Origin of the sequence: Nocardioides turkmenicus (genome assembly GCF_011045035.1) — a bacterium.
In the GTDB taxonomy this organism is placed as follows: Bacteria; Actinomycetota; Actinomycetes; order Propionibacteriales; family Nocardioidaceae; genus Nocardioides; species Nocardioides turkmenicus.
This window is the reverse complement of the sequence record NZ_JAALAA010000011.1, coordinates 54454-167944: the sequence shown is the minus strand read 5'-3', so window position 1 is coordinate 167944 and position 113491 is coordinate 54454. Positions and strand designations below refer to the sequence as shown.

Annotated in this window: 102 protein-coding genes and 2 riboswitches (2 of these 104 running past the window's edge); of the genes, 52 read left to right on the top strand and 50 right to left on the bottom strand. The window is 70.3% G+C overall.

The genetic code is table 11. From position 1 onward, the window contains the following. The 3 genes in view from G5C66_RS14850 to G5C66_RS14840 are tightly spaced (at most 43 nt apart) and all read right to left on the bottom strand, a layout consistent with a single transcriptional unit that may run on beyond the window. Window positions 1-1323, bottom strand: the 5' portion of a protein-coding gene (locus G5C66_RS14850; protein WP_165111735.1) for a sulfatase family protein. Its footprint begins 252 nt before the window's first position; the window shows 1323 of its 1575 coding nt (coding positions 1-1323); it begins with the start codon at window positions 1321-1323; its stop codon lies off the left edge, out of view. A 43-nt stretch (window positions 1324-1366) separates the two neighbouring features. Then, window positions 1367-4396: a glycoside hydrolase family 2 TIM barrel-domain containing protein gene (locus G5C66_RS14845; RefSeq protein ID WP_165111734.1), complete on the bottom strand. Its 3030-nt coding sequence runs from the start codon at window positions 4394-4396 to the stop codon at window positions 1367-1369. 7 nt (window positions 4397-4403) lie between these two features. Continuing rightward, a complete protein-coding gene (locus G5C66_RS14840) occupies window positions 4404-5666 on the bottom strand; it encodes an MFS transporter (RefSeq protein ID WP_165111733.1) in 1263 nt (420 codons plus the stop codon). A 181-nt stretch (window positions 5667-5847) separates the two neighbouring features. Between G5C66_RS14840 and G5C66_RS14835 the strand changes: the two genes are divergently transcribed. From G5C66_RS14835 to G5C66_RS14825, 3 genes are all read left to right on the top strand, one after another. Further along, window positions 5848-7083 (top strand): TetR family transcriptional regulator, encoded by a 1236-nt coding sequence (locus tag G5C66_RS14835; protein WP_165111732.1) that lies wholly within the window; start codon window positions 5848-5850, stop codon window positions 7081-7083. Window positions 7084-7098: 15 nt separating this feature from the next. Continuing rightward, window positions 7099-7494, top strand: coding sequence for a YidH family protein (locus G5C66_RS14830; RefSeq protein ID WP_165111731.1), 396 nt, complete (start codon window positions 7099-7101; stop codon window positions 7492-7494). Between the two features lie 111 nt (window positions 7495-7605). After that, on the top strand, window positions 7606-9360 hold the full coding sequence (locus tag G5C66_RS14825) for a sulfatase-like hydrolase/transferase (RefSeq protein ID WP_165111730.1): 1755 nt from the start codon (window positions 7606-7608) through the stop codon (window positions 9358-9360). 255 nt (window positions 9361-9615) lie between these two features. Here G5C66_RS14825 and G5C66_RS14820 read toward each other — a convergent pair whose 3' ends face one another. The 3 genes from G5C66_RS14820 to G5C66_RS14810 form a co-directional block, all read right to left on the bottom strand. Further along, the gene (locus G5C66_RS14820) at window positions 9616-9972 is read right to left on the bottom strand and encodes a hypothetical protein (RefSeq protein WP_165111729.1); all 357 of its coding nucleotides are present in this window, start codon (window positions 9970-9972) and stop codon (window positions 9616-9618) included. 87 nt (window positions 9973-10059) lie between these two features. After that, the gene (locus tag G5C66_RS14815) at window positions 10060-11145 is read right to left on the bottom strand and encodes a glycosyltransferase (protein WP_165111728.1); all 1086 of its coding nucleotides are present in this window, start codon (window positions 11143-11145) and stop codon (window positions 10060-10062) included. Window positions 11146-11430: 285 nt separating this feature from the next. Further along, window positions 11431-12624 carry an MFS transporter gene (locus tag G5C66_RS14810; RefSeq protein WP_338144181.1) on the bottom strand — a complete coding sequence of 398 codons (1194 nt, stop codon included), beginning with the start codon at window positions 12622-12624 and terminating at the stop codon, window positions 11431-11433. A gap of 75 nt (window positions 12625-12699) precedes the next feature. Here G5C66_RS14810 and G5C66_RS14805 point away from each other — a divergent pair, with 75 nt between their 5' ends. After that, the gene (locus tag G5C66_RS14805) at window positions 12700-13632 is read left to right on the top strand and encodes a LysR family transcriptional regulator (protein WP_165111726.1); all 933 of its coding nucleotides are present in this window, start codon (window positions 12700-12702) and stop codon (window positions 13630-13632) included. Between the two features lie 12 nt (window positions 13633-13644). Here the strand turns inward: G5C66_RS14805 and G5C66_RS14800 are convergent, their stop codons facing one another. Further along, window positions 13645-14562 carry a LysR family transcriptional regulator gene (locus G5C66_RS14800; protein ID WP_206444128.1) on the bottom strand — a complete coding sequence of 306 codons (918 nt, stop codon included), beginning with the start codon at window positions 14560-14562 and terminating at the stop codon, window positions 13645-13647. Between the two features lie 207 nt (window positions 14563-14769). Here G5C66_RS14800 and G5C66_RS14795 point away from each other — a divergent pair, with 207 nt between their 5' ends. The 4 genes from G5C66_RS14795 to G5C66_RS14780 are packed head-to-tail and all read left to right on the top strand — an operon-like array spanning window position 14770 to window position 19632. Further along, window positions 14770-15879: a PrpF domain-containing protein gene (locus G5C66_RS14795; RefSeq protein ID WP_165111725.1), complete on the top strand. Its 1110-nt coding sequence runs from the start codon at window positions 14770-14772 to the stop codon at window positions 15877-15879. A 58-nt stretch (window positions 15880-15937) separates the two neighbouring features. Further along, on the top strand, window positions 15938-17137 hold the full coding sequence (locus G5C66_RS14790) for a Bug family tripartite tricarboxylate transporter substrate binding protein (protein WP_165111724.1): 1200 nt from the start codon (window positions 15938-15940) through the stop codon (window positions 17135-17137). A 10-nt stretch (window positions 17138-17147) separates the two neighbouring features. Beyond that, complete coding sequence (locus G5C66_RS14785) at window positions 17148-19211, top strand: tripartite tricarboxylate transporter permease (protein WP_165111723.1); 2064 nt, start codon at window positions 17148-17150, stop codon at window positions 19209-19211. A gap of 46 nt (window positions 19212-19257) precedes the next feature. Continuing rightward, a complete protein-coding gene (locus G5C66_RS14780; protein WP_165111722.1) occupies window positions 19258-19632 on the top strand; it encodes a universal stress protein in 375 nt (124 codons plus the stop codon). Between the two features lie 245 nt (window positions 19633-19877). On the opposite strand, the gene G5C66_RS14770 is transcribed toward G5C66_RS14780, so the two are convergent. Beyond that, window positions 19878-20756, bottom strand: coding sequence for a LysR family transcriptional regulator (locus G5C66_RS14770; protein ID WP_165111721.1), 879 nt, complete (start codon window positions 20754-20756; stop codon window positions 19878-19880). 190 nt (window positions 20757-20946) lie between these two features. Between G5C66_RS14770 and G5C66_RS14765 the strand changes: the two genes are divergently transcribed. After that, a complete protein-coding gene (locus G5C66_RS14765; protein ID WP_165111720.1) occupies window positions 20947-22161 on the top strand; it encodes an MFS transporter in 1215 nt (404 codons plus the stop codon). Between the two features lie 173 nt (window positions 22162-22334). Further along, window positions 22335-22925 carry a DUF4232 domain-containing protein gene (locus G5C66_RS14760; protein ID WP_165111719.1) on the top strand — a complete coding sequence of 197 codons (591 nt, stop codon included), beginning with the start codon at window positions 22335-22337 and terminating at the stop codon, window positions 22923-22925. On the opposite strand, the gene G5C66_RS14755 is transcribed toward G5C66_RS14760, so the two are convergent. Next, on the bottom strand, window positions 22913-24175 hold the full coding sequence (locus tag G5C66_RS14755; RefSeq protein WP_165111718.1) for an MFS transporter: 1263 nt from the start codon (window positions 24173-24175) through the stop codon (window positions 22913-22915). The two genes, G5C66_RS14760 and G5C66_RS14755, sit on opposite strands and share 13 nt — an antisense overlap. A gap of 104 nt (window positions 24176-24279) precedes the next feature. Between G5C66_RS14755 and G5C66_RS14750 the strand changes: the two genes are divergently transcribed. The 5 genes from G5C66_RS14750 to G5C66_RS14730 are packed head-to-tail and all read left to right on the top strand — an operon-like array spanning window position 24280 to window position 31793. Beyond that, window positions 24280-25731 carry a pyridoxal phosphate-dependent decarboxylase family protein gene (locus G5C66_RS14750; RefSeq protein ID WP_338144180.1) on the top strand — a complete coding sequence of 484 codons (1452 nt, stop codon included), beginning with the start codon at window positions 24280-24282 and terminating at the stop codon, window positions 25729-25731. Next, a complete protein-coding gene (locus tag G5C66_RS14745) occupies window positions 25728-27059 on the top strand; it encodes a lysine N(6)-hydroxylase/L-ornithine N(5)-oxygenase family protein (RefSeq protein ID WP_165111717.1) in 1332 nt (443 codons plus the stop codon). The genes G5C66_RS14750 and G5C66_RS14745 overlap by 4 nt, the downstream gene beginning before the upstream one ends. Further along, a complete protein-coding gene (locus G5C66_RS14740; protein ID WP_165111716.1) occupies window positions 27056-29329 on the top strand; it encodes a GNAT family N-acetyltransferase in 2274 nt (757 codons plus the stop codon). Before G5C66_RS14745 ends, G5C66_RS14740 begins: the two co-directional genes overlap by 4 nt. After that, window positions 29326-31305: a penicillin acylase family protein gene (locus G5C66_RS14735; protein WP_165111715.1), complete on the top strand. Its 1980-nt coding sequence runs from the start codon at window positions 29326-29328 to the stop codon at window positions 31303-31305. Before G5C66_RS14740 ends, G5C66_RS14735 begins: the two co-directional genes overlap by 4 nt. Continuing rightward, window positions 31296-31793: a GNAT family N-acetyltransferase gene (locus G5C66_RS14730; RefSeq protein WP_165111714.1), complete on the top strand. Its 498-nt coding sequence runs from the start codon at window positions 31296-31298 to the stop codon at window positions 31791-31793. Before G5C66_RS14735 ends, G5C66_RS14730 begins: the two co-directional genes overlap by 10 nt. A 1-nt stretch (window position 31794) precedes the next feature. Here the strand turns inward: G5C66_RS14730 and G5C66_RS14725 are convergent, their stop codons facing one another. The 6 genes from G5C66_RS14725 to G5C66_RS14705 all read right to left on the bottom strand — a co-directional run bounded on the left by G5C66_RS14725 (window position 31795) and on the right by G5C66_RS14705 (window position 36149). After that, the gene (locus G5C66_RS14725) at window positions 31795-32064 is read right to left on the bottom strand and encodes a hypothetical protein (protein WP_241248524.1); all 270 of its coding nucleotides are present in this window, start codon (window positions 32062-32064) and stop codon (window positions 31795-31797) included. A 34-nt stretch (window positions 32065-32098) separates the two neighbouring features. Further along, window positions 32099-32941, bottom strand: a complete 843-nt coding sequence (locus G5C66_RS14720; RefSeq protein ID WP_241248523.1) for an HNH endonuclease — start codon at window positions 32939-32941, stop codon at window positions 32099-32101. A 48-nt stretch (window positions 32942-32989) separates the two neighbouring features. Further along, complete coding sequence (locus tag G5C66_RS26045) at window positions 32990-33391, bottom strand: hypothetical protein (protein ID WP_241248522.1); 402 nt, start codon at window positions 33389-33391, stop codon at window positions 32990-32992. A gap of 388 nt (window positions 33392-33779) precedes the next feature. Then, on the bottom strand, window positions 33780-34037 hold the full coding sequence (locus tag G5C66_RS14715; protein ID WP_165111713.1) for a hypothetical protein: 258 nt from the start codon (window positions 34035-34037) through the stop codon (window positions 33780-33782). A gap of 284 nt (window positions 34038-34321) precedes the next feature. Beyond that, complete coding sequence (locus tag G5C66_RS14710) at window positions 34322-34837, bottom strand: SigE family RNA polymerase sigma factor (RefSeq protein WP_165111712.1); 516 nt, start codon at window positions 34835-34837, stop codon at window positions 34322-34324. Continuing rightward, on the bottom strand, window positions 34824-36149 hold the full coding sequence (locus tag G5C66_RS14705) for a hypothetical protein (protein ID WP_165111711.1): 1326 nt from the start codon (window positions 36147-36149) through the stop codon (window positions 34824-34826). Before G5C66_RS14705 ends, G5C66_RS14710 begins: the two co-directional genes overlap by 14 nt. Window positions 36150-36265: 116 nt before the next feature. On the opposite strand from G5C66_RS14705, the gene G5C66_RS14700 reads away from it, so the two are divergent. The 4 genes from G5C66_RS14700 (at window position 36266) to G5C66_RS14685 (ending at window position 42423) form a co-directional block, all read left to right on the top strand. Then, complete coding sequence (locus tag G5C66_RS14700; protein ID WP_338144179.1) at window positions 36266-38509, top strand: HAD-IB family phosphatase; 2244 nt, start codon at window positions 36266-36268, stop codon at window positions 38507-38509. 29 nt (window positions 38510-38538) lie between these two features. Next, window positions 38539-39729 carry a zinc-dependent alcohol dehydrogenase gene (locus G5C66_RS14695; protein WP_165111709.1) on the top strand — a complete coding sequence of 397 codons (1191 nt, stop codon included), beginning with the start codon at window positions 38539-38541 and terminating at the stop codon, window positions 39727-39729. A gap of 29 nt (window positions 39730-39758) precedes the next feature. Then, window positions 39759-41339 carry an NPN-dependent hydroxyacid isomerase, LarAH14/15/16 family gene (gene larAH / locus G5C66_RS14690; protein ID WP_165111708.1) on the top strand — a complete coding sequence of 527 codons (1581 nt, stop codon included), beginning with the start codon at window positions 39759-39761 and terminating at the stop codon, window positions 41337-41339. Window positions 41340-41490: 151 nt separating this feature from the next. Further along, complete coding sequence (locus G5C66_RS14685) at window positions 41491-42423, top strand: lysophospholipid acyltransferase family protein (protein ID WP_165111707.1); 933 nt, start codon at window positions 41491-41493, stop codon at window positions 42421-42423. Window positions 42424-42429: 6 nt separating this feature from the next. Here G5C66_RS14685 and G5C66_RS14680 read toward each other — a convergent pair whose 3' ends face one another. Together G5C66_RS14680 and G5C66_RS14675 are read right to left on the bottom strand one after the other, a co-directional pair. Beyond that, window positions 42430-43512 (bottom strand): baeRF2 domain-containing protein, encoded by a 1083-nt coding sequence (locus tag G5C66_RS14680; RefSeq protein ID WP_165111706.1) that lies wholly within the window; start codon window positions 43510-43512, stop codon window positions 42430-42432. A gap of 43 nt (window positions 43513-43555) precedes the next feature. Beyond that, window positions 43556-43990, bottom strand: coding sequence for a hypothetical protein (locus G5C66_RS14675; protein WP_165111705.1), 435 nt, complete (start codon window positions 43988-43990; stop codon window positions 43556-43558). Window positions 43991-44139: 149 nt separating this feature from the next. Here G5C66_RS14675 and G5C66_RS14670 point away from each other — a divergent pair, with 149 nt between their 5' ends. Together G5C66_RS14670 and G5C66_RS14665 are read left to right on the top strand one after the other, a co-directional pair. Continuing rightward, window positions 44140-44469, top strand: coding sequence for a hypothetical protein (locus G5C66_RS14670; RefSeq protein WP_165111704.1), 330 nt, complete (start codon window positions 44140-44142; stop codon window positions 44467-44469). 8 nt (window positions 44470-44477) lie between these two features. After that, window positions 44478-45350, top strand: a complete 873-nt coding sequence (locus G5C66_RS14665) for a serine/threonine-protein kinase (RefSeq protein WP_165111703.1) — start codon at window positions 44478-44480, stop codon at window positions 45348-45350. Window positions 45351-45391: 41 nt separating this feature from the next. Here the strand turns inward: G5C66_RS14665 and G5C66_RS14660 are convergent, their stop codons facing one another. The 3 genes from G5C66_RS14660 to G5C66_RS14650 are packed head-to-tail and all read right to left on the bottom strand — an operon-like array spanning window position 45392 to window position 47746. Beyond that, window positions 45392-46057, bottom strand: a complete 666-nt coding sequence (locus tag G5C66_RS14660) for a response regulator transcription factor (RefSeq protein ID WP_165111702.1) — start codon at window positions 46055-46057, stop codon at window positions 45392-45394. Continuing rightward, window positions 46042-47511, bottom strand: coding sequence for a sensor histidine kinase (locus G5C66_RS14655; RefSeq protein WP_165111701.1), 1470 nt, complete (start codon window positions 47509-47511; stop codon window positions 46042-46044). The genes G5C66_RS14660 and G5C66_RS14655 overlap by 16 nt, the downstream gene beginning before the upstream one ends. Continuing rightward, on the bottom strand, window positions 47480-47746 hold the full coding sequence (locus tag G5C66_RS14650; protein WP_165111700.1) for a small secreted hydrophilic protein: 267 nt from the start codon (window positions 47744-47746) through the stop codon (window positions 47480-47482). Before G5C66_RS14650 ends, G5C66_RS14655 begins: the two co-directional genes overlap by 32 nt. Window positions 47747-47850: 104 nt before the next feature. Here G5C66_RS14650 and G5C66_RS14645 point away from each other — a divergent pair, with 104 nt between their 5' ends. Beyond that, complete coding sequence (locus G5C66_RS14645) at window positions 47851-49392, top strand: AMP-binding protein (protein ID WP_165111699.1); 1542 nt, start codon at window positions 47851-47853, stop codon at window positions 49390-49392. Between the two features lie 267 nt (window positions 49393-49659). Here the strand turns inward: G5C66_RS14645 and G5C66_RS14640 are convergent, their stop codons facing one another. From G5C66_RS14640 to G5C66_RS14620, 5 genes are read right to left on the bottom strand one after another with little or no spacing between them, the layout of a single operon-like run. Continuing rightward, complete coding sequence (locus G5C66_RS14640) at window positions 49660-51303, bottom strand: amidohydrolase (RefSeq protein ID WP_165111698.1); 1644 nt, start codon at window positions 51301-51303, stop codon at window positions 49660-49662. Further along, entirely contained in the window at window positions 51303-52136 is an 834-nt protein-coding gene (locus G5C66_RS14635; protein ID WP_165111697.1) for an ABC transporter permease, read from the bottom strand. The genes G5C66_RS14640 and G5C66_RS14635 overlap by 1 nt, the downstream gene beginning before the upstream one ends. Continuing rightward, window positions 52133-53062, bottom strand: coding sequence for an ABC transporter permease subunit (locus tag G5C66_RS14630; RefSeq protein ID WP_165111696.1), 930 nt, complete (start codon window positions 53060-53062; stop codon window positions 52133-52135). The genes G5C66_RS14635 and G5C66_RS14630 overlap by 4 nt, the downstream gene beginning before the upstream one ends. Then, window positions 53055-54251 (bottom strand): extracellular solute-binding protein, encoded by a 1197-nt coding sequence (locus tag G5C66_RS14625; protein WP_165111695.1) that lies wholly within the window; start codon window positions 54249-54251, stop codon window positions 53055-53057. The genes G5C66_RS14630 and G5C66_RS14625 overlap by 8 nt, the downstream gene beginning before the upstream one ends. Next, window positions 54248-55378: an ABC transporter ATP-binding protein gene (locus G5C66_RS14620; RefSeq protein ID WP_165111694.1), complete on the bottom strand. Its 1131-nt coding sequence runs from the start codon at window positions 55376-55378 to the stop codon at window positions 54248-54250. Before G5C66_RS14620 ends, G5C66_RS14625 begins: the two co-directional genes overlap by 4 nt. Before the next feature lie 154 nt (window positions 55379-55532). Here G5C66_RS14620 and G5C66_RS14615 point away from each other — a divergent pair, with 154 nt between their 5' ends. The 3 genes from G5C66_RS14615 to G5C66_RS14605 are packed head-to-tail and all read left to right on the top strand — an operon-like array spanning window position 55533 to window position 57781. Next, window positions 55533-56339 (top strand): Nif3-like dinuclear metal center hexameric protein, encoded by an 807-nt coding sequence (locus G5C66_RS14615; RefSeq protein WP_165111693.1) that lies wholly within the window; start codon window positions 55533-55535, stop codon window positions 56337-56339. 42 nt (window positions 56340-56381) lie between these two features. Continuing rightward, window positions 56382-57098: a zinc ribbon domain-containing protein gene (locus tag G5C66_RS14610; RefSeq protein ID WP_338144178.1), complete on the top strand. Its 717-nt coding sequence runs from the start codon at window positions 56382-56384 to the stop codon at window positions 57096-57098. Further along, window positions 57095-57781 (top strand): histidine phosphatase family protein, encoded by a 687-nt coding sequence (locus tag G5C66_RS14605; RefSeq protein WP_165111692.1) that lies wholly within the window; start codon window positions 57095-57097, stop codon window positions 57779-57781. Before G5C66_RS14610 ends, G5C66_RS14605 begins: the two co-directional genes overlap by 4 nt. A gap of 126 nt (window positions 57782-57907) precedes the next feature. Here G5C66_RS14605 and yaaA read toward each other — a convergent pair whose 3' ends face one another. Then, window positions 57908-58684: a peroxide stress protein YaaA gene (gene yaaA / locus G5C66_RS14600; protein WP_165111691.1), complete on the bottom strand. Its 777-nt coding sequence runs from the start codon at window positions 58682-58684 to the stop codon at window positions 57908-57910. Between the two features lie 102 nt (window positions 58685-58786). Here yaaA and G5C66_RS14595 point away from each other — a divergent pair, with 102 nt between their 5' ends. Continuing rightward, complete coding sequence (locus G5C66_RS14595; protein ID WP_165111690.1) at window positions 58787-59107, top strand: hypothetical protein; 321 nt, start codon at window positions 58787-58789, stop codon at window positions 59105-59107. A 16-nt stretch (window positions 59108-59123) separates the two neighbouring features. Then, a complete protein-coding gene (locus G5C66_RS14590; RefSeq protein ID WP_206444126.1) occupies window positions 59124-60587 on the top strand; it encodes an RNB domain-containing ribonuclease in 1464 nt (487 codons plus the stop codon). Window positions 60588-60632: 45 nt separating this feature from the next. Here the strand turns inward: G5C66_RS14590 and G5C66_RS14585 are convergent, their stop codons facing one another. Beyond that, complete coding sequence (locus G5C66_RS14585) at window positions 60633-61565, bottom strand: TauD/TfdA dioxygenase family protein (protein ID WP_165111689.1); 933 nt, start codon at window positions 61563-61565, stop codon at window positions 60633-60635. A 139-nt stretch (window positions 61566-61704) separates the two neighbouring features. Here G5C66_RS14585 and G5C66_RS14580 point away from each other — a divergent pair, with 139 nt between their 5' ends. The 4 genes from G5C66_RS14580 (at window position 61705) to G5C66_RS14565 (ending at window position 67575) form a co-directional block, all read left to right on the top strand. Then, a complete protein-coding gene (locus tag G5C66_RS14580; RefSeq protein WP_165111688.1) occupies window positions 61705-62988 on the top strand; it encodes a hydroxyacid-oxoacid transhydrogenase in 1284 nt (427 codons plus the stop codon). A gap of 71 nt (window positions 62989-63059) precedes the next feature. Then, entirely contained in the window at window positions 63060-64271 is a 1212-nt protein-coding gene (locus G5C66_RS14575; RefSeq protein WP_165111687.1) for a Bcr/CflA family efflux MFS transporter, read from the top strand. A gap of 25 nt (window positions 64272-64296) precedes the next feature. Beyond that, on the top strand, window positions 64297-64722 hold the full coding sequence (locus G5C66_RS14570; protein WP_165111686.1) for a PaaI family thioesterase: 426 nt from the start codon (window positions 64297-64299) through the stop codon (window positions 64720-64722). A 135-nt stretch (window positions 64723-64857) separates the two neighbouring features. After that, window positions 64858-67575, top strand: coding sequence for a DEAD/DEAH box helicase family protein (locus tag G5C66_RS14565; RefSeq protein WP_165111685.1), 2718 nt, complete (start codon window positions 64858-64860; stop codon window positions 67573-67575). Between the two features lie 46 nt (window positions 67576-67621). Here the strand turns inward: G5C66_RS14565 and G5C66_RS14560 are convergent, their stop codons facing one another. After that, window positions 67622-68371 (bottom strand): SGNH/GDSL hydrolase family protein, encoded by a 750-nt coding sequence (locus G5C66_RS14560; protein ID WP_338144177.1) that lies wholly within the window; start codon window positions 68369-68371, stop codon window positions 67622-67624. Between the two features lie 144 nt (window positions 68372-68515). Between G5C66_RS14560 and G5C66_RS14555 the strand changes: the two genes are divergently transcribed. Both G5C66_RS14555 and G5C66_RS14550 read left to right on the top strand, forming a co-directional pair. Then, window positions 68516-69742 (top strand): DUF7134 domain-containing protein, encoded by a 1227-nt coding sequence (locus tag G5C66_RS14555; RefSeq protein WP_165111684.1) that lies wholly within the window; start codon window positions 68516-68518, stop codon window positions 69740-69742. 8 nt (window positions 69743-69750) lie between these two features. Next, the gene (locus tag G5C66_RS14550) at window positions 69751-70428 is read left to right on the top strand and encodes a response regulator (protein WP_165111683.1); all 678 of its coding nucleotides are present in this window, start codon (window positions 69751-69753) and stop codon (window positions 70426-70428) included. Window positions 70429-70443: 15 nt separating this feature from the next. Here G5C66_RS14550 and G5C66_RS14545 read toward each other — a convergent pair whose 3' ends face one another. The 4 genes from G5C66_RS14545 to G5C66_RS14530 all read right to left on the bottom strand — a co-directional run bounded on the left by G5C66_RS14545 (window position 70444) and on the right by G5C66_RS14530 (window position 75220). Beyond that, window positions 70444-70716, bottom strand: a complete 273-nt coding sequence (locus G5C66_RS14545; protein ID WP_165111682.1) for a DUF4822 domain-containing protein — start codon at window positions 70714-70716, stop codon at window positions 70444-70446. 99 nt (window positions 70717-70815) lie between these two features. Continuing rightward, on the bottom strand, window positions 70816-71682 hold the full coding sequence (locus tag G5C66_RS14540) for an alpha/beta fold hydrolase (protein ID WP_165111681.1): 867 nt from the start codon (window positions 71680-71682) through the stop codon (window positions 70816-70818). Window positions 71683-71763: 81 nt separating this feature from the next. Next, window positions 71764-73038 (bottom strand): HNH endonuclease signature motif containing protein, encoded by a 1275-nt coding sequence (locus tag G5C66_RS14535; RefSeq protein WP_165111680.1) that lies wholly within the window; start codon window positions 73036-73038, stop codon window positions 71764-71766. 355 nt (window positions 73039-73393) lie between these two features. Next, on the bottom strand, window positions 73394-75220 hold the full coding sequence (locus G5C66_RS14530; RefSeq protein WP_165111679.1) for a flavin-containing monooxygenase: 1827 nt from the start codon (window positions 75218-75220) through the stop codon (window positions 73394-73396). A gap of 107 nt (window positions 75221-75327) precedes the next feature. Between G5C66_RS14530 and G5C66_RS14525 the strand changes: the two genes are divergently transcribed. The 3 genes from G5C66_RS14525 to G5C66_RS14515 all read left to right on the top strand — a co-directional run bounded on the left by G5C66_RS14525 (window position 75328) and on the right by G5C66_RS14515 (window position 79701). Beyond that, the gene (locus tag G5C66_RS14525) at window positions 75328-76509 is read left to right on the top strand and encodes a GAF domain-containing protein (protein WP_165111678.1); all 1182 of its coding nucleotides are present in this window, start codon (window positions 75328-75330) and stop codon (window positions 76507-76509) included. Window positions 76510-76606: 97 nt separating this feature from the next. After that, on the top strand, window positions 76607-77317 hold the full coding sequence (locus G5C66_RS14520; RefSeq protein ID WP_165111677.1) for an ABC transporter ATP-binding protein: 711 nt from the start codon (window positions 76607-76609) through the stop codon (window positions 77315-77317). An 8-nt stretch (window positions 77318-77325) separates the two neighbouring features. Further along, window positions 77326-79701: an FtsX-like permease family protein gene (locus tag G5C66_RS14515; RefSeq protein ID WP_165111676.1), complete on the top strand. Its 2376-nt coding sequence runs from the start codon at window positions 77326-77328 to the stop codon at window positions 79699-79701. A 133-nt stretch (window positions 79702-79834) separates the two neighbouring features. Here the strand turns inward: G5C66_RS14515 and G5C66_RS14510 are convergent, their stop codons facing one another. Continuing rightward, a complete protein-coding gene (locus G5C66_RS14510) occupies window positions 79835-80770 on the bottom strand; it encodes a TerC family protein (RefSeq protein ID WP_165111675.1) in 936 nt (311 codons plus the stop codon). Between the two features lie 190 nt (window positions 80771-80960). Between G5C66_RS14510 and G5C66_RS14505 the strand changes: the two genes are divergently transcribed. Together G5C66_RS14505 and G5C66_RS14500 are read left to right on the top strand one after the other, a co-directional pair. Then, entirely contained in the window at window positions 80961-82343 is a 1383-nt protein-coding gene (locus G5C66_RS14505) for an FAD-binding oxidoreductase (protein ID WP_165111674.1), read from the top strand. Window positions 82344-82368: 25 nt separating this feature from the next. Further along, the gene (locus G5C66_RS14500) at window positions 82369-83196 is read left to right on the top strand and encodes a hypothetical protein (RefSeq protein ID WP_165111673.1); all 828 of its coding nucleotides are present in this window, start codon (window positions 82369-82371) and stop codon (window positions 83194-83196) included. A 17-nt stretch (window positions 83197-83213) separates the two neighbouring features. Here G5C66_RS14500 and G5C66_RS14495 read toward each other — a convergent pair whose 3' ends face one another. The 3 genes from G5C66_RS14495 to G5C66_RS14485 all read right to left on the bottom strand — a co-directional run bounded on the left by G5C66_RS14495 (window position 83214) and on the right by G5C66_RS14485 (window position 86213). After that, window positions 83214-84917 carry a copper resistance protein CopC gene (locus G5C66_RS14495; RefSeq protein ID WP_165111672.1) on the bottom strand — a complete coding sequence of 568 codons (1704 nt, stop codon included), beginning with the start codon at window positions 84915-84917 and terminating at the stop codon, window positions 83214-83216. Then, window positions 84914-85630: a YcnI family copper-binding membrane protein gene (locus G5C66_RS14490; protein WP_165111671.1), complete on the bottom strand. Its 717-nt coding sequence runs from the start codon at window positions 85628-85630 to the stop codon at window positions 84914-84916. Before G5C66_RS14490 ends, G5C66_RS14495 begins: the two co-directional genes overlap by 4 nt. A gap of 61 nt (window positions 85631-85691) precedes the next feature. Continuing rightward, complete coding sequence (locus G5C66_RS14485; RefSeq protein ID WP_241248521.1) at window positions 85692-86213, bottom strand: cell division protein FtsQ; 522 nt, start codon at window positions 86211-86213, stop codon at window positions 85692-85694. Window positions 86214-86328: 115 nt separating this feature from the next. On the opposite strand from G5C66_RS14485, the gene G5C66_RS26040 reads away from it, so the two are divergent. Further along, window positions 86329-88146 (top strand): PDR/VanB family oxidoreductase, encoded by a 1818-nt coding sequence (locus G5C66_RS26040; RefSeq protein WP_241248520.1) that lies wholly within the window; start codon window positions 86329-86331, stop codon window positions 88144-88146. 11 nt (window positions 88147-88157) lie between these two features. Continuing rightward, the gene (locus G5C66_RS14475; protein ID WP_206444123.1) at window positions 88158-88739 is read left to right on the top strand and encodes a PadR family transcriptional regulator; all 582 of its coding nucleotides are present in this window, start codon (window positions 88158-88160) and stop codon (window positions 88737-88739) included. 78 nt (window positions 88740-88817) lie between these two features. Here G5C66_RS14475 and G5C66_RS14470 read toward each other — a convergent pair whose 3' ends face one another. Both G5C66_RS14470 and G5C66_RS14465 read right to left on the bottom strand, forming a co-directional pair. Then, window positions 88818-89447: a 3-oxoacid CoA-transferase subunit B gene (locus G5C66_RS14470; protein WP_045552005.1), complete on the bottom strand. Its 630-nt coding sequence runs from the start codon at window positions 89445-89447 to the stop codon at window positions 88818-88820. A 1-nt stretch (window position 89448) separates the two neighbouring features. Continuing rightward, the gene (locus tag G5C66_RS14465) at window positions 89449-90213 is read right to left on the bottom strand and encodes a CoA transferase subunit A (RefSeq protein WP_165111668.1); all 765 of its coding nucleotides are present in this window, start codon (window positions 90211-90213) and stop codon (window positions 89449-89451) included. Between the two features lie 128 nt (window positions 90214-90341). Here G5C66_RS14465 and G5C66_RS14460 point away from each other — a divergent pair, with 128 nt between their 5' ends. Beyond that, on the top strand, window positions 90342-91118 hold the full coding sequence (locus G5C66_RS14460) for an IclR family transcriptional regulator (protein ID WP_165111667.1): 777 nt from the start codon (window positions 90342-90344) through the stop codon (window positions 91116-91118). On the opposite strand, the gene G5C66_RS14455 is transcribed toward G5C66_RS14460, so the two are convergent. From G5C66_RS14455 to G5C66_RS14415, 9 genes are all read right to left on the bottom strand, one after another. After that, window positions 91105-92601, bottom strand: a complete 1497-nt coding sequence (locus G5C66_RS14455; protein ID WP_165111666.1) for an FGGY-family carbohydrate kinase — start codon at window positions 92599-92601, stop codon at window positions 91105-91107. The two genes, G5C66_RS14460 and G5C66_RS14455, sit on opposite strands and share 14 nt — an antisense overlap. 80 nt (window positions 92602-92681) lie before the next feature. Next, a complete protein-coding gene (locus tag G5C66_RS14450) occupies window positions 92682-93215 on the bottom strand; it encodes a ribose-5-phosphate isomerase (RefSeq protein WP_165111665.1) in 534 nt (177 codons plus the stop codon). Next, entirely contained in the window at window positions 93212-94963 is a 1752-nt protein-coding gene (locus tag G5C66_RS14445) for a dihydroxyacetone kinase family protein (protein ID WP_165111664.1), read from the bottom strand. Before G5C66_RS14445 ends, G5C66_RS14450 begins: the two co-directional genes overlap by 4 nt. Window positions 94964-94966: 3 nt before the next feature. Further along, window positions 94967-95932 (bottom strand): D-ribose ABC transporter substrate-binding protein, encoded by a 966-nt coding sequence (locus G5C66_RS14440; protein ID WP_165111663.1) that lies wholly within the window; start codon window positions 95930-95932, stop codon window positions 94967-94969. Between the two features lie 67 nt (window positions 95933-95999). After that, window positions 96000-97136 (bottom strand): ABC transporter permease, encoded by a 1137-nt coding sequence (locus tag G5C66_RS14435; RefSeq protein ID WP_165111662.1) that lies wholly within the window; start codon window positions 97134-97136, stop codon window positions 96000-96002. Continuing rightward, the gene (locus G5C66_RS14430) at window positions 97133-98737 is read right to left on the bottom strand and encodes a sugar ABC transporter ATP-binding protein (RefSeq protein ID WP_165111661.1); all 1605 of its coding nucleotides are present in this window, start codon (window positions 98735-98737) and stop codon (window positions 97133-97135) included. The genes G5C66_RS14435 and G5C66_RS14430 overlap by 4 nt, the downstream gene beginning before the upstream one ends. Next, window positions 98734-99393 (bottom strand): DUF2291 family protein, encoded by a 660-nt coding sequence (locus G5C66_RS14425; protein WP_165111660.1) that lies wholly within the window; start codon window positions 99391-99393, stop codon window positions 98734-98736. Before G5C66_RS14425 ends, G5C66_RS14430 begins: the two co-directional genes overlap by 4 nt. Beyond that, window positions 99390-100226 (bottom strand): triose-phosphate isomerase, encoded by an 837-nt coding sequence (locus G5C66_RS14420; RefSeq protein WP_165111659.1) that lies wholly within the window; start codon window positions 100224-100226, stop codon window positions 99390-99392. The genes G5C66_RS14425 and G5C66_RS14420 overlap by 4 nt, the downstream gene beginning before the upstream one ends. A gap of 5 nt (window positions 100227-100231) precedes the next feature. Further along, window positions 100232-101293, bottom strand: a complete 1062-nt coding sequence (locus G5C66_RS14415; RefSeq protein WP_165111757.1) for an alcohol dehydrogenase catalytic domain-containing protein — start codon at window positions 101291-101293, stop codon at window positions 100232-100234. 162 nt (window positions 101294-101455) lie between these two features. Here G5C66_RS14415 and G5C66_RS14410 point away from each other — a divergent pair, with 162 nt between their 5' ends. Continuing rightward, window positions 101456-102442 carry a sugar-binding domain-containing protein gene (locus G5C66_RS14410; RefSeq protein WP_206444121.1) on the top strand — a complete coding sequence of 329 codons (987 nt, stop codon included), beginning with the start codon at window positions 101456-101458 and terminating at the stop codon, window positions 102440-102442. Window positions 102443-102446: 4 nt separating this feature from the next. Here the strand turns inward: G5C66_RS14410 and G5C66_RS14405 are convergent, their stop codons facing one another. After that, on the bottom strand, window positions 102447-103415 hold the full coding sequence (locus G5C66_RS14405) for an LLM class flavin-dependent oxidoreductase (protein WP_206444120.1): 969 nt from the start codon (window positions 103413-103415) through the stop codon (window positions 102447-102449). A gap of 174 nt (window positions 103416-103589) precedes the next feature. Here G5C66_RS14405 and G5C66_RS14400 point away from each other — a divergent pair, with 174 nt between their 5' ends. Continuing rightward, window positions 103590-104270, top strand: coding sequence for a Crp/Fnr family transcriptional regulator (locus G5C66_RS14400; RefSeq protein WP_165111657.1), 681 nt, complete (start codon window positions 103590-103592; stop codon window positions 104268-104270). A 6-nt stretch (window positions 104271-104276) separates the two neighbouring features. Here the strand turns inward: G5C66_RS14400 and G5C66_RS14395 are convergent, their stop codons facing one another. Further along, a complete protein-coding gene (locus G5C66_RS14395; protein ID WP_165111656.1) occupies window positions 104277-105311 on the bottom strand; it encodes a GTP-binding protein in 1035 nt (344 codons plus the stop codon). A gap of 125 nt (window positions 105312-105436) precedes the next feature. Next, window positions 105437-105532, top strand: a riboswitch (glycine riboswitch). A 1-nt stretch (window position 105533) separates the two neighbouring features. Next, window positions 105534-105633: riboswitch (glycine riboswitch) on the top strand. 56 nt (window positions 105634-105689) lie between these two features. On the opposite strand from G5C66_RS14395, the gene gcvT reads away from it, so the two are divergent. From gcvT to G5C66_RS14360, 7 genes are all read left to right on the top strand, one after another. Then, window positions 105690-106808 (top strand): glycine cleavage system aminomethyltransferase GcvT, encoded by a 1119-nt coding sequence (gene gcvT / locus G5C66_RS14390; RefSeq protein WP_165111655.1) that lies wholly within the window; start codon window positions 105690-105692, stop codon window positions 106806-106808. 8 nt (window positions 106809-106816) lie between these two features. Next, the gene (gene gcvH / locus G5C66_RS14385) at window positions 106817-107188 is read left to right on the top strand and encodes a glycine cleavage system protein GcvH (protein WP_165111654.1); all 372 of its coding nucleotides are present in this window, start codon (window positions 106817-106819) and stop codon (window positions 107186-107188) included. Window position 107189: 1 nt separating this feature from the next. Then, window positions 107190-108632, top strand: coding sequence for an L-serine ammonia-lyase (locus G5C66_RS14380; RefSeq protein ID WP_338144176.1), 1443 nt, complete (start codon window positions 107190-107192; stop codon window positions 108630-108632). 68 nt (window positions 108633-108700) lie between these two features. Next, window positions 108701-109669, top strand: a complete 969-nt coding sequence (locus tag G5C66_RS14375) for an SDR family NAD(P)-dependent oxidoreductase (protein ID WP_165111653.1) — start codon at window positions 108701-108703, stop codon at window positions 109667-109669. Beyond that, on the top strand, window positions 109666-110100 hold the full coding sequence (locus G5C66_RS14370) for an SRPBCC family protein (protein WP_165111652.1): 435 nt from the start codon (window positions 109666-109668) through the stop codon (window positions 110098-110100). Before G5C66_RS14375 ends, G5C66_RS14370 begins: the two co-directional genes overlap by 4 nt. Further along, window positions 110097-111704, top strand: a complete 1608-nt coding sequence (locus tag G5C66_RS14365) for a phytoene desaturase family protein (protein ID WP_165111651.1) — start codon at window positions 110097-110099, stop codon at window positions 111702-111704. The genes G5C66_RS14370 and G5C66_RS14365 overlap by 4 nt, the downstream gene beginning before the upstream one ends. Beyond that, window positions 111701-112369, top strand: coding sequence for a hypothetical protein (locus G5C66_RS14360; protein ID WP_165111650.1), 669 nt, complete (start codon window positions 111701-111703; stop codon window positions 112367-112369). The genes G5C66_RS14365 and G5C66_RS14360 overlap by 4 nt, the downstream gene beginning before the upstream one ends. Here G5C66_RS14360 and G5C66_RS14355 read toward each other — a convergent pair. Further along, the gene (locus G5C66_RS14355) at window positions 112337-112822 is read right to left on the bottom strand and encodes an FBP domain-containing protein (RefSeq protein ID WP_165111649.1); all 486 of its coding nucleotides are present in this window, start codon (window positions 112820-112822) and stop codon (window positions 112337-112339) included. The two genes, G5C66_RS14360 and G5C66_RS14355, sit on opposite strands and share 33 nt — an antisense overlap. Window positions 112823-112881: 59 nt before the next feature. On the opposite strand from G5C66_RS14355, the gene G5C66_RS14350 reads away from it, so the two are divergent. Continuing rightward, a complete protein-coding gene (locus tag G5C66_RS14350; protein WP_165111648.1) occupies window positions 112882-113487 on the top strand; it encodes a TetR-like C-terminal domain-containing protein in 606 nt (201 codons plus the stop codon). After that, window positions 113478-113491 carry the 5' end (the start) of a hypothetical protein gene (locus G5C66_RS14345; RefSeq protein ID WP_165111598.1) on the top strand. The gene runs 229 nt beyond the window's last position, so 14 of the gene's 243 nt are visible here — the first part of the coding sequence; the start codon lies at window positions 113478-113480; its stop codon lies off the right edge, out of view. Before G5C66_RS14350 ends, G5C66_RS14345 begins: the two co-directional genes overlap by 10 nt.

Sequence of the window (113491 nt, the reverse complement as noted above, 5' to 3'; positions counted from 1 at the left end):
GGCGTACTGGTTCCACCAGTCGGCCAGGTGGGACCGCATCTGCGCGGCGAGGTCGGGCTCGTCCTCGAGGAGGTCGTTGGTGAGGTGGGGGTCGTCGGTGACATGGAAGAGGTGCTCCCACTCGGCGCGGAAGGAGCCGGGATGGTAGGTGCGGACGTAGAGATGGTCGCGGGTGCGGACGGCCCGCTGGTAGGTCATGGCACCGTGACCGAGGACCAGGTAGTCGCGGGAGCCCATTTCTTCTCCGCGCAGCGCGGGGGCGAAGGACTCGCCCTGCCATGCGGGCGGGGTGGCCATGCCGAGCAGGTCGCACAAGGTGGGCGCCAGGTCGATGTTGTAGAGCAGGTTGTCGTTGTGGCGCGCCTCGTCCGGGAGGGCGTCGGTCAGGCCGGGCCAGTACACGACGAGCGGGAGGCGATGGACGGGTTCGGTGGCCATGCCATGCTCGGCATACATGCCGAGCTCACCGAGGGATTCACCGTGGTCAGCGCTGACGATGATGGCCGTCTCCTCGGCGATGCCGAGTTCTTCGAGGGCCGCCAAGAGCCTGCCGAAGTGATGGTCCCAGTAGGCGATGGCACCGTCGAAGCCGTTGATGAGGTGCTCGAAGTCGGCGCGTGATCGGACGGCATCGGGCATGTTGTGCGGGACCGGGGACTTCGACTCGCCGACGCCCGCCCACATGGAGTGGTGCAGGTCGAGTGCGCTACGCGGCCCGTAGACCTCGGCGTGCTCGGCGATGGTCTGCTCATCGGGCCACTCCTGCACGGGGCCGGAGGCGGCCATCTTCTCGGTCCACTCGACCGGCTGGGTGTAGTTGGTGTGCGGCTCCCAGTAGGTGAGGTGGAGGTACCAGTTCTCCTCGTCGGCGTGACGCCGGATCCAGTCGATGGCGGCGGCGTTGACGTCCTTGGCATCCTCGTCGCCCCAGTGAGGGGTGGCGCGCAGGGTCTCGCGGAAGTTGCCGTTGAAGAAGTAGGCACGGTGGCGCTCCGCGAAGACGGAGATGGCGGCCGTGTAGTGGCCTGCGAACTGCAGGGCCTGGCCGAGCAGCGGCCGGTCGGGTTCGGGGCCGTGGCCGGTGTCGAGGCGGAACTGTGCGGCCTCTCCGTAGTGGCCGATGACGCCGTTGGTGATGCCGAACTGCCCGCTGGTCAGGGCTGCTCGCGAGGGCATGCAGGGCGAGTCGGAGCAGTAGTAGCGGTCGAAGGTGACCGACTTGTCGGCCAGCTTCTGCAGATTCGGGGTGGTGGGACGGTGGTAGCCGTAGGGGGTGGTGTGGTCGGCGCGGAGGGTGTCCACGTCTACGTAGATGATGCGCATGTCTGGTCTCCGAAAGGTACGGGGTTTGCTGGTGTGTCGGCGGTCAGGAGCTGGTGAGCCACCACGTCCAGGCGTATTCACCTGGCCCGACGCGGAAGGCGGGTAGGGCGTCGGGACCGACGGAGGCCGTGCCGAGGCCCCGGTGGGCGATGTCGAAGTGGACGACCGTCTCCGATCGTGGCTTCAACTGCCAGTAATGAGTGGCGGCTTCGAGGTCCGCCACGGTGTGACGGGAGACGTTGATCTGCATCGGCCGGTCGAGGTCGAGGGTGAGGGCGGAGCCGTCGGGTCCGGTGAGCTTTATTTCGACGGTGCGGCTGCTGCCGCCATTTTCCTGGGGCCGCAGGTAGGGGACGGGCATGTCGTCGATCGCTGACGTCCATCTGCCGATCAGCGCTGAGGCGCGGCGATCGGGATAGCACTCGTGGGGTCCATCGCCGATCCACTGGACGGTGTCGAAGCCGGGGCGGGTCTCCAAGACGACCCCGAGGCGGGGGATGTCGGGGAGGGTCTCGGGGATGACGACCCGCTCGTCGAACCGGATCCTCCCCGACGGTTCACAGGTGATCGTCTGCTGATGCCGGATCTCCTCACCGTGCGCGGTGAGATAGCGGGCAGTCACGACGGCCTGGTCTGCGGTGGGTGAGACCTCGCGCCTCTCGACCTCCCGGACCGTCTCGTTCAAACCGGTCGCGGCAAGGCGCCCGTGGACGAAGCGGGACTTGTCGTTGTCGGTCAGGGCGCGCCACAGGCTCAGCCGGGGCCCGGTGGCGAGCAGGGGGTGCTGGAGCAGGCCGGCGTCGTCGAGGACGAGAGCGGGCACTTTTCCGGCGGTCCCGTGATCGCGCTGGGGCTGGAGACCGTCGGTCTGGCGGTCGAGCGCCAGTTGACGGACGGTGAGCTCGGTTCCGGCGGGCGCCCACGCCTGGTCACGGGCGGTCGCGGCGGTCAACCGCAGGGCCACGATGTCGGTGTTCTCGCGCAGTTCGCGTACGACGGTCTGAGGCAACGGGATCTTCGCGCGGTCTTGGGGGGAGAGAGTCGGGACGGGCAGTTCGATGGCTGGGCCTGTCCCGGCGGTGGTCACGGTCTGGAGGGTGAAGCGCAGATCGTCGAGGTCGCGGAAGTGGCGCTCGTTGCGGAGCTCGATCCAGTCGTCGTCGGCGGCGATGGGTCCCGAGGTGATGGTCACCGGGGCGAAGAGGTGGCGGAGCTCGAACATCGCGGGGTGCGGGGTGCCGTCAGGGAAGAGCAGTCCGTCGATGCAGAAGTTGCCGTCGTTGGGCAGGTCGCCGAAGTCGCCGCCGTATCGGTGGCGGCCGTCGCCGTCGGGGTCGAGGCCGTGGTCCCACAGCTCCCAGATGAAGCCGCCCTGGAGGCCGGGGAGCGTGCGGATCGTGTCCCAGTAGTCGTCGAGGGAACCGTTGGAGTTGCCCATGGCGTGCTGGTACTCGGACATGATCAACGGCCGGCTGGCCGATGGATGGGCTGCGTACGCCTTGAGCGCGTCGATCGTCGGGTACATGGGGCATACGAGGTCGGTCTGTGTGTGGCCGCCGTACCAGTCGCGGCTGATGGCGCCCTCGTAATGCAGCGGGCGCGTCGGGTCGTGGCGGCGTACCCAGGCGGCCGCTGCGTCGTGGTTGGACCCGCTGCCGCTCTCGTTGCCGAGTGACCAGGCGATGACGCACGGATGGTTCTTGTCGCGGGCGACCATGCGTGAGACCCGGTCGAGGAAGGCGCCCAGGTACCGAGGGTCGTCGCACAGGGCCGACGCGTGGTCGTGGGCCTCGATGTCGGCCTCGTCGATGACATAGAAGCCGTACTCGTCGGCCAGGTCGAGCAGGTCGGGGTGGCCCGGGTAATGGGCGGTGCGGATGGCGTTGATGTTGAACCGCTTGAGCAGCCTCAGCTCGTCGGCGATGTCCTCGCGGGTGAGGGTGCGGCCGGTGCGGGGGTGGAAGTCGTGGTGGTTGACGCCCTGGATCCAGATCCGCTCACCGTTGAGGAGCAGGTCGCGGCCCTTGATCTCGACGCGCCGGTAGCCGACGCGAACGCGGGTCGTGTCGACCTGGTTGCCGTCTGCGTCGAGGAGCTCGATGTCGACGTCGTACAGCGCGGGCCGCTCAGCGCTCCAGGGGCTGACCCGGTGTGCCGGGACGGTGAGCTGGACGCGGCCTCCGGGCGGCGGGAACATGCGGGCGAGGGCCTGTTCGGCCACGCCTTCGAAGCCGGGCGGCAGCGGTAGGCCAGCGGCGGTGGCACTGTAGAGGCCGAAGAGGTCGGTGCCGGCGGCAGTGGCCGACAGGGCCTCTCCGTCCTGGTCTCCAGGGAGCGTGCGGGAGCGGCGCACTGGGACCGGGGCGAGCAGTTCGTGGGCGTCGGTGCGGACCCGTACACGCAGGTCCTCGTCGAGCAGCAGGCCGCGTGTGCCGACGGTGACCGTGACGGCGAGGGTGCCCTCCTCGGTCACGGGGTCGTAGTCGGCGACGGCGGTGACATCGGCGAGGTGGGTGGGCGCGGTGCTGTAGAGGTGTACGCCGCGGGTGATGCCGCCGTGCCACCACTGGTCCTGGTCCTCGACGAAGCTGGCGTCGGACCACTTCACCACCGTCAGCACGAGCTCGTTGACCCCCTCGCAGAGGGCATCGGTCACGTCGAACTCCGCCGGCAGGTGGCTGTCCTTGCTGATCCCGACCTCCTGGCCGTTGAGCCGGACCAGCAGGAAGCTCTCGGCAGCGCCCACGTGCAGAACGACCCGGCGGCCGGCCCATGCCGCGGGGACCTCGAAGTGGTGCCGGTGGAGGCCGGTGGGATTGTCCTGTGGCGGATGAGGCGGGTGGGTGTCGAACGGCATGCGCACGTTGGTGTACTGCGGCAGGTCGCCGGTGTCCTGCATGGTCCAGGCGCCGGGAACGGTCAGCGGGCGCCAGGAGCCGGTCGGCTCCGCGTCGGGGGAGGGCAGCAGTTCGAAGTCCCACGTGCCGTTCAGATCGAGACGGTCGTGGTGGGTCAGGGCGTGGGCAGGCTCGCGGCCGGCACCGACGAGCTCGGGAGTGTTCCAGGGTTTCATGATGGCCTCAGCGAACGGACTTGATGGGAAGGAGGAAAAGGGCACCGAGGAAGGCGGCCGCGCCGGCGAGGACGAACAGCATCGGGTAGCCGCCGGCGTGAAGGACAACCAAACCGGCCGCGGCAGGCCCGAGGATCGGCGGCAGATGAGCGGCCAGGTTCGCCACACCGAGGTCCTTCGCGGTGTCCTCTTGCGAGGGCAACACCATCGAGATCAGCGCGGCATCCAGTGCCTGGTAGGCCCCGAACCCGAAGCCGACGACGGCTCCGTACAGCACGAATCCGGTGGCGGACGGCACCAGGAACGGCATCATCAGGCCGAGCGCGATGATCAGTGACGAGGCGACGAGGAACGGCTTGCGGCGGCCCGTCCGGTCCGAGAGCCAGCCGGACAGCAGCAGCGACACGAGCATCACTGCCGCCGCGATCATGATCACTTTGGGCAGAGTGCGCAGGGCCTCGGCACGGTCGAACCCGATGTGGTCCTGGAGGATGTAGAGCTGGTAGGCGCCGACCATGTGGTAGCCCAGCATCAGAAACAGCCGCGACAGGAACGTGAAGGCGAAGTCGGGGTACTTGCGAGGGTTCACCCAGACCAGTCCCAGCATCGAGCTGAACGCAAGCGGTTGTCGCTCGTCCACGAGGCTCGGCTCCTCGGGGTTGAGGAGAACGAAGACAACGGTGGTCGTCACCACGACCGCGGCGACCACCGCGTATGGAAGCAGCTGTCGGTGCGGAACGAGGGCCGAGGCGACCATCTGGCCGCCAAGGATGCCGGCCATCGTGCCCAGCCCCAGGACGGCCGAGAAGACTCCGCGCACGCTCTCCGGCACGCGGTCGGGCATGACCGCGGTGAGGATGCCGTTGGCGCCGTTGACTGCGGCCTGGACCACACACCAGGACACGGCGATGGTCACGACGGTGTTGCCGAGAGCGATGGCCAGCAGCCCGAGAACGGCGAGGATGGCCCCGCCGAGCAGCCAGGGCGTCCGCTTGCCGTAACGGCTGCGGGTACGGTCCGAGGCCATGCCCCACACGGGTTGGATCACAGTCGCCACCAGGGCCCCCAGACCGACCACGAGCGCGAGGTTGGCTTCCTTGTTGCCGGGATCCAGGTCCTCCATCTGCACGGCCAACAGCACGCTCGGCACCGAACCCCAGACCAGGAAGTGCCCGAACTGCACGAACCCCAAGGAGGAAGCGAGCTTCTTGTCCGCGCGCACCCGGGTGCCCGAGGGGGGCTTCACAGTGGCCATCGACGTCTTTGACATGTCCATCCCTTTCGGGCGGAGGCTGGGGCCGCCTCCTGCTTGGAGTGGTTTCTATCACATAGTCTGACCGAGTGGTTACATTCTTTGCCCACTTGGTTACATTTTTTGCCCAAGTGGTTACATTCGGGGCCCGGCGCGGTACCCTCCCATCACTGGACGGCCACCGGAAGGAACCGATCGCGTGCCTCATGTCAGCAGTACGCCGAATCGCAGGGGAGCACTCCGCCGCGAGCAGATACTCCAAGCTGCCGAAGAGCTGTTCGGCACGGACGGGTTCGAGGCCACGTCCTTACGCACCCTGGCCAAGCTCGTCGGCGTCACCCACGCGGGGATCCTGCGGCACTTTCCCTCCAAGGAGGACGTGCTGCGCGGGCTGCTCGACCGCCTTGCCGCAGGCCTGATGCCTGGGGCCGGTCATCCTGACGCCGCTGCGGCCCAGAAGGCGCTGTGCGAGGCGGCGCGCAGGGGTACGCGATCCCAGGTCGAGCTCTACACCACGCTCCTCGGTGAGGCGGTGCCGCCCGAGCATCCGGCGCACGACTTCGTCGACCAGCACCTTCGAGGCGGCAGAGAGCAGCTGGCTCCCGCGTTCGGAGGTCGCGCGGTCGACACGCTGGCCATCTGGGATGGCCTCAACGTGCTCTGGCTGTACCTGCCCGAGCGCGTCGTACCTGCCGATGTACTCGCAGCGCGCTCTCTGTTGGCGGACGACCGTGTCGATGAAACCGAGACGACGGCCTGGATCGCGACGGCCGTCGGATCGGCCCGAGGAGAAGCCCGGCCTCCCGCACGTCCGGCGCCTACCATCCCTGCCGACCGTCGCAGTGACGGGATCATCGAGGCCGCCGCACGCGCCTTCGCGCGCCAGGGGTTCCAGGCGACGAGCCTGCGCAAGCTCGCTGCCGAGATGGAGGTGACACACGGCACCTTGCTCTACTACTTCGACTCCAAGGAAGCCCTCCTGGAGGCGGTCATCAACCGCCGTGACCGTCAGGCCGACAGCGCCTACATCACACCCGTCACCACCTACGACAAGGTGTACAACGTCTACCGGCGAGCCCTGCACAACGAGGCTCACCCCGAATCCGTGGCCCTCTACTCGGCCATGCTGTGCGAGGCCACCGATCACGCCCACCCGGCTCACACGTTCTTCGCGACCCGTTACACCCGCGTCCTCGATACCCTCGCCACCGAGATCGCTTCTCTGCAGCAACAGGGGTTCCTCCACCCCCACCTCGACCCGGAGACCGAAGCAGTCCTGCTGACGGCCCTGTGGGACGGCCTGCAGATGCACGCCCGATACCTCGGCGACGCGAGCATTCCCGAGCGGCTCCTGCGCCACGTCGACGACCTGATCGTCGACTCGGTTCCAGTCGACCGCCGCTCCGATCTCTTGACCCGCGCACCCTCTACCTGACCCAAGGCCTGGTTGATGACCACATCGAACGTCACTGAGAGACCCTCGACCGAGGAGGATCCCCGGCACCCGCGCTGGGTCTACGCCCACGGGTCCGAGCCGGACCCGCGGTTCACACTGGCCAACGAGCGCACCTTCCTGGCCTGGGCACGCACGGTCCTCGGCCTGCTCGCCGGGGCCGTTGCGCTGCACTCGTTCCAGGTGCCCGACACCGAACACGTACGCACCGGGGTGATCGCCGCGCTCGTGCTCACCGCCACCCTGTGCACGGTGTTCGCGATGATCCGTTGGGCACGGGTCGAGCGGGCGATGCGGGAGCGGAGGCCGCTGCCCGCCTTCTCCGCGGGGTTCATCTTCGCGGGGGCGCTGCTGCTCATCTCGGTGCTGCTGGGTTTCTCACTGCTGGCGTAGCCGCCGGGCGGGCGTCGATGACAAGCCGCGACCGCCGGGAAACGCGCTCCTCGACGACGTACGCAACTGGTTCGCCTGGATCGAGGCGACCAAGACAAGGCTGGAGGGCCGATGAAAGCGATCATGGTGATGTTCGACAGTCTGAACAGGCACATGCTTCCCCCCTACGGGGGTGATTGGGCGCAGGCACCGAACTTCGCGCGGCTGGCGCAGCGGACGTCGACGTTCGACAACTGCTATGCCGGGTCGATGCCGTGCATGCCTGCCCGCCGAGAGCTCCACACCGGCCGTCACAACTTCCTGCACCGCAGCTGGGGACCGCTGGAACCGTTCGACGACTCCATGCCGGAGCTGTTGCGGCTCAACGGCGTCTACACCCATCTGGTCAGCGACCACTACCACTACTGGGAGGACGGCGGCGCCACCTACCACTCGCGCTACAGCACCTGGGAGTTTCTCCGGGGCCAGGAGAGCGACCCGTGGAAGGGCCAGGTCGCCGACCCCGACATCCCCGAAGACCTCCACCGGATGCGTCGCGACGGCTATCGGCAGCACTGGATCAACCGCCAGGACATGGACACCGAGGAGCGTCACTCTCAGACCCGCACCTTCGACGCCGGACTGGAGTTCATCCGCACCAACTCCGAGCAGGACCAGTGGTTCCTGCAGATCGAGACCTTCGACCCGCACGAGCCGTTCTTCTCTCACCAGCGCTTCAAGGACCTCTACCCGCACGACTACGACGGCCCCCACTTCGACTGGCCGGACTACAAGCGGGTCATCGAGGAACCCGACCAGGTTCAACACGCCCGCTACGAGTACGCCGCGCTGCTGTCGATGTGCGATCACTCCCTCGGCCGGGTGCTCGACCTCATGGACGAGCTCGACCTGTGGGAGGACACGCTGCTGATCGTCAACACCGACCACGGCCTGCTTCTCGGCGAGAAGGGGTGGTGGGGCAAGTCGGTGCAGCCCTGGTACAACGAGCTGGTGCGGCTGCCGTTGTTCGTCTGGGACCCGCGCACCCGAGCTGCCGGCGCTCGGCGCGAGGACCTGGTGCAGACGATCGATCTCGCGCCCACCCTGCTGGAGTACTTCGGCGTGGACCTGCCCGCCGACATGCAGGGCATCCCGCTGGGCTCCGACACGACGCGGCACGCGGGTCTGTTCGGCGCGCACGGCGGCCACGTGAACGTCACCGACGGCCGCTACGTCTACATGCGCGCCCCCGCCAACCCAGGCAATGTGCCCCTGTACGAGCACACCCTCATGCCCACCCACATGCGTGGCCGCTTCACCCCCGACGAGCTGGCCGACCTCGAGCTGGCCGAACCGTTCACCTTCACCAAAGGCGTTCGCACGGTGCGCGTGAGCGGCCATACGCTCCTGAACCCCTACCCCTTCGGGACACTCCTGTTCGACCTGCACACCGACCCCGAGCAACTGAACCCGATCATCGACGACCAGATCGAGCTACGCATGGCCACCCACCTGGTGGACTTGATGCGGGCCAACGACGCACCTCCCAGCCAGTACGAACGGCTTGGCCTGTCCGCCACCGGCGAGGTGACCGAGGAGCATCTGCTGGTGCGTGCCCAGCGCGACCAGGCACTTGACGCGGTCGCACCCCTGCCCGATCTGAGCGACCTGCCCGAAGGCAGGCTGTCGGTGCGCGATCCACTCAAGGCACTGCTGGCCGACCCGCAAGCGGCCGACGTCGTGAGCAGGCACCTGCCCGGGGTCGCGAACACCGAGCTCCTCCAGGTCGTCGGGCGTACGCCACTGCTCGACCTGGCCGCTGTCGCCACGGGCGTCATATCGCCCTCTGCACTCCGCCTGCTTGCAGAGGAGCTCTCCACCATCTGACCCACCTGACGATCCCGCCGCGTCATGGCCGAGGTGCCGAACGAGCCCAACAGCCCGCGTACCCAGCGACACGTCCCAAGTCGAGCGGGTGCGGCGCCGGCACGACAGTATCGCCGCTGCGATCCTCGCCTGCGACGCGGACACCGCCCGGGTGGCCAAGCGGGTCCATCTGGGCAGCACCCGCCGGCGCCCGCGGCGGTGACTCCGACAGTCACGACGCCAGCGTTCGCCGAGGCCCTGGGACGCCGATTCGGGTCACCGCCTGGCCTTGCGTACCGGCAGGAGTGCGTAGACCGCGAGTGCCAGGTAGGCGGTCGTGAAGAGAGCCACGGCGACGCCGACAAGCTCCCAATCACTTGGGAACGCATCGAGGGCGAGCAGCTGCCAGGTGATCGCGGAGGCAGCGAGTGTGGCGACGGCGAGACCCGTCACCCGCCCGGTGCCGCCCGCGCTGCCGCGGTCGATGAGGGTGATACCGAGAAGGAGGAGCGCGACGGCTGCCGCGACGAGCGGGAGCGTCAGTGGGCTGCCCGTGTTCGGCAGCACCAGGGCGCCGGCTCCGGCGGTGGACGCAGTGGTCGCGGAAGCGCTGGACTGAACGTGCATGGCCATGATGTGACTCCTTGTGGGGTTGATGAGGTGTACGAGATGACGGCCGACCCGTCGGAGGAGGGTCGGCCGGGACGGGTGCCGGCTAGGTCAGATCTGCCGACGAGCGGCCGCGACGTGGTGCCACTCGGCACGACGGCGGAACGTGAAGTCCAGGGCGGCGCGGACCAGCACGCCCTGGAGAAACAGGTCATAGGCCCATTCGACGACGAGCACTCCCGCGAGCAGCCGGGCGCCGCTGCCGCGGCGCCACACGGTGACGACCCGCTCGGCGATGAAGACCAGGCCGAGCAGCGTCCACCACGGATTCAGGCCGAGCTCGCCGTTGGCGATCAGGTGGACGGTGAAGGCGACGTAGAGCCACATCGCGACGACGCCGACGGCCATGCCGGCCTGCTGGACGACGTACGGCGCGGTGACCCGGGTCAGGCGGTAGGTGCGCAGGTTCTCGAGCGCTCCGCGCTGCCAGCGCAGCCGTTGCTGCCAGAGGTCGCCCCACGTGGGCATCACCTCGGTGACCACCGTGCAGTCTTGCGGAGAGACGCAGTCGTAGCCGAGCGTCTTGATCGCGAGAGTGATCTCGTTGTCCTCGGTGAGAGCGCGGGTGTCGTAGACCTCGCCGCGACGGGCGAGAAGCGAGCGGAGGATGTCGACCCGGTGGAGCGTCGCGGTGCCGGTGAGGACCATGGCGTCGTCGCCGCGGCGCCTGATCTGGCGGCGGTAGCGCTCGTACTCGTTACGTTGGAGCGCGCCGAGCAGGCCACCGCCGGGTTCGCCGAGGAAGATGCCGCCGACGGCGCCGATCCTGCGGTCGCTGTCGAGCGTCGCCCCGGCGACCTCGATGAAGCCGGACGCGAGCGTGGAGTCGGCATCAGCGACGAGCACCCTGTCGTGCTCCGCGAGCTGCTCCAGGAGCGAGGTGAGCACCTGGTTGAGAGCGCCGGCCTTCTTGTCGGTGTTGTCCGTGGTCACGAACACCTCGGCGCTGAGGCCGCGGGCGATCCTGACGGTGTCGTCGGTGCAGTTGTCGGCGACCACGATGACACGGTCGAGCGGTCTGGTCTGGGTGTTCAGGGACTGGAGAGTCGCCGCGATGCGGTCCGCTTCGTTGTGGGCGGGCACGAGCGCGACGATCGAGTGCGGGCGCGGGTGGCCGGCGTCGAACGTGGGCTGCACGGGGAGTTTGTCTTCCTTGGGTGTCGATCGATGATTCCAAGGAAGAGACCCGGCCACACCCCGCAGTATGATCCAGTTTGCCGCGTTTGTTACCAGATGGTTAAGTGAGTGTTGTCATGTGGGTGAGCTGGCACACTTCGTGCTCGTCGGTTGATGGCCTCCGCCGCTGTCGTATCGGCTCTGGTCCTGGAGGTCGGCCGGAGCGGGGGCGGCGAAGACGATGCAGCCCAGATGAGCGCCAGGGGCCGGTCCCGGATGACCATCGCAGCCAGCACGGGTAGCGCGCTACGGCAGCGACGTCGCTGACCGGCACCGGGGCAGCAGTGTGCGGGCGGTGGCGAAGGAGATCAGGACGATCGCGATGACCATGGCTGCGGTGCCGGTCCAGCCGGCGGCGAAGGCGAGGCCGCCGAGCCAGCCGAAGAGGCTGGAGCCCGCGTAGTAGAACAGCGTGTAGAGCGAGGTGGCCTGCGCGACCCCCGTGGTCGCCATCGGCCCCACCCAGCCGGAGGCGATCGAGTGGGCGGCGAAGTACGCCGTGGCGAACAGCAGCAGCCCGACCAGCACCGAGGCCAGCCGATCGGGGATCGTCAGCGCGGCGCCGGCGGCCATGGCCAGCGACGAGGCCAGGAGTACGCGTCTGCGACCGAAGCGCGCGGCGAACGTGGCCGCCAACCGTGCCGACACCGCACCGGAGAGCCCGGCGAGGAAGATCACCGCCGTCAACGAGGGCGGCAGGTCGAACGGCTCGAGCTCGAGCCGGTAGCCGAGGTAGTTGAAGACCGCCACCTGCGCGCCCATCAGGAGGAAGCCCTGCGCGTAGAGCGCCAGCTGGCGAGGGTCGGTCAGGTTGGCGACCATCCCGAGCCACACGCCGGCGGGCCGTGACCGTGCGGTCGCGGGGACGGAGCGATCGCGTGGGAGGGCGGCGACCGCGACCGCGGCACCGACGGCGCTGACCCCGCCGGTCAGGAGGGCCGCGACCCGCCAGTCGCTCACGTCGGCGACAGGCGCCGCGATGAGCCGCCCGACCACACCCCCGACGACCGTTCCGGAGATGTACGTCGCCCCCGCAGCAAGAGCGCGGCCCGGGCTCACCCGCTCGTCGAGGTAGGCCAGCGCGAGCGCCGGGGTGCCGCCCAGGGCGATGCCCTGTCCGACGCGGAGGAGGACGAGCACGGGAAATGAGGTCACGAACGGCAGCACCAGCCCGATGGCGGCAGCGGCGACGATGGCGACCGTCATCGCCCGCGCCCGGCCGATCCGGTCGGCGATCCACGACCAGCCGAGTGCGGCGACCGCGAGCCCGATCGTCGCTCCGGAGACGGTCAGGGCTGCCTGGGAGGCGTCGACCTCGAAGGCGCGGCTGATCGCCGGGATCAGCGCTTGCGGATAGTAGAGCTGCACGAACGTCGTCATCCCGATCGCGACGAGGGCGATCAGCACGCGTCGGTATCCCTGGTCCGCCTGTGAGCTCACCATCGTCACGCTAGGGAGGCCGAGATCATGCGTCCAATGCATGGGTGATGGCTGGAGAATGCCTCATTGCATACGATGGCGGATGTGGATGCCACTGCCCGAAACCTGCTGCCGATGCTCCCCGCCCTCGCCGCGCTCGCGGAGACGGGTCAGACGCTCGCGGCCGCCGATCTGCTGCAGATGCCGCAGCCCACGGTGAGCCGCATGCTCGCCCGGCTCGGCAGGGAGCTCGGCGTGGACGTGGTCGAGCGGCACGGGCGGGGTCTGCGGCTGACGAGGGCGGGGGAGGCCCTCGCTCCGCACGCTGCCGCCGCGGTGGCGGCGGCCACCGCGGGCATCGAGGCGGTGCAGGCCCAGGAGTCGGGCGCCCGCGGGCGGATCGCCCTCGCCTTCCAGAGCACGCTCGGCGAACGGGTCGTGCCGGCCCTGGTCAAGGCGTTCCTCCAGGAGCATCCGGGGGCGTCCGTCGACCTGATCCAGACCTCGCGCCCGCGCTGCCTGGCGGCCGTCACCGACGGCACCGCCGAGATCGCCCTGATCTCCCCGCTCGAGGAGGACTCCGGCCTGCGCCACCGCCGCCTGCACACCGAGCCGCTCGTGCTGGTCGTACCGACCGGCCACCGGCTGTCGACACGTGCCCGGGTGAGCTTCGAGGAGGCTGCCGAGGAGACGTTCATCTGCATGAAGCGCGGCTACGGGATGCGTACTCTGCTCGAGAAGCTCGCCCAGGCCAGCGGCGTCACGCCCACCATCGGCTTCGAGGGCGACGACCTCGCCACGCTCCGCGGACTGGTCTCGGCCGGTCTCGGCGTCAGCTTGGCGCCCCGCGATCCCCATGGCGCCACCGGCTGCGTCGAGGTGCCGTTGACGAACCCGGAGGCGGTGCGGCACATCGGTGCCTGCTGGCTCGACCGCCGGCCCTCGACGCTCGCGGCCGCCTTCCAGGACCTGCTCCGTCGCCGGGGCCGTCGGCTGACCGAGATCGGCCTGCGCCCGCTGACGGGCTGATCCGACGCTGCTTCAGGAGTAGGTCGAGGCGGTCTCGACGAGCACGTCGTGCAGCGCGAGCTCGGCGGCGCTGCGGACCCGGCCCGCGCGGTGGGCGACGAGGATGCGCCGTGGGGGAGCGGTGTCGCCCAGGGAGACGACGCGCACGTCGGGATGCTGGTTGACGGTTGCCGTCCTGGGGGCGAGCGCGATCCCGAGACCGACGCTGACCATGGCCTGGGCCTCCTGGTAGTCGTTGGCCTGGAACGCGATGGTCGGGTTGAAGCCCGCCGCCACGGCGCTGCGCTGCAGGACCTCGACGACCGGATGACCGCCCGCGCGGATGATCCAGGGCTCCTCGGCGAGGTCGGCCATCCGGACCGTACGCCGGCGGGCCAGGCGGTGGGTGGCCCCGACGAGCAGCACGGTGGGGTCGGTGAAGAGCTCGGTCAGCACCAGCTCGTCGTTGTCGACCCGCTCCCAGGCGTAGTCCCAGAGCAGTGACATGGCGACCTTGCCCTCCTCCAGCATGCGTACGAGGTCGTCCTCGCGGCCGCTGTGGATGGTCAGTGCGATGTTGGGGTAGAGCTCCTTGTAGCGCCGGACTGCGAGCGGTAGGAACGAGCTGCCGATGGTGGGGAAGGTGCCCAGGGTGACGCTGCCGCGACGTACTCCGGCGATGTCGGCGAGGTCCGACTCGGCGGCCGCCAGCTGGCGCAGGACCTTGCGGGCGTGGGTGGCGAGCACCAGGCCCGCGTCGGTCGGGGTCATTCCCCGGGCATGGCGGTCGAGGAGCGGCTGCCCGGCCTCGCGTTCGAGCCTCAGGAGCTGCTGCGAGATCGCGGACGGTGTGTAGCCCAGCGCGGTGGCCGCGCTGGTCACGGATCCCTCCTCCACGATCGCCAACAGGATCTGGAGCCGTTTGATGTCGAGCACGGCCCCAGTCTGCATGAAGTTCTTCTACATGACTATGTAGACACGTGCAGTGCTGCTTCAGCCGCGACGACACTCGGCCGGACGCGGGGGCGTCGAGGCGGCGTCTTCTGAGCATGCAGTTTTGCTACATGATCATGTTCAGATTCGTGATTGTGCTACAAGTCACCCGGCTCCAGTCTGTGGAGGTCCGGAGAGTCCGGACGACTCGGCTCAGGAGGCAACATGCGCGAGATCGCCGCGACATGGATGCGGGGTGGCACCAGCAAGTGCTGGGTCTTCCGTCGCGACGACCTGCAGGTCCCGGATCTGTCCGTCGACGAGGTGCTGCTGAGGATCTACGGCAGCCCCGACCACCGTCAGGTCGACGGGGTCGGTGGTGGCACGTCCACCACGAGCAAGGCGGTCATCCTGGCTCCCTCGGAGACGTCCGGCGTGGACGTGGAGTACACGTTCGCCCAGGTCGGCATCGAGGAGGCCAAGGTCGACTGGGGGAGCAACTGCGGCAACTGCTCCGCGGTGGTCGCGTCGTTCGCGATCAGGGAGGGGTGGGTGCGGCCCGGGGCGTCCGAGACGGCGGTCCGGGTCCTCAACACCAACACCGACCAACTCATCGTGCAGCGCGTCCCCACCCCCGGCGGCGTGCTCGACGAAGAGGCATCCGAGGCCATTCCCGGCGTCCCCTTCCTCGGCGCACCGGTGCGGATGGGGTTCGTCGACCCGGCCGGCCGGAGCACCGGACACCTCTTCCCCACGGGACATCAGCGCGACACCCTGTCCGAGGCGGTGGGCGGCGTGGTCGTCACCCTCGTCGACGCCGGCGCTCCCGTCGTCGCGGCCCAGGCCGCCGACTTCGGTGTGCGCGGTGACGAGGACATCGCCGACCTCGACGCCGTGCCGGGTCTCCTGGCACGCCTCGATGCCGTACGCCGGGAGGCAGGCGTCCTGATGGGGCTCGCCCCGACCCCGGAGGCGGTCGCGCGGGCGGTGCCGAAGCTCGCGCTGGTCGCCGCACCCGACCCGGCGAGCGCGGAGCGGACCGACCTGACCGTACGCATGCTGTCGATGGGGCGCTTCCATCCGGCGGTCCCGGTGACCGGCTCGGTCGCCCTGACGCTGGCCGCCGACGCCCCCGGAACGGTGGTGCACGACCTCGTCCCCGAAGGACGGCCCGCCGCCGGCCTGCAGCTCGGCACGCCCGCGGGCCGCGTCAGCACCTTCGCCGAGGAGCACGACGGCGTCCCCGTCGTGGGCGTCGTACGCACCTACCGCCGCCTCGCCCACGGATCCGTCGTGCTGCCGGACCCGCCGCTCCAGCCATCGGCATCGGCTTAACCATCTGACCCCTTGACACGGGATGCCCGTGTGAGGCTCGCTTCACCTGGAGGAACTCATGACCCAGCACGTCGAAGAAGAGGACGTGGCCACGACCGCAGACGAGGATGCCGGCTCCGCGCAGGATCCGCCGGAGCGCCCCGCGCCGACTCCACGGCTCGCCGGCGCCGTCCTCGCAGGCTTCACCGCGCTGGCGGTCGGTGTCTCCGTCCTGGGCGGCGACTTCCTGAACCCCGCCGCCTCCACTGCCGACGGTGACTACTCGGGTGAGACCGTCGAGATGATGATCCCGCTGGCCGAGGGCGGCGGCACCGACACCTGGGCGCGGTTCGTCGGCGCCGAGCTGACCGAGGCGGTGCCGGGCTCCCCGGGCCTGGCTCCGGTCAACGACGACGGCGGCGAGGGCATCCTCGGCACCAACCACTTCATGACCTCGGCGAAGACCGACGGGACCGAGGTCTTGGTCAGCACCGCCTCCACGGTGGTGCCCTACCTCCTCGACATGCCGTCGGTGCGCTACGACTTCAACAAGCTCCGGCCGATCCTGGCCAACGGCACCGGGGCGGTCGTCTACGCCCGGACCGGTGCCGGCGTACGCGGTGTCGAGGATCTCGTGAACCGCGACAAACCGCTCATCTTCGGCGGCATCGCGGCGACCAGCCTCGACCTCACCACGATGCTGGCCTTCGACCTCCTCTCCGCAGACATCGATGCGACCTTCGGCTTCGAGGGCCGCGGCCCGGTGAACCTCGCGCTGCAGCGTGGCGAGGTCGACATCGACTACCAGACGACCTCCTCGTACGAGCCTGCGGTCGAGCCGCTGGTGAAAGACGGCACCGCGGTGCCGCTCTTCTCGCTCGGGCAGGTGGACGAGGACGGCGAGATCGTGCGCGATCCCAACTTCCCGGATCTGCCGACCGTCGTCGAGGTGTACGAGAAGCTCCACGGCGAGCAGCCCGACGCCGAGGCGCTGGAGACCTACCGCGCCATCCTGGCGCTGACCTACACGTACCAGAAGGCGCTCTGGGTGCCCGAGGAAACCCCGGACGAGGCAGTCGAGCTGCTCCGCTCGACGGCCGACGAGATGGGCGCCGATCCCGCGTTCCAGAAGTCCGCGGCTGAGGTGCTCGGCGGCTACCCGCTCGACGCCTCACCCGACCTCGCCGAGCGGATCGGCGAGGCGTACCGGGTGGACGAGAGCGTCCGCGAGGACGTCCTCGAGCTGCTTGAGACCGACTACGACATCACGATCGACTGAGGGCAGACACATGACTGAAGCAGCCTTCTCGGCCCTCGCCTCCCTGGCCGACCCCTCGCTCCTCATCATGCTCGCCGTCGGCGTCGTCGCCGGTCTGGTCATCGGCCTGATCCCGGGCCTCGGCGGCACCGGCGCGGTGGCGATCCTGCTCCCGATCACGTTCGGCATGGACCCCGAACCCGCTCTCGCGATGCTCATCGGCGCACTGGCCGTGGTACACACCTCGGACACCGTCGCCGCCGTCCTGCTCGGTGCACCCGGATCGGCCTCGGCCAGCGTGACGATGCTCGACGGCTACTCCATGGCGAGACAGGGACAGGCCAAACGGGCGCTCTCCCTCGCCTTTCTCTCCTCGATGGCCGGCGGCCTGATCGGAGCGGTCGGGCTCACCCTCGCCATCCCGCTGGCGCGGCCCCTGGTGCTGTCCTTCGGCAGCCCGGAGCTCTTCATGCTGACCATCCTCGGCGTATCGCTCGCCGCTGTGCTCTCGCGCGGGAACGTCGTCAAGGGGCTGACCGCCGGTCTGCTCGGCCTCCTGCTCGGACTCGTCGGCACCTCGCCCACGACGGCCGAGGAGCGGTTCTCCTTCGGGTCGCTGTTCCTCAGTGACGGCATCTCCCTGGTCGCCGTCGCGCTGGGTGTGTTCGGGCTCGCCGAGATCGCCAGCCGCGTCGGTCAGCGACGGGTGACCGAGAAGCCCGTGGAGCTCTCCGGCGGCTGGGGATCCGGCATCCGCGAGTGGATCACCCACTGGACCCACGTCATCCGGGGCGCCCTGATCGGCATCTGGGCCGGCGTCCTCCCCGGCGTCGGCGCCACCGCCGGCACCTGGCTCGCCTACGGGCAGGCCGTCGCCACCGCCAAGGACAAGCGCAAGTTCGGCAAGGGCGACCCTCGCGGCATCGTCGGTCCCGAGAGCGCCAACAACTCCGTCGAGGCCGGCGACCTGATCCCGACCTTCCTCTTCGGCATCCCCGGAGGTGTGCCGTCGGCGATGCTGCTCGGGATGCTGCTGACGTACGGCATCCAGCCTGGGCCGGCGATCGTCACCGACCACCTCGACCTGATGTACCTGATCGTGTGGGCGTTCGCGATCGCCTCGGTCGCCGGAGCGTTCCTCTGCTTCCTGGCCACCGGGTCGCTGGCGAAGCTCACCAAGGTGCCCTTCGCCGTGCTCGGGCCCGGTCTCCTCGTGGTGATGCTCCTGGGCGCCTTCCAGGAGGGTGGCCAGCTCGGCGACCTGTGGGTGATGGTCGCGCTCGGTGTGGCCGGCTTCTTCCTCAAGGCGACCGGGATGCCGCGGGCCCCGTTCCTGATCGGCTTCGTGCTGGCCATCCCGATGGAGCGCTACTACTACCTGACCGCGAGCCTGTACGACGGTGCCTCCTGGGTCGCCCGACCCGGTGTGCTCGCGTTCGCCGCGCTGCTGGTCGCGCCGGTGCTGTGGTCGCTGGTCAAGCGGCTTCGCCGGGCCTCGGGATCCGTCGACGACGGTCACCGGGACGAGCACGCCAGCGCCGACGAGGACGCGGACGAGCTGGAGGGTTCGCTGGCGCGTACGCCCTGGTCCCTCGGTGTCGCCGTGGCCGCCGTGCTGCTCTTCGCCGGGGCACTGTGGGTGAGCGGGTCCTTCTCCGACGAAGCACAGCTGATGCCTCGGCTCGTCGCACTGGGCGGCCTGGCCGCCGCGGGCGTCCTGACCTGGCAGGAGATCCGGGCCAGGAGAAGGGGTGCCGCGCGAGGCGGTGATCGTGCAGTCGACGCGCCGGCCGGCTCCTCCGGGGCGACCATGCTGGCCACACGTGTCGAACCGAGGCTCGATGCCCGGGCCCTGGCCCGCCGCCACGATCTGATGGTCGGGGCCCGCACCTTCGCGGCGATGGCGGTGTTCCTGGTCCTCGTCATGGTCGGCGGCTACCTCGCGGCGACCCTGGTGTTCACACCGCTGTTCCTCCTGTACGCAGCCCGCACGCGCCCGCGCACGGCGATCATCTACACCCTCGTCCTGGGTGCCGTGCTCCTGGCGCTGCCTTCCCTGTTGCCGGTAGACCTGCCGATGGGTCTGCTGCAGTGACCGCGCCGACCTCCCGCCCGTCCACGCATCATCGAAAGGAACGCCGATGACCATCGTCGTCGCCTACGCCGACACCCCACCCGGACACGCCGCCGTCGCGGCCGCGGTCACCGAGTCCCGCGAGGGCGAGACGGTGGTCATCGTCCCGGCCGTACGCGGGGAGCGAGTCCCGGACGTGGGCGAGCTCGCGGCCGGCTGGCCGGGCCTCGCCGGCCGGGTCGAGGTCGAGCGCGGCGACCTGGGAGACCCCAGCGACACCGTCATCCAGGTCTCCCAGCGTCTCGACGCCCGCCTGATCGTCCTCGGCCTGCGGACCCGTACGCCGGTCGGCAAGCTGGTCTTCGGCAGCACCGCGCAGCGGATCCTGCTCGACGCCACCTGCCCGGTACTCGCGGTCAAGCCGGCCGTGGCCGCCACCTGAGCGTGGGCGGGGCGCTGCCGGATCTGACCGGAACCGTGCGGCGCCGGAACGCGCGCACCCCTGACATCCTCCTTGTAAGGGAGGATGTGTCGCCGAGCTAGAGCAGCGCCATGGTGGTGAGCATGGTGAAGCCCGGCCAGCGGCTTCGGCCCAGACCCAGGTGGCGTTCGTCATCGTCGGAACTCTGCGAGGGCTGCGAAGACGTGGAAGACCAGCCGTTCGCCGGGAGTCGTGGTTTCGAGGGCTTACTCGGCTGGTAGGTCCAGCATCGTCAGGAACGCGTTCGCCGCAGGGGACCGCCCGACTCCGCGCCAGATGAGGTACTCGGCTCGTGTGGGTGCGTCGGTGACCTCGATGGTGGTCACGCCGGTCAGCTGAGGCACATACGCCGAGGGGAGCATCGCGATCCCCAGCCCTTTCCTGACGAGTCGAGCCATCATGAAGTCCGCGGTCGTCACCTCGAAGGCGACGTGTCGGCTGAGGCCAGCGGCTGCGAAGGCCTCATCCGATTGTGCCCGTCCCGCGGTGTTGGGGGGTAGGTCGATGAACGCCTCCTCAGCGAGTCGCCGCAAGTCGACCCTGGACTCCTGTGCCAGCGGATGGTCCGGTGCAACCACGGCGACCAGCCGGTCCCTGGCCAGCTCGCGGGCGTTGACCCCTTGTGGCCGCGCTGTGGTGGGGAGCCCGAGGAACGCGACCTCGATGACTCCTTGCTTGACCTGATCGGTGAGGTCCTCGCTGGCGCCGACGCGGATGCTCAGTTGGACGTCGGGATACCTGTCGCGGAATCTGCTCAGCGCGTCGGGAATGTCGACGGCCGCCACGGTGGGGATCAGACCAAGGGCGAGCCTTCCGCGGACCTCGCCGACTGCAGAGGCGACCTCGGCGACCGCGCGTTCGGCGGCGTTCAGAGTTTCGCGGGCTGCGGTCACGAACGCTTCGCCGGCCGGTGTGATCCGGACGTGCCGGCTGGTGCGCTCGAACAGGCGCGCTCCCAGCTCCTGTTCGAGTCGAGCGATCTGCCGGCTCAGTGCCGACTGTACGACCATGCACCGCTCCGCCGCGCGGGTGAAGCTGTTGGTCTCGGCAACGGCGAGTACGTAACGGATCTGCTGAAGCTCCATGGATCGATGATCTATCGGCATCGCTAGAGTTACAACATTGCGTTGGACTCATTGATCGGTGGGCGGAAGACTCGATGCGCCAACCGAAGCGACGCCAGCCGTCGAGTCGGTCTCAGGGCAGCACGTCGACCTGGCGTGCGCATCCACCTGCACACCGATCCCCGTCGTGGGGTCCTCCTGAGGAAGAACGATGTCCACATCCAGTGCAACCGCGCTCTCACCGTTCCGGGCGTGGCTCGGCGTCGCCGCCATCACCGCGAGCCTGTTCGTCTTCGTCACCACGGAGCTGATGCCGGTCGGCCTGCTGACCCCGATCAGCGCCAGCCTGACAGTCTCCGTCGGCATCGCCGGCATGATGGTCACCGCCTACGGCATATCCGCCGGGGTCGGCGTACCCTTCATCGTCGCCTGGACACGCAAGGTGAACCGGCGCATGCTGCTGGCTGTCCTCCTCGCGGTCCTGGCGATCGGCAACCTCGTCACGGCGCTGGCCGCGGACTTCGCACTGGTCCTTGCCGCGCGCCTCATCATGGGCTTCGTGCACGGCGTGTTCTGGGCCATTGGCGTGGCCATGGCCATGCGACTGGTCCCCGAAGACAAGGCGAGCAAGGCGGCCGCGGTCGTGCTGTCCGGCATGTCGGTCGCCACTGTGCTGGGGGTGCCACTAGGGACCTTCATCGAGGACCTCACGGATTGGCGAACCACATTCCTGATCTGGAGTGGCCTGAGCCTGGTGGCGTTCCTTGCGGTTGTAGCCGCCGTGCCGTCCCTTCCGTCCAGGAGCGCCATTCCGGTCCGGGAGGTCTTCCAGCTACCCGTCAAGAACGGTCGGCTGAGGGTCGTGATGTTCACCGTCGCGCTGTATGTGCTCGGCCACTTCGGTGTGTACACCTTCATCCGCCCGTTCATGGAGCACAGCGCCTCGGTGTCGGCGGCCCTGATCACCGGTCTGCTGATCGTCTTCGGTGTCGGTGGAGCGGTCGGCAACTTCATAGCCGGCCACACAGTGAACAAGAACATGAGGGTCACGTTCATAGTCGCCTGCACCGGTCTCGTGGTCTCGCTGCTGTTGCTACTCGCCATCGGCGACACCATCGTGGGCCTGGCGGTCGCCGTAGTGCTATGGGGTGTCTCCTTCGGAGCTGCGAACCTCTGCCAGGTGAACATGATGCTGGCCGCAGCGCCGGACACGTTCGAGGCGGCCATGTCGCTGAACACGATGGGCTACAACATCTCGATCGCCCTCGGTGCGTTGCTCGGCGGGCTGTTCGCGAACAACTTCGGTCTCGCTGGTGCCGTGTGGTTCGGTGTCGCGCTGACCGCCGCTGCGCTGCTGGCGACGTTCGGATCACACCGCGATGCCGCCCGGTCCTCCGCAGAGGGTGACCTGGTCAGCAGCTCATGAGACCTGAGGAATGCCCGTCGCGCTTGCTGCCCGGGCGCCGCGGCCGCTGCATCGTCGTGGTCGCCACGCCGGGCAGCGGGGTACGTCAAGGAACGGCCTGGTCTGTATAGATTCACAGAGATCCGGGAGCATCCGCTTGCCGGAGCCGTGACCAGACCATGACAAGGGAGCAGATGCCCCTCCGTAGCCGGCGCCGTGTCGCGCCCCTCGTCCTCGCCGCCGCCGCGATCGCGCTCGCCTCGTCCGCGTGCTCCTCCGAGACCGCCGACGACGCGGGCGTGCAGAGCAGCCCCAGCCCGTCGGTCGAGACCGAGACACCGACGCCCGAGCCGACCCCGGCACCGACCGAGGAATCCAGTGGCGCCTGCGCCACCGGCGACCTGTCGTTCACGGTCACCGAGGAGTCCCAGGCGGGCGGCTACTACCTCGTCACGGCGACGGCCAAGCCCGGTGTGACCTGCACCCTCGCCGGCCGGACGATCGAGGCCGGCTTCGGTTCGAACGTCTCCGGTGACGTGATGCCGAGCGAGCAGGCCGAGGGCGAGCCGATCACGATGACCGGCTCGACCAAGGCGTACGCCGGGGTGAACCCGCACAGCGGACCGCAGGACGGCGGCGTGCAGTTCGAGGAGATCATCGTCTCCGCAGGTGAGGGCGACATGGACCCGGTGTCCCTGAAGCTGCCGAGCACCGCCGAGGTCGATCAGCCGATCGGCACCAACTGGCACACCGACGCGACGAAGGCCGTGCCCTACTCCAGCTGACCCGCCCCGACCGGTTCGGGGACCGCCTCGGGCTCCTGGGCGCGGTCCTCGGCCGCGGTGAGCAGGAAGCGGAGCCGGCTCAGCACCAGGCCCGCGGTGAGGGTGCCGCCGATCACGACGAGCGCCCACAGGTGGCCGAGGCCGCTGCCGATGAGGGCGCCGGCCAGCGCCGGCCCGAGGATCTGACCGAGGGTCAGGGTGAGCCCGAGCGAGGCGTTGTAACGGCCACGCAGGTGATCGGGGGCGATGGTGTTCGCCAGCCCGGTCACGATCGGCGCCCACAACGTCTCGCCGAGGCCGAAGATGGCCAGGCCGATCACGACGGCGGCCACCGCGCCGGCGACGGGCATCAGGTCCGCGGCTGCCAGCACGCTCCAGGCGAGGGACCAGGTCAGCACGGCGCACGCCAGCGCGGTCGTACGCCGCCACCCGGACGTGAGCCGCAGCAGGACGACCTGCCCGCACACGATCACGGCGGCGTTGGCGGCGAAGGCCCAGCCGAGGGCGGTCGCCGGCACGTCGGCCACGTCCACGGCGTAGGCGGTCGCGCCGGCCTCGAGCTGCCCGTAGCCGAAGGTCACCGCGAGCACACCGCAGCCGACCAGGGCCACGGCCCGCCGGTCACGCAGCACCTCGCCCCAGGAGCCGGCGCTCGCGTCGTCCGCATCGTCCTGGGCCGGACGAGCGGGGGAGCGGACCAGGAGCACCAGCACCCCGGCGTACGCGAGATAGGCGACGGCGTCGCACAGGTAGAGGACCTGGAAGGTCTCCGGGCGCTCGACGTCGATGAGGAACGCGCTGACCAGGCCACCCAGGCCGATGCCCGCGTTCAGGCCCAGGAAGGCGAAACCGTAGGCGCGCTCGCGGTCGCCGGCGGGGACCATGGCGGCCAGCATGGTCGTGGTGCCGGGCCACAGGGGAGAGGCGCCCACGACCACGCCGGCCAGCACCGCCATCGTGGGCAGGGTGCCGTCGACGAAGCCGAGGGACCCGATCGAGACCGACTCCACGGCCAGCGCGCCGATCAGGACGGGTCGCGGTCCGAAGCGGTCGAGGAGGGCTCCGACCCCGGGGGCGGAGAGCAGGCCGACCACGCCCATCCAGGCGAACATCCAGCCGGCGGTCGACGACCCGAGGTCCTGGACCTGGGCCATGTAGACGTACAGGAACGGCAGGGTGAGGCCGTTGCCGAGCGAGGCGAAGGCGAAGCCCACGAGCACGCGAGTGGCCTGGCTGGGGGAGTTCGGCACGGGTGTGATCGTCCTCTCTCTGGCCCACCTGTCTGGCGGGAATGCGTTTAGGGTAGCCTCACTTAGGTTCGCCTAACCTAATCACCCCGTGTCGAAGGAGACCAGTGAGCGCACCGCACTTGGAGCATCTGTTCCACCCCGACAATGCTCGTGAGTACACCAGCGGGATCACCGAAGCAATCAGACTGCTCGTCGACCAGCTCGCCACGTGTGATGGCCCCACCACCGGAATCTCGCCCGAGGCGGCCGCTGGACCGGTCGCCGAGATCGACCTGGACACCCCGCTCGTCGACAGCACCGCCGCGCTGGCCGAGATCAGCCGGCTGTGGCTCAAGGACGCGGTCTGGTTCCACGAGCCGTCCTACGCCGCTCACCTCAACTGCCCGGTCGTCATCCCCTCCCTCGTCGGGGAGCTGCTGATCGCGGCCGTCAACACCTCGATGGACACCTTCGACCAGTCCGTGGGCGGCACGTTCATGGAGCGCCGCCTCATCGACTGGACCGCCGCCCGCGCCGGCTACCCGGAGGCGACCCGCGACGGCATCTTCACTTCCGGCGGCAGCCAGTCCAACCTGCAGGCGCTGCTGCTGGCGCGCGGCGAGGCGGAGCGCCGCGGCGTACCTCTGGACCGGCTGCGCTTCCTCACCTCCGCGGACAGCCACTTCTCCATCGCCAAGTCGGCCCGCCTGCTCGGGATGGGCGACGCGGCCGCCATCCCGATCCCGACCGACGCCGAGCACCGGATGGACGTGGCCGCGCTGCGCGAGGCGCTCGACGAGTGCGTCGTCGACGGCCTCGTCCCGGCGGCGGTCGTCGCCACCGCGGGCACCACCGACTTCGGGGTGATCGACCCGCTGCACGCCATCGCCGACGCCTGCCAGGACTTCAACGTCTGGTTCCACGTCGACGCGGCGTACGGCGGCGGGCTGCTCGCCTCGCCGAAGTACCGGCACCTGCTCGACGGTATCGAGCGGTCGAACTCGATCACGATCGACTACCACAAGACCTGGTTCCAGCCCGTGTCCTCCAGCGCTCTGCTGGTCCGCGACCTGGCCACCATGCAGCACGCCTCCTGGTACGCCGACTACCTCAACCCGCGGGAGTCGGAGAACCCCAACCAGGTCGACAAGTCCCTGCAGACCACCCGCCGCTTCGACGCGCTCAAGCTGTGGCTGACGCTGCGCACGATGGGCGCCGACCAGATCGGCGCCTACCTGGAGACCGTGATCGACCTGGCCCGCGAGGTCTACGACATCATCAGCCTGCAGCCGGACATCGAGGTCGTCACCCCCTCGCAGCTCTCCACCGTCGTCTTCCGCTACGTCGACCCGCACCTGGACGAGGACGCGCTTGGCGATCTCAACCGCCGCATCCGCGCGGAGATGTGGAGCGGCGGCCGCGGTGTGGTCGCCGCGACCAAGGTCGGCGGCCGCCAGTTCCTCAAGCTCACCCTGCTCAACCCCAAGGCCACCGTCTCGGACATCCTCGACATCATCGAGCAGGTCCGTGCGCTGGGTCTGTCCTTGGGCCGTCCCGTCGCGGAGGTCGTCCGATGAACGCTCCCCACACGTCAGCCCGCGTCCATGACCTGATCGGTATCGGGCTCGGCCCGTTCAACCTCGGCCTGGCCGCCCTCGCCGACCCGATCGACGAGCTCGACTGCCTCTTCCTCGAGGGCCGGGACCGGTTCGACTGGCACCCCGGCATGATGCTCGACGAGGCGACCCTGCAGGTGCCGTTCCTCGCCGACCTGGTGACGATGGCCGACCCGACCTCGCGGTTCAGCTTCCTCAACTTCCTCAAGCAGACCGGCCGGATCTACCCGTTCTACATCCGCGAGAACTTCCTGCCCCACCGGCGTGAGTACAACCAGTACTGCCAGTGGGTCGCCGAACGGCTCGACTCCATCCGCTTCGGGCAGCACGTCACCTCCGTGGAGCACGACGGCGAGACGTACGTCGTCACCACCGCCTCCGGCGAGACCCACCGGACCAAGCGGCTGGTGCTCGGGACCGGGACGAGCCCGCGTGTCCCCGAGTGCGCGGCCGAGGCCGTGGCGGCCGAGGGGCCGGCGCTGCACAGCTCGGAGTACCTGGCTCGTCGCGACGAGCTCGTGTCTCGGCGCAGCATCACCGTGGTCGGCAGCGGGCAGTCGGCCGCCGAGGTCTACCTCGACCTGCTGAACGCGCAGCCCGACCACGACTACCAGCTGGCCTGGCTGACCCGCAGCCCGCGGTTCTTCTCGATGGAGTACACCAAGCTCACCCTCGAGCTGACCTCGCCGGAGTACTCCGCCTACTTCCAGTCGCTGCCGACCGAGAAGCGCGATCGGCTGCTGAAGTCGCAGCAGAGCCTCTACAAGGGCATCTCGGGCGACACGATCGACGCGATCCACGAGGCGCTCTACACCCGGTCGATCGGTGCTCCCGCCGAGACGACGCTGCTCAGCAACACCGAGGTGCGCGGCGTGACCCGCACCGACGGCGGCTACGACCTCGCGCTCCACCACGTGGAGCAGGAGGAGGACTACGCGATGGAGACCGAGGCGCTGGTCCTCGCGACCGGCTACCGCGCCGGCCTCCCTGCCTTCCTGGAGCCCGTCCGTGACCGTCTTCGTCTCGATGAGCAGGGTCGCTACGCCGCGAGCCCGACCTTCTCGGTCGACACCGCCGACCGCGAGATCTGGGTGCAGAACGGCGAGGAGCACACCCACGGCTTCGTCGCCCCCGACCTCGGCATGGGCGCCTACCGCAGCTCGGTGATCCTCGCCGCCATTCTCGGCCGGGAGCCCTACCCGGTCGAGAAGCGGGTCGCCTTCCAGGAGTTCGGTGTGCCCGACCGATTCAAGATTCAGCCTGGCCAGACGACGGAGGAGAACCGATGAGGATCACGATCGAACCGCTCGAGATCGAGGCCCACCTCGCCACTGTCCACTCCTGGGTGACCCACCCGCGATCGGCGTACTGGATGATGCTCGACGCCACGCTGGAGGACGTCGCCGCGGAGTACGCGCGGATCGCCGGTCACCCGCACCACGACGCCTGGCTCGGCCGGGTCGACGGTGTGCCCGCGTTCCTGGTCGAGACCTACGACCCGGCGCGCAGCGAGCTCGCCGGGATCACCCACCTGCCCGACCTGGCCGACGGCGACCTGGGCATGCACGTCCTGGTCGCGCCGCCAACCGGTGACAGAGTCGGCGAGCCGGTCTCCGGCTACACGACCCGGGTCTTCCGGGCGGTCATGCGGCACTGCTTCGCGGACCCCGGTGTCCGTCGTGTGGTGGTCGAGCCGGACGTACGCAACGAGCCGATCCGCCGCAAGAACACCGAGGCCGGCTTCGTCGAGCTGCGCGAGATCAGCATCGGGGAGAAGACCGCGATGCTCTCGGTCTGCACCCGGGAGATGTACGCTGCCGCCCACCTGCGCCCGGAGAACCTGCGGGTCGCCCACCGGCACCTGGTCGCCAAGGCGATCGCCGAGTTCAGCCACGAGCGGCTGATTGCCCCGGAGGAGACCGAGAGCGGCTGGGAGCTGCAGGGACCGTCCTCGACCTACGCCTTCTCCGCCCGTCGCTTCCTGCTCGACCACTGGGTGGTGGACCCGGACTCGATCGTGCGACGCACGGGGGAGGCACGGGACGTGGACGACGTGGTCGACGCGCAGGCGTTCGTCGCCGAGTTCGCGCCCGACCTGGGCATTCCGGACAAGCTGCTGCCGACCTATCTCGAGGAGCTGGCGGCCACGATCGCCTCGGCCTGCTGGAAGCTCGAGCACCAGACGCTGACCGCCGCCGACCTGGTCGACGCCGACCACCAGAGCGTCGAGGGCGCGATGAGCGAGGGCCACCCGGCCTTCGTCGCCAACAACGGCCGGATCGGCTTCGACATCGACGACCACGCCCGTTGGGCGCCGGAGACGAGCAACGACCTGAGCCTGCTGTGGGTCGCCGTCTCCCGGGACCAGTCCCACCTGGCCCTGGGCCGTGGGGTGGACGAGGACCGTCTCTACGTCGACGAGCTGGGTGAGGCCACGCTGGCCCGGTTCGCGGCGAAGCTGCGCGGGCTGGGCCTCGATCCCGAGGGTTACCGCTACCTGCCGGTCCACCCGTGGCAGTGGCGCCACAAGCTGGCGGTCACCTTCGCGGCCGACGTCGCGGCGCGCCGGATCGTGCTGGTCGGGTCGGGGGAGGACGTCCACCGTCCGCAGCAGTCGATCCGGACGTACTTCAACACCAGCCGTCCCGAGCGGCACTACGTCAAGACCGCGCTGTCGATCCAGAACATGGGCTTCATGCGCGGGCTCTCGCCGGCCTACATGGCCGCGACGCCGGTCATCAACGACTGGGTCGCCGACCTGGTCGAGAGCGACGCGGAGCTGAAGGAGCGCGGGTTCGGCGTACTCCGCGAGCTGGCCTCGATCGGCTGGACCGGCGACATCTTCCACGCCCTGCCGAATCCGTCGCCCTACCGGAAGATGATCGCCGCGCTGTGGCGCGAGTCGCCGGTGCCGCGGCTCTCGGAGGGGGAGCGGTGCGCGACCATGGCGGCGCTGCTCCACCGCGACGCGGCCGGTGCCTCGTACGCGGCCGAGCTGGTCCGTGCCTCCGGCCTGCCGGCCCGGGAGTGGGTGCGCAGCTACCTCGACGCCTACCTGCGGCCGCTGGTGCACTGCCTGCTGGCGTACGACCTGGCGTTCATGCCGCACGGCGAGAACCTGGTGATGGTGCTGCGCGACCACGTCCCGGTGCGGATGTTCATGAAGGACATCGGCGAGGAGGTGGCGGTGATGGGCGACCTGCCGCTCCCCGAGGAGGTCTCCCGGATCCGCGGCTCCTTCCCTGACGACGTCAAGGCGCTCGCGGTCCACACCGACATCTTCGACGGAGTGCTGCGCTACGTCGCCGCGATCCTCGATGATGAGGGCGTGCTGCCGGAGACCGAGTTCTGGGCCGAGGCCCGGGCGTGCATCGTCGACCACGCCGCCGACCACCCCGAGCTGGCCGATGCGGTCGCGCGCTACGACTTCCTGCGTCCGCGGTTCCGCCACTCGTGCCTCAACCGGCTGCAGCTGCGCAACACGCTGCAGATGGTCGACATCACCGACCAGGCCGAGTCGCTCATCTTCGCGGGTACGCTCGCCAACCCGGTCGCATGACACTGTTCAGAGATGAGTGGGGCATCCCGCACATACGGGGTGTCTCGCTGACCGAGGTGGCCCGGCTCCAGGGCCGGGCGACCGCGCGGGACCGCGCCTGGCAGCTCGAGATCGAGCGGCTGCGCGGTGAGGGCCGCACCGCCGAGCTGCTCGGGCCGGCCGGGCTGGAGTGGGACACCTTCGCCCGTCGTGCCCGGATCGCGGCGGTGTCGCAGGTCGCCTACGCGGGGCTCGACGAGGAGACCCAGGAGTTCCTGACGGCGTACGTCGACGGGGTCCGCGCCGGCCTCGCAGAGACCTCCTGCGTCGAGCTCGACGGGCCCGACGGGCTCGGCGCGGCGCCCGGGACCTGGCAGCCGTGGACGCCGCTGGCGGTCTTCTGGGTCCAGCAGATCCTCTTCGGCTCGTTCCCCTCGAAGCTCTTCGGTGCCCGGGCTGCCCGGGTGCTCGGGGCCGAGGCCGAGCTGTTCCGCACCGAAGGCCTCTCCGGCGGCTCCAACGCGTACGCCGTCGGCGGAGGCCGCACCCGCTCCGGGCTGCCGCTGGTCGCCGGTGACCCGCACCGGGTCTTCGAGGCGCCCAACGTCTATCTCCAGGTGCGGCTGGCCTGCATCGACCCCGACGACACCTTCGACGTGGTCGGGATGACCTTCCCCGGCGTCCCCGGCGTGCAGCACTTCGCGCACGCCGGACAGGTCGCGTGGGGGATCACCAACGCGATGGGCGACTACCAGGACCTCTACCGTGTCGACCTGCGGCCGGGCGGTGACGTGGTGCGACGGAGCGTGGAGACGGTGCTCGTCCGCGGAGAGGAGCCGGTCTCGGTCGAGGTCCTCGAGACCGAGCGTGGGCCGGTGGTCCTCGACGATCCTGAGGAGGGCTGGGGTCAGGCGCTGCGTACGCCCGGCCACGAGCTCGGCGACCTCGGCTTCGGCGCGCTGCTGCCGCTGCTGCGGGCCCGCTCGGTCGCCGACGTGGAGGCTGCGGTCGAGAGCTGGGTCGAGCCGGTCAACAACTGGGTGATCGCCGACGCGGCCGGCGACGTCGTCCACACGGTCGGCGGCCGGGTGCCCACCCGTGACGAGGCGGGGGAGTGGACCGGCTGGGTCGACCCGCTCCCGCGGCGTACGGCCTCTTCTGGTGGCGCCGTGGTGACCGCCAACGACCGGTGTATGCCGGAGTTCGACGTGCTCGCGACCGGCTTCGCTCCGCCGTTCCGGGCGCAGCGGATCGGGCAGCTCCTCGACGAGGCCGGACCGCTCGATGCCGAGCAGGCGGTCGCCGTGCTCGCCGACACCATGCAGCGCGCCGGCGAGCCGCTGCTGGCGCTGGTCCCGGCCGATCTCCGGCCACCGTTCCTCGCCGAGTGGGACGGCGCGATGGACGGGTCGCAGGGTGCGGCCTGGTACGCCGCACTGCGCGCCGAGGTGGTCGACCGCATCTGCGCGGCACCCACCCTCGCGCCGCTGCGGGAGCCGTCGGACCACGGACCGCTCTACGAGCCGTGGTTCAGCCTGCCGGCGCGGGTGGCCGGCGCGCTGCACGTCATCCTGGCCGCCGAGAAGCCCTTCGGGCTGGACCCCCGCGAGCTCGTCGCCGAGGCGGCCGAGGCGGTGCGCGAGGCCGAGCCCGCACCGTGGCCGGAGGTCCATCGGTTCTGGCCGCTGCATGCCCTGGAGCAGTTCGAGCTCCCGCACACCCGGACGGCGCCCGCCACTCCGCTCCCTGGCGACACCGACACGGTCCGTTGCAACGCCTGGATCCCGGGGACCACTGTGACCGTACGTGGCTCGGTGGCCCGGTACGCCTGGGACCTCGCCGACCGAGACAACAGCCGCTGGGTCGTACCGCTGGGTGTCAGCGGCGACCCGAACAGTCCCCACCACACCGACCAGCACCACGCCTGGGCCGACGGAGGCGCCGTACGCGTCGTCACCGACTGGTCCCTGCTCACCGAGGAGACGACATGCCCCTGACCATCCGCGACCTGGAGCCTTCGGCCGACATCGACCTGCTGTGCAGCTGGCTGCACGACGACCGGGCCAAGTTCTGGGGCATGGTCGAGAAGCCGCGCGAGGAGATCGAGGAGATCTACACCTGGCTGCAGGAGCAGCCGCACCTGGCGGCGTACATCGTCGAGATCGACAGCGAGCCGGTCGCCCTGTTCCAGACCTGGGACCCCGAGGTCGACGAGCTCGGCACCTTCTACGACCGCCGCCCCGGCGACATCGGTGCGCACCTCTTCCTGGCCGACACCCCGACCCGCAAGGGCAAGACCGAGGGTGTCATGGACTTCTTCATCGAGGAGGTCATCGTCAAGGCCGGTGCCCGCCGCATCGTCGTCGAGCCGGACGCCACCAACGAGGCCTCCCTCGCCCGACTCGACGACTACGGCTTCAAGCGAGGCCCGGTCGTCCAGCTCCCGCACAAGCTCGCCCAGTACGCCTTCCTCGACCTGCCCTGACTCACGACAGCTTCTGGGCGACCTCGTTGAGGTTGTTCCGCAGCTTGGCGCGGTAGGCGTCGTGCTGCTCGGGCAGTCGCGCGTCGCAGAAGGCGGCGAGGTCGGGGCCGGTGACGTCGAGGCGCGGGCTTCCATGCGCTTCCAGTCCTTCTTGTCGCCGATGAGGCGGGTGAGGATGTTGTTCATGGTGGTGCTCCTTCTTCGGTGGTTTCGGGCCCCTTGTTTGGGGCTGTGGAAGAAGCGTGCAGGTCTGACGTAGCGTCAAGGTCAAGCACTGATCCGAAGAAAGTTCCCTCGGCGCTGGGTCAGGCCGCGAGGCGGTGGTCGAGGAGTAGGTCGCGCAGCGCGAACTCTCTCGGAGAGAGCGGTGGCGGATCTGGGCGCCAGGTGTCGGGTGGCGGGCTGGTGTAGACGTGGCCGCTGGGTGTGATGGTGACGATGGAGCCGTCGGGTCCTGGTCTGGCCCGCCAGCCGATCGCTTCCTTGGCTTGGTTGCAGCGTTCGCACAACCCTTGGAGGTTCTCGGCACCGGTAGTGCCGACGTCGGCGAATCGCTCGACGTGGTCGATGTTGCGGATCGGCGCATCACAGCCCACGGTCCGGCAGATCCCCCCGTCACGGGTGGCGACGAACTCCGCGAGCCCGTCAGGGGCTTTGCGGGACCGGGATTCCATCGCCACCAACTGTCCGGCGGGGTCGGTGAACAACCTGCGGACGAATACCTCCGCATCGCTGAGGGCGTCACGCGCCCAGGCGGCGGGGACGGGTCCGTAGCCCTCGACCATCGCGGGCTGGTCGGCGTCGTTGGCCAGTGCGTCGGCCGTCATCACGATCTTGACCTCGATCCGCGGCTTGACCCCGGCCTCACGCCCGGTGACCCGGGCAACCAGGGTGTCGGCCATGACCTGACCCCGCGACCGCTCATCACCAGCAGCCCGGGCAGCGTTGGCGGCCTGATCCAAGGCCGCGAACACCGCGACCCCGTCCTTGACCGGCAACAGGGCACCGAGCCAGGTCATCGTGTCGGGTGCCGGCCGCAGGCTGACCCGTCGGTCCTTGGCCGCGTTGGCGGCTCGGTTGACGACGGATTCCTGGTCGAGGGTGATGGCGAGTTTCTTGGCGGCGTTCTCGAGCTGCCGCAGCCCCATCGCCACCGCCTTCGCGGGCTCACCACCCGGTCCAGGTGCGCAGAGCTCCTAGTCGACAACGCGGCGGTCTTCGAGGGAGAGGCACGCGGTCTCGCGGGCGAGGATGGTGGCCTGCCACTGCGAGAACAGGCCGGCCTTCATCAACCTGAAGGTGTGCGGCATCTCGGTGAGCAGGATCTTCGCCAGCCCGAGCAGCTTGGCTCCCTTCGCGGGGGAGACTCGACGAGCGAGCGCGACCTGCGAGGCCACGCCTTCACCCAGCTTGCGAGTCGGAACCCCAGCCTTGGCCTGCCGCTTGCGGGCGGCTTCCTCCAGACGTACCGCTGCTTCTGCCTGAACCGCCTCGGCTCGGCACTTCACTGTTTCGAGTCGGGTGATCCAGTCGACCAGCTCATGCTCGGACGCACCGGGTGGTGGTCCGTCGAGGAGGCGGTCGATGGTCTCGTACATGCGTCTTATTATATGCGAGACAGCGACACGGCGCGACTCATTTATGCTGGTCAGGCCCATGTTACGCAGTCGGCGAACAGGAATCATGAGTGCTGCGCCACTCTGTCGCCGCCGCCCCGATATAGGCGAAATCTTTCTCGATCGGGTGCCGGGTCAAGGATGGCCGAAGGCCACCGCGAAGCGGCGGGCGAAGCCCGTCCTTGACGCGGTGGCTGATCGAGAAACACTCAAAGCAAGGGTCGGCGGCGAACCCGACAACGAAAACACAGTCGCTCAACCGAGCTTTCCCGAGAAGAGAAATGTGTTGGTCTCGACACGCCTCCGCCTAGCGGCTCCGGCGGCTCGACCAGCGGGGTCGACCAGCGGGGAAGCGGCTCGACCAGCGGGTTCAGGAGTCAGCCACCATCTCGACAAGCCGCCCCATAGCCCCGAGCTCGGCGTCGTGAACCCCCTCGTCAGGAACGATGACGAGCGACCACAACCGACTCCCGACAGCAACATTTCCGACCACGAGATCACCGTCGTCGTGCGACTCGATACACACGAACGCCCGGTCGCCGATCTCGACCGGCGCAGGTGAGGGGATGCAGTCCTCCCGGCTCGCGTCGAGCCCGGCGGAGACAGACGTGTCGACGAGCGTCGTCACGAAGATCGCGCCCCGATCGCTGGTGTAGGTGCAGACGTCCTCGTCAGCGGAACGCGACCACGACCCGGGGATGGCGCTGGCGACCTGCGCAGGCTCGAAGAGACACGGCCCCGATGCCTCGACAGGTGACGAGGCGGAGGGCCTGGGACCAGGGCTGCGTGTCGTCGGCTGGTCCGATCCGCAGCCCGCGAGAGCGGTCGCGGAGAGGGCGGCTGCGACACTGAGCAGCTTCCTCGACACGTACGTCTCCTCAGGGTTTGCGGGGGTTCCGCCAGTTTCGCAGGTCACCCGCGCAAGCCCGCAACCGAGGATCCATCGGGCGCGTCGAGATCGGGAATCGACGCCCGAAGACGGGCGAGCGCGTCGCTGGTCTGGGACTTGACGGTGCCGATGGAGACGCCGAGCGTGGCCGCGGTCTCGCGCTCGGCGAGGTCGTCGTAGTAGCGCAGGACGATGACCGCACGCTGCCGAGGTGCGAGCCGCAGCAGCGCATCCCGAACGGCGACGCCAGAGGTCAGGTCCGGACCGGTCGCCTCCCGCTCGGGGAGGTGTGCGACCACGGTCTCCCGCCACCGGCGGGTGCGCCACCGGGTGGTGGCTTCGCGGGCGAGCACCTTGCGGACGTACGCCTCGGGGTTGTCCTTGATCCTGCCCCACCTCGGCACCACCTTGATGAGGGTCGTCTGGACCAGGTCCTCGGCGTCCGCGGCCTGGCCGGTGAGGAGGAAGGCCGTACGCAGCAGGGCCGGTCGGCGTGCCGCGACGAACTCCTCGAAGCTGTGGCTGTCAGCGTCCCGCACGGCGCCTCCAGGCGAGGATCGCGACCGCAGCGCCGGCGACGATCGCAGCGGCCGTGCCCGTGATCCTCCACGGAGACCAGGGCCGGGGCGGGGCCGGCTGCTCGCGGACCGGCGAGTCGAGGAGGTTGATCGCGAACCGGGCCTCGTCGGCGTTCTGGACGAATGTCGTCGTGGAGCCGTCACGAATGTCCACCGACCGAAGGTCGAGATGAGCTTCGTCGTCGGGGCCTTCGGCGTAGGCGGCGAGGTGGGTCGCGTCCAGCCAGGCAACGATGCCGAGGCTCTGTACGTCGATCGTGCGGGTGGTCCCGTCATCGATGTCGACGAGCTCGACGGTGTCCGGCGCGGAGGATCCGGTGAGGAACGCGACTCTCGTCGCGTCGGGGCTCAGGACGGTGAACATGCTGCCGCTCACCCTCGACGCATCGGAGGTGCGCGTCCTGACCGACGTCGTCGAACCGTCGTTACCGATCAGGGTGCTTGTCCCGCTGCGCCGCTCGGTGTCATCGCTGCCGTCGATGAGCGTCCCGTGGCCGTTCGTGCTGGTCCTTGCGATGTCGACGGACAGAGCGTCGGCCGTGCCGTTGGCCAGGTCATGGACAAAGCTCCGGTTGGGCGTGACGCTGCAGCAGTCCCGCATCTGGCCGTACGCCACGCCCAGATGCTCCGGGTCGAACCAGACGAAGGCCTGGCCGCCGATGCCGTGCTGGGTCCGCTGCACCTGGCGCTCGACCTCGCCGGTGACGGTGTCGTAGACGGCATAGCCGACGATCGGCGGGAAGTCGGAGAATGCACTGCTGCTCGGCACCTTCGGACGTCTCGGGAACGGATCGGGAACCGAGCCGGTGATCCAGTACGCCACGTGTCGGCCGTCGGGCGACAGCGCCGCGTCACGGAGATGCTCCGGATGCGCGTCGGGAAGGTCGAGGAACCGGTAGTCGCCGGCGGTCGCCGAGACTCCGACCAGCCCGAACCCACGATCGGACCAGCCCTTGCGCTCGGTCTGGATCGTCGCGATCAGCACCCCTGGCGGACCCTGCTCGTCGGTCCCCGGGAGATAGGGGCTCGGCGTGAAGATCCGAGCCGGGACGTACGACTTCGTCTCGGTCTCCGCGACCGGCGGCTCGACAGCGCGCTGCTGCCAGGTCACCGAGCCCAGCGCGATCAGCAGCAGGCAGGCGACAGCAGCGATGGCGACGGTGCCGAGACGGCGCGTACGCGCGACGCGGCGGCCGCGCCGCCACAGCTGCCCCGGCGGGGCGCCGCCGGTGGGTGCCTCGCGAGCGAGGTCATCGAGCAGGTCGGTCAGCACATCGGTCTCCCTATCGTCGTCCGATGGCTTACACGTATCGAGCCTCGCCGATGGTTGGGTCCCGATTTGAACAGAATTGACGTGCAGACTTTGCTGGATTGGGCAGAATCACCCGGGTGACCTCTGAGATCAGAGAACGGCTCGCGGGACAGCACGTCCTGCTCACGGGCGTGACCGGCTTCGTCGGGGAGGCGCTGCTGCATCTGCTGCTGACCGAGGTGCCGGACGTACGTCTCAGCGTCCTCGTGCGGCCCAAGGGCTCGACATCGGGTGAGGCGAGGATCGCGAAGCTGCTGGCCAAGCCGATCTTCGAGACGGTCGCCGACGCGGAGGTCAACGTCGTCGAGGGCGACCTCTCCGATCCGCCCCCGCTCCCGGATGATCTCGACGCGGTCGTCCACTCTGCGGGCGACGTCTCGTTCGACCCGCCGGTGGACGAGGGGTTCGTCACCAACGTCGTCGGCGTGCGTGAGCTGCTCAAGCGGGTCGAGGAGACCGGACGCGACATCCACTATCTGCACGTCTCGACCGCGTACGTCTCCGGGCGGCGGAGGGGGCACATCCCCGAGGGTCCCGTGGACCATGCCGTCGACGTGGACGCCGAGCTCGCCTGGGGGCTGGCGCAGCGCGCCGCGGTCGAGGAGCGCTCGCGCAGCGTCGAGGTGATCTCCAGGCTGCGCAAGCAGGCCGAGCGCGAGCACGGCCGCGCCGGCCTGATGACCGCCGCCGCTGCCGCGGAGGAGGCGCGGAAGAAGTGGGTGAAGGAGGAGCTCGTCCGTCTCGGCACCGAGCGGGCGCGCTCGCTGGGCTGGACCGACTGCTACACCTTCACCAAGGCGCTGGGGGAGCGGGTCGTGGAGGCCTATGCCGCAGCCGGCCATCGCGCCACGATCTACCGGCCGGCGATCATCGAGTCGGCTCTCTCCCGCCCGCATCCGGGCTGGATCGAGGGCTTCAAGATGGCCGAGCCGCTGATCCTGGCCTACGGGCGCGGCGAGCTGCCGCTCTTCCCGGCGGCCGCCGACACGGCCATCGACATCGTGCCCGTCGACCATGTGGTCGCCTCCATCGTCGCCTGCCTCGCCCACCCGCCGCAGCACGGCGAGCCCGCCTACTTCCACCTCGCCTCCGGCGACCGCAACCCGGTGACCTTCGGGATGCTCTACGAGGAGGTGCGCGCCTACTTCTCCAAGGAGCCCTTCGCGGCCGGCGACCGCGGGGCCGCGCGGCTGCCGGAGTGGACCTTCCCGGGCGGCGCCTCGGTCGAGCGGATGATGACGACCGGCGAGAAGGTGCACAAGCTCGCCGACACCCTCCTCGGGCTCGCGCCGCGCAGCGACCGCACTCGCGGCTGGGCCCGCGACCTCGACCGGCAGGGTCGCCGGCTGAAGTTCCTGCGGCGCTACCTGGACCTCTACAAGGAGTACGCCCAGGCCGACCTGCGCTTCGTCGACGCCAACACGCTCGCGCTCTACCGGTCGCTGTCGCCGGCCGACCAGGAGACCTTCGCCTTCGACACCGGCGTGATCGACTGGCACGAGTACCTCTACGGCATCCACGTGCCGTCGGTGACCAAGCCGGTCCGTGAGCTCGACGAGCTGCGCAAGCTGCGGAAGAAGCCGGTCCCCGGCCGCCTCCCGAGGGTCAAGGAGGAGCGGGTCGCCGCCTTCTTCGACCTCGACGGCACCCTGATGTCCTCCAACGTGATCGAGACCTACCTCTGGCTGCGCCTCGGCGAGCTGTCGGGCACCAAGAAGGCGGCAGAGATCGCCCGGATGGCCGGCAAGGTGCCCAAGTACGTGTGGGCGGACCGTGCCGAGCGCAGCTCGCTGCTGCGTACGGTCTACAAGGAGTACGCCGGTGCGCGGCTCTCCGAGCTCGACGAGATCGTCGACCAGCACCTGACCACGCACATCCTCGGGCGGCTGGCTCCGGGCGCGGTGCGGCGGATCCGGGAGCACCGTGCCGCGGGGCACGTGACGGTGCTGGTCACCGGCGCGATCCGGCCGCTGACCAGGCCGCTGCGGCCGCTCTTCGACCACATCGAGGCCGCCGACCCGGCCGTCGACGACCGTGGGTTCTGCACCGGCCACCTGGCCGCCTCGCCGCTGGTCGGGGAGTCCCGCGGGGCGTTCGTCCGCGAGTGGTCCCGCCGCGAGGGCATCTCGCCGGCCGACTGCTTCGCCTACGCCGACTCCCACTCCGACCTCCCGCTGCTCGCGGCGGTCGGGCACCCGGTGGCCGTGCGGCCGGACGTACCTCTCTTCCGGCACGCCAAGAAGTCGCACTGGACGATCGTCGACTGGGAGTCCCCGGGACACGCGAGCCGTACGCTCGACCCGGCCGGGCTGCGGCGATGAGGCCGACGAGCTCGATGAGGAGGGGCTGAATGCTCGCGCTCGAGATGTACCGCAGCGTCGCCAAGACGGCGCTGGGTAAGGTCGCCGGAGGCCGGCTGCCGCTGCTGCTGACCGGAGCTGCGGCACCGCTGCGGATGGTGACGCTCGACCCGCCCAAGGTCGACCACGACGGGTGGGCGCGGCTGAAGGTGTCGCTCGCCGGGATCTGCGGGTCCGACCTGGGGATGCTGTCGGGGAAGACCTCCCTCTACTTCCAGCCGCTGGTGAGCCTGCCGTTCGTGCCCGGCCACGAGATCGTCGGCGAGCTGCTCGACCCGTGCGGCGACCTGCCGGCCGGCACCCGCGTGGTCGTCGACCCCGTTCTGACCTGCGCTGCGCGGGGGTTGGAGGCGTGCGAGGCGTGTGCCCGGGGTGAGACCAACCGGTGCTCCCGGATCACCGTCGGCGACATCTCCTCCGGGCTGCAGACCGGGTTCTGCCACGACACCGGCGGCGGCTGGTCGCAGCAGCTCTCGGTGCACCGCTCCCAGCTCCACGTGGTGCCCGACGGCTACTCCGACGAGCAGGCGCTGCTCGCAGAGCCGGTCGCCTGTGCGGTCCACACGGCCCGGCGGGCCGCGATCAAGCCCGGCGACCGCGTGCTCGTCTCGGGCGCCGGCTCGGTCGGGCTGCTGGCCACGCTGGCCCTGCGCGAGCTCACCGACGCCGCCGAGATCCTGGTCGTCGCCAAGCACGCTCACCAGCGGGAGCTGGCGCTCGAGTTCGGCGCCACCGAGGTCGTCGCGCCGGGCGAGACGCTGCGGCGAATCCGCCGTGCGACCAGCGCTTTCATGCTCGAACCCGAGATGCTCTCCTCGCCCTATCTCCTCGGCGGAGTCGACGTGACCGTCGACGCGGTCGGCTCCAAGGAGTCGCTGCAGACCTGCCTGCACGCCACCCGCGCCGGCGGCCGGGTGGTGCTCTCCGGGATGCCTGCCTCGGCCGACCTGTCGGCGGCCTGGTTCCGCGAGCTCGAGGTGGTCGGGACGTACGCCTCCTCCCGAGGCTCAGGCGATTTCGCCACCGCCCTGGACCTGGTCGGCCACGACGCCATGTGCCGCCTCGCCAAGACCGTCGCGCCGTACCCGCTCCACCGCTGGCGCGAGGCCCTCGACCATGCCCACTCAGCCGGTCGGCTCGGCACCGTCAAGGTGGCGTTCGACCCCCGCCGGACCAGTTGAACACAGCCGTCATAGAAGGAGAGTCATCGATGACACGCCCAGGCTTCGTGCTGGAGGTCGACGACCGTACGCCGCCCCTGCTCGTCCACGAGGGGCTCGGGTTCCGGCTGGAGGAGTTCCCGCAGGGCACCCGGGTGGTCTACCCGCCCGAGTCGCTGCCGACGGTGCCGGACGTGGACGAGGCGATCCGGGAGGCCCTGGAGAGGCCGGTCGACTCCGAGCCGCTGCGCGAGCTGATGTTCCCGGGGATGCGGCTGACGATCGCCTTCGACGACCTCTCGCTGCCGCTGCCCACCATGAAAGCGCCCGACATCCGGGGCCGGATCATCGAGCAGGTGCTCACGATCGCGGCCGAGAAGGGCGTCGACGACGTGGAGATCATCGCGGCGCTGGCTCTCCACCGCCGGATGACCGACGCCGAGATGAAGCACATCGTCGGCGAACGGGTCTTCCGCTCCTTCGCCCCGTCCGGGAAGCTCTACAACCACGACGCCGAGGACCGCGCCAACCTCGAGCACCTGGGCGTCACCGAGAAGGGTGAGGACGTCGAGATCAACAGGCGGGCGGCCACCTCCGACCTGCTGATCTACGTCAACGTCAACCTCGTCGCGATGGACGGCGGCCACAAGTCGGTCGGTATCGGGCTGGCGTCCTACAAGTCGATCAAGCACCACCACAACGCCAAGACCATGGTCCACTCCCGGAGCTTCATGGACCACAAGCACTCCGAGATGCACTCCTCGGCCTGGCGGATGGGCCGGCTGATCGGCGAGAACGTCAAGGTCTTCCAGATCGAGACGACGCTGGACAACGAGGTCTTCGGTCGTCCCTACGACACCTTGCTCAAGCGCGAGTGGGAGTGGTCGCTGCGTGACCAGGCCACCGTGCTCGGCCTGCGCCGGGGCCTGGCGGTGGCGCCGCAGAAGATGCGCCACAAGATGTTCCACGACCTGCGATCCAACTACGGGCTGACCGGGATCACCGCCGGCGCCGTGGAGCCGGTCCACGAGCTGACCGTGCAGCGCGTCCACCAGCAGCAGCGGGTCAAGGTCGAGGGTCAGTCCGACGTGATGGTGATGGGGGTGCCCTACCTCGGCCCCTACAACGTCAACTCGACCATGAACCCGATCCTGGCCGCCTGCATGGGCCTGGGCTACTACTTCAACTCCTACCTGCGCCGGCCGGTGGTGCGCGAGGGCGGCGTCGCGATCCTCTACCACCCGCTCGACGAGGGCTTCAACACGCTCACCCACCCCTCCTACGTGGACTTCTACGAGGAGGTTCTGGCCGACACGACCGACCCTGCGTTGATCGGGCCGAAGTTCGAGGAGCAGTTCGCCACGGACCCGTGGTACGTCCACCTCTACCGCACCTCCAACGCCTACCACGGCGTCCACCCGTTCTACATGTGGTACTGGATCGCGCACGCGCTCGACCACCTCGGCGACGTCATCTGGGTCGGCGGGAACCCGAAGGCCGCGGCTCGGATGGGCTTCCGATCCGCGACCACCTTGCGCGATGCCCTGGAGATGGCGAGCTCGACCGTCGGGCCGTCGCCGTCGATCACCTATCTGCGCAACCCACCGCACCTGCTGGCGGACGTCCGATGAGCGCCATCGTCGGTCGAGCCGGATTCGTGAGGAACGAGCGAATCCGTGTCGAGACCAAAACGGTCGGGTCGAGCGCGGAGGGGACTGCGTTGGTTTCGACACGCCTCCGCCTAGCGGCTCCGGCGGCTCAACCAGCGGGGGAGGCACCGCGATGAGCGGCTTCTGGAAAGAGACGGTCCGCGACGTACGCCTGATGAAGCGGGGCTGGCGCTGGGGTCACCGGGCGCAGGTGCCGCGGTCGGCGGAGCCGTTCGTGCCGCCGGCGACGACGACGGTCTTCGACAACGAGTGGTCGCGCAAGCCCGCCGCGCGGGCGGTCCGGGAGGTCGCCCAGGCGGGGCTCGAGGCGGTGTTCCGCTCCCAGGTGAAGACCCAGGTCGAGGGCCTCGACGTGCTCGACCGGCTCGACGGGCCGGTGATCTTCGTGGCCAACCATGCCTCCCACCTCGACACCCCGCTGATCCTGCTGTCGCTGCCGGACGAGTGGCGCAGGCGTACGGCGGTGGCGGCTGCCGCCGACTACTTCTTCGACACCTGGTGGCGGGCGGTCGGGTCGTCGCTCGTCTTCAACACGCTGCCGATCGACCGTCGCGGGGGAGCGCTGTCGACCCAGCCGGGCGAGGTGCTCGCCGAGGGCTGGTCGCTGGTCGTCTTCCCCGAGGGCACCCGGTCCAAGGACGGCACCGTCGGCCGGTTCCGGTCCGGCGCCGCCTACCTGGCCCTGGAGTACGGCGTCCCGGTCGTCCCGATCGCCCACCGTGGCACCTATGCCGCGATGCCGCGGGGCGTGAACTGGCCCGAGAAGGACAGGTCCGGCGGCCGCCGTCAGCTGACCGTACGTTTCGGGGAGCCGCTCCGCCCAGCCGAGGGTGAGTCGGTGCGCGAGTTCGCGCCCCGGATCCGGGCGGCGGTGGCGAGGCTGCTGGATGAGGACGCCACCGACTGGTACGCCTCGATGCGCCGTGCCGCCGAGCGCAGCACTCCCGACCCCGCCGGTGAGGAGATCGCCGAGTGGCGCAAGATCTGGGCGGCCACGGAGTCTCCCGACACCGAGCCGGACAAGATCCGGGCCTGGCGCCGCTGACCCGGCTCAGGACCAGCGCAGCAGCGCCGCGACGGGCGCGTCGCCGAGCAGGCTCGCGGGCAGCACGCACACCTCCGCGTCGGTGAGGACCGCCGCGGCGATGAGCGCCTCGCCGGCCTCGACCGGGCCGTCGACCGGAGCCTCGCCGAAGCTGAGGCCGGGGTGGTCCGCCGGGTCGAGCGTGCGCCCGGCCAGGGCGTCCGGGTCGATCAGCAGCGTCTCGACACGGCCGGTGACGAAGGCGTCGGCGACGTCGCGTACACCGGTGGCCGCGCGGTCGCCACGGCCCCAGGCCTCCTCGAGCCGCCGGACGAGTGCCGTGCGGCGGCGTACGACTCGGTCGAGCAGCGCGCTGCGGATCGCGTCCTCGCGCGCCTCGTCGCCGCCGTCGGCGGCACGCTGCCCGCTTGCCAGCTCGACCACCTCGACCGGAAGGTCGGCGAGGTCGTCGCGCAGCCTGCCCACCGAGGCCGGGTCACCGCCGACGAGCACGAGCTCGTGGCCGTGGTCGCGGATCAGCCGGGTGACCTCCTCGGCCACCTTGTCGGCGTTGTGCCGCCAGACGTTGTCGGTGGTCTGCTGCATGCGGAAGGCCGCCCAGCCGACGTTGTCCTGGACCTTGTGCACGTGCTCGAGCTCGTCGCCCTCGACGGTGGTCGTGCTCGTCGGCCGCGGCATGCCCGAGTCCCACAGCGAGATCTCACCGCCGGTGTGGTCGACCATGACCAGCACGAACGGCATCGAGGCGTCGCGGGCGGCGATCCAGGTGCCGAGGTCGGGCAGCGCGTCCCAGGTCGCGACCTGGTTGGGGACCTCGGCGACGGCCACCTCGTCGTAGGCGACCCCCTCGGGCGTCGCGACGACGACGTGCGCCAGCGGCGCGGGCTGGTGCAGGTTCGTCCCCAGCCGCTCCGAGACCTGTGCCACGACCTCCGGTGGGGCGCCCTGCGCGGAGAGCTCCTCGCAGACGGCGCGGACGCGCAGCTCCTTGGCGTGGGCCGCGTTCTCCGAGTCCTGGCTGACGTCGGCCAGCACGGTGGCGTACGGACCTGGGCGGTTCAACAGAGTGGTGAATCCAGCGGTGTCCATACCGGTGTGGTACCCACCCGAGGGCGATGTCAGACGGGTGGGATCAACCCGCCGCGCAGGTCACCTCGGTGACCCGCCACTCCTCGTCCTTGCCCTCCCCGGAACGGGTCACGACCAGGGTGAACACAGACTGGCCGCCGTCGGGGGTCAGCTCCACGGTGGCACCGGTCTCGGTGAGGTCGGTGGAGGTGATGCGTACCTTCTCCAGATGGCCGCGCGCATCAGCCGTCTTCTCGGTCGGCGGGGTCTGGACCGAGGGGCAGGCCCGGGCCCACTGGGCGACCAGCTCCGGCTTCGCCTCGACCGTGGTCCAGCTCGTCGTCCGCGCGAACCTGCTGGCGGCCGTCTCCGCCTGCTCGGTGGCGTGCTCGCGGAAGCGGGAGCGCGAGTAGCCGTAGCCCGCCACGGAGATCAGCACCCCGACCAGCAGCAGCACACCCACCTTGAGCGCGATCTCGCGCCACTCCCCGTTCTGCACGGGACGTTCCTACCACCACCGGCCACCGGACCCGAACCGGCTCGCGGATGAGAGAGCTCTCATGGTCGTCTCACGATCACCTCACCGCGAGTCGACATGGTTCTTCCATGGCGCCGGGAACACCCGGGGCAGAACCGAGAGGAAGAACCATGAAGAAGCTCCCGATGCTGCTGGCGACCGGACTGGTCGGTGTGGTCGCGGCCGGTGCGGTCACGTTCCAGAGCGCAGCCGCTGACGACGACTACGCCAAGCGCGAGGAGAAGTCGAACACGCAGGTCACCACCGTCGACGACGTGGACGACGACGACATCGACGACGCGGACGACGTCACCCGCGACGGTGCCGACGACGACGCGACCAACGGCACCGGGGTCACCCGGGCTACCAAGGACGCGACCCGCGACAACACCCGCGACAACACCCGCGACAACACCCGCGACAACACCAAGGACGACGCCGACACCAGGTCTGAGGACTGAGTCCGACGATGACCGACACCTGGGGCATCGTCCAGGGTGACGCCATCACCCCCGAGCTGACCGCGATGCGGCTGCTCGGGGGCGGCTCGTCGTACGAGGCGTTCCTGGCCTTCGACGAGGTCACCTACGGTCCGGTCGTGGCCAAGGTGCTGCGGCCGAACCTGATCCGCAGCGACACCAGCCGCAACGCGCTGCGGCGCGAGACCGACGCGCTGACGAAGCTGAAGCATCCCGTCCTCGTCCGCGGCCTGCGCGAGGACCTCGACGGCGAGCGCCCGTACGTGGTGATGGAGCACGTCGAGGGTCCACGGCTCTCGACCCTGATCCGCCGTCACGGCCGCCTTCCGGAGCAGCAGTACCTGCCGCTGGCGCTCGACCTCGCCTCCGCGCTGCACTACCTGCGCCGCTCCGGCTGGGTGCACCTCGACATCAAGCCGAGCAACCTGATCATGGGCTCACCGGCCCGGCTGATCGACCTCTCGGTCGCCCGGCCGGTGGCCGCCGCGGCGGCGCTGCGCCACGAGATCGGCACCGACGCCTACATGGCGCCCGAGCAGTGCCTCCCCGGCGAGCGCGGCGAGGTCGGCCCGGCCAGCGACGTCTGGGCGCTCGGCGCGACCCTCTTCCACGCCGTCACCGGCGAACGGCCGTTCCCCCATGGCGACCCTTCTGCCGTCGACCGCACGGAGCGCTACCCGCAGCTCGTCTCCCGCCCCGGCGCCCTCCCCAGACGTACGCCGCCCGAGATCGTCAAGGTCATCGAGGCGTGCCTGGCCCCGGATGCCGGTGACCGGCCCGCGCCGGCCGAGATCGCCGAGACCGTCTCGCCCGCGCTGGAGCGTCTCCCGCGCGCCTCGCTGGGCGGCCTGCGGCTCGGCTGATTTCTCGGGTTGATCCCGCGCTGATCCCGGGAGGGCCCGGGTCAGGGCTGGAAGCGGTAACCCATACCGCGGACGGTCTCGACCCGGGCCGTTCCCAGCTTCTTGCGCAGGTAGCCGACGTAGACGTCGACGACGTTGGAGCCGGGGTCGAAGTCCATGCCCCAGGCGAGGTCGAGAAGCTGCGCCCGGGAGAGCACCTGGCCAGGATGCCGTAGCAGCACCTCCGCCAGCGCGAACTCGCGCGCCGAGAGGTCGGTCTCGCGCCCGTCGACCCGCAGCCGCCGCGTACGCAGGTCCAGCGCGACCGACCCGGAGCGGAGCTCGCCCACCTCGGCGTCGGTGTTGTCCTGCTGCCGCAGGCGTACGTTGATCCGGGCCCGCAGCTCGGCGAACCGGAACGGCTTGGCCAGGTAGTCGTCGGCGCCGCCCTCGAGTGCCGAGACGGTGTCGTGGACCGAGTCGCGGGCGGTCAGCACCACGACCGGCATTCGGGAGCCCTGGGCGCGCAGCTGGTCGAGCACTTCGAAGCCGTCGATGGTCGGGAGCCCGATGTCGAGCACCATCAGGTCGAAGGCGCCGCTGAGCGCCTCCTCGAGCCCTTCGAGGCCGTCGGCGACGGTGGTCGTCTGGTGGCCGTCGGCGCTGAGACCCTTGGCGAGGAAGGCCGCGATGCGGTCCTCGTCCTCGACGATCAGGATGCGGGCCATGCCTCTCCTTCGTGTGGGTCGCGGCGTGCGGGCAGGGTGATCGTGAAGCGGGCGCCGGGCGGCGTGGCGTCCTCGACGCCGACGGTGCCGCCGTGGGCGGTGGCGATGGCGGAGACGATGGCCAGCCCGAGGCCGAGCCCCGGCCGGTCGCCCGAGCCGGTCTCGGAGCCGCGGGCGAACCTCTCGAAGATCCGCTCCCGGTCCTCAGCGGGCACTCCGGGCCCGGTGTCGCGTACCCACAGCCGCAGGGTGCCGCCGACCTCCGCCGAGCCGACCGCGATCCGGTCGCCGGGGGCGGTGTGGCCGACGGCGTTGTCGCACAGCTGCAGCATCGCCTGGGTGACGCGCTGCGGGTCCAGGCGCCAGGTGCCCGGCGTGGCCGCATCGAGGTGCCAGTCGCGGTCGGCGAGCGCGCTGGCCTTGGCGAGGATGTCCTCGGTGAGGGTGTCGACGTCGACCTCCTCGAGGGTGAGGAAGTCGGGCCGGTCGTGCTTGGCCAGCAGGATCAGGTCGCCGACCAGCCGGCTCATCCGGTCGACCTCGTCGAGCGCCAGCCGCCGGGTCTGCTCGACCTCGGCCGGGTCGGACTCGTCGAGGAGCTCGAGGTGGCCGCCGATGATCGTCAGCGGCGTACGCAGCTCGTGACCGGCGTCGTCGAGGAACTGCCGCTGGTCGGAGAACGCCTGCTCCAGGCGGGCCAGCATGTCGTTGAAGTTCCTGGTCAGGGCCGAGATGTCGTCGTTGCCCGACTCGGGCAGGCGGGCGGAGAGGTCGGTGGCGCTCACCGCGCCGGTGGCGTGCCGAAGCCTGGTCAGTGGGGCGAGCAGACGTCCGGACTGCCAGGCGGCGACCAGGGTGACGAGCAGGGCGAGGAGGCCGGCCACGATCGTGTACGTGCGCATGGTGCTGCGCAGCTCGGCGCGGTCCTCGTCGAGATAGGAGACGACCAGCAGGGCGCCCTCGACCGTGCCCCGGGCGGTGTCCTGCCGCACCGGCTGGCTGGTGATGCGTAGCTCTCCGGCGGCGGTGTCGAGGTAGGTCGTGCCGCCGTCGACGGCCAGCCTCTCGACAGCGGCACGGAACTGGGTCGAGTCGACCAGCGGGTCCTTGGGGAAGTGTGCGCGCGGCTTGCCGTCGACCCACGCGACGAGGAGCTCGTCGTCGTCGGGGACGTTGCGGCGCAGGAAGGTGACCAGCAGGCCCTCCACCTCGAACGGGGCACCGGTCTCGGGGTTGACGCCCTCCTCGCGCAGCCGGGCGAACTCGTCGAGCTCCTGCTCCGTCTCCCGCGTGGTCGCAGCATCGACCCGGTTGAGCTCGACCGCGTAGACGATGAGACCCGCACCGGCCAGGGCGAGGGTGACGAGAAGGGCGACGGAGGCGGTGATCCGGGCGCGTACGGACAGTCCCCGGTGGCGTGGGTCAGTCGTCGTCATGGCGGTCGTCGCGGTCATCGTCGTCATCATCGTCGTCGACGGGACCGGGGGTGACGACCGGGACACGCGAGGGATCCGTGCTCGGAGACGATCCGGTGCTCGGCGAGGACGGCGAGGCCGACTGCGAGGGCAGCACGACCGGCTCGCGCGGCGGCGGGTCGTTCTCGGAGACTCCTGCGAAGGAGCCGGCCAGGTAGACGCCGACGGCCACCAGGACGACCAGCGGGAGGACGAGTTTCAGGGTGCGGGACATGACCCTCCGATAGTGCCTGACCACCTGTCCGAAGTGGGGGTCCATGAGAGACCTCTCATCGATACAGTGATCCGGGTCACCACTTGCACCTGGAGGTAACGCCCGTGTTCGTCCCGTTCAGCGTCAACGACTTCATCGACCGTGCCGCATCCGTCTACGGCGAGCGGGTGGGCATCATCGACGAACCCGACCAGCCGGCGGCCCCGCTGGGGGAGGTGACGTACGCCGAGATGAAGTCGCTCGCCAAGCGGATGGTGGCGAAGCTGGACGAGCTCGGCGTCGGGGTCGGCGAGCGGGTCGCGATCGTCTCCCACAACTCGGCGCGGCTGCTGACCGCGTTCTACGGCGTCTCCGGCTACGGCCGCATCTTGGTGCCCGTCAACTTCCGGCTCCGTCCCGACGAGGTCTCCTACATCGTGGAGCAGTCGGGTGCCTCGGTGCTGTGGGTCGACCCGGAGATCGACGAGGCACTGAAGGACGTGACGGCCAAGCACCGCTTCGTGCTCGGCGACGACGCCAACCTCTACGCCGCCGACGGCGTCGAGCCGAAGCCGTGGGAACCCGACGAGAACGCGACGGCCACGATCAACTACACCTCCGGCACCACCGCCCGGCCCAAGGGCGTGCAGATCACCCACCGCAACATCTGGACCAACGCGCTGACCTTCGGGCTCCACGCCGGGCTGAGCGACCGTGACGTCTACCTGCACACGCTGCCGATGTTCCACGCCAACGGCTGGGGGATGCCGTTCGCCGCGACCGGCCTCGGCATCACGCAGGTGGTGCTGCGCAAGGTCGACGGGATGGAGATCCTCCGCCGCGTACGCGACCACGGGGTCACGTACATGTGCGCCGCGCCCGCGGTGGCGGCCGCCGTGCTCGACGCGATCCCGGAGTGGACGAAGACCGAGGGCGAGATCCCGGGCCGCGACCGGGTGCGGATCATCATGGCCGGCGCTCCGCCGCCGACGAAGACGGTCGTCCGCGTCCAGGAGGAGCTCGGCTGGGAGTTCATCCAGATCTACGGCCTCACCGAGACCTCGCCGCTGCTGACCATCAACCGCACCCGCGCGGAGTGGGACGACCTCGACCCGATGGAGCGCGCCGCGAAGCTGACCCGCGCCGGCGCGCCCGCGATCGGGGTGAGCCTCGACATCTCGCCCGACAAGGAGGTCCTGGCGCGTTCCAACGTGGTGCTCGAGGGATACTGGGAGAAGCCGGAGGAGACCGAGAAGGCGCTGGCCGACGGCTGGTTCCACACCGGCGACGGCGGCAGCGTCGGCGACGACGGCTACCTCACCATCTCCGACCGCATCAAGGACGTCATCATCACCGGTGGCGAGAACGTCTCCTCCGCCGAGGTCGAGGACGTCCTCTTCCTGCACCCTTCGGTCGCCGAGGTGGCCGTCATCGGCATCCCCAGCGAGAAGTGGGGCGAGACCATCCTCGCCCTCGTCGTCCTCGCGCCCGGGACCGAGGCGACCCAGGAGGAGCTCATCGCCTGGTGCAAGGAGCGGGCCGCCGGCTACAAGGCCCCCACGGTCGTCGAGTTCCGCGACTCCCTGGCCCGCACGGCCACGGGGAAGCTGCAGAAGTTCAAGCTCCGCGAGCCCTACTGGGGCGACCGCGAGCGCAAGGTCAACTGACCGCCGACCCGGCGCATCTGTCCCAGAAATCCACGCCGAGTCGGCGCAACTGTCTCGGATATTCGGGGTGAGTCGGCGCATCTGTCCCGCGAACGTGGGACAGTCGCGCCGACTCGGCGGGTTCCGGCGGGACACATGCGCCGAGTCGGCGGGATCTGGCGGGACAGTTGCGCCGCCCACAGTCGGGCAGACCAGCGAGAGCGTCGCGAGAAGCCGCGTGTAAGCCTTGAGCCCGAAGATGATCAAGGCAACGAGTCTTGCACGCGGTCAGCGCCGGTGGACCTCGCGGCCGTCGGCGTACGTGTGGGTGACCTGGGTCCGCCCGAGGACGGTGGTGTCCTGGACGAGGATGTCGTGGTCGACCACGACCAGGTCGGCGGCGTACCCGGTCTCGATCCGACCGGTGGAGTCCTCGAGGCGGTTGAGGAAGGCGGTGCCGGTGGTGTAGCCGGCGAGGGCCTCGGTGACCGACAGCGCCTCGTCGGGAAGCAGCGGGGCGGCGTCGGCGGGCTGGTCGGGGGAGCGGCGGTTGACCGCGACGTGCATGCCGAGCAGGGGCGCCGGGTCGGAGACGGGCCAGTCGCTGCCGCATGCGATCCGGGCACCCGTACGCAGCAGCGACCCGAACACGTACTGCTGCTCGCGCGCGGCCGGTGCCAGGAACGGCAGGGTCAGGACCTCCACCGCCTCGTCGCGGCAGGCCCACAGCGGCTGGATGTTGGCGGTGACCTCGAGCTCGGCGAAGCGGGGGACGTCGGCGGCGTCGACGACCTGGACGTGGGCCAGATGATGCCGCAGGCCGCTGGGTCCGTTGGCCGCCCGCGCGTGGGCGACCGCGTCGAGGCTGTCGCGCACCGCCCGGTCGCCGAGGGCGTGGATGTGCGCCTGGAACCCGGCCGCGTCCAGCGCCGCGACGTACGCCGCCAGCGCATCGGCCGGGATGAAGGAGAGCCCGCGGTTGTCGGTGAGATGGCCGTGGGCGTCGCGGTAGGGATCGAGCATGGCGGCCGTGTGGGTCTCGCAGACCCCGTCCTGCATCAGCTTCACGCTGCTCGCGTCAAGCCCTGCCTGAGCGGCCAGAGAGCGCCGCTCGATGAGCGAGGGCAGCTGCTCCAGGCCACGGTCGCGGTCCCACCACTGGGCGAGGACGACCTTCGCGGTGAGCGCGCCGGAGTCGTGGGCGGCGACGTAGGTCGGCAGCGAGTCGGGCATCCCGAGACCGGTGCCGACGAGCGCGTCCTGCCAGCCGACGATCCCGACGGAGTGCAGATGGCGCTGCGCGGTCAGCAGCGCCTCCATCAGATCGTGGGAGGTCGGGGCGGGGACCAGCGAGCCGACCAGCGCCATCGCACCCTCGTGCAGTGCGCCCGTGGGCCGGCCGGAGGCGTCGCGCTCGATCCGCCCGTCGGCCGGGTCGGGCGTGCGGGCGTCGATCCCGGCGATCTCGAGCGCGCGGCTGTTCACCCAGGCCGAGTGGTGGTCGCGGTTGGGCAGGAAGACCGGCCGGTCGGGGAGCAGCTGATCGAGAGGCGAAGCGCTGGGCACGCCTCCGGGGAAGGAGTCCATCGACCAGCCGCCGCCGGTGATCCAGGCCGGTGAGGGGTTCGCAGCGGCGTAGGAGCCGATGGCGTCCAGATATTCCTCGAGCGTGGACAGCCCGGTCAGGTCGCACTGGTTCATCTCCAGCCCGGCCTGGACCGGGTGCACGTGCGAGTCGTGGAAGGCGGGCAGCACCCAGCGGCCGTCGAGGTCCTCGACGACGGTCCGAGGCCCGACCAGCGCATCGGCAGACGCCCCGATCGCCGCGATCCGGCCGTCGCGGACGGCGAGAGCCGCATCCTCCCACCGCCCTTCGCGCAGCACCCGGCCACCGCGGAGCACCAGCTCCGCCGGATCGGGGCGACCACCCATCAGGCCACGGCCATCGTGTCGGTGACCGAGGAGCCCGAGCGCTTGAGCACCCGCGCCACCAGGCCGAGGACCAGGAGCGTGAAGACCAGCAGGATGGTGGAGACCGCGGCGATCTCGGGCTTGAGACCGGAGCGGACCGAGGAGAGCACGTAGACGGGCCACGAGGTCGTGCCGGAGACGTTGATGAACGAGGAGATCACCGTGTTGTCGAGGCTGAGCGTGAAGGCGAGCAGCCCGCCGGCCAGGACCGCCGGGCCGACCAGGGGCAGCGTGACCTTGAAGAACGTCGCCACCGGCCGGGCGTAGAGGTCTGCCGACGCCTCCTCCAGCGACGCGTCCAGCCCGACCAGGCGGGCCCGGACGATGTAGGTGACCACCGCGGTCGCGAAGAGCGAGTGACCGATCACGAGGCGTACGTAGCCGTTGTTGAACGGCAGCAGCGACCAGTCCTGCCCGAGCGTCACGAACCAGGGGAGCAGCGCGATGCCGTCCACGATCTCGGGGGTCACCGAGACCAGCAGCAACAGCAGCGTGAACGGCCCCGTCCAGCGGCCCGGGAACCGGGCCATCGCCATCCCGGCCAGGGTGCCGAGCGCGCTCGCCAGGAGGGCGGCGATCACGGCGGTCTGGAGCGAGACGGCGACGGTGTGGCGTACGGTCGGCCGCTCGACGATCGCCGTGAAGGGCTCGAGGCTGAAGCCGTCCCAGGCGGTGAGCAGGCGGCCGCCGTTGAAGGAGTAGATGGCGATCACGATGATCGGGGCGAACAGGAAGACGAAGACCAGCGTGGTCCACACGCCGAGCGCGATGTTGGTGCCGGAGGGTCTGCTCATGCCGTCGCCACCTTCTTCGTTCCGATGCTCTTCGTTCCGATGACCAGCCTGCTCCGCCGCCCCACGAGCCATCCCACACCCCACAGCAGCGCGATGGCGAGCACGACGACGAGCATGGTGAGCAGGATGAGCACGACCGCCATCGCCGAGCCCAGCGCCCAGTTCTGCGCGGTCAGGAACTGGCTGGCGATCAGCGAGCCGACCATGGTGCCCTTGGCGCCGCCGAGGACGGCCGGGGTGACGTAGTCGCCCATCATCGGGATGAAGACCAGGATGACACCGGCGATGATGCCCGGTCGCGCCAACGGCAGGGTGACCTGGAAGAACGTCCGCACCCTGCCCGCGCCGAGGTCCTTGGACGCTTCACCGAGCGCGCTGTCGACACGGTCGAAGGCGACGTACAACGGCAGGATCATCAGCGGCAGGTAGTTGTAGATCAGGCCGAGCAGCACCGCGCCGCGGGTGTTGAGCAGCGCATGCGGGTCGGAGACCAGGCCGACGTCGGTCAGGAACCCGGCGAGGGCGCCCTCCGAGGACAGGATCACCTTCCAGCCGATCGTGCGGATCAGGAACGAGGTCCAGTAGGGCACCATCACCAGTGCGACCAGCAGCCCGCGCCGGTGCGCGGGGACCTTCAGCGCCATGAAGTACGCCGCCGGCAGCGCGATCAGCAGACACGCGATCGTCCCCGTCACGCTCATCCACAGCGTCGCCCGGAAGATCGTGAAGAAGGTCGGGCTGAACGCCTCGGCGTAGCGGTCCAGCGACATCACCGCGTTGCTGTGGGTGCCGAACATCCCGGGCTTCTCGCCGAGGCTGAACCACGCGATCTGCAGGAACGGCACGACGAAGAAGACCGTCAGCCACACCCACGCGGGGACGGCGAGGACGAACCCGGGAAGCCTGCTGGACGCGCTCCTAGGCACTGGCGGCGGCCTTCAGCTTGTCGTAGACCTCCGTACGCCGGTCCTGGGCCTCGTTGACCGCGCCGTTCTTCATGGTGGCGAGCTGCTCGTCGGTGAAGAAGATCATCTCGGGCAGCTCGACCTTGCGCTCCTTGGCCATCTCCTCGATGCCCTGGATGCCGGTGTTGTAGCCGATGTAGTCCATCTCCAGGAACGAGTTCTCCGGCTCCAGCACGTAGTCGATGAACGCGTGGGCAGCCTCGGGGTGGGGTGCGCCGGTCGGGATGCACCAGTTGTCCATCCACAGCTCGGTCGTCGGCCCAGGCAGGACCCACTTCCAGCGGTCGGGCTGCTTGTGCTCGAGGATGCCGAGTCGCGAGTCGCCGTTCCAGTTCTGCATCAGCGCGAACGTGTTCTGCTGCATCGCGCCGGTGGCCGGGTAGGAGTCGAAGCCGGCGATGTGCGGCGCCCACTTCTCGACCGCCTCGGCCTCGTAGGCGTCGTAGTCGGCCATGTCCTCGGTGTTCCAGTCGATGTCGTTGGCCCAGAAGTAGAGGCCGGCGACACCCTGCGGGTCGTCGAGCAGCGAGGTCTTGCCCGAGGCCTCGTTCTGCATCGCGTCGATGAAGTCGTTCCAGGTGACGAGGTCGCGCTTGATCACCGTGGTGTCGTAGACGAACCCGGTGGTGCCCCAGCACTTGCACACCGAGTACTCGTTCTCCGGGTCCCAGTCCTGGCCGAGGAACTGCGGGTCGACCTTCGCCATGTTGGGGATCAGGTCCTTGTTGAACGGGACGATGATGTCGTTCTCGATCAGCTGCGGGATGTAGACCCCGGTCGGCACGACGATGTCGTAGCCGCTGGTGCCCTTGGCCGCGACCAGCTTCGAGATCAGCTCCTCGTTGGAGCCGTAGGAGTCGAGGGTGACCTTCGGGCCGGTCTTTCCGAAGGCGTCGATCACCTCGGGGGAGTCGTAGTCGCCCCAGGTGTAGATCGACAGCGACTTCTCCACCGGGCCGCCGGTCGCGCCCGCGCCCGGCTCGACCGCGCTGGACTCGCCACCGCCGCCGCCCGAGCCACAGGCGCTGAGCGCGGCCGACGCACCGGCGAGCGCCGCCAGGCTCAGGAAGTGACGCCGCGAGAGCTCCTGGCGGATCGCTCGCGCGCCCGCATGGCTGGCCAGGATGCGTACGTTGTTGTCTCTGCTCACTGTGGGCTCCTAGCGGTGCTGGGGTCGGACGGGGTATCGAGGGGGAAGAGGCGTACGTCCTCGGCGGCCCAGCCGCAGAGGACCGCGTCGCCGGGGGAGAGCCGGACGGCACCGTGGGTGGGGCGGCGGATCAGCAGGCTGACCTCGTCGGTGACCTTGACCAGGTACTGGATCACCTCGCCCAGCAGGGAGACCTGGAGGACCTCCCCGGCGACGGTGTTGAGTGCTTCGGCCCGGGTCCCGGGCTCGATCGAGATCACCTCGGGGCGGATCGCGGCCTGGTGGGGCTCCCCGGGCTTGCCGTCGGGCTTGGCGGGACCCTCGACGACGACGAAGGGGGTCTCGACGGTGGTGCCGTCGGCGCTGACCTCGCCGTGCAGGAAGTTCTGCTGGCCGACGAACCCGGCGACGTACGCACTGGCGGGCTGGTTGTATACGGTGTCGGCGTCGGCGAGCTGCTCGATCCGGCCGGCCCGCATGATCGCGATCCGGTCGCTCATCGCGAGCGCCTCGCCCTGGTCGTGGGTGACGAAGACGAAGGTGATCCCCAGGCGGGACTGGAGCAGCTTGAGCTCGAGCTGCATCTCCTCGCGCAGCTGGCGGTCCAGGGCGCCCAGGGGCTCGTCGAGGAGGAGGACGCTGGGGCGGTTGACCAGCGCCCGGGCGAGCGCGACGCGCTGCTGCTGGCCACCGGAGAGCTGGGTCGGCGAGCGGTCGGCGAAGTCGAGCATCCGCACCATCCGCAGCGCCTCGACGACCCGCTCGCGGATCTCCGCCTTGGGGGTCTTGCGCTGCTGCAGGCCGTAGGCGACGTTCTCCGCGACCGACTTGTGGGGAAATAGCGCGTACGCCTGGAAGACCGTGTTCACGTCGCGCTGGTAGGGCGCGAGCCGGACGACGTCCTTGCCGCCGATCACGATGCTGCCAGCGTCGGGTTTCTCGAAGCCTGCGATCATCCGCAGGGTGGTGGTCTTGCCGCAGCCCGAGGGGCCGAGCAGGGAGATGAACTCGCCGGCCCGGATCTCCAGGTCCAGGCCGTCGACCGCCGTGGCCTGGCCGTAGGTCTTGGTCAGGCCGCTGATGGTCACCGAGCCGGAGGGTGGGTCCGGGGTAGCTGTCGTGGTCATCGCTGCTCCAGTCGATTGTTCACTTAGCGCTGCATTCCACCACAAGATCCGGGGAAAAGTACGGAATCGGTTGTAAAAGAACGGTTACGAACTGGATTCCGTGCCGGGCCTCGGCGGTGGCTGCGGCCTCGGTGAAGGCATCTAGGGTTACACCATGCCGACCACTCCGACCCCGCCGACACTGTCTGACGTCACCTCGTTGCTGGACGACTGGTATCCGCCAGCCACCGCCGACGACTGGGACGCCGTCGGGCTGGTCTGGGGCGAGCCCTCGCAGCCGGTCTCGAAGGTGCTCCTCGCCGTCGACCCGACCCTCCCGGTCGCCGAGGAAGCAGCCGCGTGGGGTGCGGACCTGGTCGTGGTCCATCATCCGCTCTTCCTCAAGGGGGTGCACGGCTTCGCGGCGACGACCCCGAAGGGACGCACGCTCTCGACGCTCGTCTCCGCTCGGTGCGCGCTGCTCACCGCCCACACCAACGCCGACCAGGCGATCGGTGGTGTCTCGGAGTCGCTGGCTCTCGCGCTCGGGCTGAGCTCGCTGCGGCCGCTGGTGCCGGGGCTGACTCCCGAGGTCGGCACGGGCCGCGCCGGGACCGTGGAGCCGACCACGCTGGGCGCCTTCGCCGAGTCGGTCGCCGCGGCGCTGCCGGCGACCGCGGCCGGGATCCGGGTCGCCGGTGACCTCGACCGCCAGGTGTCCTCGGTGGCACTGTGCGGCGGCGCGGGCGACTTCCTGCTCGACCAGGTGACTGCGTACGACGTCTATGTCACCAGCGATCTGCGCCACCATCCGGCCTCGGAGTTCCTCGAGAAGGGCGGTGCGCTGATCGACATCCCGCACTGGGCCGCCGAGTGGACCTGGTTGCCGGTGCTGGCGAGGCGACTTCGGGAGGCATTCGGGGATACGGTGGACACCCGGGTCTCGGAGATCGTCACCGACCCGTGGACTTTGCGATTGTGAATAGCTGAGGAGAATCCGCTGAAAGCCGACCCGTTCGCCCAGGTGAAGCTGCTCGACGTCTGTGAGCTGGACTCGCGTGCGCTCCAGCTGCGCCACCGCCGTGCGCATCTGCCGCAGGCCGCCGTCGTGGCGGAGCTGCAGGCATCGAAGAAGACCACCGACGATGCCGTACGCGACGCCCGGGTCACCCGCGACGACCTCGAGCGGGTGCAGAAGAAGGCCGACGCCGACGTCGAGGCGGTCAAGACCCGCCGTCGGCGCGACCAGGAGCGGATGGACTCCGGGGCGATCAGCAGCGCCAAGGACCTCGAGCGCATGCAGCACGAGCTCGCCACCCTCGACCGCCGGATCTCGGTGCTCGAGGACGAGGAGCTCGAGGTCATGGAGCAGCTCGAGGAGGCTCAGGCGACCGTGACCCGGCTCGAGGCCGAGCTCGCCGAGGTCACCGAGAAGCTGGCGGTCGCGGTCGACTCGGTGGACGTCGAGACCTCGAAGATCGACGCCGAGCTCGCCGCAGTGGCCGAGGAGCGTGCGCCCGCCCTCGAAGGCATCCCCGCCGACCTGCTCGCCCTCTACGACCGGCTGAGCGCCAAGCTCGGCGTCGGTGCGGCCGAGCTGCGCGCGCGTCGCTGCGGCGGCTGCAACCTCCAGCTCGACCCGGCCGAGATCTCCCGCATCCGTGGCCTCGCCGCCGACGAGGTCGTCCGCTGCGAGGAGTGCTCCCGCATCCTGGTCCGCACCGCCGAGTCGGGCTTGTGAGCGAGAAACCCGCCCGCGGCTGGGGAGCCGGCGCCGAGGCGACCACGCTCGTCCTGGTGCGCCACGGCGTCACCAAGCACACCGCCTCGAAGGCGTTCTCCGGCGGGCTCGGCGGCGACAACCCGCCGCTGACCCAGGAGGGCCGCGAGCAGGTGCTGCTCACCGCCGAGTGGCTCAAGCCGCTCACTCCCGCGGTCGACGCCGTGGTCACCTCGCCCGTCCTGCGGGCCGCCGAGACCGGTGAGATCCTCGCCGGCACGCTCGGTGCCCGGCTGGTCGAGGAGCCCGGGTTCGCGGAGATCGAGTTCGGCAAGTGGGAGGGGCTCACCTTCGCCGAGGTCGCCCAGCAGTACCCCGTCGAGATGAAGGCATGGATGGGCGCGACCGAGGTCGCGCCGCCCGGCGGCGAGTCCTTCGACGCCGCCCAGGTCCGGGTGCTCGACGGGCTCTCCCGCGTCCTCGAGGAGCACGCGGGCAAGACCGTCGTGATCACCTCGCACGTCTCGCCGATCAAGCTGATCGTCGCCCACGCCCTCGGCACCCCGATCGGCGGCGTCTTCAACATGGAGCTCTCGCCCGCCTCGGTCACCGTCGTCGCCTTCTACGGCGACGGCCGCGCCTCCCTGCGCCTCTTCAACGGCCTCCCCGTCTCCCGCGACCCCTTCGCCACCGGCACCTTCTGACGCCGAGTCGGCCCGTCTGTCCCGGATTCCAGCGCCGAGTCGGCGCGTCTGTCTCATGGTCGTGGGACAGACGCGCCGACTCGACGGTCGCTGGTGGGACAGTCGCGCCGACTCGGCTGGGACGACTCAGATCTCGGTGACGACGATGTCGAGCTGGGTGCCCTTCTTCGTGGGGGTGCCTTCCTCGACGGTCCAGCCGAGGTCGCGGAAGGATTCGGCGAGCTTGGCGGGGGTGCGGGGGTTGGCGCCGGACTCGAGGAGGGCGCGGACGAGGCGGCCCTTGGTGGCCTTGTTGAAGTGGCTGACCACCTTGCGCTGGCCGTTGTGCTCGTGGAGGACGCGGACGGTGGCGGTGCGGGCCGCGACGTCGTCGGGGCGCCAGAACGCGGCGTATGTCCCGGACCGGAGGTCCACGAGCAGGCCGTCGCCGAGGGCCTCGGTCACGCCGGCGCCGAGGTGGGCGCGCCAGTGGGACTGGATGCCGCCGATGCCGGGGAGGGTGGTGTCCCCCGAGAGCCGGTACGCCGGGATGCGGTCGGCCAGGCCGACGAGGCCGAACACGGAGCTGGTGACCATGACCCGGCTGGTCGCGCGGCGCTTGGCGGCGGGGGACAGGGTCGCAGCGGAGAGGGCGTCGTAGAGGACGCCGGTGTAGATCCGGTCGGCGCGCGCGGTCGGGGCCTCGCTCAGCCCGGCGTTCAGGGTGACGAGCTCGGGCTGGGTCTTCGGGATGCCGAGGATGTCGATCGCCTCGTCCGGGCGCGTGGTGCACAGCTCGACCAGCGCGTCGATGACCTTGGCGCGCGCCGGGTTGAGGACGGGGACCGAGAGCGAGTCGAGGGAGAGCGGGTTGCCGCGTACGGCCGCGGTCTTGCCCTCCGAGGGCGGCAGCAGGATCAGCACGGTGACTATGGTGCCGCCCGCGGCGAGGATGGCCGAATCGAGGATTGGGTATCTTTCAAAGCGGCTGTGACCTGCGGGAATGGTCGAGCTTACAGTCCAGGGATGATCGCCCTGGCCGCCGAACCCGTCTCCGGGACCAATCTCGGCGGCCTTCTACTGGTGGTCGTCATCATCGGGGTTTTCTGGATGATCCAGGACCTCTCGAAGAAGGCCAGGGCGCGCTCGGAGCACCTCAGGGCGCGTCGCTCGCTGACCTCGTCCCAGCGCCGGGCAGTGGCCAGGATCAACCGGTCGGCGAAGGCGCACAACGGGTCCAGGAAGGACCTGTGGGAGCAGTTCGGGGCCTTCAAGGGGAACCCGAAGGCGTTCGGCAAGGACGCCGCCGCGCTGTACAAGACCTACAAGGCGAAGAAGAAGAAATAGCCACTAGAGTCTGGCCATGGGCTCCGCACGCATCATCCGGGTGGCCAGTGCCGACGACGGTGTCGCCGCCACCACGCTCCGCGACGGGATCTCCGCGCTCCAGGCCGAGCTGGGGGTGAGCGCCGAGTTCCCTCCGGAGGTGGAGGAGGCGGCGGCCGCCGCCGCGGCCAACCCGAGGCTTCCGGAGCTGGACCGCACCGACCTGCCGTTCGTGACCATCGACCCCGAGACGTCGATGGACCTCGACCAGGCGCTCCACCTGGAGCGAGACGGCGACGGCTACGTGGTGCACTACGCGATCGCCGACGTTGCCGCCTTCGTCGCTCCCGGTGACCCGGTCGACATCGAGGCCAACAAGCGCGGCGAGTCGCTCTACGCCGCGGACGCGAAGATCCCGCTCCACCCCAAGGTGCTCTCCGAGGACGCCGCCTCGCTCCTCCCCGAGCAGGTGCGTCCCGCGCTGCTGTGGACCCACAAGCTCGACGCCACCGGCGAGGGGGTCGATACCTTCGTCGAGCGCGCGCTGGTGAGGTCGCGGGCGAAGCTCTCCTACGACGGCGTGCAGAAGATGTTCGACGGCGAGGGGTTCGGCGATCACGACTACTCGACGTCGCTCGAGCTGCTGAAGGAGATCGGTGAGAAGCGGATCGCCCTCGAGGCTGCCCGCGGCGGGGTGAATCTGCCGCTGCGCGACCAGGAGATCTCGGTCGTGGGCGACCAGTGGTCGCTCGAATACCGCGACCTGCTGCCCGTCGAGAACTGGAACGCCCAGATCTCGCTGCTCACCGGCTTCGCGGCGGCGGACCTGATGGTCTACGCCCGCGTCGGGCTCCTGCGGACCCTCCCTGAGCCCGACCCCCGAGACGTCCAGCGGCTGCACCGCACCGCCCGCGCGCTCGGGCTGGAGTGGCCCGCGGAGATGCTCTACCCCGACTTCATCCGCTCGCTGGACGGTAAGAACGGCAAGCACGCCGCGATGGCGATCGCCTGCACCCGGCTGCTGCGGGGGAGCGGGTACGCCTCGTTCAACGGTGAGCTCCCCGAGCTGACCCAGCACTCGGCGCTGGCCAACGAATACATGCACGTGACCGCTCCGCTGCGCCGCCTGATCGACCGCTACGCCGGCGAGGTCTGCCTGGCGCTCTGCGCCGACCGGCCGGTTCCCGACTGGGTGACCAGTGCGTTCACCACGCTCCCCGACACCATGCGCGCGTCGTCCCGCACCAGCGGCGCCTACGAGCGTGGCGTGGTCGACCTCGTCGAGGCCGGGCTGTTGTCCAAGCGGGTCGGCGAGACGTTCGACGCGGTGATCGTCGAGGTCGACGACGAGGACAAGCGGAAGGGTGCGATCACGGTCGAGGACCCGGCCATCGAGGCCGGCGTCATCAGCACCGCCGCGCTGCCGCTGGGCGAGGAGGTCCAGGTGCGCCTCGAGTCGGCCGACGTCGTCGCCCGGAAGGTCAGCTTCGCCGTCGCCTGACGCGTCTGACGCGCCTGACGCGCCGACCTTCCGGACGTACGTCGGTCAGGAGATCAGCTCGTCGAGGCGGTTGTAGACCTCGGCGGAGCCCTCGATCACCCGGCTGTGCTCGCCGCCGATGGAGACGGGGACGTCGCCCTGCACGGTGATCCGTCGCACCTCGCGCGGCAGCTCGTCGAAGTCGGCCACGGCGTAGTGCTGGGTGGCGCGGTTGTCCCAGATCGCGACGTCGCCCGGCTGCCAGTGCCAGCGGACGGTGTTCTCCAGAGCGGTGACCCGGTCCTGGAGCAGGTTGAACAGGGTCGCGCTCTCCTTCTGGTTCAGGCCGGTGAAGTGCTTGACGAAGTGGCCCAGGACGAGCGTGCGCTCGCCGGTCTCCGGGTGGATCCGGACCACCGGGTGCTCGGTCCGGTAGATCGTCGAGACGAACTCCTCGCGGCGGCGCGCGGCCACGTCGTCGGTCGACGCAGGCTCGTCGGGACGTACGTAGTCGTAGTCGTTGGAGTGGACCGCCCACAGGTTGTCGACCAGTGCCTTGAGCTGGGGGTGGAGGCGCTCGTAGGCGGCGGCGGTGTTGGCCCAGACGGTGTTGCCGCCGTACTCCGGGATCTCGGCGCCGCGCAGGATCGAGAACGCCGGCGGCCGGTCGACGAAGGTGACGTCGGTGTGCCAGGAGTTGGCGGCCATGCCGCGGTTGGCCTTGAGGGTCAGCACCCGGGCGCTGCCGGTGTTGACGGTCGGGTGCGCGGTCGTCAGCGGGCCGAGGCGCTCGCCGAAGGCGATCTGCGTGCGGTCGTCGAGATGACCCTGGTCGCGGAAGAAGACGACCTTGTGCGTCAGGATCGCCGCGCGGATCTCGGCGATCGTCTCGGCGGGCAGGTCGCCGGAGAGCGTGACGCCGCCGATGCGGGCGCCGATGCGGCCGCCGACCTTGTGGACGGTGAGCTCGGTGACGGCGGATGCTTCAGTGATGGTCATGCGTGGTCTCCTCGGGTGGCGTCGCTTGGGAATGGATTAAGTCTAGTGAAATACATGACTTAAGACCACGGGTGTCTCACGTGACGTTTGGGCGCTCCGCACAATGATGGGAGTGGGGGCCGGTGGATATCGTGCGCTCATGACGCTCGCCACATCCGAGACCGTGTTCACCTATGGCTCCCCACAGCTCAAGTTCGGCACCGGCGCATCGGCCGAGATCGGCTACGACCTGGCCTCGCTCGGCGCCCGCCGAGCCCTCGTGGTGACCGATCCCGGCATCTCCACCACGGGACTGCCGCAGCGGGTGGCCGAGCAGATGAAGACGTACGACGTCGAGGCCGTCGTCTTCGACGGCGTCCATGTCGAGCCGACCGACGAGAGCATGCGGACGGCGGTGGAGTTCGCCCGCGAGAACGGGCCGTTCGACGCGATCGTGGCGGTCGGCGGCGGGTCGAGCATCGACACCGCCAAGGCGGTGAACCTGCTGACCACCAACGACGGTTCGCTGGAGGACTATCTGAACGCACCGGTCGGTCGTGGCCTCGCGCCCGCGAAGCCGTTGCTGCCGCTGGTCGCGGTGCCGACCACCACCGGCACCGGCGCGGAGTCGACGACCGTGTGCGTGCTCGACGTGCTGTCGCTGAAGGTGAAGACCGGGATCTCGCACGCGCGCCTGCGGCCCACGCTGGCCGTCGTCGACCCGGACCTGATGATGACCCAGCCGGCCGGGGTGACGGCCGCGTCCGGGATGGACATCCTGTGTCATGCACTGGAGAGCTACACGGCCCGTCCCTACACCTCGTACGACCGCAAGGAGCCCGCCCAGCGGGTGCCCTACTGCGGCGCCAACCCGATCTCCGACATGTGGTCGGAGAAGGCGCTGTCCCTGCTGGCCGGCTCGTTCCGGCAGGCGGTCGCGCACGGCGACGACGTCCTCGCGCGCGGTGACATGGCGTTCGCGGCGACCTTCGCGGGCCTGGGCTTCGGGAACGCCGGGGTGCACATCCCGCACGCCAACGCCTACCCGATCGCGGGACGCGTACGGGACTTCCACCCGGCGGACTATCCGGGCGAGGAGCCGCTGGTGCCGCACGGGATGGCGGTCTCGCTGACCGCTCCGGAGGCGTTCCGCTACACCTTCGACGCCGCCCCCGAGCGGCATCTGCACGCGGCCCGGCTGCTGGCGCCCGGCTTCGACGAGTCGTCGGTCGAGCCGCGCGACCTGCTGCCCCGGGTGCTATCCGACCTGATGCGCGACATCGGCATCCCCGCGGGCCTCGGCGAGGTCGGCTACGGCGCCGGCGACATCCCCGACCTGGTCGAGGGCGCGCTCAAGCAGCAGCGGCTGCTCGCCACCGCCCCGAAGCAGCCGTCGGCGGAGGACCTGACCGGGATCTTCGAGAGGTCGATCACGCTCTGGTGAGGAATGCCCGGCGGGGCTACGACGTTCAGTTGGTTGTCTTCTTCAACCAGACTCTTCCGGAGGTCCCCTCGGTGACGTCAGTCCCGCCGCGGCTGTTGCTCGCGCTCGCCCTGCTCTCGGCCTCCGCGCCGCTTGCGATCGACTTCTACCTGCCGTCCTTCCCGCAGATCGGCTCGGACCTCGGCGCCGCCGCCAGCAACGTGCAGCTCACCCTCACCGCGTTCCTGATCGGGCTCGCGCTCGGACAGATCGCGTGGGGGCCGATCTCGGACCGCTTCGGACGGCTCAAGCCACTGCTGATCGGCTCGGTCGTGGCCGCGGTGGCGGGCGTGCTGGCCGCGCTGGCACCGACCGTCGAGCTGCTGATCGCGGCCCGCTTCGTCCAGGCGCTCGCCGCCGCGGCCGGGATCGTGATGGCGCGGGCGATCGTGGCCGACGTACTCCACGGCTTCGCCGCCGCCCGGGCGATGTCGATCATGATGTCGATCAGCGGGATCGCGCCGATCCTGGCCCCGGTGATCGGCGGCGCCATCGCCGGTTTCGTGCCGTGGCGGGGTGTGCTCGGCATCGTCGCCGCGATCGCCGTCCTCCAGGTCGTGGTCGTGCTCCTGGTGATCCGGGAGAGCCTGCCGGCCGAGCGGCGCAGCAGCCGGGTCGAGTACGCCGACCTCGGCCGCCTCCTCGCCAAGCCCGCCTTCCTCGGCTACACGCTGACCCAGTCGCTCACGTTCGCCACCCTGATGACGTACGTCTCCTCCTCCTCGTTCCTCTACCAGTCGGTGATCGGGACGTCGGCGGCCGTGTACGGCATCGGGTTCGCCGTCAACGCCGCCTTCCTGACCGTCGCCGGGCTGGTCTCGGCGCGGCTGGCCAAGCGCCAGGTGCACCCCGCCCGGATCATCCGCTCGGCACAGCCGGTGATGGCCCTGGCGGCGTTGTCCGTGCTGGTCGTCGCGCTGCTGCCGGTGCCGAAGGTGCTCATCCTGCTGCCGATTGTGGTCGTCACCACCTCCGTCGGCCTGATCATGGGCAACACCGGCGCGCTGGCCATCGAGCAGGCCCGCCCCTCGGTCGGCGCCGGATCGGCGCTGATGGGTGGGATCATGTTCCTCGGTGGCGGCCTCGCATCGCCGCTCGGTGCGGTCGCCGGCGAGCACACCGCGGTGCCGCTCGCGATCACCATGGTGGTCACCTCGGTCCTCGGCGCGGTCGCCTTCTCCCTCGCCCGGCGCTCGGTCGCCCGCAACCCGGAGTCGGAGGCGGCCTTCGCCACGGCTGCCTGAGGCGTGGGCCGGTAGGTTTTCCGCCATGGCAGAGACACCTGGGGTGACGGCCTCCGAGGCAGAGGCGATCCTCGCGAACCAGCCCTTCAGCAGACTGATCGGCGTCGAGGTCGGCGAGGTCGGCTACGGCCATGCGACCTTGCGGATCCCGCTGCGGGAGGACCTGCTGCAGCAGTTCGGCACGGTCCACGGGGGAGTGCTGTCGTACGCCGCCGACAACTCCCTCGCCTTCGCCGCCGGCACGATCCTCGGGCCCCAGGTGCTCACCCGTGGTTTCTCCATCGACTTCCTCCGGCCGTCGAACGGCGACCACCTCCGGGCGTACGCCGAGGTCGTCCACCACACCAGCCGCAACGCGCTGACCCGCTGCGAGGTCTTCACCGTCGCCGCCGACGGCTCCGAGGTCCTCGTCGCCGCGGCTCAGGGCTCCATCGCGCGCGTCGACCGCTGACCCCCGCCGAGGCGTCAGCGCCGCAGGCCGAGGCGTCAGGTACGTCGGCCGAGATGGCACTCGGCTGCCCGGTCGGCCGACGTACGCGACGCCTCGGCCGACGCGGCTGACGTCTCGCTGACTACGCTTCGCGGGGTGAGGCTCCGTGTTCATCAGCAGCGTGCGCTGTCGGCCCTGAGCGCGGCCTGGGAGGCGGGGCGGTCGCGGGCGTGGGTGGTGCTGCCGCCGGGTGCGGGGAAGACGCTCGTCGGGCTGGAGACCGCGCGGGAGGCGATCGACGACGGGGCGAAGGTCGTGGTGCTCAGCCCCAACACGGCGATCCAGGGACAGTGGCTGCGCCAGGCGGCCGCGCGGGACCTGCACGCGTCGCCGTCGCGCGACCTGGACGCGCCGCTGACGTCGCTGACCTACCAGTCGGTCGCGGTCTTCGGAGACCCCGACGACGAGGCGGAGACCGGGGAGAGCCACCTGGCCAGGCTGCACGACAACGGCCGGGCGCTGGTCTCGGCGCTACGCACCGCCGGGCCGCTGCTGCTCGTGCTCGACGAGTGTCACCACCTGCTCGAGGTCTGGGGAGAGCTGCTGGGCGAGATCCTGCAGCTGCTCCCGGACGCGCGGGTGCTGGGGCTGACCGCGACCCCGCCCGAGGCGCTGACCAAGGAGGAGTCCGCGCTGGTCGGGACCCTGTTCGGCGAGATCGTCTTCTCGACCTCGATCCCGGCCGTGGTGCGCGAGGGCGACCTGGCGCCGTTCGCCGACCTGGTGTGGCTGACCGCGCCGACGCCGGCCGAGCGCGAGTGGCTGCGGGGGAGCGCGGAGCGGTTCGAGGAGCTGCTCACCGCGCTGACCTCGGCCGATCTGGGCAGCGTGCCGTTCCTGACCTGGCTGGACCGGAGGTTCGTGGCGCGGCCGGCGGGCGCGCCCTCCTGGGCCGAGCTCGACAAGGCGTCGCCGGATCTCGCCACCGCGGCGTTGCGAGCCCACCACCGAGGGCTGCTCGCCCTGCCCGAGGGCGCGACTCTCACCGAGGCCCATCGTCGTGACCCGTCCGCCGAGGACTGGGTGGCGCTGATCGGGGACTGGGTGCGGGGACATCTTCTCTCCTCCGAGGACGCGACCGACCAGGAGGCGCTGGCCGCGATCAAGCAGGCGCTGCCCGCGGTCGGCTACTCGCTGACCCGGCGCGGCATCCGGTCCGGTCGGTCACCGGTCGACCGGGTGCTGGCGCGCTCGGAGGCCAAGACGACCGCGACCGCCGCCATCGTCGACCACGAACGCCTCGCCCACGGCGACTCGCTGCGGCTGCTGGTCGTGACCGACCACGAGCGGGCCTCGGCCACGCTGCCGGTCGATCTCCGCGGCGTGATCGCGGAGCAGTCCGGCTCCGCGCGGGCGGTGCTCGCGAACCTGTGCGCGTCCCACGACGACGTCCTGCTGGTCACCGGCGCCACCGTCGCCGGTCCGCCGGCGACCCTGGCCGCACTGGTCGCGCACATCGCGCAGACCGACCCGGCGCTGGCCGGCGGTCTGGTGGTCGAGCCGGGGGAGGCGTACGCCACGCTCCTGGGGCGCTGGACGAGCAGGCAGTGGGTCGCGCACGTGACCCGGTTCTTCGAGGCCGGCGGCTGCCGGGTGCTCGTCGGAACCCGCGGCCTGCTCGGGGAGGGCTGGGACGCCCGGTCGGTGACCGGGATCGTCGACCTCACCGCCGCGACGACCACGACGGCGGTCGTGCAGCTGCGCGGGCGGTCCCTGCGTACGGATCCGGAGCGGCCCGACAAGGTCGCCGTCAACTGGACCGTGGTCTGTGTCGACGAGGAGCATCCGCGCGGCGACAACGACTGGAAGCGGCTGGTCCGCAAGCACACCGGCTTCTTCGGCGCCGACGAGGACGGCTCCGTCGTCGACGGCGTCGGCCACATCGACGAGTCCTTCTCCCCGTACGCCGCCCCGCCGGAGTCCGACTTCGACACCATCAACGCCCGCATGGTCACCCGCTCGGAGGACCGCGCGGCGATCCGGGAGCGGTGGCGGATCGGGGAGCCGTACGCCGACGTCGCCGGCCGCACCGTCCGGATCCGCCTCCGCCGGGCCGGTGCGCTGCGCGCGCCGGCGGGAGTCGTGCTCGCTCCGCGGCCGCCAGGGTTCCGGCTGCTGGAGGGCCGGGTGCCTGAGTGGCGGCTGCCGGCGAAGGCCGTCCTCGCCGCCACAGTCCTGCTCAGCATCGGGCTGGTCCAAGCACTGGTCTCCGGTGCCGCTGGCGCAGTGATGGGGGCCGTTGGTGGGGCCGCCGGCGGCCTGTGGGCACTCTGGGCGGCGTACGTCTATCGCGACGGCACCCGGATCGCCTCCCAGCTGCGACGACGACCGAGCGTCGGAGCCGTCGGCGCAGCGGTTGCCGACGCGCTGAACACGACCGGCCAGACGTCGGCCGGAGCCGATGCCCTCGGGATCGCGGTGGACTCCGACGGCAGCTACCGCCTCCACCTGGTCGGCGTACCCGAGGCCGAGTCGGCGCTGTTCGCGACCTCGCTCGAGGAGGCGCTGGCGCCGATCGCCGCGCCCCGCTACCTGGTCTCACGCCCGGTCGTCGGCGACCTGGACCCGCTGGCGCGGCTGCGGCTGGGCGTCTCTGGCCGCCATGCCGCGGAGGCCGAGACCTGGCACGCCGTCCCCACTGCCCTCGGCCGTCGCGCTGCTGACGCGAAGGCGTACCGCGCCGCTTGGGAGCACTGGGTCGGCGGCTCCGGCCTGCTCTACACCGGCTCACCCGAGGGCGCCGGCCTCCTGGCCGCCCAGCGAGGCGCCGACCCCTTCGACGTCACCGCCGTGATCCGCCGCCACTGGTCCTGACCGTTCGTACGTGCCGCCTCGGCCGACGCCGGTGACGCCTCGGCGTTCAGCCGGCGATCGCCGTCCAGGTGGGGAACTTGGCGGTGCGGCCGTCGCCGGAGGAGCGGCCGGTGAGGCGGCGGTGGATCCACGGGCCGACGAACTCGCGGTAGTAGGCCAGGCCCTTCTTGCCCTCGACGGCCTCGAAGTCGAGGTCCCACCAGCCCTCGGGGACGTCGACACCGAGCGAGTCGAGGACGCGGGCGGCGACGCGGTGGTGGCCGCGGGCGTTCATGTGGAGCCTGTCCTCGGACCAGAAGCGACCGTCCATAAGGGTCGTGTCGGGCCAGTTGTAGGCGCGCACGATGTCGTCGCGGTGGGCGACCCGCTGCTCGACCAGGTCGCAGAGCTCGTCGCCGCGGCGCTGGAAGACCTTGCCGAGGGGGAGCCGGGCCGACGGGTTGGCGCCGGAGAGCAGGATCAGGGTGATCCCGTTGGCGTCGCAGGCCTCGAGCACGGGCTGGAGCTGGTCGGCGATCGCGTTCGCGTCGGCCTTCGGGCGGAGCATGTCGTTGCCGCCGCCGTTGAAGGAGAGGTGGGTCGGCTTCAGCGCCAGCGCGGCGGGGAGCTGCTCCTCGACGATCGGGCGGATCAGGCGCCCGCGGATGGCGAGGTTGGCGTACTCCACCCGGGTCCCCGAGGCCGCCCAGCCCTGCGCGACCAGGTCGGCCCAACCGCGCACGTGACCGTCGGGCATCTCGTCGCCGACTCCCTCCGTGAACGAGTCACCGATCGCGACGTAGCGCACTGCCTCCACGAGTCCTCCAACCCCAGTCATCCAACCCAGACACCGATGCCAGATCCATTGCCAGCCTCTGGATTCTAGTCCGCCCGCGGTCTGACCCTGACATCCGTCCCCGGGCTGACGTCGTGACCGCCTCGGCTCCTCTACGGTGGGCCTGTGGAGGAGTTGGTGCGCCCCTGGCGGCTCGGCCCGCGTGGGCGATGGTGGTTCGACGTCATGCTCGCCGGCACCCTGTTCCTGATCATCCCGTTCTACGCCATCCAGGTCATGGTGAACGGCGGCGCCGCGAAGGACGTCACGAGCACCAGCCACGTCGCCGACCTGGTGCTCGTGGTGCTCCAGCTCGTGCCGCTGCTGTGGCGCCGCCGCCACCCGGTGATCGTCTACGCGATCGTGGCCGGCGCGTGCGGCCTGCAGGTTCTCCTCATCGACTACCCGCTGGTCTCGCAGGTCTCCTACCCGATCGCGGTCTACTCGGTGGCGCGCTACGCCAGCCCGCGCTGGGGCCTGGCCGCGCTCGCGGTGGGGCTCCTCGGCTCGGTGCTCGGCACCCACGACTGGATGCAGGCGGTCGACGCCACCACCAACGGCGAGCCCCAGGACGGCATCAACTGGAGCACGTACGTCCCGGTCGTCCTCTCGCTCGCCACCTTCCCGGTCGCCGCCTGGGCGCTGGGTGCGCTCGCGCGCACCAGAGCGGCGTACGTCGACTCCCTGATCCAGCGCAACGAGCAGCTGCGCCGTGAGGCCGAGCAGCGTGCCGAGCTCGGCGCGACCCAGGAGCGGGCGCGGATCGCGCGCGAGATGCACGACGTCGTCGCCCACGGGCTGAGCGTGATCGTGGTGCAGGCCGATGGTGCCCGCTATGCCGCCGAGCAGGACCCGACCCTGGCGCCCAAGGCGCTGGAGACCGTCGCCCAGACCGCGCGGGAGGCGCTGACGGAGATGCGGCAGCTGCTCGGCCTGCTCCGCGACGGCGACACCCTGACCCGTCCGCAGCCGCGGCTGGGCGACATCGCGACGCTCGTCGAGGAGACCCGGGCCGGTGGGATGGAGCTGGCCGCGACCCTCCCCGAGCCGGGCCTCGCCGTGCCCGAGGGCGTCGCGCTGACCGCCTACCGGGTGGTGCAGGAGTCGCTCAGCAACGTACGCAAGCACGCCGGCCCCGGCGCCGCAGCTCGGGTCACCGTGACGGCCGGTGGCGGCGGCCTGGAGATCGAGGTTGTCGACGACGGCCGCGGCGCAGCCGCGGACGCGAGCCGCTCCGGCGGGCTCGGACTGGTCGGGATGGAGGAGCGGATCACCGCCCACAACGGAACGCTCGAGACCGGCCCGGCGCCCGGCGGCGGCTTCCGCGTCTACGCAAAACTCCCCTTGATATGACTGGCGCTATGACTGGCTCCACGATCCGCGTCCTTCTCGTCGACGACCAGGAGCTGGTGCGCGCCGGCTTCCGGATGCTCATCGACTCCCAGCCCGACCTCAGCGTCGTCGGCGAGGCTGGCGACGGCCAGGAGGCCGTGGCAGCGATCACCCAGGACGGCACCGAGGCGGACGTGGTGCTGATGGACGTACGCATGCCGCGCATGGACGGGGTCGAGGCGACCGGCCTCATCGCCGGCCGCGAGGGCGCACCGCGGGTGATCGTGCTGACCACGTTCGACCTCGACGAGTACGCCTTCGCCGCGATCCGCGCCGGCGCCGCGGCGTTCCTGCTCAAGGACGCCCGCCCCGAGGACCTGCTCACCGCGATCCGCACCGTGCACGCCGGCGACTCGGTCGTCGCACCCAGCACCACCCGGCGCCTGCTGGAGCACTTCGCCGCCTCGGCCCCCTCGACCGCCGCGCCGGCTGCCGCCGAGCAGCGGCTGGCCGGGCTGACCGAGCGTGAGCGCGAGGTGCTCACGCTGGTCGGCCGCGGCCTGTCCAACACCGAGATCGCGGAGACCTTCGTGGTTGCCGAGGCGACCGTGAAGACCCATGTCGGCCGGCTGCTGGCCAAGACCGGCTCTCGTGACCGCGTCCAGCTCGTGGTGCTGGCCTACGAGACCGGCCTGGTCGGCCGCTGACCCTGACCGAGGAGGTCAGTTCGCCGGCTCGGCGTGGTCCGTGGGCGTGTGGACGATGTCGTAGTAGACGGACGTGTCGTTCTCGTCGGGGAAGACCCGGTAGGTGAACTCGTCCTCGGTCAGGGTGACGATGTCGGAGTCGCGCTCGAACAGCACCTCGCCGGCCTCGTCCTTGGCGACGATGTGGCGGGTCGCGCCACAGGCGGCAAGGACGGCCGCGGTGGCGAGGGCGGCCACGGAGGTGGCGACGAGACGGACGGGCTTGGCGGAGATCGAGAAGTTCTTCATGCCTCAACGAGCGCCCGATCGCGGCCCGCAGCCATCTGGCAACGGGCCACGATCGGATAGCCGATCGGATGATGCCGCGACCATCCGCGAGGTGTCCGATCAGGCGTCGTCGAGGATCTCGCGCAGCTTCGCGGCGAACGCCGCGGGATCGTTGTCGGGCGACATCGGGCTCACTGCGAACCCGCCATGGTCTCCTGGGAACACCTCCGGTTCCACGCCCAGCTCCGCTGCCAGCGCCTCACCGCCTCTGCGGGCCAGCGTGCCTTCCCACTCGGCCCCGGTCGCGGGCACGATCCGGACCGACGAGGCACGCAACGCGTCGAGGTCCGGCTCGAAGGGCGGCATCGCCAGGTTGCGACTCAGCAGGGCGTCGTCGCGGCTGCCGTCGTCCTCGGTGGGAAGGCCGAAGGCGGCAGGATCCGGAGCCGGCCTGTCCAGATAGTCGTCCGGAAGCGGACCCGTATGCATGACCAGTTGGATGAACTTCGCCATCGCGGGGCCGTAGCCCTCCCGCTGGTAGGTCGCGACGATGTCGTCGCTGACCCGCAGGGCCATCTCGCGGTCCTCGAGGATGGTGGACAGGGGCGGCTCGTGCGCGACGAGTGTATGGACGTCACCGGGGTGCCGGACGATCCAGTGCAGCGCGAAGGCTGCTCCGCCGCTGGAGCCGAACGCGTCGACCAGCCCCAGGCCGGAGGCCTCGACGACGCGGTGCATGTCCTCACCATGGAGTTCCCCGGTGACCGTGCCATCGGGCGTCAGCGTGCTGCGCTCGGCGCCGCGCGGGTCGTACGTGATGACCGTGCGGTCGGTGAAGTGCCTGATCAGCTGTTCGAAGCCCGAGGCCGCCATCGGCGAACCGAAGACGAACAGCGGTCGGTGCTCGCTCGGCGTCTCGGGTTCGTGGACGTCGTAGGTCAGGACGGCGCCGGGCGCCTCGATGGTGCCGGTGGTCACCTTGGTCATCGGGCCTCCTTCGGGTGCCTCGATGATCGTGCTGCCGCGACGCGCGCTCGTCAAGCACTCCCGTCGCCGATCCTCCATCGCTCACGGGCGGCGGGTGAATCGGATGGTGCCGTCCGGAAGTCGTTCATGGACGTACGCCGGGTTGTGCGCCAGACGGTGATGGTGCGGGCACAGCAGCGCCCCGTCTTTGAGATTGGTCTTGCCGCCGGATGCCCAGGGTTCTAGGTGGTGGGCGTCGCACCACTCGGGTGGCATGTCGCAGCCTTCGGCTTGGCAGCACTTGGCTTGTAGTCGGAGTGCTTTGCGTTGGATGGGTTGGAAGAGTCTGCTGGCTCGGCCGGCGTCGAGGACTTCGCTGTCGCTGCCGAGGACCCAGGGGATGATGGTGGCGTTGCAGGCCATGCGTCGGGCTTCGGCGGCGGTGATGGTGGTGCCGTTGGTCTCGTCGTAGCCGAGTGTGGCGAGGCCGAGGTCCTTGCGGAGCTCCTCGAGGGAGATGACGACGTTGATGGTCGTGGCGTCCCCGCCGTGGCGGGGCAGCGCTGAGGGGTCGATGGTCTCCAGGAGCCGGGCGAAGCCCTGGCCCATCAGCCGCTCCCACGGCGGGAGCGGGACGCCCTTGTCGACGAGCTGCTGCTTCCTAGGTTGGGAGTAGGCCTCGACCAGCCGTTTGAACCGCATCCCCACAGAGGTCGGGAGGACGCCGTCGAACCCGATGGTGCCGTCGTGGTTGTCCCACACCCTCAGGGCGGTCTTCTGCTGGGCGCGTTCTTCCTCAGCCAACAGCGCTTTGGCTTCGGCGTCCTCGAACCGGTCCGGGTCGATCTCGGCGAGGATCCGCTTCCCGACGATCTTGAGTTCGCTGGCGGTCAGCCGGGTGGCGTGGTCGACCAGCAGCTTCTCGGCCAGCACCAGGTCCTCAGCGCTGGCGACCGGATCGGCGTCGATCTTGTCGAGCGCTTTGGTGATCACCCGGGCCTTGTCCAGCGACACGACACCCTCGGCCAGGCCGGCGGCCACGACCTCGTACTTCGCGACTCCTGTTGCAAGTTTGATCTGCGACCGAGCCACGCCGGTGTCGACCAGCAACTCAGCGCGCATCCACCGCGACGCGTCCTTGGCCCCGGTCTCCTCGGCGATGTCACCCGCAGTCGCGAGCACCCGGAGCTTCAGCGCGGCCTGTTGGGCCTGGAGCTTCTCGAGCCGCTCGAGCAGGTCCTTCTTCTGCCCGGTCCGCCAATACGCAGGATCACCGGCCAACAGCTCCTGAACCGAGGATTCGATGGCGGTCAGGGCAGCGTCGATCGAGTCTCTGGGGCTGGTTCCCCAGTGGTCGATCCCGCTCCCGAGACTCATCGCTTCCCGCTTTCAAGGGGTGTGCTGTGGTAGCCCTAATCTACTCCGGAACCACCCCTGCGGGAACCTATTTTCCCAGGTCAACCCCCACTTTCGCGGTCAGCGAACTAACTTCTTCTGCTGCGCCACACCCGGGCCGCCGCCCCGATAGCCAGCCAAGTTTTTTCTCGATCTGGTCCGGAGTCCAGGACCGCGAAGCGGCCGGCGAAGCCGGCGGGCCGAAGGCCCGTCCTTGACGCCGGTCCAGATCGAGAAGACCCTCGAGAACGGGTCGGCGGCCCACACCGGCCCTCAGCGGAACGTTCCGGCAGGGAGCTGTGTTGGTCTCGACAACCTCGACCACCGAGACGAGCGCCTAGGAGAGATGGTGCACCGGCGCCAGGTTGTAGACCGGCGTCGAGATCCCCTCGAATCGAGCCTTGAGCTGCAGCGCGAGATAGAGCGAGTAGTGCCGCGACTGGTGCAGGTTGCCGCCGTGGAACCACAGCGCCTCCTGCTGGGTCGGCTTCCACATGTTGCGCTGCTCGCCCTCCCACGGCCCGGGGTCCTTGGTGGTGTCGGAGCCAAGCCCCCAGCACTTACCGACGCGGTCGGCGACCTCCTGGCTGATCAGGTCGGCGGCCCAGCCGTTCATGGAGCCGTAGCCGGTGGCGTACACGACCAGGTCGGCGGGGAGCTCGGTGCCGTCCTCGAGGACGACGGACGTCGCGGTCAGATGCGACACCTGGCCATGAGCGAGCTTGACCGACCCGTCGGCGACGAGCTCGGCCGAGCCCACGTCGATGTAGTAGCCCGAGCCGCGGCGCAGGTACTTCATGAACAGACCCGACCCGTCGTCGCCCCAGTCGTGCTGGAACCCGGCCTCCTCCAGGCGGGCGTAGAAGTCGGCGTCGCGCTCGGCCATCTGCTGGTAGAGCGGGATCTGGAACTCGTGCATGATCCGGTAGGGGAGCGAGGCGAAGACCAGGTCGGCCTTCTCCGTGGTCATCCCGGCGGCGAGCGCTCGCTCGGAGTAGAGGTCGCCGAGACCGATGTCCATCAGGGTGTCGCTCTTCACGATGTGGGTCGAGGAGCGCTGCACCATCGTCACGTCGGCGCCGTGCTCGAAGAGCGCGCCGCAGATGTCGAAGGCCGAGTTGTTCGACCCGATCACCACACACCGCTTGCCCTCGTACGCATCCGGGCCCGGGTGCTTGGAGGAGTGGTGCTGCTCGCCCTGGAAGATGTCCATGCCCGGCAGGTCGGGGATGTTCGGCTTGCCGGACATCCCGGTGGCCAGGATGAGCTGCTTCGGGTGGAGCGTGATCTCCTGCCCCTCGCGCGTGACGTTGACCGTCCACTCGCCGGCGGCCTCGTCGTAGGAGGCGCTGGTGGCCGTGGTCGAGGACCAGTAGGGCACCTCCATCACCTTGACGTAGGACTCCAGCCAGTCGCCGATCTTGTCCTTGGGCGCGAAGACCGGCCAGTTGTCGGGGAACTTCAGGTAGGGCAGGTGGTCGTACCAGACCGGGTCGTGCAGGCACAGCGACTTGTAGCGGCCGCGCCACTGGTCGCCGGGCCGCTCGTAGCGGTCGATCACGAGGGACGGTACGCCGAGCTGGCGTAGCCGTGCGCCGAGCGCGATGCCGCCCTGGCCGCCGCCGATGACCACCGCGTACGGCTGCTCGGTCAGACCCAGCGTCTCCGCCTCGGCCTGCCGCTTCTCGGCCCAGGTCACCCGGTTGCGGTTGACGCCGTGCTCGGCGCCCTTCGGGCGACGCTCGCCGCGAGGCTCCTCGTGGCCCTTGAGCTCGTAGAGGGTGGTCAGGAACGTCCACGCCTTGGGCCGGCCGTCCTCGATCTTGAGACGGAGCAGCCCGCGGCCACGGCCGACGGCCGTCTCGAACGTGAACCACGCCGTGGTCACGCCGTCCGCCGTCGCCTCGGGCTCTTCGAGCGCGAAGCCGGAGGGATCGACACGGTCCAAGGTGGCCGAGAGGAGGTCGGTGACCCCGGTCGGGTCCTCGACGGTGGTGATGTTCCAGGAGAAGGCGACCAGGTCACGCCAGAAGCTCTTGGTGGCGAACAGGCCGGCGGCGCGGGGGATGTCGCGTTCCTTCAAGGCGGCCTCGAAGTCGGCGAGCCAGGTCTGCGCCGGACCGGACTGGGCGGCCGCGGTAGGGGGTTCGAGTGTCTGCGTCATGGCACCAGCACACCGCCCCGCGGTCGCCGGAGAAAGGGTTGCAACGGATTGCATGTGGCGCGGGTCACAGCAATGCACCTACCCTCGGAGGCGGAGGTGGACGCCAGATGACAGTGACCGGAGCAGTGCCGGCGGGTGCAGACCTGCCGCGCCTCGCCCGCGATCTCGTACGCGTCCACGACGCCGTCCTCTCCGGCAGCCGTCCGCCGAGCACGCCCCGGATCCTGGTCGAGCGCTCCTGGCGCCGCGTGATGAGCATGGGCCTCGAGCCCGGCGGCAGCAACGGCAGACGTACGCCGTCGGCGGCCGAGTGCGCGGCCCGCCGGGCCCGCTCGCCGCTGGCGACGGTGATCGGCGACCTGCGGGCGGTGCTGACCGCGGCGGCGGATGCCGCGACGTACCTGATGGTGGTCACCGACGCGGAGGGCGTCGTGCTGTGGCGCGAGGGCTCGGCGCGGGTGCTCAAGATCGCCGACCAGCTCGGCTTCGTCGAGGGCGCGCTGTGGACCGAGCGCGCGGTCGGCACCAACGCCATCGGCACCGCGCTGGCCGAGGCGGCTCCGGTCGAGCTCTTCTCCGCGGAGCACTTCGAGCAGGCGCAGCACCCCTGGTACTGCACGGCCGCCCCGATCCACGACCCTCGCACCGGCGCCCTCCTCGGCGTCGTCGACGTCAGCGGGCCGGCGCTGACCCTGCACCCGGCGATCGGTGCCCTGGTGGAGAGCGCGGTGCGCCTGGCCGAGATGAGCCTGTGGCGCCACCACCAGGAGTGGCTGGAGCGACTGCGTCGCGAGACCGACCACGTCGTCTCCGCCGTCAAGGGTCCGCTGCTGGTCGTCGACGACGACGGCTGGGTCGCCCACCACGCCGGGATGGCCGCCCGCGACCGGATCGCGGCGCCCCGGCAGGACAAGATGCTGACCGTCCCCGGCCTGGGGTTGTGCCTGCCCGAGCGGGTCGGCGAACGCGGCTGGCTGGTCCGCCCCACCTCCTCCGGATCGGGGAACCTCACCGCCCGGCTCGATCCCGACGGCACCCTCGAGGTCGTCTCCGGGTCGGGCAGCTGGCGCACCACGCTGACCCGGCGCCATGTCGAGATCCTCACCCTCGTGGACCAGGCCGGCCCCCAAGGCCTCACCGCCCGCGGGCTCAGCGAGGCCGTCTTCGGCGACGCCGAGCACGTCGTCACCGTGCGCGCCGAGGTCTCCCGGCTGCGCCGCTCGATCGGTGCCATCGTCTCGACCAACCCCTATCGGCTGGCCGACGGGGTGACGCTGACCCGGGGATGACCCCGAGCCGACCCTTGCCGATCAACCCCAGGTCGTACGCCCGGATCAGCCCCCAGCCCGATGTGGAGTGACGCCCGGAACCGAGAGGCTCTGGGACATGACACAGACCTCTGTTCCCACGATGACGGCCGCCGCCCGAGCGGTGGGCCTGACCAAGACCTATGGCAAGGGTGCCACCGAGGTGCACGCGCTGCGCGGGGTCGACCTGGAGATCCGTCGCGGCGCGTTCACCGCGATCATGGGCCCGAGCGGCTCGGGCAAGTCGACGCTGATGCACTGCCTGGCCGGGCTCGACCGCCCCACCAGCGGTGAGGTGATGGTCGCGGGCCAGCCGCTGCAGAACCTCGACGACGACCAGCTGACCGTCTTCCGCCGGGAGAACGTCGGCTTCGTCTTCCAGGCGTTCAACCTGCTGCCGATGCTGACCGCCGGGCAGAACATCCAGCTGCCGCTGGAGCTGGCCGGCAAGCGGGTGACCGACGAGACCCGTGCCCGGGCGCAGATGATCGCCGACACCCTCGGCATCGGCAAGCGCCTGGGCCACAAGCCCTCCGAGCTCTCCGGCGGCCAGCAGCAGCGCGTGGCGATCGCCCGTGCGCTGGTCACCCAGCCCGCGATCCTCTTCGCCGACGAGCCCACCGGAAACCTCGACTCCGAGACCTCGGCCGAGGTGCTCGACCACCTCCGTCGCAGCGTCCGCGAGCTCGGCCAGACCGTGGTCATGGTGACCCACGAGGCCTCCGCCGCTGCGTACGCCGACGAGGTCGTCACCGTCAAGGACGGTCACATCGAGGGGGTGACGCGCTGATGCGGACGGTGTTGTTCGCATCCCTGCGAACCTACGCCCGCCGGTACGCCGCGGCCGTGGTGGCGGTCGTCGCCGCGGTCGCGCTGATCGTCGTCACCAACGCGCTGACCTCCGCGACGAAGTCGGGCCTGTTCGCGGGCATCGACGCGCCGTTCCGCAACGCCGTCGGCGCGGTCGACCTCCCGACCGAGGAGGTCACCCAGAAGTACACCGAGAAGGGCGGCTGGGCCCTGGCCGCGTCGATGCAGCCGGTGCGTACGGACAAGGCGATGCTCGGCCAGGAGGTCATGGTCGGCGCCGTCTCCACCGAGAAGCGCTGGCAGTGGCAGGAGCTCGAGGCGGGCAGGTTCCCGACCCGCGCCGGCGAGTCCGTCGTCGACGCCAACGCCGCCAAGACCAACAAGGTCGCCATCGGAGACACGCTGCGGGTCGGCACCGGGGAGTCGGCGGTCGAGACGACCGTCGTCGGTCTCGTGGACGCCCCGTCGATGTGGTCCTCGCCGGTCTACGTCACCTGGCCCGAGATGCAGGGCTGGAAGAACCCGTACGTGCAGGCCGTCCTGACCGCCGGCACCGGCGACGAGGCCGACAAGTGGCTGAACACCGACGACTACCTCACCGAGCTGCAGACCCAGCTCAACAAGGAGGTCAACGTCGTCGCGTACATGGTCCTGATCTTCGCCTTCATCGCCCTGTTCGTCTCGGTGCTGGTCATCACCAACACCTTCTCGATCCTGTTCGCCCAGCGGATGCGCGACTTCGCGCTGCTGCGGGCGATGGGCGCGACGAAGCGCCAGGTCCTGAGGTCCGTACGCCGCGAGGCGCTCGCCCTCGGCCTGCTCGCCTCCGTGCTCGGACTGGTCGTGGGCGCCGTGCTCGGCTGGGGGATCGTCGCGATCGTGCGGCAGCTCGCCGAGACCGCGCCGCTGGGCGAGGTCGCCCTGGAGTGGCCGTGGTTGCTCAGCGCGTTCGTCCTCGGCACGCTCACGACGCTCGTGGCCTCCTGGCTGCCCACCCGCCGGCTGATGCGGCTCAGCCCGCTGGCCGCGCTGCGTCCCCAGGAGGGCTTCGACGTACGCGGTGCCGGGATGTTCCGGCTCGGGCTGGGCGTGCTCGGCACGCTGGCCGGGATCGGGATCATCTTCGTCGCCGTCGGCTGGGACGACGCCCAGACCGGGATGCTGATCGTGCTGGTCGGCTGCGGGATCACCTTCCTCGGCGTGATGCTCCTGGGGCCGGCGCTGGTGCCGGGCCTGGTGCGGCTGGCCGGGGCAGGCCTGGCGAGGGTCGCCGGATCGCCGGCGAAGCTGGCGGCGGCCAACGCCGGACGCAACCCGAAGCGCACCGCCGCCACCGCAGCATCGCTGCTGGTCGGCGTCACGCTTACCACCGGCGTGCTCACCGGGATGAACACCATCCGCGCGGCCACGCTCGACGAGATGGCCGAGCAGCACCCGATCGACATCGCGCTGCAGGCGGAGTCCGAGCCGCTGGCCGACTCGGTCGTCGGGGACGCGAAGGCGGTCCCGGGCGTCGCGGACGCGGTGGCGGTGCCGGGTGCGCTGGCCTCGGTGGAGGCCGAGGGCAAGCCCGTCCCGGTGCCGGTCGTGGCCCCGCCGGCCGGCGACATCGCGCTCAGGGACCTCACCGTGAAGCCCGGCACGATGGTGCTCTCGCCGGTCGCCGCCTCGGCCTTCGTGGAGGACTCCTTCGAGGCTTCGGGGGAGAAGGTGACGCTCACCGTCGGGGACCGGACCGCGACCGTGACGCTGGACGTACGCGAGATCGACGGCGCCGCGCAGATCTCCGCGGCCACGCTCCGGGAGCTGACCACCGACCCGCAGACGTACGCCGTCTGGGTCCGCGCCGACGCCGGGGCCGACCCGGAGGACCTGGCCGGGACGCTCGGGGTGCTCGCTCCGGACGCCGAGCTGATCAACGGCAAGGCCCAGCGCGCCTGGGTCGAGCTGCAGCTGGACGTGTTCACCTGGGCGGTGATCGGGCTGCTCGCGATCTCGGTGCTGATCGCGCTGGCCGGCATCGCCAACACGCTGGGCCTCTCCGTGCTCGAGCGAGGCCGTGAGCACGCGCTGCTGCGGGCGCTGGGCCTGACGAAGCGTCAGCTGCGGCGGACGCTGGCCGCCGAAGCGGTGCTGCTCTCCGCGGTCGCCGCCGTGGTCGGCACCGCGCTGGGCGTCTTCTTCGCCTGGGGCGGCAGCGAGATCCTCATCGGCGACATGCTGCCCGACGCCAGGTTCGACCCGCCGGTGCTGCAGCTGATCGGCGTCGTGGTCGTCGCCGGCGTGGCCGGCCTGGTCTCCTGCGTGGTGCCGTCCAAGCGGGCCACCAAGGTCAGCCCGGCGGAGGGACTCGCGCTGGACTGACGCGCCAACGTCGATGTGTTGGTCTCGACACGCCTCCGCCTAGTGGCTCCGGCGGCTCGACCGACGGTGGCCCCGTCGGTCGAGCCGGACTCGTGAGGAACGAACGAGTCCGTGTCGAGACCAACACAGTCGCCTACGCGTTCGTCTCCTCCAGGTCCTTGGCCTCCTCGGACGCCTGCGTACGCGCGGAGGCGATCAGGCTGGTGGTGACGGTGACGGCGAGGATGCCGACGATGATCACCAGGGAGAGCCAGGTCGGCACCACCGGGACGCTGTCCCAGTGGTCGTGGGCCCAGTGCAGGCCGAGCTTCACGCCGATGAAGGCGAGGATCGCGGCCAGACCGTAGGAGAGGTGGACCAGCTTGGACAGCGCGCCCTCGAGCACGAAGTAGAGGGCCCGCAGGCCGAGCAGCGCGAACGCGTTGGTGGCGAAGACCAGGTAGGGGTCGCCGGTGATGCCGTAGACCGCCGGCACCGAGTCGATCGCGAAGATGATGTCGGTGGCGAAGATGGCGAGCACCACGATGGCCATCGGCTTGAGCCCGATCTTGCGGCCGATGCGTACGGCCAGCATCTCCTCGGGGTCGACCTTCTGGTCGTGGCCCTGGAGCGCCTCGATGAAGATCTTGGCGGCGGTGACGAGCAGGATCGCGCCGAAGATCAGGAAGACGATGTCCCACTGGGACAGGGCCGCGGCGCCGAGGGCGATGAAGATGCCGCGCAGCACCAGCGCGCCGACGATGCCGAAGAGCAGCACCTTCTGCTGCAGGTGGCGTGGCACCGCGAAGGCCGCGAGCAGCAGCATGAAGACGAACAGGTTGTCTACGCTGAGCGACTTCTCGACGATGTAGCCGGTGTAGTACTCGAATCCGGTCTGGCTGCCGTGGGCGTTCCAGACCCAGACGCCGAAGGCCAGCGGGAGCGCGATGTAGAAGGCCGACCAGCCGATGGCCTCCTTCATGGAGACGTCGTGGGGCTTGCGGGTCAGGACGAAGTCCAGGGCGATCAGCACCACGACGGCAGCGATGGTGACCGCCCACAGGGTGGGCGTGGCGATGGAATGCAGCATGCAGGGTCCTCAGGCGTGTCGATGAACGTCTGAGGTCTCCCTCACCCCGAGATGCAGGGCGCCACTCCGGGACGGTGTCGGCACCGACGTACTGACCGGAATGAGCTTGATGAGGTACTCCCCTCGGAGTAAAGGGTATCGGTATCGCCGAAGGGGTTCGCAAATCGCCGTCTCACGCCAGAATGGTGGGATGACGACGGAGTCACAGCTGTCCCTGGTCGACGACCTCGACGCGAGCGTCTCCGAGGTGGTGACCGACGAGCTCTCGCTGCTGGCGGCATCGACCGACCGGTCCGGATCGGTCGCCGCCGGCCTGCCGCTGGCGGTGGTGCGGGCCCACAGCGTCGAGGACGTGCAGGCGGCGATGCGGGTCGCCTCGGCCCACCGGGTCCCGGTCGTCCCGCGCGGCGCGGGCACCGGCCTGGCCGGGGGAGCGGTGGCCGGCACCGGACACCTCGTCGTCGACCTCTCCGCGATGGACCGGATCCTCGAGCTCGACCCGGTCGACGAGGTCGCGGTCGTCGAGCCCGGAGTGCTCAACGCGCGGCTGGACGCGGCGGCGGCAGAGGTGGGGCTGCGGTACGCGCCCGACCCGGCGTCGGCGGCGATCTGCTCGATCGGCGGCAACGTCGCGACCAACGCCGGCGGGCTGCGCTGCGTGAAGTATGGGGTCACCCGGGAGGCCGTCCTGGGCCTCGATGTCGTCCTCGCCGACGGCACCCTGATCCACACCGGCCGTCGCACCATGAAGGGCGTCGCGGGTCTCGACCTCACCGCCCTGTTCGTCGGCTCCGAGGGCACCCTCGGCATCGTCGTCGGCGCGACCCTGCGCCTCAAGCCGAGGCCGGTCTCCACGCTGACGGCGTCGGCTGCGTACGCCTCGGTGGCGGCCGCCGCGCGCGCCTGTGCCGAGATCGCGGCCGCCCGGCGGCTGCCGTCGATGCTGGAGTTCATCGACCGGCGCTGCCTCGAAGCGGTCGACCGTTTCGCCGGCACGTCCTACTCCGAGCGCGGGGACGCCTTGGTGATCGCCCAGGCCGACGGGCCGGCGGCCGCGACCGAGATCGAGGCGATCGCCGCCATCGTCGGCAAGGAGGCCACCTGGATCGAGCAGGGCGTCGACGAGGAGTCCTCCGACCGGCTGGTCGAGGCCCGCCGCCAGGTCCTGCCCGCGATCGAGGCGGAGGGATCCTGGTTCATCGAGGACATCTGCGTGCCCCGCTCCCGGCTCGCCGAGGCGGTCGACCGGATCTCCGAGATCTCGCAGAGGCACGGCGTACGCACCTACACCCTCGCCCACGCCGGCGACGGCAACCTCCACCCGGTGATCGGCTGGAACCCCTCGCCGGACGACGTCCCGGGCGTGATGCCGCCGGCCGAGACCCTCGCCGGCGACGAGATCTTCGCCCTCGCCATCGAGCTCGGCGGCACCACCACCGGCGAGCACGGCGTCGGCCGGCTCAAGCGCAAGTGGCTCGAGCCCGAGATAGGCGCGGACTCGATCGACCTCCAGCACCGGATCAAGGCCGCCCTGGACCCGCTGGGGATTCTCAATCCGGGTGTCGGGTTCTGACCATGGTCATGACACTCTTTACCCCGTGCGTGTCGGTATTGCTGCTGTCGTCCTGACCCTCGGCCTCGCGGTCACCCTGATCGCCTGCGGCGGCGAACCAGAAGCCGCCGACCCCACCTCGACCCCGAGCGTGGCGACAGTCGTGACCGAGATCGAGGGCGCCGACGGCACCACCGCGTCCGCCGGTGGCTACACGCTCGGCGAGGTCCGCCTGCCCGCCGAGGCCGGCACCCCCGGCAAGGTGAGCTTCACGATCACCAAGGACGGCGACCCGGTCACCGACTACATCGAGGAGCAGACCAAGGACATCCACCTCTACGTCGTGCGCGACGACCTGGAGGTCTTCCGCCACCTGCACCCGACCCAGGGTGAGCCCGGTGCCTGGTCCGGCGACCTGACGCTCCCGGCGGGCGGCACCTACCGGGTGGTCGTCGAGTTCGCCGCCCGGACGCCCGACGGCAAGGGGCGGCAGGCGATGCTCGGTGCGACGGCGAAGGTCGCGGGGCCGACCGAGGTCGACGTACCCGGCTCCGACGACGGCACCGTGATCGCGGCGCTGGAGGAGACCCCGAAGCCAGGGATCGACCAGGAGATCGGCGTGGTGCTCTCCGATCCGGCCGGCAAGCCGGTCAACCTCGGCACCTACCTCGGGGTCTACGCCCACGTGACCGCGTTCAGCCGCGAGACCGGCGAGGTCATCCACCTGCACCCGCTCGGCGGCCCCGAGAACGGCGAGGACGGCACCCGGCTCGGCATCCACGTGAAGCCGCCGAAGCCGGGTGACTACGTCTTCTTCGTGCAGGCGCGGGTGGACGGGATGATCCACACGCTCCGGCTCCCGGTCACCGTCTGAGAGTCACTGCCTGAGGGTCACTGCCTGACGGGGAACTTCAGCACTCCCAGCGGGCTCTCGAACTCGCCCAGCCGCAGCCCGACGGTCGCCTCCCAGGTGCCGCCCTTGGGCAGCACCACGTCGGCCTCCCAGGTGCCGGCGCCGACCGACCGCAGCGCGAGGCTGCCCAGGTCGACATCGCCTGAACGCAGCTTCGCGGTCGGGATCGCCGCCGCCTCGACCGGCTCGCCGGCCATGTCCTGGATCTGCAGCCGGAGCACGTTCGGACCCGGACCCGCGGGGGTCAGGGTGGCATAGACCCGGTGGTCGTCGCCCAGCTCCGCGGCCTGGGTGTTGGTCTGCGCGACCGTGGCCGTGCCGGCCCCGGTCGAGCCGACACCCGCCTGCGGCGGCTGGTCGACCAGGAAGCCGGTGACGCCGAGGACGACCACGAGCACGCCTGCCTCCATCAGCACCGCCCGGCGCAGCATCGAGCCGGCCTCGACGGTGTCGTCGTGCCCGGCCGCCTGACGCACCCGGGGGAGGACCAGCAGCCGGTTGCCGGCCGCCATCACCGCGACCGCGACCACCAGGGCGATCTTGGTCATCAGCAGGGTGCCGTACGTGCTGTTGAGCAGGTTGTCCCAGGAGCCGAGGATCCGCCAGCCCATGAGCACGCCGGTCGCCGCGAGCGCGGCCAGAGACGCGGCGGCGAGGGTGGAGAACCGGGTGACGATCTCCGCCGCGACCGTGCCTCGCCGGGTGATCAGCGGCAGGGTCAGCGCGAGGCCGACCAGTCCGCCGAGCCACAGTGCGCCGGCGACGAGGTGGATGACGTCGGTGAACGTGACCAGCCAGGCGGGTACGACCGCTCGGGAGTGGCCGACCAGCGACGGGGCGCAGATCGCGACCAGTCCTACGGCCGCGGCCAGGCGCGGCCGCTCGCGCAGCGCGAGCGCTGCCGCGATCCCGATGATCCCGACCAGCGCGCTGAGCCATTCCTTGCCGACGGAGGCCGGTGACCAGGCGTCGAAGGTGAGGATCGCTCCGGGTGGGCTCTCGCTCTGCAGCGCGCCGCTGGCCGGGGCCAGGAGCACCAGCGCGACGACGGCGACCATGCCGGCGACGATCTCCACGCGCTGCACCCGGGCGGTGGCGCGGTCGGGGACGCGGTGCTCACCGATGATCAGTGCGCGGAACCAGACCAGGCCCACGACCAGCAGCAGGGCTGCGTACTGGATGAACTGGAGCACCCCGTGGATCACCGCCGTCGCCCTCGACGGCTCCGTGGACGGCGGCGGGGCGACGCTGAGGCTCGGGGCACCGACCGCGAAGGTGAGCGAGCCGGAGATCGGGTGGCCGTCGGCAGAGACCGCTCGCCAGGCGACGACGTAGGTGCCGTCGCCGAGGCTGCTCGCCTTCGCGAGGGCGACCTTCATCTCGGTGCCGCTCGCGGTCGCCTCGGAGGTCACCTCCTCGCCCTTCGCGTCGAAGACCGTCACGCCCGCGGGCGGCAGCGTCACCGCCTCGTCGAAGGTGAAGGTGATCGTCTCCGGCGCCACCTCCAGCACCGCACCCTCCTCGGGGTCGGTGCCGATCAGCGTCGCGTGGGCCTGGGCGGGGGAGATGCTGATCAGGACGGCGTACGCAGCGGCAGCAAGCACCACCAGCAGCCGTCCCAGGCCGCGCCGGCCCGGGCCCCGGTGGTCGGGGCCGGACCGGCGCGTCAGGGGAGCACTCACGCCTTACGACGCCCCAGCGCGAGGGCGGTCGAGCCCGCGATCAGGCCGAGGATGCCGGCGCCGGCGCCGACGCCTCCCCACAGGTTGCTGTCGCCGTCCTCCGCCTCGGCGGCGACCGGCTCGGCCTTCTCCTCGGAGGCTTCCTCGGCGCCGTGGCCGTGCCCGTGGCCGTCCTCGGACTCCGCCGCGGTGACCTCGAAGGCCGGGGCCGGGCTCTCCGGCTCCTCCGTGGCGCCCTCGGGGGTCTCCTCGATCCAGGCGGTCTCGCCCTTCTCGCAGGTCTGGACCGTCGGGAAGCTGAGGGTGCCCTCCTTCTCCGGCAGCTGCAGGGAGACCTCGAAGGCGTCACGCTGACCCTCGGGCAGCGGGGTCTTCGCGGTGTAGACGATGGTCGCGTCGCGCTCGGTCAGCTCGTTGCCGTGAGCGTCCTTGATCGGCTCGGCGAGCTTCTCCTTGGTGACCTTGACGTCGTAGAACGGCTGGCGCGTCGGGGTGACCGTGTTGATCCCCTCCGGCACCTGGATGGTGATCTTGTTGGTCGGCGAGCCTTCGCAGCCGTGGCCGACGCTGAAGGTCAGCACGGTGTAGGCGCCGGCCGCGGTCTCGGTCGGGGTGACCGTGACGTGCGCGGAGGCCGGGGCGGCGACGAGGAAGGTGACGGCCGCGGCAGCGGCAGCGGGCGCGCCGAGGCGCGCGAGGGTACGTCGAGACATGGGGTTGTTGCTTTCTGTGGAGTGTCTGCTGGGCTGGTGCCCAGTGGGTCGGGTCGGGTCCTCAGGCGAGGACCGGCGGCCCGCGTCCGGCAGCGACGTACGTCCACAGGTGGTTGCGCAGAACGATCGCCTGCGTCAGGGGGAGAGAGCGGAGCGGGATCGGCGTCCGGGGCGTCGTGAGCACCCGGGAGATGACCTGCCAGGCCCGGCGGTGCAGCATCCACACGACGACGGTGAGCACCGCGGCCGCGGCGTGCGCGACCAGCATCGAGGTGTCGCCCGTGCCGCTGGTGTGCGCGTGGGCGGCAGGGGCTGCGTACGCCTCGAAGGCCTCGTGCATCCCCAGCTGGGTCGCTCCGGCGAGCACCGCCCCGAGCGCGATCCCGACCCGCCGCTGCAGCACCACGACTCCGGTGCCGAAGGCGGCGAACCCGGTCGCCACCAGCCACAACGCGTCCGGCAGCTCCCCGCCGCCGGCCAGGTGGGCCAGGCTGGACCCGGTGGTGATCTCCACCGCCGCGAGCAGCGCCAGCCACACACTTCCGCGTGTCGGCCGCACCACCCTCAGATCCACGCCGGACATTGTCGCAGACAACCGGGTCAGTGGCGGATCAGGGCGTTCCCGGATACCCCGGACGATCGGTTCTGTCGAAGATAGTCGATATCGACTATTCGCTATCGACTGTATGGAGCTGACGATGACAACGACCCACCCGGTCCCGCGGACGGGACGCCGAGGCACGGTGATCACGCTCGTGCTGTTCGCCGTGGCCAGTGCCGTGCTGGCCGTGACGCCCCCGCTGGTCGCCGGAGCCCTGCGGTTCCCGGACGCGCGCACGCCGGTCTGGATCGCCTCCGCCGTGACCACGACGCTCGTGATCGCCCTGGTCCGGAGAGCTCGGCCGGCGCGCGGCATCGTGCTGAGCCTGGGCTGGGTCCTGCTCGTCCTGGCGACCGTCCAGGCCTTCGTCGTCGTCGACCTGCTCGCTCTGGTCGCGATGTTCGCCGCGGCACCGATCCTCGCCTCGCTGACGGGCCAGCTCACCGGGCGCAGCCGCAAGGCACTGGTGGTCTTCCATGTGGTCGCTGCCGCCTGCTGGACGGGCGTGGCGCTGATGATGTCCGCGGTGGGGATCAGCGCTCTGACCAGCGACGACATCACGTACGTCGCGGTCGCCTACCAGGTGATGGAGATCTTCGACGTCAACCTGCTCGCCTGGCTCAACTTCGCGGCCACGCTCTCCGGGGTGGCTGTGGGCATGTGCACGCAATGGGGCGTCGTCCGCTACTGGTGGGTGGCCACGAAGCTGGCGATCTCGCTGGTGATCCTGTTCTCGGCGTTCACCTGGATCCACGGTCCGTTGGAGGCCGCCGCCATGGAGGCCGAGCACCTCGCCGCCACCGGCGGATCGCCCGCCGACCTCACCACCTCGCCCGTGCTGATCGCCGCCGGCTTCGGGTTCGCCTTCGGCCAGCTGCTGATCGCCATGCTGCTCTCGCTCTACAAGCCGGGTGGACGTACGCCGCTCGGCCGCCGTGCGATCGAGCGCACCCGCCGGGCCCGCACCGAAGGCGCAGGGAGCGCGGAGATCGCTGTCGTCGCGGAGATGACAGACATCGCCGACGGTGTCCGCGAGCTGAGGCTTCGGACCGTCGACGGGGCCGAGCTTCCGGCATGGGAGCCGGGTGCGCATGTCGACCTGGTGCTGCCCTCGGGACTGGTGAGGCAGTACTCGCTCTGCGGCGACCCGGCAGACCGGACGAGCTACCGCGTCGCGGTGCTGCGCGAGGACGCGGGCCGCGGTGGCTCGGTGGAGATCCACGGGCTCGAGCCGGGCGCCAGGATCGGTCTGCGCGGCCCTCGCAACCACTTCCCGCTCGCCACCGCCGCACAGCATCTCTTCATCGCCGGCGGCATCGGGATCGCTCCGTTCGTCCCGATGGTCCGCGAGCTCGCCGCTCGTGGCGAGGACTGGCGACTGGTCTACCGCGGAGCCTCGATCGAGTCGATGGCGTACGCCCGCGAGCTCGCCGCCGACTTTCCGGCCGACGTCGAGCTCGTTCCCGCGGATGCTCGTCCGCGCCCGGATCTCGCCGCGTTGGTCGCCGAGACCGCACCGGGGTCCGCGGTCTACTGCTGTGGCCCCGACTCGCTGATCGAGGCGACGGAGCGCGCGGTCGCCGCGGCCCCGGGGCGGACCCTCCGGCTCGAGCGGTTCACCGCCACGGACCGCAGCGACCTGGAGAGCCGTGCCTTCGAGGTGGAGCTATCGCGAACCGGGCAGGTCGTCGAGGTCGCCGAGAACCAGACGATGCTCGCGGCGATCCAGCAGGTGGAGCCGGCCCTGGACATGTCGTGCGAGGACGGGGTCTGCGGCAGCTGCGTCCTGAGGGTTCTCGAGGGCACCCCGGATCACCGCGACGACGTCCTGCAGCCGGACGAGAGGACACGCACCGACGTCATCTACCCATGCGTTTCCCGGGTCGTGGGCGACCGCGTCGTCGTGGACCTGTGACGATGGGAGCCATGCCGGTCCAGAATCCCCTTGCGCTGGTGGTGCTCGCCTACCTCACCCAGGAACCGATGCACCCCTACCAGATCGGGCAGCTGCTCAAGGAGCGCAACGTCGGCGCGAGCGTGAAGTTCCGTCCCAGCTCGCTCTACATGGTCGTCGACCAGCTCAGTCGTGACGGCTACATCGAGGCGCGCGACTCCTCGCGTGCCGGCCGTCGGCCGGAACGGACGACCTACGCCATCACCGGTTCCGGCCGCGCCGAGCTCCGCGAGCGCCTCGCCGCCCTGATCGCCACACCGGACGAGGAGTTTCCGAGGTTCAGGTCGGCGCTCTCCCTCCTGGTCGCCCTGCCGCCGGAGGACGTGCCGCCGCTCCTGCGGAAGCGCGAGTCCTCGCTCCAGGAGGACGTCGACGAGATCCGTGACCGCCTCGCCCGGGTGAGGGGAGAAGGGGTCGAGCGGGTCTTTCTCCTCGAGCACGAGCACCGGCTGGCGTTGTGCGAGGCCGAGCTGGCCTACGTACGTCGCATCCGCGATCTCATCGAGAACGACCCCGACTCGCTCGGTGACTTCTGGCGCGACTTCCACCGGTGAGGGCCGAGCCGTCACGCACGTCGGCCGAGACGTCACACCCGTGACATCTCGGCCGACGCAGCTGACCTCTCGGCCGGGTCAGCGGAGGATCGGCGGCTCGGTCTTCTCCTCGACCTCGTTCAGCGTCACCCCCGGCGCGAGCTCGACGAGCCGCAAGCCCTCGGGGGTGACGTCGAGGACGCAGAGGTCGGTGATGATGCGCTGCACGACACCGAGGCCGGTGTAGGGGAGCGAGCACTCCTCGACGATCTTGTAGGAGCCGTCGCGAGCGACGTGCTCCATCAGCACGACGACCTTCTTGGCGCCGTGGACGAGGTCCATCGCGCCGCCCATGCCCTTGACCATCTTGCCGGGGATCATCCAGTTGGCGAGATCGCCGCCCTTGGAGACCTGCATGGCGCCGAGGATGGCGGCGTCGATCTTGCCGGAGCGGATCATCCCGAAGCTGGTGGCGGAGTCGAAGAACGACGCGCCCTTGCGTACGGTGACCGTCTCCTTGCCGGCGTTGATCAGGTCGGGGTCGACGGCGTCCTCGGTCGGGTAGGCGCCGGTGCCGAGGATGCCGTTCTCGCTCTGCAGCACCAGCTCGACGTCGTCGGGGACGTAGTTGGGCACCAGCGTCGGCAGCCCGATGCCGAGGTTGACGTAGTCGCCGTCGGAGAGCTCCGCGGCGGCACGGGCGGCCATCTCTTCACGTGTCCATGCCATGTCAGCGCACCGTCCTCTTCTCGATCCGCTTGTCTGCGGCCTGCTCCGGCGTCAACGGCACCACCCGGTGCACGTAGACACCCGGGAGGTGGACGTCGTTCGGTGCGATCTCGCCGGGCTCGACGAGTTGCTCGACCTCCGCGATGGTGATCTGGCCGGCCATCGCGGCCAGCGGGTTGAAGTTGCGGGCGGAGTCCTTGAAGACCAGGTTGCCGTGGCGGTCGCCCTTCCACGCGCGGACGATGCCGAAGTCCGCGACGATGGCCTCCTCGAGCACGAACTCCTGCTCACCGTCGCGCGTCTCGAAAGTCATCACCGGCTTCTCGGGCGAGGTTTTGATGACGTTGCCCGCGTCGTCGTACTTCCACGGCAGCCCGCCCTGCGCGACCTGGGTGCCGACGCCGGTGCGGGTGTAGAACGCCGCGATGCCGGAGCCGCCCGCGCGCATCCGCTCGGCCAGCGTGCCCTGCGGGGTCAGCTCGACCTCGAGGTCGCCGGAGAGGTACTGCCGCGCGAACTCCTTGTTCTCACCGACGTACGAGGCGACGACCCGGCGCAGCCGCCCGGCGCCGAGCAGCAGGCCCAGGCCCCAGTCGTCGACGCCGGCGTTGTTGGAGACCACCTCGAGGTCGGTGACGCCGGCCTCGAGGATTGCGTTGATGAGCACCGAGGGGATGCCGCACAACCCGAACCCGCCGACCGTGAGGGTCGCTCCGTTCGGGATGTCCGCGACCGCCTCGGCGGCTGAGGAGATGACCTTGTCCATGATGATCAGTCAAGGGTGGGCGGCGCCTTCGGTCAATAGGTGAGCGCAGGTTCACGCTTGATCTTTCGATGAACGACCCCGATGGCTCAGGAGCGTTCACTGAGTGGACGTCGACTAACGTACGTCCCATGGAACCCGGTCTCGGCACGAACCAGCCCAGCGTGATCCGCCGCAGCGCGCACCTGCTGCGGCTGCTCGCCGCGCGCGAGCCGGAGGGCGCGACGACCACCCAGCTCTCGACCGCTGCCGCCATCCCGCGCCCCACCGCCCACCGGCTGCTCAGCACCCTCCAGGAGGAGGGGCTGGTCGAGCGCGACAACACCACGGGCGCGTGGCACCTGGGGCCGGAGTGCTTCCTGCTCGGAGCCGCGGCGACCACCCGCCACGACATCACCCCGGCGGCCCGGGCGGCGGTGCTGCGCCTGGCCCGGGAGACGGGGGAGAGCGCGTTCTTCTCCATCCGTCGTGGCGACGAGACCGTCTGCGTCCTGCGCGAGGACGGCAGCTTCCCGATCCGCTCGCACGTGCTCCACGAGGGCATCCGGTTCCCGCTCGGGGTCGCCTCGGCCGGCCTGGCGATCCTGGCGCTCATGCCCGAGTCGCGCCGCGAGGCCTACCTGGCTCGCGCCGACCTCGTGCCCGCCTACGGCGAGGAGCACTCGGCGTCCGCTCTGCGGAAGCGCATCGCCGCGACCCGCGAGCGTGGCTTCGCGGTCAACCCGGGACTGATCGTGGTCGGCAGCTGGGGTCTGGGCGCCGCCGTCTTCGACGCCCACGGCCAGCCCTACGGCGCGCTGAGCATCACCGGCATCGAGGCCCGCCTCGCGCCCCCGCGCCAGGCCGAGCTCGGCCGCCTCCTCTTGGAGGCGGCCCACGCCCTGACGGCGAAGGCTACGTCCGGGTGAGTGCCTCCTGGATCCGAGCCAGATGGTGGACCTGGTCGCGGGTGGCGGGATACAGCTCGGTGAAGGTGCCGTAGAGCTCGTCGTAGACGGCCCGGTTCTCGGGGCTGGGCACGATCTCGCCGACGATCCTGGTCCAGTCCGTGTCGGGCGGAACGAGGCCGGAGCCGATCGCCGCCAGGAGGGCGTCTCCGTACGAGGCCCCGATGGTCTGCTCGGGCACGAGCTGGCGGATCCCGGTCACGTCGCTGACGATCTGGCTCCAGGGCCCGCTCCGGGTGCCTCCGCCGACGGTGACCACACGGGAGGCGGGGCCGCCCGCGACCTCGAGGAGCTCCAAGATCTGCCGTACGCCGTAGGCGATCCCCTCGTAGACGGCTCGGTACAGGTGCCCGCGGCCGTGACGCAGCGACAGCCCGGCGACGACGCCGCGCGCATGCGGGTCGAAGAGCGGGGTGCGCTCGCCCGCGAAGTAGGGAAGCACGACGAGTCCCTCCGCGCCGGGCGGGGTGAGCTCGGCCTCCTCGGCGACGGTGGCGATGTCGACCTTCCCGGTGAGCTCCTGAACCCAGGAGAGCAGGCTCCCCGAAGTCGCCATCCCACCCGCGAGCGTCATCACGTCCGGCTGCACGCTCTGGGCGGTCCACAACGGGGGACAGGCCTTCAGGTCGCGGCCGATCTGGACGAAGAACATCGTGGAGCCGTACATCAGCATCAGGTCGCCCGGCTGCCGGACGCCACAGCTGAATGCCTCGGTCCAGGCGTCGACGGACCCTGCCATCACGGGCGTGCCGACGGGCAGTCCGGTCGCCGCGGCCGCGTCGGCCCGCAACGTGCCGACCACCTCCCCGGACCAGGCGAGCCGGGGCATCCGGAGGTCGCCGACGATCTCCTCCACCCAGTCGGTCGCCCAGTCCTGGGCCGCGAGGTCGTAGAGCGGCGCGCACTGGCTGGCGGTGTGGTGATCGAGGATGTACTCGCCGGTGAGCCGGGCTACGACGTACGAGCTGGAGCCGAACCATCGGCGGGTCCGTGCCCACACGTCGGGCTCGTGGCGCCGCAGCCAGAGCAACTTGGGGCCGACCGCCTGGGAGCTGAGCGCGCTGCCGGCCCGGTCGAGGATGGCCTCGGCCCCGAACCGCTCGGTGAGCTCCTCGATCTCGGCCGAGGCCCGGCTGTCGATACCGTAGAGGATCCCGGGCCGGAGCGGGGTGAGGTCATCGTCGGTGACCAGGACGCACGGGCCGATCCCACTGACGCAGATCCCGGCGATCATGTGGCCCCGGGCGTGCAGGGCCAGCTCGCGGCAGATCGAGACCACCTCGTCCCACCAGATGGTCTCGGCGTCCATCTCGGCATACCCGGCCCGGGGCAGCGACATCTGGTGACGGCGCATCGTCTTGGCGATAACGACCCCCTCGGCGGTGGCCAGCACGCCCTTGCTGCTTCCGGTGCCGACATCGACCCCCACGACCAAGGCAGCCATATACCCTCCCAGTCGCGCCGGACAGCCGTGTCCGACAGCCTTGACGGCGTGATCGGTCGATCCTAATGGCTGTCGGGGCCTCAGCAGCTCGAGGGCTGTTCCCGCTCCGTGGTGCCCTGCTCGTACTCACCGATGGCCGCGACCTTGGCGGCCGAGGCCGACTCGGGGTCGAACTCGTAGCCCAGCCACTCCTTGGCCAGGCGGCGGGCGAGTTCGATCCCGACGACGCGCTGGCCCATGCACAGGACCTGAGCGTTGTTGCTGAGCACCGCCCGCTCGACCGAGAAGCTGTCGTGCGCCGTGACGGCGCGTACGCCGGGGACCTTGTTGGCGCTGATGGCCACACCGAGCCCGGTGCCGCACACGAGCAGCGCGCGATCGACGCTGCCGTTGGCGACCAGCTGTGCCGCCGAGGCCGCGACGTGGGGGTAGGCGGTGTGCTCGTCGGTCGTGACGCCGACGTCGACCACCACGGCGACCCGTGGGTCGGCCTCCAGGTCGGCCTTCAGGATGTCGCGGTAGGAAACGCCGGCATCGTCGCAGCCGACGGCGATCCGCAGCCCGCCGGCTGCCTCCGCGGTCTGTACCGGCTCGGTCGGGGCTGACTCGGTCATGAGGACTCCTCGTGGATGGTCTGGCAGGTCTGGTCGAGCCGCTCGCCGATCGCGGCGACGATCAGGGCGAGCGAGACGGCACCGGGGTCCGGAGTGCCGAGGCTGCGGTCGGCGAGCGGGCGGGCGCGCCCCACCTTCGGCACCATCGGGGCGGTCGCCTCGGCGGCCTTCGCACAGCTCTCCGCCGCCGCCCGCCACGCCTCGGGAAGGGTGAGCGCGGTGTCGGTGGCCTGTTCGAGCGCGTCGGCGAAGGGACAGAGCGCGTCGAGCATCGTCTTGTCGCCGAGTTCGGCCCGGCCGAATGTCTGCACGCGGGTCGTCGCCGCCCGTACGGCCTCGGCGAGCCGGCCGAGGTTGACCGGCTCCTGGTTGCCGAGGCCGTCACCGACGGTGTCGAGGACCAGGCCCCACAGGATGCCGCTGGTGCCGCCGGCGCGGTCACCGAACGCGGCCCCCGCCGCGCTGAGCACCGATCCGACTCCGCCGCCGGAAGACACCGCCGACTCCGCCGCCTCGAGGGCGGCCCTGGATCCGCGGCTCATCCCGATGCCGTGGTCGCCATCGCCGGCGACCGCGTCGATCTCGCCGAGACGTTGCTTGTGCTCCTCGACGGTCGCGGCCAGGGTGGCGATGAGGTCGCGCGCGACGGCAGCGTGCCGGCGCGAGGCCGGGCTCGCCGCGTCCTGCGTCTCCTCCGCCTGGACGCCGACAGGCACCGTACGCTCCGTGAACCGTCCGTTGGCGACAGCCTGGCCCCGGCGGTATGCCGGGGTGTCGGCCGGCGCCCGCCACAGCGGGTCGAGCTCGTCGTCGAGCCAGGTCACGGTGAGCGAGCAGCCCGCCATGTCGAGGCTGGTGACCAGCTCGCCGACCTCCGGGTCGACCAGGTCGAGGCCGGCGGCGCGCAACCTGGGCTCCACCTCGCTCCAGAGCACGTAGAGCTCCTCGTGCTTCGTCGATCCGAGGCCGTTGAGCAGGACAGCGGCCCGCCCGTCGGCCGAAGCCGGACGCTCGGCGAGCACCCGCTCGACGAGTTGCTCGGCCAGTCGCGCGGCGGGCATCCAGTCGGTGGTGCTGATGCCGGGCTCGCCGTGGATCCCGAGACCGAAGTCCACCTGCCCCTCCTGCACGTGGAAGAGGGCGTCGCTCGCTCCTGGCAGGGTGCAGCCGTCGAACGCCACCCCAAAGGAGTACGTCGCAGCGTTTGCGTGCCGCATGAGCCGCTCGACCTCTTCCAGGTCCTTGCCCTCCTCGGCCGCGGCGCCCGCCATCTTGTAGACGGTGAAGGTCCCGGCGATGCCGCGGCGGTCCGCCTCCGCGCCGGGCGGTGCGGAGGCCACGTCGTCGGTCACCCACACGACGCGTACGTCCACGCCTTCTGCGCGCAGCCGGTCGGCCGCTACGCCGAAGTTGAGCCGGTCGCCGGCGTAGTTGCCGAAGGCCAGCACCACCCCCGCGCCGCCGTGCGCGGCGCGGGCGATGCGGTAGACCTGCTCGGCGGACGGCGAGGCGAAGATGTCACCGAGCACGGCGCCGTCGGCGAAGCCGGGGCCGACGACTCCGTTGTAGGAGGGATAGTGGCCAGAACCGCCCCCAATGACGAGCGAGACCTTGCCGGCCAGGGGACCGCCCGCGCGGATGAAGCCGGAGGCGTCGGGGACGCGTTCGACGTAGCGCGGGTGAGCCGCGGCGAAGCCGGTGAGCACGTCGCTCTTGAATGTGTCGGGGTCGTTGTAGATGTGGGTCATCGGTCACTCGCTGATGACGAAGTTCTCGACGGAGTCGACGTTGTCCTTGGTGACCAGGACGCAGTCGAGGGCCTGCTTCTCCTCGGCCGCGCCGGTCTCGCCGGACTTGATGACGCTGTCGAGCTGCTCGATCGCGCTGTTGGTGCCCTCGACGATCGGCTGGACCACCGTGGCCACCAGCTCGCCGGACCGCACCGCGTCGACGGCGTCCTGGCTGCCGTCGAAGCCGAGGACCTTGACCTGGTCGAGCTTGCCCTTGGCCTTGAGCGCGTTGACCGCACCGAGCGCCATCTCGTCGTTGCCCGAGATCACCCCGGTGATGTCGGGGTTCTTGGCGAGCAGCGCCTCCATCTTCTCCTGGCCCTCCTGGCGGTCCCAGTTGGCGATCTCCTCGCCGACCTTCTTCAGGTCCGGGTACTGGCCGAGGACCTGCTCGTACCCGTCGGAGCGGACCTGCGCGTTGTTGTCGCTGGGGTTGCCGAACAGCTCGACATACGTCCCCTTGTAGTTCATCGAGGCGGCCCAGGCCTCGGCGCCGACGGTGGCTCCCTGGGCGTTGTTGGAGACGATCTGCGAGGCCGCGAGCCCGGTCTCGGAGATCTCGGCGTTGATCAGCACGATCGGGATGTCGGCGTCGACGACCTTCTGCACCGCGGCGATCGACTCGTCGGCCCCGGCGGGGTCGAGCAGGATTCCGTCGACGTCGTCGTTGACGGCGGTCTCGATCAGGGTGTTCTGCTCGTCCGGGTCGTTGCCGTGGGCAGCGGTGTAGGAGTCGTAGCCCAGGGCGGTGGCGGCCTTCTTCGCGGTGTCGACCTCGGCCTTCCAGTAGGGGTTGGAGGGGTCGACGGTGATGATGGCGATGGTGCCGCCGCCCTTGCCTCCCTTGTCGTCGGTGGCTTCCGAGCCGCACGCGGCCAGGCTCAGGGCGAGCCCGGTGGCGGCGATGCCGGCGAGAATTCGCTTCATGATGTGTGTCCTCTCGAATGGTTGCGGACCTGCCGCGTCCTGGGGTGGGAACGGTGGATGACGGCGTTCATGCGGACCTGCTCGCGGCAGGGGTCTTGGAGCGGACCTCGGCCGCGGCGCGCCGCGCCGCCCCGCGGTTCTGGGCGATCTGCTGGACCCGGTCGACGGCGACGGCGAGGATGATCACCGCACCGGTGATGACCTGCTGCCAGAACGGCGAGACGCCCACGATGACCAGCCCGTTGGCGAGGAACCCGATCACGAAGGCGCCGATGATGGTGCCGCGGACGGTGCCGCGGCCTCCCGAGAGAGCCGCGCCACCGATGACAACCGCGGCGATCGCGTTGAGCTCGTAGAACTGGCCGAGGTCGGCGGTCGCCGAGCTGATGTTGGCGATCTGGAGGAGGCCGACGATGCCGGCGCAGGTCCCCGCGATCACGTAGATCCGCGCCTTCACCCGAGTGACCGGTACGCCGGAGAGCTCGGCCGCGCGCTCGTTGCTGCCGCTGGCGTACAACCACCGGCCGAACGGCGAGCGCACCAGCAGGATCGAGGCCAGGATCGCCAGCGCGATCATCACCCATGCGGAGATAGGCAGCCCGAGGGGGCGGCTGGCGAAGACCTCGAAGAACCCGGTGTTGCCGAGGCCCTCTTGGCCGCGGAGCTCGTTGGTGATGTTCTGGCCGTTGAGGAGCACCTCGGTCAGGCCTCGACCCACGTAGAGCATGCCAAGCGTGACGATGAACGGGGCGAGGCGGAGCCGCGAGATCAGCAGCCCGTTGGCGTAGCCGACCAGCGCGCCGACCCCCACCGAGATGACGACGATGACCCAGACCTGCGGGAACATGATCGCCTGGGTCAGCGGCAGGTCGAGTCCACGGAAGAGGTTTCCGGCAACGGCGCCGGTCAGGCCCACGGTCGAGCCGACCGAGAGGTCGATGCCGCCGTTGAGGATGACCATCAGCATCCCGAGCGCCAGGATCGCGTTGAAGGCGACCTGCTTGGTGATCGTCACCAGGTTTCCCGGGTCGAGGTAGTTGTCGCTGAGCGTCGCGAACACCGCGATGATGAGGACTAGGGCGAGCAGGGCCCGGCCCTCCATCAGGGCGCTGCTGAGCGTGATCGAGCGGAGCCGGGACGCGAGGCCGCCTGCCGGGCTCTGGGGGCGGGGCGTCACCTCGGCGGGTGCGTTCGTTGTGGTCATTGCGTGCCTCCGATGGCTTGGTCGGTGGTCGGGGTGCTGGTTGTCGGGCTCGCTGACTCGCCGGACGCGGCCATGACCTCGGCTCGGGTGCTCGTGCGCGGGTCGAACTCGCGCACGATGCGGCCCTTGTGCATCACGACGATGCGATGGGAGGCGGTCATCGCCTCACCGATCTCCGAAGTGACGTAGAGGACTCCGAGGCCCTTTTGGGCCTCCTTGAAGAGCAGGGCGAAGATCTCGCCCTTGGCTCCGACGTCGATGCCGCGGGTGGGCTCGTCGAGGAGCAGCACGGTCGGGTCGGTCATCAGCAGCTTTCCGATCACGACCTTCTGCTGGTTGCCGCCCGACAGCGACGTGATCGGGGTGTCCGGACCGGCCGCCTTGACGGTGACCTCGTCCATCCCGCGCCGGATGCGTCCGGACTCCGAGACCCGGGAGATCAGGCCCTTGCGGACCACCGAGCGCAGGCCGGCGAGCGAGAGGTTGCTGCCGACGCTGAGCAGCTGGACGACGCCGTCGCGCTGCCGGTCCTCCGGGACGAGTCCGAGGCCCCGGGAGATGCGCTCGCCGACGCTCAGCCCGGCGATGTTCTCGCCGTTCAGCAGCACCTCGCCTGCGGTCATCGGGTCGCGGCCGGCCAGGGTCTCCATCAGTTCGGTGCGCCCGGCACCCATCAGGCCGTAGAGACAGACGATCTCGCCGGCGCGTACGTCGATGGAGACGCCGTCGACCACCACCCGTCCGGTGGCGTGGTCCGCGACGGTGAGGTTCCGGACCGAGAGTGCGACCTCACCGGAGTCACGGGGCTCGTCGCGGAAGTCGTACTCCGCCTGCCGGCCGGTCATCTGGTGCACAACCCAGGGCAGGTCGATCCCGCCTGCCGGCTCGTGCGCCACCAGTTCGCCGTCGCGGAGCACCACGGCGTGGTCGGCGATGCTGATCGCCTCCTCGAGATGGTGGGAGATGTAGACGATCGCGACGCCGTTGGCGGTGAGCTCCCGAATGACCCGGAAGAGCACCTCGACCTCGCTCGCGCTGAGGGCCGAGGTCGGCTCGTCCATAATCAGGATCCGGGTCTCGGCGGCCAGCGCCCGGGCGATCTCGACGATCTGCTGCTGACCCATCCGGAGATCCGCGACCAGTGTCTGGGGCGCGATCTCCTCCTCGAGCTGGCGCATCAGCCGCGAGGTGACCTCTGTCTCGCCGGCGTAGTCGATCCCACCGATCCGGGTACGCAGCTCGCGGCCGAGGAAGATGTTGTCCCGCACGTTGAGGTTCGGGCAGAGGTTGGTCTCCTGGTGGATGATCGAGACGCCTCGCTCCACCGCGTCGACGGTGTTCTCCAGGGTGATGGGCTCGTCGTGCAGGACCAGCTGCCCGCCCGTGGGCTGCTCGACGCCTGACAGGATCTTCATGAGCGTCGACTTCCCGGCGCCGTTCTCACCGAAGAGCACGGTGACCTGCCCGGCGCGCACCTCGAAGTCGACGCCCTTGAGGGCCTTGGTGACGCCGTACGTCTTGGAGATCCCGACGGCACGCAGGACCACCTGGCCGATCTCTGTCGAGCCTGCCGACACGGTCTCGGTGGCCGGCGCGCTCATCGCGCGACCTCCACGGTCAGGGGCTGGATCTGCACAGGCTTGTCCGCGGGCTGCGGCATGCCGGTGTCGGTTACGCTGACGATGCCGGTGAAGTCGAGCTTCGCGCCCGGAGCGATCTGCCCGCCCGTGCCCTGGTCGATCTGCTCGCGGACAAGCGCCTTCAGTTCGTCGCCGACCTGTTGGTAGGTGGTCTGGTTGGAGGCGTCACCGAACGTGAAGCCGAGGGCGTCGCGCAGGACGGCGCCGTTGGCGGCCGGTCCGTACGCCAGGCTGAGCGGCGTCGTGACGGGGACCTCCTGGACGGTGATCTCGATCGCCTGCTGCTGCGCCGCGACGACGGTCGCGACGCCACGTACAGGGAACAGGTAGGTGGTGTCGTTCGGCCTGGATGCCTCGAGATCGTCGGCCGTCTTGGCGACATCCTTCTGGAGCCCGGTGAGGAGCTCGGGAAGTGGCGTCGCCGCATCGGGGATGGTCTGGTTCGCCTCGGCGAAGAGGTCCTCGGCGGTCTGAGCCGGATCGAACTTCTCCGGGCCGATCGAGGCCAGCTCGTCGGGGGTGACGAAACGGGTGCTGAGGGTCATCGCCACGAGGAGCGCGGCAAGGGCCACCGCTCCGCCGATGCGGAAGGGGGTGAGGCGGCGGTGTCGTGTCATCTTGGGTCCTTTCGAACGATCGCGGACACGAGGTCGGGGTTTCTTGGCTGACGGAGGCTTCGTCGACGAAGCGCGTCGTGGCAACGGCGGGCGATGTCAAGGAGGCCCGGCGCCGTCCAGGCGGCGCGTCCGACGAAGAGGCCGTCCACGTCCAGGCCCGTCACCAGGCCGGCGGCGTTGCCCGCGTGGACGCTGCCGCCGTAGAGGACGGCGGTCGGCGTATCGGCCAGGTCCTCCGCGAGGACACGGCGTACGACTGCCAGTCCCTCGGCAGCCTCGCCGGGCGTGGCGGTGCGACCGCCGTCACCGATTGCCCAGTGTGGTTCGTACGCCACCAGCAGCTCGATCGGCCGCAAGGTCCCGAGCCGGCTGAGTGCATGGCGCAGCTGCCGGGCGAGCACGTCCTGGGTCACGCCGCCGGCGCGCTCGGCGCTGGTTTCGCCCACGCATATGAGGGGTCGCAGCCCTGCGGAAACGGCGGCGGCGACCTTGTCGGCGACCATGTCGTCGGTCTCGCTGAGCAGCGTGCGGCGCTCCGCGTGCCCGATCTCGACGATGCTCGCGCCGGCGTCGCGCACCATGCTCATGGACACCTCGCCGGTGACGGCGCCGTCGGGCCCCGGGTGCGCGTTCTGGGAGCCGAGAGCCACGCCGGTGCCGGCCAGTCGGTCTCGGACGGAGGCCAGGGCGGTGGCGGCAGGCAGGACGAAGAGCCGAACCTCGGGCGGCACGCTTCCCGCCTCGACCGCCGATCGGAGGTCGTCGGCGTACGCCGCGGCCTCGTCCAGGGTCTTCGTCATCTTCCAGCTCGTGCCGAGCCAGAAGGGAGCCACGGAGGTCACGGGATCAGCGAGACCTTGATCGACTCGGTGCCGCGTGCGACCAGGTCGAGGCCGTCCTGGAACCGGGCCAGCGGCAGCTGGTGGGTGCAGATCTCGTCCAGCGGGAGCACACCCGACTCGAGCATCCGGATCGCGGCCGGCCAGCAGTTCGGGCCGAGGTGGGCGCCGCGTACGTCGAGCTCCTTGTCGTCGCTGATGATGCTCCAGTCGACAGTCACCTCGGAGCCGAAGACCCCGTACTCCACGTACGTCCCGAGCTTGCGGAGCACGTTGAGCCCCTGGAGCACGGCGGAGGGGTGCCCGGTGCCCTCGAGATAGACGTCGGCGCCGTAGCCCCCGGTGATCGAGCGGACGAACTCGACGGGGTCCTGCTCGGCGATGTTGACGATGTCGGTCGCGCCGCACTTGGTGGCGAGGTCCAGCTTCTCGGGTGCCATGTCGAGGGCGACCACCCGTGCCGGTGACTTGGCCGCGGCGCCGGCGATCATGCCGAGGCCTATCGGCCCGCAGCCGGCGACCACCACGACGTCGTCGAAGCTGATCTGGGCCCGCTCCACGGCGTGCAGGGAGCAGGACAGCGGCTCTGCGAACGCCGCGTGCGCCGGAGGGAGGTCCTTGCTGATCCGATGCACCAGGGACGCGGGGGAGAAGACCATGTACTCGGCCATCGCCCCGGGGGTGCTGCGCTTGAACCCGAACATGTCGTGGGGCCCGCACATCCAGTACTCGCCGCGACGGCAGTAGCGGCATTCTCCGCACGGCACGATCTGCTCGGCGACGACCCGGTCGCCGACATCGACGCCCCACCGTGCGCGCGCCTCCTCGTCGAGCGCGACCACCTCGCCGGTGAACTCGTGTCCGGGGATGACCTCGGTCTCGGCCCAGGCGGGACGATTCTCGTCACCCCAGAACTTCGCGGCGCCGTGGTAGCACTTCAAGTCGCTCGCGCAGATGCCGACGGCCTCGACCCGGATCAGCGCCTCGCCGGGTCCCGGGACAGGGACCGGGACCTCCTCGAAGCGGTAGTCCTCGGGTCCGTGGCAGACGACCGCCTGCATGGTGCGCCGGTCGAGCTCTGAAGTTGCCTGCGTCATGGAGACCTCCAGTTAGTGATGTTGATCACTCGAACTCATCCACCGTCCCACGGTCGCGAACAAATGTCCAGAACAGATTTTCACGAATGGTCGAATCCGTGAGCGCGGCTGTGGAAGAGTGGTGCCGTGGAGAACACAGGCGGAGCGCGCGGCCAGCAGCCGATCCTGGAGGTCGCAGGGACAGCCAGCACACGCTTTACCCCCGAGGTCATGCATGCGGCGGCGACGCTCTACTACCTCAAGGAGGCGACTCAGGCGCAGGTCGCGCAGCAGCTCGGCATCAGCCGCGCGACGGTCAGCCGCGTGCTCTCCGAGGCCCGCCGCACGGGCATCGTCCGGATCGAGGTGGTCGATCCCGCGACTCGGCGTGCCTCCGAGATGGAGGAGCGGCTGGGCGAGGCCCTGGGCCTCGCTCGGGTGTTCGTCGCCCGTGGGTTCCACCGATCGCTCACCGGCGCGGCGCTCGCCGCGAGGCTCGGGGAGGCCATGACGGAGATCGGGTTGAAGGCCGGCGACGTGCTGCTGGTCTCCTCCGGTCGCACCGTGTGGGAGGTCAGCCAGGAGGCGCTGCCGTCCTTTCCCGGCGTCGTGGTGACGCCAACGGTCGGGGGACAGGACGAGCCCGAGGCCTGGTACCAGACGAACGAGATCACCCGTATGTTCGCCGAGCAGCTCGACGGCCGCCCGGTCTTCCTCTACGCCCCCGCGCAACCGGGAGCCGACCTGCACCGGCTGCTCCTCCAGGACCCGAGCACGCGTCGCGTACTCGATCTGTGGAGCCAGGCGAGGGTCGCCGTGCTCGGCATCGGCGCGCCGCCGCTGACCCGGGAGTCGCTGCCCGGTTACGTGCCGCGCGACGCCCCCTGGCTGCGTGAGGCCGCGGGCGACATCTGCACCAGGTTCTTCGACGAAGAAGGGCAGCCGCTGCCCTATCCCGAGGAGTCCTTGATCGCCACGACCTACGAGGAGCTCAGGGCGATTCCGCACACCATCGCGATGGCCGTCGGCCCGACGAAGGTGCCGAGCATCATCGCGGGTGCGCGGGCCGGCTGGTTCGACACCCTGATCACCGACGAGGACACCGCGGCCCGGATGCTCGACCGGCTGGGCTGAGCGCCTACACCCGGGCAGTCAGGATCTGGGCGAGCGCCGCGTCGGAGGCGAGCTGGGCGTCGCGGTCGTAGGTCGAGGTGAAGGCGAGGAGCTCGTCGGCGCCGGTGGTCTCGGCCAGCCGTTCGAGGCGGCGCCGGACGGTCTCGGGCGAGCCGGCGGTGGTGCGGGCGAGATGGGCCTCGACCCGCTCGCGCACCTGGTTCGTCCAGGTCTGCGACCGGATCGAGGCGACCGGCTCGAGCGGACCGAACTCGCCGGTCTGCCGCGACCTGGCCATCGCCCAGGCCTCCGGCAGCGCGAGCTCGGCGGCCTCAGCGTCGGTGTCTGCCACGAGCACGTCGACGGAGACCATCACCGACGGCTCGGGAGCCCGGGAAGATGGCCGGAAGTCCTTCCGGTACGCCCCCAGCACCTCACCCAGCCGCGGGCTGTCCAGCACCGGACCGCCCACGACGACCGGCAGCCCGAGCCGGGACGCGATCGCGACCCCACGTCCGGTGGCGAGGACGAACATCGGGATCTGATGAGCGGCCACCGGGCGGGCGGTGACCGCTCCGGTGCGGTCGAGGTAGCCCCGGAGCTCCTCGATGTCCTCGGCGAACGTGTCCGGCTCGTCCAGGTCGTGCCGCAGGGCGCGGCGTACGGGAGCGGTGAAGCCCAACGTGCGCCCGAGCCCCAGGTCGATGCGGCCCGGGTAGAGCGCGTCGAGCATGAGGAACTGCTCGGCCACGACCAGCGGCTGGTGGTGCGGCAGCATCACCCCGCCCGACCCGAGCCGGATCGTGGAGGTGTGCGCGCCGAGCGCACCGATCAGCACCGGCGGAGCCCCGGAGGCGATCCCGGGCACGGCATGGTGCTCGGCGACCCAGAACCGGTGGTAGCCGAGCCGCTCGGCCGCCACCGCCCGCTCGATCGTGTGGGTCAGCGCAGCGCCTTCGGGATGGCCCGTGCGCGTACGGGAGCGGTCCAGCATGGAGAGCCTCACACCAGGCCCAACCACGCGGTGGCCGGGACGCTTCCCGCCGCTTCCGGTGTGGCGAAGAACGCACTCGAGAAGCCTGCGATGCGGGCCACAGAACCGGCGTTCGCGGCCTCGCTCTCGGTACGCTGATGGCTTCGCCCACATGACGACAGGAGCGGCTGGGTAATGGATCAAGACGTGCTTCGGCACGCACCGCTTTTCAGCGAGCTGGACGACGAGTCGATGACGGCGCTGCTCGCGATGATGGGCCAGACCCGCCTCAAGCGTGGCGAGGTGCTGTTCCACGAGGGAGACGCCGCGGACCGGCTCTATGCCGTGGTGAGCGGCAAGGTGAAGCTGAGCCGCGCCGCGGCCAACGGACAGGACAGCCTGCTGGCCATCCTGGGGCCGGGCCAGGTGTTCGGTGAGCTGTCGCTCTTCGACCCCGGTCGGCGCTCCTCGACGGTCGCGGCCGTCACCGACGAGGTGGAGCTCGCCTCGCTCTCGCACGACGACCTGCTGGGCCTGCTCGACGGCCGCCCGGCCGTGACCCGCGGGCTGCTCGCCCTGCTGTCGGGTCGGCTGCGCCGGGCCAACGACGTGATTGGCGACCTGGTCTTCGCCGACGCCCCGCGCCGGGTGGCGAAGGCGCTGCTCGACCTCGCCGAGCGGTTCGGTCAGCAGACCGAGGAAGGCCTCCATGTACGCCACGACCTGACGCAGGAGGAGCTCGCCCAGCTCGTGGGCGCAGCCCGGGAGACGGTCAACAAGGCGCTCGCCGACTTCGCGGCCAAGGGCTGGGTCAAGCTGGAGTCCCGCGGCGTGATCATCACCGACATGGAGCGGATCGTCCGCCGCGCCGGCTGATCACACTCAGAGACTGACGCGGACCAGCTGCCGCAGCCGGCGGAGACCCTCGGTGCTCGGCCGTTCGGCCGGGGCGAGGGCATCGCTCAGGCGCAGCCGGACCGCGTCGGTCTCGAGCTCCAGGCCGATGGCCACGAGCTCGCTCGCCGCGCTGGGCGTACGTGCCGCAGCGACGTGGGCGCTGCGCCCGACCAGGTTCACGTGGTAGCTGCGCGGACCCTGGGCGGTGGCGACCGCGACGGTCCCCTTCATCCGGTACGCCGTCTCCGGCGGCTCCTCGAGCAGGTCGACCAACCGGGCCGGCTCGATGGTGCCCGGGGTGGTCACGGTCACCGACCGGGCGTGCTGGTGAGCTGCGTGGTCGTGGGCCGCCTCGCGCAGCAGCGCAGCGATCGGCAGCTCGTCGGGCGGGTCCTCCGGCACGGCTGCGTCGTAGACCAGCCGCGGGTCGATGCGGCCGCCCACTGCGTACGCGACATGGACCTCGGGGTTGTGCTCCCGCACCCGCGCTTCGATCCGTGCCAGGATCGCCTCCCGCTCGGCGGGCGGCACCAGGTCGGTCTTGTTGACGACGACCAGCGTGGCGGCGGCGAACCGGACCGGCGCCGGGCCCCGGCCGTCGTCGACGGTGTCGAAGTAGGAGGCGGCGTCGACGACCTCGATGAGCCCACCGCGGCGTACCCGCTCGACGCCGCTGAACCGGACCAGCTTCGCCAGGGTCCCGGGCTCGGCGAGCCCGCTGGCCTCGACGATGACCACGTCGAGCGCAAGTCGCGGGTGGGTCAGCTTCTCCAGGGCGTCGTCGAGGCCGCCGGCGTCGGGCAGGCAGCACAGGCAGCCGCCGGCGATCGAGGCCGGCTCGTCGATCTGTCCGGTGACGAGCCCGGCGTCGACGTTGATGTCGCCGAAGTCGTTGACGACCACGCCCACCCGGGCGCCGGGCTGGCGCAGCAGATGGTTGAGCAGCGTGGTCTTCCCGGACCCCAGATGACCGGTCAGGATGACCACGGGAACGCGGGAGCTGACGTCGTTCGGTGGCACCCCGTCATCGTAGAACCCAGTGAGAACAGTTCCCGATAGTGGGTCCCAGGGCGTCCGCGGAGCCCGAATCTTGACGCCCGCGATGGCCAGACCTAGGTTTGCCGCACAACTTCACATCCGCCGTTCGAACTGCAGCGGGAGAGTCCTCGTCCATCCCGGGCGAGGCGCCGAAGGAGCAAACCTCCCCAGAATCTCTCAGGCCCCATGACCGCTGTGGTGAGGCGACCTCTGGAAAGTCAGGATCCGACGATCCTGCACCCACGGTGCAAACCGTCCCAACGGGGCGGTGAAGCTCTCAGGTAGCGATGACAGAGCGGGGAGGTCACCCGTCCACGGGTGCCGCTGTCGGCACCCACCACCAGGGAGCCTCCCGCACACATGACCTCACCTGTCCCTACCCCTCTGCACGAGATCCACCAGGAGCTCGGCGCCTCGTTCACCGACTTCGCCGGCTGGAGCATGCCGGTCCGCTACGGCTCGGAGACCGCCGAGCACCAGGCGGTACGCACCGCCGCGGGCCTCTTCGACCTCTCGCACATGGGGGAGATCGAGGTGACCGGGCCCGAGGCCGGGCGCGCCCTCGACCACGCCCTGGTCGGCCGCCCGTCGGCGATCGGCATCGGCCGCGCCCGCTACTCGATGATCTGCGCCGAGGACGGCGGCATCATCGACGACCTGGTCGTCTATCGGCTCGAGGAGGAGCGCTATCTGGTCGTCGCCAACGCGAGCAACGTCGGTGTCGTCGCTCCGGCCCTGGCCGAGCGAGCGGAGGGGTACGACGCCGAGGTCCACGACGCCTCGGCGGAGTTCGCGCTGATCGCGGTCCAGGGCCCGGCCTCGGCGGCGATCGTCGCGGCGGTGACCGACCTGGACGTCCCCTCCCTGCGCTACTACGCCATCGACGCCGGCACGGTCGCCGGGATCGAGGTCCTGCTCGCCCGCACCGGCTACACCGGTGAGGACGGGTTCGAGATCTACTGCGCCCCCTCGTCGGCGGCTGCGGTCTGGTCGGCTCTCACGGAGGCCGGTACGCCGCACGGGCTGATCCCTGCCGGGCTCGCCTGCCGCGACACCCTCCGGCTCGAGGCGGGCATGCCGCTCTACGGCAACGAGCTCAACCGCGACACGACTCCCTTCGAGGCCGGCCTCGGCCGAGTCGTCTCCTTCGACAAGCCCGACGGCTTCGTGGGGGAGGCGGCGCTGGCGACGCGTCGCGACGAAGGTCCCCGCAGCGTGCTCGTCGGCCTGGTGGCCGCCGGGCGCCGGTCCCCGAGGGTCGGCTACGCCGTCGTCGACCCGGCCACCGGCGACCAGATCGGCGTCGTCACCAGCGGCTCCCCGTCACCGACCCTCGGCCACCCGATCGCGATGGCGTACGTCCGGCCCGATCTCGCGGCCGCCGGCACCAAGGTCCAGGTCGACGTACGCGGCAGCCGCGAGGACGCCGAGATCATCGACCTTCCCTTCTACTCCAAGCCCTTCCGATCCAAGAATTGAGCACCGCCATGACCAACCCGACCCACCTGTCCTACACCGCCGAGCACGAGTGGCTCGAGACCCGCGGCGACGTCGCGCGCGTCGGTGTCACCGCCTTCGCCACCGAGGCGCTGGGCGACATCGTCTTCGTCGAGCTGCCCGAGGTCGGCACCAAGATCACCGGGGGAGAGAGCTGCGGAGAGCTTGAGTCGACGAAGTCGGTCAGCGACATCTTCGCGCCCGCCGACGGCGAGATCGTCGGGGTCAACGCGGCCGTCGTGGAGGACCCTGCGCTGATCAACAGCGACCCGTTCGGCGCCGGCTGGCTCTTCGAGATGCGCGTCTCGGGCGCTCCGGAGCTGCTCGACGCCGCGGCCTACGACGCCCTGATCGAGGAGTGACGTGACCGCCGAGGTCGCCGGCTCCACGGTCGTCGCGACGGCGTTGAGCGCCTTCGATCTCTACTCGATCGGGATCGGCCCGTCGTCCTCGCACACCGTCGGACCGATGCGGGCCGCGAAGATCTTCGTCGACGGTCTCGTCGCCGACGGGCGGCTGGACGAGGTGGCACGGGTGAAGGCCGAGCTCTTCGGCTCCCTCGGCGCGACCGGTCACGGGCACGGTTCGGAGGGCGCGGTGCTCCTCGGCCTCGAGGGCGAGGAGCCGGCGACCGTCGACACACGTGCGTCGTCCGCGCGGGTGGCGGCCATCCGCGAGTCCGGGTCGCTGTCGCTCGGCGGTCACAGTCCGATCCGCTTCGACAGCCGCGCGGACCTGGTCATGCACCGCCGCGCCAGCCTGCCGGGCCATCCCAATGGCATGGTGTTCACCGCGTACGCCGCCACGGGGGAGGTGCTGCGCGAGCGCACCTACTACTCCGTCGGCGGCGGTTTCGTCGTCGACGAGCACGCCGCCGGCGCCGCGCGGGTCGTCCCCGACCGCTCGCCCGTACGCTTCCCGTTCGCCACCGGTGCCGAGCTGCTCGACATCTGTGAGCGCGAGCAGTTCCGGGTCTCCGACCTGATGGCGGCCAACGAGCTGACGTGGCGTACGCACGACGAGATCCGCGCCGGTCTCCTGGAGATCTGGCGGGTGATGGCGGACTGCGTGCAGGCCGGGTGCGACCGCGACCCGGTCACCGACGGCGTACTTCCTGGTGGTCTTCGGGTCCCGCGCCGGGCGCCGCTGCTCTACCGCGACCTGGCCTCCGGTGCCGGCGCCAAGGACCCCTTCCGGGTCATGGACTGGGTCAACCTGTTCGCCCTGGCGGTCAACGAGGAGAACGCCTCCGGCGGCCGGGTCGTCACCGCCCCCACCAACGGCGCGGCCGGCATCGTCCCCGCCGTCCTGCACTACTGGGTACGTTTCGTGGCGCCCGAGGCCGGGCTGGACGAGGCCGCGATCGAGGACGGCATCGTCCGCTTCCTGCTCACCGCCGCCGCCATCGGCATTCTGTGCAAGACGAACGCCTCGATCTCCGGCGCCGAGGTCGGCTGTCAGGGCGAGGTCGGCTCGGCCTGCGCGATGGCTGCCGGGGCACTGTGCGAGGTGCTGGGTGGTACGCCGGAGCAGGTGGAGAACGCCGCCGAGGTCGGCATCGAGCACAACCTCGGCCTCACCTGCGACCCGGTCGGCGGGCTCGTCCAGATCCCGTGCATCGAGCGCAACGCGATCGCCAGCGTGAAGGCCATCAACGCCGCCCGCCTCGCCCTCAACGGCGACGGCTCCCACAAGGTCAGCCTCGACAAGGCGCTGAAGACCATGCGCGAGACCGGCGCCGACATGAAGGTCAAGTACAAGGAGACCTCCCGCGGAGGCCTCGCCGTCAACGTCATCGAGTGCTGAGCCGGACGGCTGCGTCGGCGCAGAGCGTCGTCGCATGAAGTCGTCGTTCACGGGTACCACGTCGGAGTATGGCGATCACCCTTGTCACCGGAGCATCCAGCGGGATCGGTCTGGCTGTCGTGCGCCTGGCCGCGACCCGCGGCGATCACGTCGTGCTGGTCGCCCGGGGTCGTGAGTCGCTGGACGCCGCTGCCCGTGGGTGTGTGCGGCTGGGTGCCGCGTCGACCATGGTGCTGCCGCTCGACGTGGGAGACGACGATGCGGTGCGGGAGTGTGTCGGGGAGGTGCTCGATCGACACGGTCAGCTCGACACGGTCATCCACTGCGCTGGCGTGGTTGCACTGGGTCGCACGGAGTCCCTGCCGTCCGAGCTCTTCGAGGGGGTGCTGCGTACCAACCTCCTCGGGTCGGTCAACGTGGCCCGTCACGTGGTGCCCGTGCTGCGCAGCCAGGGCAGCGGAACGCTGCTCCTCGTCGGTTCGGCGCTCGGCCACATCACGGCACCCTCGATGAGTGCCTACGTCATCAGCAAGTGGGGCGTACGCGCGCTGGCTCGCCAACTGCGTCTGGAGAACCGCGATCGACCCGGCGTGGCGATCGTGTACGTCGCGCCGGGTGGCGTGGACACTCCGATCTATCGCCATGCCGCGAATGTCATCGGTCATGAGGGTCGGCCCCCGCTTCCGGTCTCCAGCCCTGAACGAGCAGCGCGACAGATCCTGCGCAGGGTCGACCGCGGCCGTGGCCGGCCACAGCTGAGCGTGGCCAACGAGGTGATCCAGCTGGGGCATAAGATGCCCATCCTCTACGACCGCGTGGTCGCGCCGGTCCTCGGTTTCCTGTTCACCGACCTCACCCGCCCCGTGGACCCACACCCGGGCAACGTCCTGACCACCATGAACGACGAGAACGCCATGCGCGGCCACCGCGAGAACGCAGCCCTGGGGATCGTGCGCAACCTGGTCGTCCGCATAACGCGCCCGGGGCGGGGTACCGCTAGGTCCAGTGATCCCGAGCCGCCGAGGACGTCTTCATGAGCAGAAATCACAGGCTGGTCCACGCATCACCCGAGCACGTCTGGGACGTCCTCTCGGACGGCTGGCTCTACCCGCTCTGGGTGGTCGGCGCGTCTCGACTGCGCGACGCGGACAAGGACTGGCCGAACGTCGGCTCACAGCTGTACCACTCGGTCGGCGTCTGGCCGCTGCTGCTCGATGACAGCACCGAGGTGCTCGAGTGCACGCCCGGGCGCAGGCTGTTGCTCCGTGCGCGCGGCTGGCCCGTAGGCGCCGCGCACGTCGAGATCACGGTGGAGCCAGCAGGGGAGGACACCGAGATCGCGATCCGAGAACAGGCCGTCGCGGGCCCGGGCGCTCTGATTCCACGGCTGGTGCAGGATCCGATCCTCAAGTGGCGAAACGTGGAGGCTCTCCGGCGCTTGGCCTACATCGTCGAACGCCGCCCATGAGCGAGGCCTCCTACGACGCGGTCGTCGTTGGTGCCGGACCCAACGGCCTGGTCGCGGCCAACCTGCTCGCCGACAAGGGCTGGTCGGTGCTGGTGCTCGAGGCCCAGCCCACCACAGGGGGAGCGGTACGCAGCTCCGAGGACGTCCAGCCGGGCTTCATCCACGACACCTTCAGCGCGTTCTATCCGCTCGCGGCGGCATCGCCCACCATCCGCGGTCTCCGCCTCGACGAGTACGGGCTGCGATGGAGGTATGCCCCCGCTGTCCTAGGTCACCCCATGCAGGACGGCAACTGGGCGCTGCTGCACCGCGACCGACACGTTACCGCAGAGCTGCTCGATGCCCAGCACGCCGGCGACGGCGACGCGTGGTTGGAGCTGTGCGGCCTCTGGGACCACATCGGCGAACCGCTGGTGCACGCTCTGCTGACCCCGTTCCCGCCCCTGCGTCCAGGGGCTCACCTGCTCAACGCCCTTCGTCGTGCCGGCGGCCTGGCGGCCGTGCGTACGCTGCTCACCCCTGCCGGAGACCTCGCACGCAACCACTTCGGGGGCGAAGGTGCGCGTCTGCTCCTGGCCGGCAACGCCGGACATGCCGACATCCCGCTCGACGCGCCGGGCTCCGGCGTGATGGGGCTTCTGCTCGCCATGCTGGGCCAGACCGTCGGCTTCCCCGTCCCGGAGGGCGGTGCCGGCATGCTCGCCGCAGCGCTGGAGCGCCGCTTCCGTGAGCGTGGTGGCGTCGTACGATGCGGCGCCGAGGTCACCCGCCTCGGCGTCGAGGACGGTCGCGTCACCGAGGTCCGCTCCCGTGAGAACGACCGGATCAAGGTCCGCCGCGCCGTGATCGCCGACGTCGCGGCACCCCATCTATACGGTCGGCTTCTCGATCCCGCCGACGTGCCGCGACGCGTCGCAGCCGGCATGAAGAACTTCCAGCTGGACCCGGGCACGGTCAAAGTCGACTGGGCCCTGAATGAGCCCATCCCGTGGCTCACCGAACCCGCGTACGCGCCCGGCACCTTCCACGTCGCCGACTCGGTCGAGCAGATGACCCAGTCCTTGTCCCAGGTGTCGGCCGGCGTCATCCCCGAGGCTCCGTTCCTCCTGGCAGGTCAGATGACCACCACCGACCCGACCCGCTCGCCGGCCGGGACGGAGTCGGTGTGGGCGTACACGCACGTGCCGCAGACGGTGCGGCGCGATGCGGGCCCTGACGGGCTGTGCGGGCGATGGGACGAAGAGGAGTGCCAGCGTTTCGCCGACCGCATGCAGGCGCGCATCGAGCGCCTGGCCCCCGGCTTCGGCAGCGCCGTCGCCGCACGACGCGTCCTCGGGCCGCATGAGTTCGAAGCCCTCGACGCCAACCTCATCGGCGGCGCGATCGGCGGCGGCACGTCCCAGCTCCACCAACAGCTGGTCTTTCGACCGGTGCCGGGCATGGGGCGGGCGGAGACCGGCATCACCGGACTGTTCCTCGGGTCTGCCTCCGCCCACCCTGGCGGGGGCGTGCACGGCGCAGCCGGCAGCAACGCAGGCCGTGCCGCCATCCTGCACGATCGCTTTCGATGGGGCGGTCCGTCCTCAGGAAGGCGAACCGCGTGAATCCAGTTGATGTCGTAGGCCGTGTGCTGCAGACCGCTGTCGGCGTGCTCGCCCACCTGCGACCCGCCGACAAGCCCCTGCACCCGCATGGCACGGTGCACCTGGCCGTGCTGCGGCGGCACCCGGGAGCCACCACGGGTGCTGCGTTCCTCGATGAGGGCGGGACCGACGAGGTGGTGGTCCGACTCTCCCGCGCCACCGGCCTGCCGGAGCCCGTGCCCGATGTCAACGGGCTTGCCCTGCGCGTTCCCACCATCCGCGGCGAACACGCCGACCTCCTGCTCGCCACCACCGGCCAAGGTCGATGGACCCGTTTCCTGCTGGCTCCCAGGACCGGTCTGCCCGACGGCTTCTTCAGTACGCTGCTCCCGTACCGCACGCCCACCGGGCCGGTCTGGGTCGGAGCGCAGCTCGTCGAAGGCACGTGGCAATTGATGTGGGCACGGGCAGGGACGGACTGGACGTCGTTCGCGACCCTCGAGCTGACCGTCGAGTCCGGCCGCGACCTGCTGCTTTCCTTCGACCCGACCCGCGCGACGCCACCGGGGCTCGAGATCTACGAATGGCACCGCCGCGTACGTGCGCCCGCCTATGCGACGGCACGGAAGTCGCGAACCCTCGGCGTCAGGCCGCTACGCGGGCCGGAGCACCCGCGCGACGAATGAGTCGAGGTTGCCGAGGAGCCGGTCGATCTTGTGCTCGACGCTGAGGGTCTCGTGGATGACCGGGGTGTCGAGCTTGCGCTTGTTGCGGGCCTTGAGGGAGCAGTCGAGGTCGGCGCAGATGTAGGTGCCGACCGAGTTTCCCTCCTGCCCGGAGCGGCCGGCCCGGGAGGCGACCAGCAGCGCGACGTCGCCGACCGTCGTACACAGCGCGCACATCGTCTTCCGCGGTCCGCGCGTCTCGCGCGATGCGCGGAGCGCGACCCCGCAGAGCCGGCCGTCGTGCTCGGCGACGAGGTAGTGGTTCTGCGGCGCCTTCGGGTCCTGCCAGCCGAGGTAGTCGAGGTCTTCCCATGGCCGTTCGGCCAGGTCAGCAGGGAGATTGAGGCGCTTGGTCGCACCCTTGGTGAGGTTGACGAACGAGGAACGTACGTCGGTCTCGGTCAGCGGCTTCATGCTCATCAGGCTAGGATTTCCTACAACTGTTAGGCAACTCGCTATTCAGGAGGGTCTTGATGGGTCGTCCAGGGCTGAACCGAGCCGCCGTGATCGCGGCCGCCGCCGACCTCGCCGACGAGCTCGGCTTCGACGCCGTCACGATCTCGGTCCTCGCCCGCCACCTCGGCGTCAGGTCACCGACCCTCTACTCCCACATCACCGGAGCCACCGACCTCCGCACCGCCGTCACCGCGTACGTCCTCGACGAGCTCGCCGACTCCACCAGCGCTGCCATGTCGGCGGGGGAGGGCCGCGACCTCCTCGTTGCCTACGCCAACGCCATCCGCGACTTCGCCCGCCGCTCACCCGGCCGCTACGACGCCACCACCCGCCAACGCATCCCATCCGCGCCGGAGTCGGATCTGCGTTCGGTCGACGACGCGATCGCGGCCGGCCGCCGCAACGCCGACCTCGCCCTGGCCGTCGTCCGCAGCTACGGAGTGACCGAGGCCGACGAGACGTACGCCGTCCGCCTGATGTCCAGCCTCATCCACGGCTACGTCACCCTCGAGCTGGCCGGCAGCTTCGCCCACAGCGAGCCACCGAGCGAGGCCACCTGGCCCGAGGTCCTCGACGACCTGGACCGCACGCTGACGCGGATATCGACGGCGCCGTGTCACTGATCGC

What these genes read in the sequence shown, in the direction of transcription:
- G5C66_RS14720 (WP_241248523.1), bottom strand. Translation starts at nt 32,941, where the DNA reads ATGGGGCTGCGGCAGCTCGAGAACGCCGCCAAGAAACTCGCCATCACC.
- G5C66_RS14370 (WP_165111652.1), top strand. Translation starts at nt 109,666, where the DNA reads ATGAGCAGAAATCACAGGCTGGTCCACGCATCACCCGAGCACGTCTGG.
- G5C66_RS14785 (WP_165111723.1), top strand. Translation starts at nt 17,148, where the DNA reads ATGACTGAAGCAGCCTTCTCGGCCCTCGCCTCCCTGGCCGACCCCTCG.
- G5C66_RS14670 (WP_165111704.1), top strand. Translation starts at nt 44,140, where the DNA reads ATGAAGAAGCTCCCGATGCTGCTGGCGACCGGACTGGTCGGTGTGGTC.
- G5C66_RS14800 (WP_206444128.1), bottom strand. Translation starts at nt 14,562, where the DNA reads ATGCAGACTGGGGCCGTGCTCGACATCAAACGGCTCCAGATCCTGTTG.
- G5C66_RS14375 (WP_165111653.1), top strand. Translation starts at nt 108,701, where the DNA reads ATGGCGATCACCCTTGTCACCGGAGCATCCAGCGGGATCGGTCTGGCT.
- G5C66_RS14415 (WP_165111757.1), bottom strand. Translation starts at nt 101,293, where the DNA reads ATGCAGGCGGTCGTCTGCCACGGACCCGAGGACTACCGCTTCGAGGAG.
- G5C66_RS14830 (WP_165111731.1), top strand. Translation starts at nt 7,099, where the DNA reads ATGACCACATCGAACGTCACTGAGAGACCCTCGACCGAGGAGGATCCC.
- G5C66_RS14525 (WP_165111678.1), top strand. Translation starts at nt 75,328, where the DNA reads ATGACAGTGACCGGAGCAGTGCCGGCGGGTGCAGACCTGCCGCGCCTC.
- G5C66_RS14635 (WP_165111697.1), bottom strand. Translation starts at nt 52,136, where the DNA reads ATGAGCAGACCCTCCGGCACCAACATCGCGCTCGGCGTGTGGACCACG.
- G5C66_RS14475 (WP_206444123.1), top strand. Translation starts at nt 88,158, where the DNA reads ATGCCGGTCCAGAATCCCCTTGCGCTGGTGGTGCTCGCCTACCTCACC.
- G5C66_RS14840 (WP_165111733.1), bottom strand. Translation starts at nt 5,666, where the DNA reads ATGTCAAAGACGTCGATGGCCACTGTGAAGCCCCCCTCGGGCACCCGG.
- G5C66_RS14355 (WP_165111649.1), bottom strand. Translation starts at nt 112,822, where the DNA reads ATGAAGCCGCTGACCGAGACCGACGTACGTTCCTCGTTCGTCAACCTC.
- G5C66_RS14685 (WP_165111707.1), top strand. Translation starts at nt 41,491, where the DNA reads ATGAGCGGCTTCTGGAAAGAGACGGTCCGCGACGTACGCCTGATGAAG.
- G5C66_RS14740 (WP_165111716.1), top strand. Translation starts at nt 27,056, where the DNA reads ATGAGGATCACGATCGAACCGCTCGAGATCGAGGCCCACCTCGCCACT.
- G5C66_RS14485 (WP_241248521.1), bottom strand. Translation starts at nt 86,213, where the DNA reads ATGTCCGGCGTGGATCTGAGGGTGGTGCGGCCGACACGCGGAAGTGTG.
- G5C66_RS14680 (WP_165111706.1), bottom strand. Translation starts at nt 43,512, where the DNA reads ATGGACACCGCTGGATTCACCACTCTGTTGAACCGCCCAGGTCCGTAC.
- G5C66_RS14455 (WP_165111666.1), bottom strand. Translation starts at nt 92,601, where the DNA reads ATGGCTGCCTTGGTCGTGGGGGTCGATGTCGGCACCGGAAGCAGCAAG.
- G5C66_RS14405 (WP_206444120.1), bottom strand. Translation starts at nt 103,415, where the DNA reads ATGCTGGACCGCTCCCGTACGCGCACGGGCCATCCCGAAGGCGCTGCG.
- G5C66_RS14660 (WP_165111702.1), bottom strand. Translation starts at nt 46,057, where the DNA reads ATGGCCCGCATCCTGATCGTCGAGGACGAGGACCGCATCGCGGCCTTC.
- gcvH (WP_165111654.1), top strand. Translation starts at nt 106,817, where the DNA reads ATGACCAACCCGACCCACCTGTCCTACACCGCCGAGCACGAGTGGCTC.
- G5C66_RS14665 (WP_165111703.1), top strand. Translation starts at nt 44,478, where the DNA reads ATGACCGACACCTGGGGCATCGTCCAGGGTGACGCCATCACCCCCGAG.
- G5C66_RS14530 (WP_165111679.1), bottom strand. Translation starts at nt 75,220, where the DNA reads ATGACGCAGACACTCGAACCCCCTACCGCGGCCGCCCAGTCCGGTCCG.
- G5C66_RS14435 (WP_165111662.1), bottom strand. Translation starts at nt 97,136, where the DNA reads ATGACCACAACGAACGCACCCGCCGAGGTGACGCCCCGCCCCCAGAGC.
- G5C66_RS14595 (WP_165111690.1), top strand. Translation starts at nt 58,787, where the DNA reads ATGATCGCCCTGGCCGCCGAACCCGTCTCCGGGACCAATCTCGGCGGC.
- G5C66_RS14770 (WP_165111721.1), bottom strand. Translation starts at nt 20,756, where the DNA reads ATGGAGCTTCAGCAGATCCGTTACGTACTCGCCGTTGCCGAGACCAAC.
- G5C66_RS14460 (WP_165111667.1), top strand. Translation starts at nt 90,342, where the DNA reads ATGGAACCCGGTCTCGGCACGAACCAGCCCAGCGTGATCCGCCGCAGC.
- G5C66_RS14580 (WP_165111688.1), top strand. Translation starts at nt 61,705, where the DNA reads ATGACGCTCGCCACATCCGAGACCGTGTTCACCTATGGCTCCCCACAG.
- G5C66_RS14760 (WP_165111719.1), top strand. Translation starts at nt 22,335, where the DNA reads ATGCCCCTCCGTAGCCGGCGCCGTGTCGCGCCCCTCGTCCTCGCCGCC.
- G5C66_RS14350 (WP_165111648.1), top strand. Translation starts at nt 112,882, where the DNA reads ATGGGTCGTCCAGGGCTGAACCGAGCCGCCGTGATCGCGGCCGCCGCC.
- G5C66_RS14545 (WP_165111682.1), bottom strand. Translation starts at nt 70,716, where the DNA reads ATGAAGAACTTCTCGATCTCCGCCAAGCCCGTCCGTCTCGTCGCCACC.
- G5C66_RS14730 (WP_165111714.1), top strand. Translation starts at nt 31,296, where the DNA reads ATGCCCCTGACCATCCGCGACCTGGAGCCTTCGGCCGACATCGACCTG.
- G5C66_RS14585 (WP_165111689.1), bottom strand. Translation starts at nt 61,565, where the DNA reads ATGACCATCACTGAAGCATCCGCCGTCACCGAGCTCACCGTCCACAAG.
- G5C66_RS14805 (WP_165111726.1), top strand. Translation starts at nt 12,700, where the DNA reads ATGGCGGATGTGGATGCCACTGCCCGAAACCTGCTGCCGATGCTCCCC.
- G5C66_RS14470 (WP_045552005.1), bottom strand. Translation starts at nt 89,447, where the DNA reads ATGGCATGGACACGTGAAGAGATGGCCGCCCGTGCCGCCGCGGAGCTC.
- G5C66_RS14650 (WP_165111700.1), bottom strand. Translation starts at nt 47,746, where the DNA reads ATGTCCCGCACCCTGAAACTCGTCCTCCCGCTGGTCGTCCTGGTGGCC.
- G5C66_RS14570 (WP_165111686.1), top strand. Translation starts at nt 64,297, where the DNA reads ATGGCAGAGACACCTGGGGTGACGGCCTCCGAGGCAGAGGCGATCCTC.
- G5C66_RS14520 (WP_165111677.1), top strand. Translation starts at nt 76,607, where the DNA reads ATGACACAGACCTCTGTTCCCACGATGACGGCCGCCGCCCGAGCGGTG.
- larAH (WP_165111708.1), top strand. Translation starts at nt 39,759, where the DNA reads ATGACACGCCCAGGCTTCGTGCTGGAGGTCGACGACCGTACGCCGCCC.
- G5C66_RS14430 (WP_165111661.1), bottom strand. Translation starts at nt 98,737, where the DNA reads ATGAGCGCGCCGGCCACCGAGACCGTGTCGGCAGGCTCGACAGAGATC.
- G5C66_RS14590 (WP_206444126.1), top strand. Translation starts at nt 59,124, where the DNA reads ATGGGCTCCGCACGCATCATCCGGGTGGCCAGTGCCGACGACGGTGTC.
- G5C66_RS14535 (WP_165111680.1), bottom strand. Translation starts at nt 73,038, where the DNA reads ATGAGTCTCGGGAGCGGGATCGACCACTGGGGAACCAGCCCCAGAGAC.
- G5C66_RS14735 (WP_165111715.1), top strand. Translation starts at nt 29,326, where the DNA reads ATGACACTGTTCAGAGATGAGTGGGGCATCCCGCACATACGGGGTGTC.
- G5C66_RS14365 (WP_165111651.1), top strand. Translation starts at nt 110,097, where the DNA reads ATGAGCGAGGCCTCCTACGACGCGGTCGTCGTTGGTGCCGGACCCAAC.
- G5C66_RS14825 (WP_165111730.1), top strand. Translation starts at nt 7,606, where the DNA reads ATGAAAGCGATCATGGTGATGTTCGACAGTCTGAACAGGCACATGCTT.
- G5C66_RS14615 (WP_165111693.1), top strand. Translation starts at nt 55,533, where the DNA reads ATGCCGACCACTCCGACCCCGCCGACACTGTCTGACGTCACCTCGTTG.
- G5C66_RS14445 (WP_165111664.1), bottom strand. Translation starts at nt 94,963, where the DNA reads ATGACCCACATCTACAACGACCCCGACACATTCAAGAGCGACGTGCTC.
- G5C66_RS14550 (WP_165111683.1), top strand. Translation starts at nt 69,751, where the DNA reads ATGACTGGCTCCACGATCCGCGTCCTTCTCGTCGACGACCAGGAGCTG.
- G5C66_RS14780 (WP_165111722.1), top strand. Translation starts at nt 19,258, where the DNA reads ATGACCATCGTCGTCGCCTACGCCGACACCCCACCCGGACACGCCGCC.
- G5C66_RS14465 (WP_165111668.1), bottom strand. Translation starts at nt 90,213, where the DNA reads ATGGACAAGGTCATCTCCTCAGCCGCCGAGGCGGTCGCGGACATCCCG.
- G5C66_RS14620 (WP_165111694.1), bottom strand. Translation starts at nt 55,378, where the DNA reads ATGACCACGACAGCTACCCCGGACCCACCCTCCGGCTCGGTGACCATC.
- G5C66_RS14640 (WP_165111698.1), bottom strand. Translation starts at nt 51,303, where the DNA reads ATGGGTGGTCGCCCCGATCCGGCGGAGCTGGTGCTCCGCGGTGGCCGG.
- G5C66_RS14845 (WP_165111734.1), bottom strand. Translation starts at nt 4,396, where the DNA reads ATGAAACCCTGGAACACTCCCGAGCTCGTCGGTGCCGGCCGCGAGCCT.
- G5C66_RS14540 (WP_165111681.1), bottom strand. Translation starts at nt 71,682, where the DNA reads ATGACCAAGGTGACCACCGGCACCATCGAGGCGCCCGGCGCCGTCCTG.
- G5C66_RS14820 (WP_165111729.1), bottom strand. Translation starts at nt 9,972, where the DNA reads ATGGCCATGCACGTTCAGTCCAGCGCTTCCGCGACCACTGCGTCCACC.
- G5C66_RS14655 (WP_165111701.1), bottom strand. Translation starts at nt 47,511, where the DNA reads ATGACCGCGACGACCGCCATGACGACGACTGACCCACGCCACCGGGGA.
- G5C66_RS14490 (WP_165111671.1), bottom strand. Translation starts at nt 85,630, where the DNA reads ATGTCTCGACGTACCCTCGCGCGCCTCGGCGCGCCCGCTGCCGCTGCC.
- G5C66_RS14510 (WP_165111675.1), bottom strand. Translation starts at nt 80,770, where the DNA reads ATGCTGCATTCCATCGCCACGCCCACCCTGTGGGCGGTCACCATCGCT.
- gcvT (WP_165111655.1), top strand. Translation starts at nt 105,690, where the DNA reads ATGACCTCACCTGTCCCTACCCCTCTGCACGAGATCCACCAGGAGCTC.
- G5C66_RS26045 (WP_241248522.1), bottom strand. Translation starts at nt 33,391, where the DNA reads ATGTACGAGACCATCGACCGCCTCCTCGACGGACCACCACCCGGTGCG.
- G5C66_RS14505 (WP_165111674.1), top strand. Translation starts at nt 80,961, where the DNA reads ATGACGACGGAGTCACAGCTGTCCCTGGTCGACGACCTCGACGCGAGC.
- G5C66_RS14765 (WP_165111720.1), top strand. Translation starts at nt 20,947, where the DNA reads ATGTCCACATCCAGTGCAACCGCGCTCTCACCGTTCCGGGCGTGGCTC.
- G5C66_RS14450 (WP_165111665.1), bottom strand. Translation starts at nt 93,215, where the DNA reads ATGACCGAGTCAGCCCCGACCGAGCCGGTACAGACCGCGGAGGCAGCC.
- G5C66_RS14400 (WP_165111657.1), top strand. Translation starts at nt 103,590, where the DNA reads ATGGATCAAGACGTGCTTCGGCACGCACCGCTTTTCAGCGAGCTGGAC.
- G5C66_RS14790 (WP_165111724.1), top strand. Translation starts at nt 15,938, where the DNA reads ATGACCCAGCACGTCGAAGAAGAGGACGTGGCCACGACCGCAGACGAG.
- G5C66_RS14695 (WP_165111709.1), top strand. Translation starts at nt 38,539, where the DNA reads ATGCTCGCGCTCGAGATGTACCGCAGCGTCGCCAAGACGGCGCTGGGT.
- G5C66_RS14440 (WP_165111663.1), bottom strand. Translation starts at nt 95,932, where the DNA reads ATGAAGCGAATTCTCGCCGGCATCGCCGCCACCGGGCTCGCCCTGAGC.
- G5C66_RS14745 (WP_165111717.1), top strand. Translation starts at nt 25,728, where the DNA reads ATGAACGCTCCCCACACGTCAGCCCGCGTCCATGACCTGATCGGTATC.
- G5C66_RS14795 (WP_165111725.1), top strand. Translation starts at nt 14,770, where the DNA reads ATGCGCGAGATCGCCGCGACATGGATGCGGGGTGGCACCAGCAAGTGC.
- G5C66_RS26040 (WP_241248520.1), top strand. Translation starts at nt 86,329, where the DNA reads ATGACAACGACCCACCCGGTCCCGCGGACGGGACGCCGAGGCACGGTG.
- G5C66_RS14425 (WP_165111660.1), bottom strand. Translation starts at nt 99,393, where the DNA reads ATGACACGACACCGCCGCCTCACCCCCTTCCGCATCGGCGGAGCGGTG.